A 115,343-nucleotide genomic window follows, 5' to 3' on the forward strand; every position below is an offset into this window, starting at 1 on the left:
TTGCATCATTAAGCCGCCTATGTGCAGAGGGAAATTATCACGAAGCAAGAACATTCCATAACGCATTATTGAGAATAACAGAACTCTGTTTTGTAGAAGGCAATCCTTGTGGCGTAAAGTATATCCTACAGCAACAAGGCATCATTACAACCGATGCCGTACGTTTACCATTAGTTCCAATAGGTAAAAACACACAGGGGGCAATCAAAAACGAAATGGCCAAATTGGCTTAACCGACAATCAACGATATAAAAACTGTCCTAAAAGAAAATCTCCGATATAGAATCGGGGATTTTTTTTATTCGTTTAAGTTTCTGTGGCCTCTTCTTCACTAAAATCAAGTTCACTAAAATCAAGGCGAATGCGTCTGCATTTCTTCGGGTATGCTACCACCCTTCTCCCTACCATGTTCGACTCGGGTTCGACAGCTCTTCGACTGCGCTTCGACAATTCTTCGAGTCGTAGTCGAAGGATTGTCGAAGCGCAGCCGAAGAAAACCCGAAGCTGTCCCGAAGCTGTCTCGAACGTGTCCCGAAGCACAGCCGAACAATACTCGAACAACTCTCGAACAGAAGTCGAAGAAATCAACGACCGATGATTCAAAGTACGGAGGGAAGAGCAATAAACTCCCTTACTATCCTTAATGTTCAACGAAGCGGTCACTAAGGATTTTATAGTAACAAGGTAGCCTAAGACAAGCCACTATCCCAAGTTGGAGAGGGAGAAGAAACACGCCTTATGTTTTCACCGAACATGGCGTCCTTATGCTGTCCAGCGTACTCAACAGCAAACGGGCCATTCAAGCCAACATTCGTATCATGCGGATATTCAACCAACTTCGAACCGCAATAATGAGCGAGACAGATACCCGTCTTGAAATCGAAAAGATAAAATAGTCGCTCGGCAACCATGACAAGAATATCGAACTTGTATTCCAATATCATGACGAATTGAACGAGAAGGTTAGCCACCCTCCGTTGTCACCAGACCGAGAGCGGGTGGGTTCTAAAATCGGAGAAAAGAAATAAACGAGATTATAGCATTATACTACCTATAAATCTCCACGTTAATCTCCCCTTTTTCACTTACCGTACCACGGTACATGCCTTCGGTATTAAAGGGCATCGCTACCCGGCCATCTTTATCCAACGCAATCAATCCACCATCACCGCCCATTTTACCGATCTGATCAATGACCCCTTGGGCTGCTTGTTCAACCGTTGAGCCTTGATATTGCATACGGGCTGCAACATCATAAGCTGCCATAGCACGAATAAAAAATTCGCCCCAACCTGTACAGGAAACTGCAACATTTGCATTGTTGGCATACGTCCCTGCTCCAATAATCGGTGAGTCACCTACCCTTCCATATTTCTTATTCGTCATGCCTCCTGTAGATGTCCCTGCAGCAAGATTGCCCTGCTGATCCAAAGCTACACATCCCACTGTACCAAATTTCTCGTCTTTTGGCCTTTTATCCACTATTGTGGTTTCTGCATCGTGATCCAATTCTACCTTATCATTTTCCCGTTTAAGGAGATTTTGCAGTGCATCCCAACGCTCTTGTGTCCAAAAATAATCGGGTGTTACCAACTGTAACCCTTGAGCCTTTGCAAAATCCTCTGCCCCCTTCCCCACCAACATAACATGTTCGGATTTCTCCATTACAGCACGGGCAGCACTAATCGGGTTTCGAACGACCGTTACCCCCGCCACGGCACCGGCCTCTAAAGTACGACCATCCACTATGGATGCATCCAGTTCATTTTTACCATTGTGGGTAAATACAGCACCTTTTCCGGCATTGAATAAAGGTGAATCTTCCAAAACATGAATAGTCTGTTCCACCGCATCCAGACTGGATTTTCCTGCCTGCAGTGTCTCATAACCGGTCTGTAATGCTTTTGTAAGAACAGCGATATAGGCTTCCTCCTTTTCCGGTGTCATTTTAGATTTTAAAATCGTACCCGCTCCGCCGTGAATCGCAAGTACGACCTTATCCACTTTCTGTTGTGCAGAAGCTTCGGATGGTAGCATTGATGCAAACAGCGTAATCATCATTATTGAAATTAGTTTATACATGGTTATGTGAGAATTTAAAAGCTATCCTAATATATCAAAATACCTAAAACAAAAAGCGCATTTCTTTATGCTGTGCCAAAACACAGCTTAAGAAACACGCTCTTCTCTCTTATCAAATTTTCCTTACTATCCTTGGTTGGCACGAATGATATTCAATGCACCACCAGCTTTAAACCACTCGATTTGCTGTGCATTATAGGTGTGGTTCGCCAAGATTTCTTCTGAAGAACCGTCTGCATGATGCAATACTAAAGTCAACGGTTTACTAGGGGCAAATCCAGTCAAACCAATAATATCGATGCTATCGTCTTCCTGAATCTTATCGTAATCATCCTTATTGTCAAACGTTAACCCCAACATTCCTTGCTTTTTCAGGTTGGTCTCGTGGATACGTGCAAAAGATTTTACCAATACAGCACGTACACCTAAGTGACGAGGTTCCATAGCTGCATGCTCACGGGATGAACCTTCTCCATAGTTTTCATCACCGACCACAATCGAACCGATCCCAGCGGCTTTGTAAGCACGTTGTGTTGCCGGTACGGGACCATATTCGCCCGTCAATTGATTCTTCACATTATCGGTCTTGTCATTGAAAAAATTAACCGCACCAATCAACATATTGTTAGAAATGTTGTCCAAGTGACCTCTGTATTTTAACCAAGGGCCTGCCATCGAGATATGGTCAGTGGTACATTTTCCTTTTGCTTTTATCAACAATTTCAAACCTTTTAAGTCCGTACCTTCCCAAGCTGCAAATGGCTCGAGCAATTGCAGACGATCAGAAGTTGGGGATACATCAACCGTTACTGAAGAACCGTCTTCTGCTGGAGCTTGGTATCCAGCATCCTCTACATCAAAACCTCTTGAAGGCAATTCATCACCAATTGGTGGATCCAGTCTCACCTGTTCACCATTTTTGTTAGTCAAGGTATCCGTAACCGGATTGAATCCCAGATTGCCCGAAATCGCAATCGCAGCCACCATTTCTGGTGAGGTTACGAAAGCATAGGTATTCGGGTTACCATCTGCACGTTTGGCAAAGTTCCGATTGAAGGAGTGTACAATCGTGTTTTTCTCTTGCTTATCCGCACCTGCACGATCCCACATACCGATACATGGACCACAGGCATTGGTAAAGATAGTTGCATTTAAATCTTCAAATGTTTTCAACAAACCGTCACGATCAGCCGTATAGCGTACTTGTTCTGAACCGGGGTTGATACCAAACTCAGCTTTCGTAATCAATCCTTTATCAATTGCTTGTCTAGCAATGGATGCCGCCCTCGACAAATCTTCGTAGGAAGAATTGGTACATGACCCAATCAAGCCCCACTCTACTTTGGTAGGCCATCCATTTTTCTCAGCTTCTTCACGCATACGAGATACTGGCGTATATAAGTCTGGTGTAAAAGGTCCATTCAACGACGGCTCCAATTCAGACAGGTTAATTTCAATCAATTGATCGAAATATTGTTCAGGATCTGCATAAACTTCGGTATCTCCGGTCAAATGTTCTTTGATGCCATTGGCCAAGTCAGCAACTTCATCACGTCCCGTAGCACGTAGATAGCGTTCCATGGATTCATCATAACCGAATGTCGAAGTCGTCGCGCCAATCTCAGCACCCATATTACAAATTGTCCCTTTACCTGTACAGGATAGTGACTCTGCACCATCTCCAAAATATTCAACAATCGCTCCGGTTCCTCCTTTAACAGTCAAAATACCTGCAACTTTCAAAATTACATCCTTTGGCGCTGCCCAACCCGAAAGTTTTCCGGTCAACTTCACACCAATCAATTTCGGGAACTTAAGCTCCCAAGGCAATCCGGCCATGACATCACAGGCATCCGCTCCGCCAACACCGATAGCCACCATACCCAGACCACCAGCATTCACCGTATGTGAGTCTGTACCAATCATCATACCGCCCGGAAAAGCATAGTTTTCCAACACCACTTGATGGATAATACCCGCCCCTGGTTTCCAGAAACCTATTCCGTATTTATTAGACACTGAGCTCAAGAAGTTGAACACTTCTGAGCTTTCATTTTTGGCACGTGCCAAATCCTGCGCAGCACCTTCTTTCGCCTGAATCAAGTGGTCACAATGCACCGTTGACGGAACAGCCACCTTTGGACGTCCAGCTTGCATAAATTGCAACAACGCCATTTGTGCTGTAGCATCCTGCATTGCCACACGATCCGGAGCAAAGTCAACATAAGAAACACCACGTTCATATGTCTGCGTAGCATTACCATCCCATAAGTGAGCATATAGAATCTTCTCCGAGAGGGTCAAGGGTTTATTAGCCACCTGACGAGCAGCACGAATACGCTCATCATATTGGCTATACACCTTTTTAATCATTTCAATATCAAAAGCCATATCTCTTCTAAATAAATCTTTTGTTATAACAAATCAACTTAGCGAAAGTTACGGAAAAATGTGGTAAATGTCAAATTGGTATGGGAGAATATGCTATACACTATTTGTATTAATGATCTTTATTGTATTAATGATCTTTATTATTTAGATAAAACAATTTTTATGAAAAGAATAGAATTGGATAAATTTAACAATAGAATAGCTTTTGACATAGGTTCAAAAGTCATAGAATTAGCTTAAAGCAGATTAATGGGAAAATATTTTTAGATTTAAAAAATTCCGCCAACAATGTATTACAAACTTATGATACGATACTGTATAATAACTATATTGACAATTTTGACTTCAATAGTAACCTCTTATGGACAAAACGAAGAACGGAACTGCAACTGTCCAGAAAATATTATGGCAGGGACAACAGAAGAAAGCAAACCAGATACGACTTTTCATTTTTCCAATGGCAAGACAATAATTCTTTGCGGATATAAAAACCCAGACAGCAACCCCATAACTTTTTCCGAGTTTATTCTTTCTGTTTGCGAACAAGATACAATAATCGATTTTTGGGGAGCTATGCTAACTTGCAGACTGAAAGTTCACAATGATACTTTGTTCGTTGACGACCTCAGAAATTTGCCAACAGGGGAAAACTTGAAATACCAAGAGACTGTTTGGTCAACAGAGAAGATTTATTTCAACGAACAACGAATTGTTCGCCAGTGTGCCGTTAACAGACAAATAAGAAAATATGACCAATCCGAAATTAACACAGCTCTAAGAGAATATGAAATGGCTAAGTTTGGACTTGACGATAACAAAATGGAAATAGCAACAAAATTATTTATGGCAACAATTTCGGGAGACAAGAAAGCAAGACAATATTTTAAAGAATTCGCAACTAAATTCGGGACACTCGACGGTGCTTTTGCAGAAGAGTATAAAGATTTGACGTCAATGCTTGAACTATGGGACGACAAAAAATAAAATAACTAAAAAAAAACACCCAAAATTCTCACGAACTTCGGGTGTTTTTATACAAAGACCGAACAAACAATTAATGAACCAATTGTTTGTTGGACGGTGTGAATTTAGTCAAGTCGATATCAGCTACTGCCGCTTTGTATTCTTCAATAGTCGGGATTCTACCCAAAATTGCTGACAAAACAACAACCGGAGTAGATGCCAACAAAGATTCACCTTTTTTGCGCTCTGAATCTTCTACTACACGACCTTGGAAAAGACGAGTTGAAGTAGCCATAACAGTATCCCCTTTCTCTGCTTTTTCCTGGTTACCCATACAAAGGTTACAACCTGGGCGTTCCAAATACATCATATTTTCGTATTCGGTACGAGCAGCACCTTTTGGAGCAGCGTCGTTAAACTCAAATCCAGAATATTTAGCCAACAATTCCCAATCACCTTCTTCCTTCAATTCATCAATGATATTGTATGTAGGAGCAGCTACAACAAGAGGCGCATTGAATTTCACTTCACCTTGCTGTGCTTCTAAATTGCGGAGCATTTTGGAAACGATTTTCAAATCACCTTTATGTACCATACAAGACCCCACGAAACCAAGATCTACTTTTTTATCACCACCATAGAAGGTCAAATCACGAATTGTATCATGCGTATAACGCTTAGAAACATCTTCATTATTCACATCTGGATCGGCAATCATCGGTTCATCAATGATATCCAAATCAATTACTACCTCTGCATAATATTTTGCATTTGCATCTGGTTTCAATGCGGGTTTATCACTAGATTTAATTTCCTCAATACGTTTATTCGCTTTGTTGATCAAACCTTGAAGAACAGCATTGTGATTATCCATGCCTTTGTCGATCATAATCTGAATTCGGTGTTTCGCGATTTCCAAAGATTCGATCAAGGTATCATCCTCCGAAATACAGATAGACGCTTTTGCTTTCATTTCTGCTGTCCAGTCGGTAAACGTAAAGGCTTGGTCAGCTGGAAGTGTTCCAATGTGAACCTCGATAATCCGACCTTGAAATACGTTTTCACCACCAAACTGTTTAAGCATTTGTGCCTGAGTAGCATGAACCACATCACGGAAATCCATATAGTCTTTCATTTCACCTTTGAAAGTCACCTTTACAGATTCTGGAATCGGCATAGATGCCTCACCTGTTGCTAAAGCGAGTGCAACCGTACCCGAATCGGCTCCAAAAGCAACCCCTTTGGACATCCGTGTGTGTGAGTCTCCCCCGATAATGATCGCCCATTCGTCAACTGTAATATCGTTCAATACCTTATGGATAACGTCCGTCATCGAATGGTATTCGCCTTTCGGGTCACGAGCCGTAATCAATCCGAAATCGTTCATGAATTTCATCAGTTTCGGGATATTAGCCTGCGCTTTTTTGTCCCAAACTGAAGCCGTGTGACAGCCCGATTGGTATGCACCATCTACAATCGGCGAAATGACAGTAGCTGCCATGGATTCCAGTTCCTGAGCCGTCATCAAACCTGTTGTATCTTGTGAACCAACAATGTTAACCTGCACCCGAACATCTGAACCGGCGTGCAAAATCTTGCCTTCAGTTACGCCTACAGCATTTCTATTGAATATTTTTTCAACAGCAGTCAAGCCTTGTCCTTCAATAGAGATTTCTTTTGAAGGAGCAAAAACCGTCGGAGCTTCTATCCCCAAAGTTTTCGCAGCGAATGTCTGGATTTTTTTACCGAACACAATCGCATACGAACCTCCGGCTCTGATAAATTCCATTTTCTGAGGAGTCAGCGATTTGGAAATATCGATCAGTTCCTGATTGCCGTTATATAATTTTTTGGTTTTCGTATTAATGGTCAAAACCGTTCCTGTTGCTACCGAATAAACCTCTTCTAAAACAGGCTCTCCTTTTTCATTCAATACAGGTTTACCATCCGCATCAGTTTTCTTTACCCAGTTCTTTAAGTCGATCCCGATACCACCTGTTACATCTACGGTCGTTAAGAAAATTGGTGAAATACCGTTTGTTCCGGCTACAATCGGCGCAATATTCACAAATGGCACATACGGACTAGCTTGTTTACCGGTCCAGAGAGCCACGTTATTAACACCTGACATCCGCGATGAACCTACGCCCATCGTTCCTTTTTCAGCAATCAACATCACGCTTGCATCAGGATGTTTTGCTTGTAAAGCTTTGATTTCCACTTGTGCGTGAAGCGACATCATACATTTTCCGTGCAATTCACGATCAGAACGCGAGTGCGCCTGATTTCCAGGAGAAAGCAAATCTGTAGAAATATCTCCCTCAGCTGCGATGTAAGTCACAACTTTGATTTCTTCCGCTACTTCCGGCAATTGGGTGAAGAATTCTGCTTTTGCATAGCTTTCCAGAATTTCTTTAGCTATAGCATTTCCACTTTCATAAGCTACTTTCAAGCGATCGGTATCGGCATCGTAAAGGAAAACTTGTGTTTTCAAAACTCTTGCAGCTTCTACGGCGATAACTTCGTCTTCACCTAATGCCAAATCAAGCAACACTTCGATAGAAGGCCCACCTTTCATGTGCGACAACAATTCAAAGGCGAAAACAGGTGTAATTTCCGGTACAACAGACTGACCAAGAATAATCTCTTTCAAAAACTTTGCCTTTACACCTGCAGCAGGAGTCGTCCCCGGCAAGGTATTGTAAACAAAGAACTGGATCGAATCTTCCCGATGTGGGTTGTTCGAATCTTTAATTTGTTCGATGATTTCGGTTAACAATTCTGCTCCATCAATAGGTTTAGGATGAAGTCCTTGTCCTTCTCTTTCTTCGATTTCCTGAATGTAATCGCTGTATATACTCATAATGGTGTTTTATCAAAGCTAAAACCGATTTGCAACACTTAATATTGCCGGCTATACCTCTTTTTTGTTACTATTCTTTTCCTGTGCCAATTTACCTAAAAAACGGCACATTTTTTTCAGCGCAAAAATAAGAAAAATCACGCTTTATATAGAATAGAAACAAGTGATTACATAATTTGGAATTGTTCTAAACTAAATCTTAAACTACCTATTATCGAAAGGAAATTTCTCTATCCGTTTAATACGAACCTTAGCAAAGTCTGGATGATTTGGGTTGAGAAGAAAGTTATAATCGCCCTGTGTTACAACCGAAGGCACTTTCACGGCACAATATTCATTTTCAGCGACAAACATATCCCCAAAGTTCTGGGTAGACATAGGGTGAAGAAATGCATTCCAATGGGTTGGCAAGTCTTTTTCTTCCAATTCTTTTACAGCAATATCATCGGGTATCTCAATCGTGATCATCATATAGTCATTGGGAAGGGTCGCAAGGGTAAAATGCACCGCCACCTCCGCCATAGCTAAAGATCGGTTGGCAGCTGTATAAATCAGTTCAACACCTATCGAATTCCATCTTGCTCCTTTCAACGCAGCACCTTTACCCGAAAGCGAACCCGCAAACCGATCCCTTGCCAATCTGAATACTTCCATCGACTAAACAAGAATACCGTGACTAATCCTTGTCAACTCACCAAGAACCAACTCCTTGCCATAGGAATCCCGCAAAAGCTCCATGGGCAAAAGATTACCCAATGCATAATTTGGCGTGTTTAGCCATAGTTTGAACTTATCCATATCGCCAAACACATCAAGCCCCACATCCGTCACCTCAGCTATCTCAATTATTTTCTCAGACTGCAATGGCTTAAAATGATGATTGGGAGACTGTTTGTAGCGCTGCAAAGATTTGGTGGAAACATCCAACAGACTTGCCCAATCACTCTCTGTAAAAGGTGTATAGTCTTGGATTAAGTTAAATAAAGAATAAGGCACACCCATCCTTATAGCCTTTATAATCAACATCTTGTCGGAAAGAAAATCTTGATACGTGATGCTGCTTGTAGTCTCATAGAGAACTCCAGGCTCTCTTGCCTCATGAATGAAAGAAGCAACTTCCTTATTCAACCGCTCTTCCAGATTATATTTTTTTGATTTAGCCACAACCTCGACATTTGTCTATAAATTTAAGACTTTTTTCTGAGAATTCAAATATTCTTACAAAAAAAGCCTAAGCTTATTGGCTCAGACTCATTATTAGTTGATGTAAGACCTATAAGGTTTTGGAAACCTTATAGGTCTATGTACGAACATGTTGCCCGCTATATTAAAACAATCAAACTTTTTGCAAAAAAGGGTCAATCTCCTTCAAAGCCTTTACTGTTTCGATAGGATCTGCCGCGTTGAATACAAATGATCCTGCCACCAACACATCAGCACCGGCTTGCAACAACTGAGCAGCATTGGTCGTAGTCACACCTCCATCAATCTCGATTAGCAAACCATCATTAACCCCCGATGCCAAGGCACGCAGTTCCCGAACTTTAGCATAAGTATGTTCGATGAATTTCTGTCCACCAAAACCCGGATTAACTGACATCAGACAGACTAAATCAATATCATGAATCACATCCTTCAGCAACTGTACCGAGGTATGTGGATTCAATGCCACTCCTGCTTTACAACCTAGTTCCTTAATCGCAGCAAGCGTGCGGTGCAAATGTGTGCAAGCTTCATAATGCACCGTAATCACTTCCGCCCCATTATCCTTACAAGTTTTCAAATAACGATCTGGATCAACAATCATCAGATGCACATCTAACGGTTTTTGGGCATATTTGGCAATAGCACTCATAACGGGGAAGCCAAAGGAAATATTCGGCACAAACACACCGTCCATAATATCGATGTGAAACCAATCCGCTTCACTTTCATTGACCATCTGAATATCCTTTGCCAAGTTTGCAAAATCAGCGGCTAATACCGAGGGAGCGATTAAGTGTTTTGATGTAGACATGTTTTTACTTTTTTTTGCAAAGATAAGCAAACTCTCAGTAAAGCGACCTAAATATGAGATAGGTATTTTTGTTCTGGCATAGGTCTTACCCTTGGATAAACATAAAATTACAATAGTAATTCCAGTATAAAAATAACTGTTAGCGACAGAGGAACGACAAACAAATCATTTTATATACAACCCTAATTATATTGTATATAAAGGTGAATTTATGTAGGTTTGTTAGGTAAATTACATATCATTCTCAATTTAACACGTGGCAAAACTTAAAATCAACTATACACAGAGCAAGTACCAGAATAACTCCGTTATTCTCAAGTTCGCCATGATCCTCCTGGCCATCATACTCATCTGTATATTCCTCCCTAAGCAACCACGCTTTCAATACGAATTTCAGAAAGGAAAAGTGTGGAATCACGACAATCTGGTCTCTCCTTACAACTTTGCCATTCTAAAAACTCAGGAAGAGTTGATGCGCGACAGGGAACAAATTCTCAAAACTATACAGCCCATCTACAACCTAAACAGCAGTGTCAATAAAGAGCAAGTTGACCAATTCAATACCGATATAGGTGAAAAATGGCAAATCTCTCATATGGATTCTATCCCGGGACAAGACATACAAACTTATCAGACTACGGGAAACACCTTACTAAACTACATCTACAATCGAGGCATTATATCGCTGAACAATCGTTACCAAAATAAAGGTAACAATCCGGAACAGGTGGATCGCACACAGAGTCAATACAACTTTACGTTGATTCACGACAACATTGCCCAACAAAAGAATACCGCAGACATATTCACGATTGAAAGTGCGCATCAATATATTGATGAAACGCTGGCAAAAAACAACAAGATTGATCGAAAGAAATGGCTGGCAGAAATTCTAAAAAACTATGTTACAGTAAACTACAGCTTCGACGAAAACCTCACCAATAAAATGGAGCAGAATGCACTGGCAAATGTATCCACCACTCGAGGTGTTGTACAAAAAGGTGAACTGATAGCTGAAAAAGATAAGATCATCAATACCGAAACCTACCAAAAGCTGGAATCCCTACGAAGAATCTTTGAGGACGAAGCACGTATCAGTGGTAATCAGTTTCTGGTGCTTTTGGGGCAATTCATCATGATTTCGCTATGTGTATCCTTGTTGATGGTTTTTCTTTATTTCTTTCGCAGTTCTATCTACCAAAACAACAGACTGATTTTCATCATCATGATTGTTATCGTAGCGATGCTTGGCGTATTATCCTGGGCTATCAAAATGAAGATACCAAGTCTTTATTATATTCCATACTGTAGCGTACCGATCATTTTCCGGGTATTGTTCGACACACGTGTGGCACTCAACATCCATTTGTTAATGGTCCTTATCTCCGCCCTATTCGTCCCGAACAGCTATGAATTCGTTTTCCTTCAGTTTATTGCCGGCATGGTCGCTATATACAGCATCAAAACCTTGGTCAAACGCGAACAATTCCTGATTTCCTCCCTGATGATTTTAGCGACATATATTGTTGCTTATATCGGGCTAGCATTAACGAGAAACGGTTCGTTCAATAATATTTACTGGACGGATATCGTTCCATTCGTTGTTTCGGTCGGTCTTACACTCCTTGCCTATCCACTTATCTATGCATTTGAACGCCTATTTGGCATCGTATCCGACCTTACACTGATGGAATTGACCAACAGTAATTCAAAACTTCTTCGAGAGCTCTCACTGAAAGCCCCTGGTACTTTCCAGCATTCGCTACAGGTAGCCAATCTTGCAGAAGCCGCCATCTACAAGATTGGAGGGAATCCGCTTTTGGTCCGAGCAGGTGCTTTGTACCACGACATCGGAAAAATGCTAAATCCGCTTTTCTTCATTGAAAACCAAAAAAGTGGATCTAATCCCCACGAGGAATTGACGCCAGAGCAATCGGCTCAAATCATCATTTCTCATGTACACAAAGGGATTGAAATGGCAAAGAAGAACCAATTGCCTGAAGTAATCGTAGATTTTATCCGAACACATCACGGTACAACACGCGTAGACTATTTCTACAATATGTTCATCAAGAATAATCCTGATAAGCTCGTGGATGAAAGCATCTTCCGCTACCCGGGACCGGTACCTTTTTCCAAAGAAACTGCCGTGCTCATGATGGCGGACTCTGTTGAAGCTGCATCCCGAGCTATGAAAGAACCTACTGAAGAATCCATCAACTCGTTAGTAGATAAAATCGTGGAATACAAGATTACGCAACGACAGTTTACCAATTCCAACATTACAATGCGGGATATAACGGAGGTTTCTGATATCTTTAAGTCTATGTTGAAGAGTATTTATCATGTTCGAATTGACTATGATGTGAATAAAAAACCAGCGCCAGCCAACGGTTAAATAAAAAATCAAATTGACGCTCAATTGGTTATTTGTTTTTTCAGAAAAAACAGGTTTAAAGCTTTGGAGTTTGATTTTTTTGCGTTATGTTTGCACTGTCAAAACCGGAGAGGTGCCTGAGTGGCCGAAAGGAACAGTTTGCTAAACTGTCGTACTGGAAACGGTACCGCGGGTTCGAATCCCGCCCTCTCCGCACAGACATTGAAAAGTCCATCCAAAAGATGGACTTTTTTATTTCTATTATCCTGTACCGTTATTTCATTTTGGTCATGTGCAGAACATAGAGAAATTAAAGCCTAAACAAAAATAGGCTTCTGCAAATTTGCAGAAGCCTATTTTTGTTGTGCACTCCAAGGGAGTCGAACCCCTAACCTTCTGATCCGTAGTCAGATGCTCTATCCAATTGAGCTAGGAGTGCATTTTTTCACCGCCACACCCCTGTGGTTGATTTTGGTGATGCAAATATCGCCACTTTTTCTGATTTTCCAAATTATTTGCAAAAAAATTGAGGCTATAAAAACTATAATATCTATATTGTGTTGATTAAAAAACAATTAGAATAAAATATTTTTTTCACAAAGCATATGACAGAACGCTTAATCAAAAGCCACAAGATACGTATTGGAGATATCAGCATATCCTATCATATTAAGAAAGCACAGACCAGTTCTACAAAGGTCATTCTTTTTCTCCATGGTTTTCCTTTCAATAAGAACATGTGGAGACAACAATTAGATGCTTTAGATGCGGACACGACAGGCATAGCTATTGATATTCGTGGACATGGCAATACTACCAGTGGCCACGGTTTCTTTTCCATTGATGTATTCGCTAAAGACCTCCGGGTTTTTATCGAAAAATTAGGAATAGAACAGGCTGTCCTTTGCGGTATATCTATGGGCGGTTACATAGCCCTGCGTGCGTATGAGCTTTTCCCGGAGAAAATAAACGGTTTAATCCTTTGCGACACCCATAGTAAAGCTGATGATGACACGGCTAAGCAGAAACGTTTTGACAGCATCCAAGCTGTACTGAACCACGGCAGACGTCCTTTTTCCATAGGTTTCATCGAGCGTGTTTTTTCCAAAGACAGCAAGGAAAATAATTCCGATGCCGTAGAACTAATTAAAAGTAGCATTCGTAGAAATAGCATAAATTCTATCTGTTCTACGCTACTGGCATTAGCTGCAAGGACAGACACTACAGCAGTATTGGAAAAAATACAAATTCCTACACTACTCATCCGTGGCAAGGAAGATATCATCACAAATCACGAAGACATGGTACAATTATATAAAACCATTAAAGATGCTGAATTTGTGGAAATGGAAAGATGTGGACATCTGCCAAATTTGGAAAATCCCGAACATTTCAACAGGTTAATGTTAGAATTTTTGAAAAAACTTTAAAGAAGAATATTCAAAATAAGCCTCCTTAAAACAAATTCTTGCCCTATGACAAGCTATAGTAAACCTGCTTCATGTAACTTTGGGTATAATAAGTAACAGAAACAAAATTGTTTACCCTCTTAAGAAAGACACATTATGGCAAAAGTACATGCTTATCTAAATTTTAACGGAAACTGCGAAGCGGCGTTCCAATTTTACTTAACGGTTTTTGGCGGTTCTCTATTAGGCACACATCGTTACGGGGAGATGCCCGACGATCCGAGCTTCAGTATTGCAGAAGAGGATAAGGATAAAATCATGCATACCGCACTCATGATAAACAATGAATCTATGCTGATGGGATCCGATTGTATGGAAGCCTTTGGCCCAAAAGCTGTGTTTGGCACATCCAGTTATATTATGTTGGATACCGAAACCCCAGAAGAAGCACAAGAATTACATAAAAAGCTAAGTGCAAACGCCCGGAATATGGAAATGGAACTGGGAGAAACATTTTTCGCAGAACTCTATTCTTCTTTTATTGACCAGTTCGGCATTGCGTGGATGGTACATTATGAAGGTGACAAAAAATTAGGATAAACAGTTATCATATATATAAAATTAACGATAACGAAACATAAATTCATCTTAAAAACAAATTCCATAAAATATGTTACAAAACTGAAAAATATTCAAGTAAAACCTTGATTTCGGATATGTAACCTCTCATATTTCTAAGAGTGCCTTCATTATTAACGTTTAATACACAAAGGCACTCTTTTCCTTTAACAAGAAGGAAATTTTCACACTTATAGTTATTTATTTTAATAATTTTTCTACTCTCCTCGATAAAATCCCTATTTTAGCTTATAAAATTAAAATCAAATATTAATCGTGGAACACAACACAAAGAAAACATTCTTGCTTCGGAGATTGGTTATCGGTGCTATTATTTTATCTTTTGCCTATATCAGTAGCATTTTCATATACCAATATGCCGAATATAACAAAGTAAAGGAACGAATATCCGCTGCTTATGCTTTGACACAAAGCCAGTCAACGACATTATATTCCTTATTCTCAACATTCAGCGAAGCTGATAATCTTTTCCGCTTATACACTGTAGATTTTGATAAAAAAACCTTTACCTCTTACAAAGAAAAGCTGCATACTATCCGTATCTATATTGATTCACTCTCGGCTTTACCGATTGACGAAAACCCGCTTATCAACAGTCTCTCCGCCATGCAGGAAAAAGATTCTGTCGCAAATGAATTTGCTTTACTAAAAAAGAGCGTGAGCGATCTCGTCTTTCTAGCCAACGACTCCTTAACAATGCTGGAAAGAACGCAACACTATAGTCCTAAACCGATTACCAAACAATCGGCAGATTCTGTTATCAACAATATCTTACGCGATACACTGTTCAGTCATGTAGATCAAGATACTATTGTGCGCAAGAAGCAAAGTCTGTTCAAACGCATCTTCAATGCTAAAAACGACACTTTGGTCGCTGCGTCAACCATTCAGAACTATAACACCAGCCAAATCGATCTTATCCATAAAAACATTGAAATGCTGATTTCCAGACAGGAGCAAGCCCACAACAGAGACCTGAACCTGTTGCAATCCCGCTACAGGAACTTACAACAGAAAGAACGACAGCTCATCCAGAGCAATTACAGACTTTTAGACAACTTAAAAATAGGAATCGACAACCTCAAATCCATAGATCGGGATAATATCAGTAAAGCCGAACAGGCTGCAATCATCATGCATCAGGAAAATGCCCACAAATTTGGACAACAGCTGATAATTGCTCTTTCCATTATGCTTTTCATGATTCTATTTATCCTATATTACCAGAGGAACGCGATTTCCTACGAAAAGAAATTGCAAGAGGAAAAAGCTTATGCCTCGCTCGTTGCTGAGGAAAAAACCAGTGTATTGGCAAATGTAAGCCATGAAGTGCGGTCCCCTATCAATTCACTTTTAGGAATTATCGAAATATTGAAAGACAAAGGCGACAAGCATATCATCGACCCGGAAATATTAGATTCTACTGCACATGAGATAGCCGTCATCAACAGCACGGTAAACGATATCCTTAACCTTGGAAAGTTAGAAGTCGGTTCCCTGGAAATCAAAAATGAGTTTTTCTCGCCTTATATTCTTCTAAAAGATATCATCGACTTGCACGCCTACCAAGCCAAGAAGAAAAACCTAATATTAACACATGAAATCAACATTCCTTCTGATTTCCAAATGGGTAGCAGCATATTTCGTATCCGCCAGATAGTGACCAATCTGGTAAGTAATGCTATCAAATATACGAACGAAGGTACTGTCAAACTACAGGCTGATATTGTCTCTCAGAACGGAAGTAACCAACTTCGCATAAGCGTTACCGATTCTGGAATAGGTATTGCCGAAGAGCACCAGAAGAATATTTTTAGACAGTATTACATGGCTGATTCCAAAACCAAAACAGGTGGTTTCGGATTAGGGCTTTATATTTCCAAACTATTGGCTGAGCAATTGAACGGAGATATCATCCTAAAAAGTAAACCGAACGAAGGTTCTACATTTATCTTAACGCTCCCGATACAAGAAAGCTCCTCCACTCCGATGGAAAGCACAACTTATACCTTGGCGGACCTGCCAGAAGAATTAAACATTGTGCTGATCGATGACAACCGCATCAATATCCTTTATCTCAACCACCTATTCAAAGACATATCGCAGGTAAGATCTTTTGACAATGCTGCCGATGCATTAGATTTCATTGCAATAAATCCGGTAAATATTGTTATCACTGACCTTTTAATGCCTGAGGTCAACGGCTGGGACGTACTCACACATATAAAAGGAAATCCAGCTACACAAGATATACAGGTATATGTGTTCACATCCGATGCACTTCTTTTGGACACACAAGAGGCAAAGCAACAGCCTTATAGTTTTGACGCTGTGCTCAGCAAACCTATTAATGAGCACCAATTAGTTAGCAAGGTATTGAAAAACGGTTAAAAAAAACGGGGAAGATTTTTGTCTTCCCCGTTTTTTAAGCTATTCTAATGCTTCATATCCAGCTCATCAACGTAGTCTTCATTTTCTACATAATCAGCTGTTATCAGTTCCGCATAGTTTACTTTTTCTTTTCTACCGAATCGTCTGCCTAAACCATCAAAAATTGAATACACAACCGGTACAACAATCAAGGTTAGGAACAAAGAGGACAACAAACCTCCAATGATGACAATCGCCAGACCTCGGTTCATATCAGCGCCATCACCTGTCGCCAACGCGATAGGCACCATCCCGAATACCATCGCAATGGTAGTCATCAAAATCGGACGGAATCGTGCGTGGTTTGCTGCCACCAATGCATCATATGTATTTGCACCGGCATCTTTTTTATGGTTGGCAAAATCCACCAACATAATCGCATTCTTCGCTACAAGACCAATCAACATGATAATCCCCAATATAGTGAAGATATTCAACGTTTGGTTGCCTAATGCTAAGAACAACAAGGCTCCGATAAACGACAGCGGAATAGAGAACAATACCACAAACGGCGTTACAAAGTTATCATACAACGCTACCATTACCAAGTATACCAAGATGATAGATGCTAACAACGCAACACCCAAGGTACCAAAACCTTCTTCTTGATTCTCCATATTACCACCCCATTTGTAAGAAACCCCAGGTTTTAATACCAAGCTATTGTCTGCGATCTTGTCTTTAATTGCTGTTTCCCATTCTGTTGCAACAGTACCCACAGGACGCCCCACTACTTGTGCTTGTACAGATACCGAAGGAGATTTATCACGACGCTCCAACAAAGTCGGGCCAGAAGTATATGATACATCTGCAAATTGCTCCAATTTGATAGCCTGCCCCTGTTGATTGATAAATTTCAAGGTTTGGACATCGGTGATATTACCACGGCCGCCCTCATCGTAACGAATATTAATATCATACTCTGTATCACCAGCACGGAATTTTGTGTCGGTATTCCCCGAGAAAGCAGTCTGCATCGTCATACCGACCGTAGCCACGTTCAATCCTAAAGAGTTCATTTTATCACGGTCAACCTTCACACTGATTTCAGGATTACCATCTTCCGATGTCAAACGAATTTCTGAAGCACCAGAGATTCCTCTCAATATTTCGGAAAAATGCTGGGCCGTTTCCAATGCATCTTCCTGTGATGCACCGATAACAGTCATCATCAGTGGCGCCTGTTCAGCCCCCATGATACCCATGTTTACCGTTTTCAACTTCGCACCCACCAAGACATTTTCCATTTCTCGTTTCAACTTAGCCGAATAAACCTCCGTGGATTCCTTTTGATTCTCGCCCGCTTTTCTAATAATATGAATCTCAGCCTTATACTTCGTTCCTGCTGTATTGATCATACCATCAGAGGCTTGCCCTACAGTGGTAATCATACGTTCGATATCCGGTTTTTGGGACAGATGATTTTCAGCTTTCTGAACCATAAAGTTCGTTTGCTCCAAAGAGGCATCCTTATTCATCTCAATTTGCAGGTAGAACTCCCCTTTATCATTGCCCGGGAAGAAATCAGAACCGATATATCCTTTTCCTACCAGCATGAAAGAAGCAAACAACAGCACCAGCGACACCGCTAAGGTAATCACCTTATTTACCCGGCTGCGCAACGACCATTTGAGTATGCCTGATATCCAATTGGTCAGCCCTGTCAATCCTGCCTCAAAACCGTACAATATCCTTCCGAAGAAAGTGTGTTTATTGATATGGGATAGTTTACCCATCCGTGAATATAACCATGGAACAACAGTGAAAGAAACTAAGAAAGACAATAGAGTCGATACCATCACCGTCACACAGAACTGGCGAAGAATATCAGAAACCAAACCCGATGACATCGCTATAGGTAAGAATACCACTACGATAACCAAGGTAATTGCCGATACCGTAAAACCAATCTCTTTTGCTCCATCATATGCCGCTCTTACTTTGTTCTTACCCATCTCCATGTGGCGGTGAATATTTTCGATAACCACGATAGCATCATCCACCAAAATACCCACAACCAGAGATAGCCCCAACAAAGACATTAAGTTTAGCGTATATCCCAACATATTCAAGAAGATAAATGTTGCGATCAAAGAAAGTGGAATAGCTACCACCGCAATAAAAGCATCACGCAAACTATGCAAGAAAAACAGCATGATAAATGCCACCAAAGCAATCGCAATCATCAAGTCATGGATAACATTGTCCGCAGCTCTAAGTGTATACTCCGTCGTATCATTCGCTACAGTAATATCAACACCATCGCCTTGATAATCTCTTTTAACGTCTTCAATCATGCCACGCACCAATTCTGATACCGCAACCGCATTCGCATCGGATTGTTTAAAGACTTGCATCAAAACTGTATTTTGTCTATCAATACGTGCAATCTTCTCCACATCCTTAATACCATCCTGCACATCGGCAACATCGCTCAGACGGACCATTACACCTTTAGGCGTAGTAATCGGTAAGTTACGCAATTCATCTAGCGTGGTGAATTTACCAGACAGACGCAAAGTCGTTTGGTTGTCACGTGTCCGCACATTTCCTGTAGGGAAATCCAAATTAGAGGATGCGATAGTTTGCTGGATCTGCGTGATAGAAAGTCCGTACCCTTCTGCTTTATCAGGATCAACGCTCACTTGAATTTCACGTTCTTCACCACCAATCATATCAACCTTTGCCACACCGTTAATACGAGCGAAAACAGGTTGAATTTTTTGGTCCAGCAAGTCATACAAATCTTTCTCTGACAAATTCGATGTTACCGAAAGATTCATAATCGGCACATCATCCAAAGAGAATTTGGATAGCGCCGGTGTTTCCACATCATCGGGAAGCTCATTAACTACTGCGTTAATCTTACGCTGAGCATCAGTGAGCAGGAAGTTGACATCTGCCCCTGTATTAAGCTGAATCATAACTACAGAAACGGATTCCATAGATTTAGACTCAATTTTTTTGACACTTTCCAATGATGCAACAGCATCTTCAATTACTTTAGTTACCGAAGTTTCGACCTCTGAGGGAGCAGCACCTGGATAAATGGTCTGCACAGTAATCACATTGACCTCAAACTTCGGGACAAGTTCGTATCCCATCTGGGAATACGAAAATATACCACCGAGTGTCAGTATTATAAATAATACGATAATGATACTCGGTCTTTTTATAGAGATTTCAGAAATTTTCATTTTTGCGTTTCTGCGTTGTTTTATTTAATGATTTCTACTGGAGTTCCATCTAACAAGTTAATTTGACCGGAAGTAATTACAACTGTCCCTTCTTCCAAACCCGAGATAATTTCGATATAATCCCCAAAGCTTCTGCCTGAAACCACATGCTTGAGCACAGCCTTACCATTATCTGCCACAAAAATCTGATTGGAACTGATACTACCAACAAAAGCATTCCGCGGCACTACTAATGCCTGTACAGCCTGATCTCCACCGAAATAAGCCGTTCCGTACATACCTGCTTTTAAATCATTTGATGCATTATTTTTAATCTCCAATTCAACTGGGAAGTTTAAGCTTCCGTCGGCCTTAGGTGCAATAAACGTTACTACCCCATTAAATGTCTGATCGGACAGCACCGTCGATTGTACTTTGATATTCTGGCCCAATTTAACTTGGCCTATATTTTTCTCATCCACATTGATTTTCAACTTCAATGTAGAAACGTTAACAATTTCAAACATCTGTTGACCCGGAGAGACATAAGAACCTGGTTCAATACTGCGGGAGTTGACAACACCTGGAAAAGATGCCGTAATATTCACATCTGAAGCGGCAAGTTTAGCAGATTTCAAGTTGTTTTTTGCATTTTCCAGTTGCAACTTTACTTGATCCAATTGCTGTTTGGTCACTCCTCCTGTCGAGAAAGCACTCTCAAAGCGTGCAACTTCTGCTTCGGCGTTGTTATAAACAGCCTGCGCATTGGATACATTGACATTTTGTTTATCACCATCGATAATAGCCAAAGTCTGACCTGTTTTTACGAAAGCCCCTTCTTGTACAAGTACACGAATCACTTTACCTGAAGTTTCCGCCGAAAGCACAACCTCTTGTTTCGGAGCAAACACACCATTTGTAATATATTGTGCATTCACATCTCTATGCTGAACCGTATCCGCACGTACAGCGACCGCTGCGTTCTGAATGGCTACAGTAGCTGTATCCGCTTCGTTTTTAGCTTTGTTTTTGTTTAAGACAAACATGATTCCTGCAAATGCAGCAGCAATGATAATGACCGTTATTATTCCGCGTTTCATATATGTATATAATTTGCTTTTTAGAGTAGCGTTAAGAAAATAGCTTTTTTACCACTATTTCCGACATGCATTTAATTATTCGTTTACTAATGATTTTAAATTTCCGTTCGCTTTGATGAGCTGAACCTCAGCCACCTTATAATTCAACAATGATGTTGTATAATTATTTTGAGCATCTACATATGCCCGCTCTGCATCTAACAAGTCTGTTAAGGTTGCCAAGCCAGTTCTGTAGTTGTTTTGGGTGTTATCCAACACTTCTTTTGCTAACTGCACGTTTTCCTGATTGGTATTCACAGTCAGTAAACTGTTTTTCACTTGTGCTTTTGCATTTTCATTCCCTAAACTTAAAGCCAATTTGGTATCCTCTAGATCCACCTGTGCTTTACGGATGTCGATATCGGCTTGTCTCACTTTAGAACGTGTAGAGAAACCATTGAATATCGGAAATGCCAAGTTCAGACTTATCCCCGAGAAGTTGGACCATTTAACAGATGAGTGATTATTAAAGAGCGGAAATTGCTGACCAAAACCTGCATATCCATAATTTGCAGATAAAGATAATGTAGGATAATATTCAGCCTTGATAGCTTTCTTGTTCAAATCTAACAATTGTAATTGCTTGTTCATCACTTGTACTTCCGTCCTGTTATTTATATCTCCTACTTCATTCAATATAGCCGCATCAATTTCGAAAGTTTCTTCCGGCAGCTGAATATCCTGCTGGATATCCATTCCAATGGCAAATTTCAATGCATTCTCTTGGAGATCCAACGCATTTAGCAATTGTTGTTTTTGGGCTTTCAAGTTATTCACTGTCACTGCAATACGATCTAAGTCAATCTTTTTCGCCAACCCTGCATCAAACAGTCCGCCAATTACTTTATGCGTTCTGGTCGTGTTATCTAAGTTATTCTGAATAGTCTCCAGTTGCAACTGTGTTTGGTAGACATTATAATAAGCATTCGCCACACGTTCGATAAGTTGTTCTTCTGTCAACTGGTCGTTGATAAGGTAAAACTCCCTTGTCGTATTTGCCGCCTTCAACCCTGTGAACACCGATTGATTGAACAATTGCTGGTTCAACGAAATTACTGGTGTAGATTGCCACTTTTGCCCCATCGTTACCAAAATAGTCTCACCTGGTTGCCCCATCATGGCACCATCCAATGCGACCTGTTGGATAATAGGATTGTAAGTAAGTCCTGCACTCACATTCACCTGTGGCAGAGCGCCAGATCGCACTTCGTCTATTTTGTTCTGTGCATTGACGACATCCAATTTTGATTTTTTGGCTTCAGCTTTATGTTCTAAAGCATAACTGATCGCTTCCTTAAGCGTAAGAAAGTCTTGAGCTTTAACAGGACTCATTTGGAACAGAAGCCCCGCTGCTAAAACACTGAGATATTTGAATTTCATTGATTGAAAAAATTATATGCGTTTATCTAATTTTATTGGCAAAAATGAAGCGTACAGCTTGTTTTTGATTCTCTAAGATTTCATCCACCCGGCTGGGGGTAGGAATACCACTGATGACATCCGCCACACTACAAGAAAGACCTATCCCCTTAATGATCTGCGTAAAACAAACCACTGCGATATCCTTGTCATCCAAAACAATCTCACCGCTATCAACAGCTTTACTAAATAGTTCATTGATGATCTGGATATCTTTCTGGTGTATTCCTTCCAATACGGTACCGATTCCTTTACCTTTGATCCATTCTAAATTCTCCGATATATGCAGAACATAATAAGTACGCATATACTCTGCCCGAAGTTCCAATAACTGAAAAATAGTAGTCAACAAATCGTTGTCATACTGTGCTATTACAGCCATCTCCTTTCCACTTATCTCATCAAGCAGATGAACAAGCACATCACGGATGAGTGCATCTTTGTCCGGATAATAATAATAGAGGTTAGCCTTGGTTATACTCAAGTCCCCTGCAACCTCACTCATTGTGGTCTTATGGAAACCATAATGAGCAAAGCGTTTCAGTGCTGCTTGAATAATTTGTTCCTTTTTACTATCCATTTTTACCTTAATACTTTTTGACTTTTTTCTAAAAACGTTCAAAAGTATAAAAAGAAAACGGATTCACAATATCACAGGGATTAATAAATTGTAATTTTACTGTAATTTAAAAGAAAACAAAAGGATTAACTATCCGCTTTGTCTTCCTGACGAAGGGAGTCTGCCTGCCGGCAGGCAGGGATCTATAAACTATGTTTCTAGTAGATGTCTCCCAAGGTCTGCATGACAAAAAGACTGTACACTATTCCACCCCGGTAGTTTTAAAAAACTTACGTTTATCAAACTTATACAATCTCGCCGCTCTGTAAGAGACACCTTTCTGGACTTCAGACAATTCCCTGAGATAGCCTGCATTGACGATTTTCTTACGAAAATTCCGCTTGTCCAATGTTTTGCCCAAAATTGCCTCATATACTTGTTGTAATTGGCTTAATGTAAATTTTTCAGGCAATAGCTCATAAGGTATTGTCGAATAATATAAGGTAGATTTTAGCTTTTGCAGACTCTTCTGAATAATCTCACGATGGTCGAAAGCCAAATCAGGTAACGAATCAACAGCAAACCACTTCGCCTGGCGCATATAGCTGGTCATAGGTTTAATCTTGGATTCTACTTCATCATATTTCACAATGGTAGAATAAGCAACTGTAAGAATCCGTCCTTGTGGATGTCGTTTTACTCCGGCAAACGCTCCCAACTGTTCCATATATATCCCCTTCAATCCTGTCAGTTCATAGAGTATACGTTCAACAGCTTCTTCCATTTCCTCTTCTTTATCAACAAAGAAACCCGGTAGTGCCCACCAGTCTTTATAAGGATATTCGTTCCTCTCGGTCAAAAGAACCTGCAACTTTCCTAAATGGAAGCTATATATCACACAATCAATCGTAAAATTTGTCTGCAAAACAACTGTTATTTTAATAAATCGTTAAAAATTCATTCACCTTCGAAAGTCGCCAATTATATTATTAAATTACAAAAAAAAGAAAAAAAATTTATTAGTGTAAAAAATACACACTATATTCGTAATACCTTAATATGACAAATCAAGTGAAAGAAATAAATAGAATTGGTATTTTCACTTCTGGAGGCGATGCTCCGGGAATGAATGCCGCTATACGTGCAGCCGTGCGAACAGCCTTATATAACGGCAAAAAAGTAACTGGAATTTATCACGGTTACCAAGGCATGATCGAGAATACAATGTTTGAGATGAATAGCCGTTCGGTAAGTTCTATCATCCAAAAAGGAGGCACTATACTCAAAACGGCACGTTGTATGGAATTTCGGACACCGGAAGGACGTAAAACAGCATACGAGAACTTGGTCAACGCGGGAGTTGATGCTTTGGTGGCGATTGGTGGCGATGGCACATTTACCGGTGCAGAAGTATTCTCCAAAGAATATGACATTCCTGTTATGTGTATTCCCGGAACTATAGACAACGATCTAAACGGTACAGATTTAACAATTGGCTACGACACAGCGAATAATACTGTCATTGATGCTATCGACAAAATCCGTGACACAGCAGCTTCACATAACCGATTGTTCTTTATAGAAGTGATGGGACGTGACTCCGGCTGTATTGCACTGAATGCAGGAGTAGCAGGCGGTGCTGAAGCAATCCTGCTTCCAGAGAAAGAAACAGCTATAGATGAGCTTATCGACATGTTGGAACATGCTGCTGACCGCAACAAATCATCCATGATTGTCATCGTAGCGGAAGGGGACAAAAATGGTGGAGCTAAAGATGTAGCCCGTCGTGTCAATGAAAAATTTGATTATTATGACACAAAAGTTAGTATATTAGGACATCTACAACGCGGTGGAGCTCCAAGTAGCGCCGACCGCGTATTGGCTACGCGCATGGGATATGCAGCGGTAAATGAGTTATTAAAAGGCAATACACGCGCCACAATAGGCATCCGTGGTTCTGAGATAGTGACAACCCCCTTAGAAGAAGCACTCAGTAAAAAAGAGCTGAAGCTTAACGAAGACTTGGTAGAGATCGCTAAAATAATGGCCTTATAAGCTCATTTGATAAAATAATTTTGACTTTTTACATTCAAGGATGATTGTTGTTGTTTTTAGTGGTTCGAGATATGCCGATTGGCGGATAGCAGACAAACAGCGTGTTATGCACGGATTCCGTACGCCCGGCATCAACTCCTATATACAAGATGAGCGATTTATTCTACAGTTACTGAATAAAAACACGCACCTTATCAATCATGCTGAGAAAATCAAAAAAATCTATTTTTTCGGTGCAGGAGCATCTTCTCCAGAAAGACAACAAAAGATTGAGCATGTGTTTGCTCAATTTTTCAAGAATGCACGTGTGATAAAAGTAAGCCACGATGTGCTGGCTTCTGCAATCTCCACTTTTGGCGATGAAAAAGGTATTATCGGAATAATCGGGAGCGGATCCAACGCAGCTTATTATAACGGAAAGAAAATCATCGCCAACAATTATGGATTAGGCTATATATTAGCCGATGAAGGTTCGACCAATTGGCTAGGACGCAAGTTACTCAAAGACTTTCTTACCGAATCCATGCCCAACGGTGTTCGTGAAAAGCTAATCCATAAACACAGCTTGGATAGAAGAACTATTTTAGACAAGGTATATTATAATCCCAATCCAAACTTATTTTTGACAAGTTTTGCAGATTTCATTTATGAAAATAAGGATGAACCCTATATCACACATCATATTAAGAAAGGACTGGAGACTTACATCAAGACATATCTCGTTCCCCTTTCTGAAGTTTACCCCGACTCTGCGTTCAACTTTACGGGCTCAGTAGCCAACAATTATGCAGAGTGGTTACGGGAACTGGGCGCAGAATATGGCTTGCATATCAATACGATCATCAGAGAGCCTGTACAGAATTTAGTTAAGTATTACATTAATAAAAATTGATAAAATGAAAATTGGAATTAACGGATTTGGCCGTATCGGCCGTTTAGCATTCAGAGCTGCAGTAAGCCGTCCGGATGTTGAAGTAGTTGGAATCAATGACTTAGTAGAGCCAGATTATTTGGCTTATATGTTGAAATATGACTCTACGCACGGAAAATTCGACGGTACAGTTGAAGTAAAAGACGGAAACTTAATCGTAAACGGAAAAACAATCCGTGTTACTGCAGAAAAAGATCCTGCAAACTTGAAATGGGACGAAGTTGGTGCGGAAATCGTTATCGAATCAACAGGTTTCTTCTTGACGCAAGAAACGGCTCAGAAACACATCGATGCAGGTGCGAAAAAAGTTGTCATGTCAGCTCCTGCAAAAGATGATACCCCTACTTTCGTAATGGGTGTAAACCACAAAGAATTAAAACCTGAATACACTATCGTATCGAACGCTTCTTGTACTACCAACTGTTTGGCACCAATTGCTAAAGTATTGAACGATAAATTCGGTATCTTGGAAGGTTTGATGACAACTGTTCACGCCGTAACAGCTACACAAAAAACAGTAGACGGACCATCTGTTAAAGATTGGAGAGGTGGACGCGGTGCTTACCAAAATATCATTCCTTCTTCTACCGGTGCTGCTAAAGCAGTTGGATTAGTATTACCTGAATTGAAAGGTAAATTAACAGGTATGTCTATGCGTGTACCTACCGCTGACGTTTCTGTTGTTGACTTAACTGTTCGCTTAGAAAAAGGTGCTTCTTACGAAGAAATCAAAAAAGCAATGAAAGAAGCTTCAGAAGGTGAATTGAAAGGTATCTTAGGTTATACAGAAGATGAAGTTGTTTCTTCAGATTTCATCGGAGATTCCCGTACTTCCATCTTTGACGCAAAAGCAGGTATTTCTTTGAATGACAACTTCGTGAAAGTGGTATCTTGGTACGACAACGAATGGGGTTATTCAAACAAAATTATCGACTTGGCTCAAGAGATTGCTAAGCTGTAAGCTATACACTCTATAAGCACAAAAATAAAGGCTCGCCTTTTGGTGAGCCTTTATTTTTTTCTATTCTATTACTTCATTAGGAAACCACCTCCGATCAAATCACTGCCTTCATAGAAAACAGCGGATTGTCCGGGGGCTATTCCTTTTACATTATGTGTAAAATCAACCTGCATAATATCCCCTTTCTGCGTAAGGATAGACTGTGCTCCGGCATCTTTATAACGAATTTTGGTCACTGCTTCCATCGGTTCTTCCAGTGAAGCATATTTTACCAGATTAATATCGCGAACAAATGCCTGAGTTTTTTCCAACTCATGCTCCTCTCCTAATACGACCGAATTACTTTCTGGCAAAATCTCAATAACAAACATAGGTTTTCCCAAAGCAATTCCTAGACCTTTACGTTGCCCTATAGTGAAATATGGATAACCAATATGTTGCCCAACAACTGTACCGTCAGACAAAATAAAGTTACCTGGACCGATTTCTTCATCCAATGTAGGCCGTTTATGCCGTAAGAAAGCTCGGTAATCATTATCTGGCACAAAACAGATTTCATAGCTCTCGGATTTCTTCGCTAGTTCCTCCTGCCCCATTTCCAAGGCCATTTGACGGATTTCTTGTTTAGTAAAATTTCCTAACGGGAATCTCGTTCTTGCTAAATTTTCCTGTGAAACTCCCCACAGCACATACGATTGATCTTTATTTTCATCGCGACCTTTTGAGATGACGTAACGCCCATTATCGTGCATACGGATATTTGCATAATGCCCTGTAGCAATAAACTCACAGTCCAACTTATCCGCTCGCTTCATCAATGCCGACCATTTGATATGTGTATTACATAGAACACAAGGATTTGGTGTTCTACCTGCAATATACTCATCCACAAAATTATCAATCACATAATCCCCAAATTCGTCACGGATATCCAAAATATAATGAGGAAAACCATAGCCTACAGCTAAGGAGCGAGCATCATTGATACTATCCAGACTACAGCATCCGGTTTCTTTAGACGACCCTCCTGCAGACGCATAGTCCCAAGTTTTCATTGTAATCCCAATCACTTCATACCCCTGCTCATGCAACATTACAGCCGCCACCGAGCTATCAACCCCACCGCTCATTGCGACTAAAACTCTTCCTTTTTTACTCATACCTTTTTTATGAAGTGCAAAGATAGCCTTATTTACGCAATAGGCATGTTTATTTCATGTAATTTTATCTCAATCAATATGCTGAACGCTCCAGAAAAATGATTAAAAAGCGGAAAGAATGTAGCCTTAGAGGAGAACCCAAAATCAAATAATCAGCATATTCTCTTTTGCCTTTAACAGACAAAAGGTGAAGCATTCACGAAGTGACCATAAAATAGCAGACAATAGACGAATAATTATCTACATAGGAATCAATAGGTTGAAAAATCCTACAAAAATATTTAAGGTAAAAGTTTTAGAATTCGAAAAAAGAACCTACATTTGCATCGCAGCAAAAGGGAAATAGTTGCTGCAAAAGGTGCCATAGCTCAGTTGGTAGAGCAAAGGACTGAAAATCCTTGTGTCGCTGGTTCGAATCCAGCTGGCACCACCTCCAAATCTGAAAGTAACAGATTCCAAACAAAAACTTAACGGTGCCATAGCTCAGTTGGTAGAGCAAAGGACTGAAAATCCTTGTGTCGCTGGTTCGAATCCAGCTGGCACCACAAAAAGTGAAAGCCCTCAAAAATTGAGGGCTTTCACTTTTTTATTCTATATCATCCCGCGACTCTTAAAAAGAGAAAGATACATAGAAACGCATACCTGAAGATTTTAATTTCACCTTTTCTCCTCCTTCTTCTTCACCCGAAAAATCATACTTTCCACTACCACCCCTGTATTCCAACCCTAAACCAACAGCTCCGTAAGACACAGTAAGTCCAGGAATAAAATAATTCTCAAAAGCAGTATAAAGCTCTTCATCAGCATCATAAAATAATGAATATGAGGGTGCATACCTGAGATGTGCTTTAATTTTCAGATTATCCACAGGCATCACCGTTACAGATGGGCCTGCTTGCATACCCAGGTTCAACTTCTGCATAGAGAATTCTTCATCAAAGTCCTCATCGGTAAACTTGGAATAATGCGCATCTACCCAACTCCAATCTAAACCAAATCTGAGCATATCAGCAATTGGTTCTTTATTAAAAAAGAAAGTCCGTCCGGAAGTCAGATTGATACCAAACTTACTTTTAATCGATTCATCAAAGTCTTCTACTTTTAATTTTGTAGAATTAAACCCTAAATTAATATACTTCGATGACCACCCTTCTTGGGCAATAACTGTATGGCTCAACAACCCGCATACAAATAAAATAAATAAAGATCTCATAGCAATTTTGAATTAAATTAATTAGTTTATTACAACGAAAGTAGCATATAAAGCCTGTCAAAAAAATACCTACAATTAGGTATTTTTTCACGCTCATATTGTAAATACCTTTGTTATGACTAACAAATAACGCAATGAAAAATACTTGTATTTTATTTATTTTACTACTTCTATCAAGCTTTGCTATAGCAAAAGAAGTAAAGATTGTAGCTGTTCCATCAACAGCTAAGATTTATGTAGATGGCTCTTATGTGGGCGATGGTATCGTCACGACAACCTTACGGAAAAAAGAAGATTTCTTGGCAGTCAAGATTGAACATGCGGGCTATGTCACTTTACAGACAAAAATTTATTTCAAGGACAAGCGCAACGCCTATGAGTTTATCTTAAAAAGGGATGATTTCTTTGATTCCTCTACAGAATCGTCGAACGCCAATAAATTTTTCAATGTCACGGTCTCCGAAAAATATATCGAAGCTGCAGGCAACGAAAAAGAAGCCTCACTTTTGGTCTGGAAAATGATTCATCAGATCTTATTGAATTATTATAGTGAAATAGCCACTTCAGATATGTTATCTGGTTTTGTTCAGACACCTTGGAGTAAAACATCTTTTGGCGAAGCCAATACGCAAGTACGTACCCGTGTTACCGTAAAAGAGGCTAATCTGGGCGGAAAACTCACCTATTCTATAAAAATTGAATCTCAACAAGCTCCGCTGTCATCCAATCGCGAAGAATCATATGTCAATACAGATAGGGTATTAAAGCAATACGAACAGCTTATACCCGAATTTCAATCAAGAATCGGATCATTATAAATTATAAAAACATGAAGCAGTTAATCGCATTAATCAGTCTTTTTTTGATCTATCCTTTTACAGGACAAGCGCAAATATCTTTTCATGATAGTTTTGATGCAAATAATAACGGATGGACCGAGGTGATACTAAACTCTGGAGAAACATTAGTAACAGATGGTGTTCTTCGTATAAAATCAAATTCTAAGGATACTTTAACTTCCCATACATTTCTTGACTTTGATCCGAATAAGAATTTTGTTTTTTCCTGTACATCTACTGTGAAGAAAATCAACGACAAGAGTAAATTCGGAATTATTGTTGATTACATCGACGATGGGAACTATACATCCTTTCTAGTATGGGAAGGCGTCGCCATCATGACACGTGTACAGCAAGGCAAAGTTGTTGGGTCTATAAAAAACGGTATCAAGCTAAAGAAAGAGAAGAAGGCTGAAGTCAATTTAAAATTGACAAGAAACTTTAAAGGACTATATTTTGAGGTAAACGACATGTTAGCGATTGAGGCTCGATATATAGACATCAAATCAAGTGGAGTAGGTTTATGTGTCATTGGCGAGCAATTAGTCGAATTTGACGATCTCAAAATTGAACAATAACATTGTTCAATTTTTTAGATTAAAAAGGATAGCTGAAAAAGCTATCCTTTTTTGATAACTCTCCTTAAAAAAACAACTTAACTCTTTGTTCTCCGCAAAAAAAAACATAGATTTGTCATCGTACTTAACAGTTAACAAGTACGCTAATCAAAACCAGTCATCATTGAGAGGTATTGATTTATAAAGAAGTGGCGAGAGACTGGCTCTGTGACCCACTGGCAACCTTCAACAAGGGTTGAAAAGGTGCCAAATCCTGTCCAAAACAATATCGTTTTGGAGCATATAAATGAATAAAATATATGATTACAAAAAAGCAATTTTCAACACGTTTTCCTTTCTCTCCAGCAGCAAGCACACTTTGTGTATGTTCATTTCGAATGCGATAGTCGTTTGTTGATAAGATTGTTTGTCATCCCTCCTACCGACAATCCCCATTTTATCAAGGCACTAAACGACCAATCCTCGAACGATATTAGGAACATGAATAGATTATTAAAATATTAAAACATACATCCATTATGTCAACAACAAAAAACTTAAAATTCGAGACCTTACAAATTCATGCTGGTCAGGAAGCTGACCCGACCACCGGATCACGAGCGCTTCCCATATACCAGACCACCTCATACGTATTTGAAAATGCAGAGCATGGGGCAAACCTTTTTGCGTTAAAGCAATTCGGCAATATCTATACCCGCATCATGAACCCGACGACAGATGTTTTTGAAAAAAGGATAGCAGCGTTGGAAGGCGGGGTAGCAGCTGTAGCAGTTGCTTCCGGTATGGCTGCACAGTTCATTGCCCTCACTAATATCTTAGAAAGTGGCGAAAACTTTGTTTCCGGAGCAAACCTTTATGGAGGCACGTACAATCAGTTCAAAGTATCTTTCAAACGTTTAGGCATTGAGGCTCGATTTGCAGAAAACGATGAAGCAGAAAACATGGAGCGCCTTATCGATGATAAAACAAAAGCAATTTACATCGAGACCATCGGCAACCCAAGTTACACGATTCCCGACTTTGAAAAAATTGCTGCTTTGGCCAAAAAATACGATTTACCGCTTATTGTAGACAATACCTTCGGTGCTGGTGGGTATCTCTTCAAACCACTTGAGCATGGAGCACACGTCGTAGTGGAAGCTGCTACGAAATGGATTGGCGGACATGGCACCAGTATCGGAGGCGTCATTATTGATGGAGGAAATTACAATTGGGGAAATGGAAAATTCAAACAGTTCTCTGAACCGTCTGAAGGGTACCATGGACTTGTCTTTTCCGAGGTTTTTGGACCTGATGGCCCTTTTGGGAATATACAATTTGCTATTCGCGCCCGCGTGGAAGGATTACGTGATTTCGGCCCAGCCCTTTCCCCTTTCAACTCTTTCCTTTTGGTACAAGGGTTAGAAACGCTTTCGTTACGCGTACAGCGCCATGTAGACAATGCTTTGGAAATTGCACAATGGCTGGAAGCACACCCACAAGTAGAATCAGTAAGCTATCCAGGCTTAAAAAACCATCCTTCACACTATAATGCGCAGAAATATCTTAAAAACGGATATGGAGCCGTATTGTCGTTTACAATTAAAGGCGGAGCCGAAAAAGCAAACGAATTTATCGATTCCCTATCACTTATCAGCCACTTGGCAAACGTTGGCGATGCGAAAACATTAATCATACACCCGGCAGCTACAACACACCAACAGTTACCTGCGGAAGCACAAAAAGCGGCAGGTGTATTCCCAGGATTGCTGCGCCTATCAGTTGGGATTGAGCATGTGGATGACATCAAAACGGATTTGGAACAAGCATTTGAGAAAATTAAATAAGTTATAGGCGGTAAGCTATAAGCAAATAAAAAAACATGAGTAAAAAATTAATCATTGGTATGTTTGGCTTTGGTGTCGTAGGACAAGGGCTGTATGATATTATCAAGACAAAAAATTTAAATCTGGAAATCAAGAAATTTGTTATTAAAAACGCAAACAAGCAACGTAGCTTGCCGGCAGATCTGTTCACAACAGATGCAGAAGTGATTTTGAATGACCCGGAAATCAATACTGTTGTGGAATTGATAGACGATGCAGATGCAGCATTTCAAATCACAAAAAGAGCCTTAGAATCTGGAAAAAATGTGGTCTCTGCCAATAAAAAAATGATAGCGACACATCTCGAAGAACTTGCTGACATTCAACAGAATCATGGCACTTCGCTGTTATATGAAGGTGCTGTATGTGGTAGTATCCCAATTATCCGTAATCTGGAGGAATATTATGACAATGAACTTTTACATTCCGTAAGCGGAATTTTCAACGGTTCGTCCAACTATATCCTTTCTAAGGTTTTCAATGAAAACCAAAATTATGACGAAGCTTTAAAGAAAGCACAGGAATTGGGCTTTGCTGAGACTGACCCGACATTGGATGTGGGTGGTTATGACCCTAAATACAAGCTAGCAATTGTGGCTTCGCACGCTTATGGCATTTATGTAAACCCCGATAGCATATTAAACCTTGGTATTGATAAATTAGGAGTACAGGACATCCGTTTTGCACGAGAAAAAGATTTCAAAATCAAATTGATCCCTCTGGCAAAAGAAATTGAAAACAATCGGGTTGTTCTCTACGTGCTGCCTAAATTTATTACTAAGGACAATATTCTTTCCAATGTAGAAAATGAAAATAATGGTGTATTGGTGAAAGCAGCCTTTGCGGACGAGCAATTCTTCTATGGAAAAGGTGCTGGGGGACACCCAACAGGATCTGCCGTATTATCCGATATCACAGCCTTACGCTACGACTATCGCTATGAATACAAGAAGCATTTGAATGCTGGTCAAGTACAATACACAACTGATTATGAGTTAAAGGTCTACTTGCGCTATGCTGACGAGGCTCTTTTAGATCAAATATCCTTTAATAGTATTTCAGAACGTTTCTACGGAGAGGACTTCAAATACGTTATAGGCCATATAAAACTGCAGGAAATCATTGATAAGCGGAATATTATCCATCAAGATGGTAATTTTCTTGCCGAAATTCTGTAAGGGATTTTACTTGTAGAGACGTAGCATGCTACGTCTCTACAAGTAATCATGTTACGTCCCTACAATTCAACGGGATAATAAACCTGTCCAAAATCTTCTAATCCTGTAACCTTTGCATCCTTATCAAAGATCCCGAACACAGCGGAGCCAGACCCTGACATGGATGCATAAATAGCCCCTTCCTTATATAAAGCAAGCTTTAATTTATGGATGAGGGGATATTGTTCAAATATTCCAGTCTCAAAATCATTCTGCACGTAATATTTCCATTCCTGCACTGGTAATTTTATCAATTCCAATAAGCTGTGCTCTGGCACTTGGGGGAAGACACCACGATATGCTTCTTGGGTAGAAATTGATACATCCGGCTTGACCACCACTAACTTATATGCATCCAACGCTAAAGAAATTGGCGATAATATGGTCCCTATACCTTCGGCATACATTGGTTCATTACGGATGAAAAAAGGACAATCAGCACCTAAACAAGCAGCCCGCTGCTCCAACTCAGATGTCGAGAGCGATAATCCAAACTTTTCGTTCAACATCTTTAACACCACTGCAGCATCCGAAGATCCTCCGCCCAACCCCGCACCAAACGGAATTTGCTTGTGCAAATGTATATGTACAGGATCAATGTCAAATTCTTCCTTCAGCAAACGATAAGCCCTCAAACACAGATTATCAGGTTCCACCCGCAAATCCATGCCTGAAATCTCCAGGCTTGTTACCTCCTCTTGTGCATCAGTAATCTCAAGGATATCGTACCACGAAAAAGGATAAAATATCGTCTCCAGGTTGTGGTAGCCATCCTCTCGCTTGGAGATAATATTCAAACCTATATTAACTTTGGCATTTGCGTATGAAATCATACTACAATAATAATCATCTTGGAAAAGATTAGAAAGGGAAAAGAAGGAAACAACAGATTTGTTGCTAAACAACACAGGAGTTTGTAAATTGCACAAATAAGCTGAGGCGTACATGGTTCGACATTCAACGGTATTACTTTTTCTGTTTTTACTATCCATATCCTTATGGGGACAAAACATCCCATCTATAGGTGTGCCCTACGTACAAAACTTCAGTAAATCGCAATACAAAGCCGGTAACCAAAACTGGAGTTTAGACCAAGATAAGGAAGGGCTGATCTATGCGGCCAATAGCAATGGTTTGCTGATCTTTGACGGCACCAATTGGGAACTATACCCTATTCCGCATAAAGAAGGTGTTCGAAGTGTACGCATTGCCGAAAACGGAAATATTTTTGTAGGCGGAAAAGCAGAATTTGGGTATTTCAAAAAGCAGAAAAACAGATTAAAATATCATTCACTGACACATCTCGTGCCGTCGGAAATGTTGCAAAACGACGAGATATGGAAAATCCTATTTTTAGATAACGCCATTATATTCCAATCTTTCTCTAAATTTTATCGCTATAGTAACGAAAATATAACAATACATTATGGTGATGGCGAACCCTTTCTCTTTGCTCATCAAGTAAAAAATGAAGTGTGGATAGAGAAAATCCCCAGCGGTTTGCAACTTTGGCAGAACGACAAATTTTACCCCTTAAAACCAACATTAGGTAACGTACTGACTATGTTGCCCTTTGAACATGAAACTTTAGTAGGTACAGCAAAAAATGGTCTATTTGTATTGAAAGACAATAGAAGTATAACCCCTTGGACACTAAACCCAACCATCAACAATCTACTGAAGGAATCTCAAATCAATAATGGTATCAGGATCGATGAGCATACTTTTGCCCTCGGCACCATTAAAAATGGTATATTTATTCTGGACAAAACGGGCAAACTTTTGCAACATGTCCACAAGCGCAATGGTTTACAGAATAATACCGTACTAAGTCTCTCGCTGGATAAACAAGGCAATATCTGGGCTGGATTAGACAACGGAATCGACCGTATAGAAATCAACTCACCTTTTTATTACCACAAAGATATTTTGGGTGAGCTGGGAACAGTTTATGCCATAAAGGTTTTTCAAGGCAATATTTATTTAGGCACCAATCAAGGTTTGTTCGTCAGCCCTTGGTCCCCAAACACTTCCCACCACGATTTACATTTTCGGTTTATCTCAAATTCGCAGGGACAAGTATGGTCACTTGATATATTGAATAATCAGTTAATCTGTGGACACAATGATGGCACTTTTATTATCAAAGGTGGTTCTATGGAACGAATTTCCGAATGGACCGGAGGCTGGCAAAACATGCAGCTACAGGCACATCCATCCTTTTTCATTCAAGGAAATTATACCGGCCTTGCTCTATTCGAAGATCAGCAAGGTTGGAAACTTAAACATAAGTTTGAATTCCCTAAAGAGAGTGTGCTATCACTCTATCCGCAAAATAATCAGACTTTCTGGGCTACATTCAGCAACAGTATCAAGCTCATGGAATTCAACCCTGTCAAACAGGAAATTACCGAGTTAAAAAATTTCTTGTTTGAAAAGGATTTTCCAAATATCCAACGCATTGTACCAATTGCTTTACAAGGCAACATCATCTTTAGCACCGACAAAGGTCTATTTCACTATGATAATGTATTGGGGAAATTCTCTACCTATACGGAATTAGACAAGACATTAGGCTCTTTTGTAAATGCAACACATATTAAGCCTATCCTTTCCAACAGCTATATCTTTACCAATCAGGGGCGTTTTGCCTATATTGAATTCCGACAAGATAAGCTCACGATAGATTCAATGACTTTCAATCCATTGCAAGACATGGTTATCAGAGGCTATGAACATGTTGAAACAATTGATGATAAGCTCCTTTTCGCATTAGATAATGGTTTTGCTGTATATGATAGCCATTTTAAGGAAAAAGTATCCATTCACCGCCCCTTAATCAAAGGATTATTGAATCTTAGCAGTCTATCTACCGATTCATTACTTTACCTAGATCCTGATAGGCCAATTCCATTTAACCAGAACAATATCCGCATAGCTTTTTCGTCTCCCTGGTATACCAACACACCGCTTCGCTATCAATATATTTTAGAAGGCTATCAAAAGGAATGGTCGTTGCCAACCGAAGTGCCTTACACAGATTTCACCAATCTATCTTGGGGTACATATACTTTCAAGGTCCATGCAATAACCACTAATGGGCAAATATCAGATATTAGCGAGCTACGATTTACAATCCTAGCTCCTTTTTACCTACGCTGGCCAGCTCTGATATGCTACATTTTAATAATAGGATTGGCAATTGTTCTTATCCGAAGACGAGTGATTGAGAAAATCAAGCATAACCAGATACAGTTAAGGCAAAGATTACGTCTTCGTCAAGAAGAGCTTCTACGTCGTGAAGCCGAACAAAATGAAAAGAAGCTCATGGCCTTGAAAAATGAGCAGTTGCAACAAGAGCTTGAACTTAAAAACCGGGAGCTTGCCAATGCTGCTGCCAATATTGTGTACAAAAACGAACTGTTGAACAACCTTAACCAAGAAGTGCAAAATGTTAAAGACAAAGAGGGGAACAAACTTTCTAACGATCAATTACAAAAGGTAAAAAAACTTATTGACGATGCACGCAGTGACGAAAGAGATTGGGATATTTTTGAGCGTAGCTTTAATGAATCCCACGAGAACTTTTTCAAAAAACTCAAACAAGATTATCCAAACCTTTCACCCAACGACCTCAAACTTTGTGCTTACCTAAGGCTCAATATGTCCAGCAAAGACATTGCTTCTTTATTGAATATCACGACGCGAGGTGTGGAAATTAGAAGATACCGATTACGCAAAAAATTCGATATTCCAACAGAGAAAAACCTCACCGAATTTCTTTTAGAACAATAAAATACTACATCATTACTACTACATCAATTTAGTGTACAAAACACACTATGAAAAAATAATTGAGCAAGATTACAATACACATAAATCATTGATAACAAATGAATAATATAAAAACAAATATTCATTTTGTAGCAATAAATATTACGTGAAGTAGTAATGTGAAATAGAATATTTCTTTCATTAAACCTATACATCACATATTTGTTATAATTATAAACACTGGTTGAGGAGAGCCAGTATTATGTCATTACATTATAAACTATAACAATTGAGTTCTATGAGGAAGTATTTTACACTCTTATTGTTTTTGACCTCCATCCTATCCTATGGATTTGCGCAGGTTAAAACAGTTACCGGGACGGTAAGGGACAGCCAGTCGCAAGCTGCCTTACCCGGGGTAACAGTATCCGCATCATCGGGTCAGAGTATCCAAACAAACGAGAACGGGCAGTATTCTATCGAAGTCAGCGCCACAGGTTCTTTAATTTTCCGGTCCATCGGTTACATACAGCAAACGGTCGCTGTCAATAACCAGGATCAGGTAGATGTTTTCCTTGACAATGCCGACGAATCTTTGGAAGAAGTTGTCGTCATCGGTTATGGTACACAAAAGAAAGCCGATTTAACCGGAGCTATCGGTTCCGTACGGGCAGAAGAAATCGCCAAGCAGCCTGCCATGTCTGCAATGCAATCTGTTCAAGGAAAAGTTGCCGGTTTGAATATCGTTGCTTCTGAAGCCCCAGGAGCGGCCCCAAATGTTATTATCCGTGGATTGGGTACAGCATTGGGCGGAAGGAACCCGCTATATATTGTCGATGGGATGCCAGTAGAAAACATCAACAACATCAACCCTTCGGATATCGAATCAATGGATGTCCTTAAAGATGCCTCTTCGGCTTCTATTTATGGTTTGAGGGCAGCAAACGGGGTTGTTATCATTACCACAAAAAAAGGTAAAGCAGGCATGTTCAGAATCAATTACGAAAGTTATGCAGGGATGAAGAACATCCTGAATCGCGTAAAAATGGCTGATGGCAATCAATTCCGACAGTACCTAAATGAAAATCTGTCGGCTATTGGCCAGACCTGGAGTTTATCGGAAAACCAACCTTACGAAACGGACTGGTATGATGAAATTCTAAAAACAGGAACGGTATTCAACAATGCCGTAAACCTATCAGGTGGTTCGGAAAACATTGATTATTTCTTGAGTTTCAATAACTTTAAAGACAACGGTATTATAGATGGCTCAAGATTCACAAGAAACACGGTTCGCAATAACAATACCTATAAATTCTTGGATGGCAAATTGCGATTTAACCAAACGCTAAACCTGACTTTTACTGAGAGCACCCCAAAACCATTTAACGGCTTTAACGCAGCCTATCGTCAGTCGCCTTTAGTTCCTGTATTCTATCCGAATGGTCGATCAGGTCGTCCTTTTGTCAACAGAAGCACAGGTGTAGTCACTTATGAGCGTCAAGCAGGCGAAACAGTAGGCTCATTAAACTCTATTGGCAACCCAGTATACGAAATTGCCAGACACAATGAACTGCAAAAAAGCACGATGTTACAAGGTGGTTTTGAAGGACAGTATAAAATCACGGACTTCTTAACAATCAACTCACGTGTAGGTGCTACCAAATATTTCTACAAAGGTCGTGCATTTAACGACATTCGCGACGGGTGGTTGAATGCAGACCCTACTCGTACAGAAGCTGAATTTGAAACGCTGAGAACAGCAAATCCAGAAGCAGCCTCCTATGCTTATAATTCCCTAAATTTCAATCAGAATGAGACATTCCGGTGGGTATGGGAAAACTTCCTAACTTTCCAAAAAAGTTTTGACAAGCACAATGTAGAGGCAACATTGGGTATGTCCAGAGAAAAATTTGGTATTGGTAATAGAATTGCCGCTCGCGGATATGACGTACCTGCTCAGGAGCAATATTGGAATATTGATCTTGCCAATAGCGCAGCATCATCTAACTACCAAAAAACAGTTGAGCACACCTATTATACACCAAGAGCATTAGCTTCGTATTTTGGTCGTGTTCAATATAATTATGATAGCAGATATTATCTAACAGCGACCATTCGTCGTGACGGGTCAAGTGCGTTCCGTGAGACTGGCGAATATTGGGGAACTTTCCCTTCTGTAGGTCTTGGCTGGACAGTGAGCAACGAAAACTTTATGCAAGATGTTGCATGGCTGAATCTATTAAAAATACGTGGTAACTACGGGGTATTAGGAAATCAGGATATTCCTGTGAATACTTCGCAGATTGTGACTTCCCCTATTTCCAATAACAACAACTACGTATTCGGCCCGAATCAGGATTTTGTATACGGTGCATCTTTCGGAACACCTGCCCTACCCTTAGGTTGGGAAAAAACACACGAAACCGGAGTAGGGCTTGATTTTGCTTTTCTAAACAATCAGCTATCAGGTTCCTTGGATTATTACCATAAAATGAACACCAATACCATCCTTGATGTGACACCTACATTGAGTTCTCCTTACCGTCAGAACTTTTATGCACATGGCGCTAAAGTGTTGAACCAAGGTATCGAGGCAATGTTAAACTGGAATAAGTTTGTCAACGAAGACTTTAATTATACCGTCGGTGTAAACTACTCATATAACAAAAACGAAGTGACAGAGGTTACTCCGGCTTACGACGGTGCAATTGGTGGTAGTTTAGCTAATGGTCAAATCACGAAACAACTACGTCTTGGACAACCGATCTACGGATGGTGGATGTGGGAAGCTGAAGGGGTATGGCAGAATGCTCAAGAGATTGGCCAAAATGCGAAATATGGTTCCCCTATCCCAGGACACCTACGTTACAAAGACCAGAATGAGGATGGCGTGATAGATAACCGGGATAAGATATTCTTCGGTTCATATATACCTACTTCGACCTATGGTATCAATGTCAGGATCAACTACAAAGCATTGGATTTCTCTGTGTATGGTTATGGTGTTGCAGGCAACAAAATATACAATGCGCTGAAAGGGACACGGATTGACGGTGGTGAGAACATCACACAGGAAACTTTCCAACAGCGTTGGACAGGCGAAGGTTCTACCAATGTACACCCTGGAGCTGCCCGTGATGCTTATGCGTCAAGCTATTACTTGGAATCTGGCAGCTACTTCCGTATCAACAACATTACGCTGGGCTATACATTTGACAAACTATATTCATCTTCTTCCAAACTACGTTTATATGTTTCGGCACAGAATCCTTTTATGTTCACAAAATATTCTGGATTCTCTCCGGAGATTGCGACCGACACCGGTGCACCTTCAGGAACAACAGGCATAGAGCTATCCGCCTACCCTACCACCCGAAACTTTTTGTTTGGACTGAACTTACAATTTTAACGATTAAGGAGAAATCAACATGAATATCAAAAGATTAAATATAGCAGTATTAATAGCTACCGGCTTATTAGCCCACAGCTGTACAAAGGACTTTTTGGATGTGCCATCACAGGAGAAAGTCGAAGCGAAAGACAGTGATGAAATATACGAACCGGAAGCTTTCGTCAACGGTATATACGGGATGTTTTCAGACTGGAACTATGGTTTCTCATTCTTGGGTATTACAGAAATTATTTCTGACAATGCCGATAAGGGAAGTTCGCCCACAGATTCAGGTTCAGACAAGGACATTCTAGATAACTTGACGTACACTTCCACAGCAGGTTCATTCGCCGCAATGTGGGAACATTGGTACAAATCCATTGGTCGAGCATCCCAAGCCATTGAATACATTGAAGAGTTCGGCCTGACAGATGCCGCCTACAAAAACCGATTAACCGGAGAAGCGCGTTTTCTTCGTGCATTGAACTACTTCTATCTCGTTCGTGGTTGGGGAGATATTCCTATCCAAGAAATCGATCTTATAGAACGTAAACCAGCGTCCGAAGTTTACGCGCATATAGAAGCAGATTTACAGTTTGCTATTGACAACTTACCAGTAAAATCAGGCTATTCAGCCAAAGATTTAGGTCGTGCAACCAAAGGAGCTGCACAAGGGCTTTTGGCAAAAGTATACCTCTATCAAGGCAAGTGGCAGGAGGCCGTGACAATGGCACAAGCTGTATTAGGCTCAGGCGAATATGCTCTGGAAGCTGATTATGCAACTATCTGGCGAGAGACAACAGAAAATGGCAAAGAATCATTGTTTGAGTTTCAGGCGCGAGGAGAAGAAATCGCTCACGGTGTGCAACAATATTCCCAAACACAAGGGGCAAGAGGTCAATCTGGTTGGGGATGGGGCTTTAATACACCATCTCAAAACTTATTGGATGCATTCAATGCTGAGGGTGATGAAATCCGTAGAGACGCCACGATTATCTTTAGAGGAGAAACACTATATGACGGAAGAGAAGTCAGCGAAGGTGTTGAGAATCCAATGTACAACGAGAAAGCATACTCTTCTGCTAATGCAGGAGCAAGTGACACAGACAAGAACATCCGCTATTTACGTTTAGGTGAGATTTACCTGATCCTTGCCGAAGCAGCCAACGAAATCGGAAATTCCAGTTTGGCAAGAGAAAATCTCAATATCATACGTAAACGTGTGAATCTGGATGATATGAGCACCACCGATCAGACGCAACTCCGTCAGCTTATCTGGAAAGAAAGAAGGTTAGAACTGGCATTTGAACATGACCGTTGGTTTGATTTGGTACGCACCCGGCAGGCTCAAACAGCTATGGAAGCAAATGGAAAACCTTTTAATGATAGGCATTATTTATTCCCGATTCCGAATAATCAGTTAATACAGACTCCGGAAATGGGACAAAACACAGGGTGGTAATACCCCAAGAACAAAAAAGGATGCATCGTATTGGAAAACGCTCAACTGACGTAGTCCAGTACGATGCCCTTTCAAATACAATCATTATGCAGAAATTTTTAGCCTTTGCTTTCATAACGTTATATTTATGTGCCGGATGTAGTAAAGAGAAAAGCAACCCTTCTCCAACCAATAACCCTACGTTCAAAATAAGTCAAATTCTTATCAACGAAGAACAGCTTACAGCTCAGCATAAGGATGTCAATTTGAATGCTCGTATTCAAATTACGTTTGAAAGTAGTATTACTGAACAAGGCTTACAAACACATCTTGAATTACTAGATGCCGATAGAGTAAAAATACCTGTTCAGACACAAGTTGCGTCGGATAAAAAAACAGTTACTCTACTGCCCTCTGCTTCATTAAAACCATTGAGCAGTTATACCTTAATTATTCGGAATACGCTCTTATCAACAGATAACAGGAAGTTAGATAAGGAATACAGCTATATGCTGACCACGACTATCGACCTGAGCGATAAGCACGAACGTATTTCTTCTGAAGCGCTTTTAACCAAAATACAACAACAAACTTTCAAATACTTTTGGGATCATGCCCATCCAGCATACGGTATGATACGAGAGCGTAACACATCCAATGAAACCGTTACGATTGGTGGCACAGGCTTTGGTATCATGGCAATAATCGTTGGTGCGGAACGTGGTTTTATCTCAAGGACAGACGGGCTGAACAGGATAAAGAAAATCGTTTCGTTCCTGAAAATAGCAGACACGTATCACGGTGCTTTTTCGCATTGGTACAATGGAAATACAGCCAAGACATTACCTTTCAGTGAGAAAGACAATGGTGCTGATTTAGTGGAAACTTCCCTGCTTTTTCAAGGGTTGCTGACGGCTCGTGAATATTTCGACGATGCTGAACTTCAAAAAGACATTACGACCTTATATGAGACTATAGAATGGGATTTCTTCCGCAATGGACAGAGCACACTGTATTGGCATTGGAGCCCAAATTATGCCTGGGAACTTAATTTACCCATAACTGGTTGGAACGAGTCCTTAATCACCTATGTATTAGCTGCAGGCTCAAAAGACAACAGTATAGCAGCGGCGGTATATGAACAAGGATGGGCAAAATCGGGTGCTATGCGCAATGGAAAGTCCTATTATGGTATATCCCTACCTCTTGGGCCAGAAAATGGTGGTCCTCTCTTCTTATCGCAATATAGCTTCCTAGGTCTAAACCCATTTGGATTACAAGATCAATATGCTTCTTACGAAGAACAAGTGAAAAATCACAGTCTTATCAACAGAGCCTATTGCATCGCCAATCCAAAAAACTTTGCCGGGTATAGTGAAAACTGCTGGGGATTAACAGCAAGTGATGATATCAATGGTTATATGGCACATTCACCTACCAATGACAATGGAGTTATCTCACCTACCGCAGCATTAAGTTCTATGCCGTATACACCGAAAGAATCTATGCAAGCTTTAGAATTTTTCTACTACAAATTAGGTGATAAGATCTGGGGAGAATACGGGTTTAAAGATGCGTTTTCCCTCTCTGAGCCTTGGTTTGCTGATTCTTATCTCGCTATTGATCAAGGGCCCATCATTATTGGCATTGAAAATCACCGCACAGGATTATTATGGAAATATTTTATGCAAGCTCCAGAAATAAAAAAAGCATTGCAAACATTAAAATTCACATCTCCAAACATTTAATTTATGAAACATCATTTTAGTATACTTATAGCACTAATCTATTTCGCAGCCACAGGATGTCACAACAACACAAATACTGGAAACAGCATAGTTGGTGCACAAGATGACAACGACTCCTTGCTCACTATCGTCCAGCAACAAACCTTCCAATACTTTTGGGAAGGCGCTGAGCCTACTTCTGGTTTAGCGCGAGAGCGCATCCATATCGATGGCGAATACCCACAGAACGACGAAGATGTGGTTACTATAGGCGGCAGTGGCTTCGGGTTAATGGCTGTCCTTGTGGGCATACACAACAACTTTATCACAGCAGAACAAGGCGAAGAACGGTTAATGAGAGCGTTGCATTTCTTAGATTCTGTTGAGCGTTTCCAAGGTGTTTGGTCGCACTGGTATTACGGGCCTACCGGAAAGCCAAAAGCCTTTAGCAAAAACGATGATGGAGGAGACATTGTCGAAACAGCCTTTATGGCACAAGCACTTATTGCTATCCGGGAATTTTATAAAGATGGTACAGAAAACCAAAAACAGATAGCCAAAAAAGCAGATGAGCTATGGAAGGGCATCAACTGGGACTTCTACCGGAATGGCAAAGATGTGCTATACTGGCATTGGAGCCCGAACTATGGCTGGGGTATGAACCATGCAATCCAAGGGTTTGATGAATGTATGATTGCCTATATTCTGGCGGCTTCCTCACCCACACATCCTATCCCTGCAGACACCTACCATAAAGGTTGGGCAAGAGATGGTGCCATTCGTTCCGATGTAAAAAAATACGATATTCCTACCTTGCTGAAGCACAATGCTAAAGAAGGTGAAGTAGGCCCTTTATTCTGGGCACATTACTCTTTCCTCGGTCTCAACCCCAAAGGACTTAGTGATCAGTATGCTAATTATGAGGATGTCGTCACCAATCATACAAAAATTAATATTGCCTACGCAGATAAGAATCCCCAAAATTTTAAGGGTTATGGTGGTGTTAAAGGTTGGGGTTGGACAGCAAGCTATTCAACCAATGGGTATAATGCACACCATCCGGATAATGACCCGACTGGTGTCATCTCACCTACCGCAGCCTTATCGTCTATGCCGTACACACCGAAAGAAAGCATCAGTTTCATGCATTACCTCAAGGACAGTATAGGTGACAAGGTCTGGGGAAAATATGGCTTTTATGATGCCTATAGCGAAACGGAGGATTGGTTTCCACAACGTTATCTCGCCATTGATCAGGGGCCGATTGTAGTGATGATACAAAACTACAAAGACAGCTTTATCTGGGAATTATTTATGAACGCACCGGATGTACAGGAGGGATTGAAAAAATTGAACTTTTCAAGTCCTTATATAAAATAGATCCCTATAAAGAAAACTCGTTTTGCATTATGAAACAGCAGGCATCCTAATTATCATTCTGGGCTTGTGGGGATGATGCAACATTGAAGCGACATGTTTATCCTTGACAATTTCAGGCTGAGTTTGTCTAGCCTTTTTCACAAAACAACGGGATAGGAGATTTGCTGGACACATGGGCTCTTCCGTTAGAACAGCTAGCCAGTACAATGCAAACGCTAGCGTCTACAGCAAAAGCCCTACCTTTTGCGTTCGAAAAGTTAGCGTGTAGAGCTAAAACGCTAACGTTTTTAATAGAACAACTACCTTTTCTGTTGAAAACACTAGGGAGTAGGTCCCAAACGCTAACGGTCGCAAAAGAAACATTACCTTCTCTATCCGAAAAGCTAGAGCGCCTGTTTCAAAAGCTACCTTATAGAAGATAAACGCTACCTTTTTTGTCAGACACGCTAGCGTGTCTGACAAAAAAGGTAGCGTTTGCAACAGAAACTCTAGAGTTTGTTTATTGATATTTTAAGCTGTTATTCAAGCTAAAAACAGTGTTTAATACAGATTAAACCCTGTTTTTCACCTTAATAATGCTCTCTAAAACCACCTAAAAAATTGTAAAATCGTGCCAAAAGATTTTTTCGATATGCTGAATTTTGGCACATATTTACAATTTTTGGCCGTTTTTCCAGCCCATCTTTGTGATAGTTAATTAAATATTTGTTTTACTTAAATGTCAAAAAAATGGCAAAACCAAATTTTAAAAGCACTGACGCAGCCGGGATGCTGCGCTATGCAGAGAGCATCTTATTAAAGATGACACAGAATGTAGATCTTTTTGCAAACCCTGTACCTGATCTACCCACGTTCGAAAGCCTGTTGAACACGTATCGGGATGCTTATGCCGAAGCGAATTTCAGGGACAAGCGGGCGGTGATCATCAAAGGGAAGGCCGGCAGGGAATTGCAGGAAGCTATCTACAGATTATCCCAGTATGTGGATTCCATCGCAAAGGGAGACACCGAGCTGATCGTGGCTGCGGGGTTCATCCCGAGCAGTCCTAGCACCAACCGTATCGGCAGGACACCACAGGCAGAAAATCTACGTATTGAGAATGTACAAGTGGGCACAGGCAAGCTCCGTGCTCGTGTCAAGGCTTGGAAACATGCGCGTCTCTACAGATACGAGTACCGTGTGAAAGGAACGGAAGAGTGGACTTCCATTCTCCATACCAAGTCGGTGCTGGAAATCCGTGATCTTGAAATGATGCAGTTTTACGAATTCAGAGCAACGTACATCGGCACGGATACTGAACCGAACTACAGCGATATCATTACAGCTATTGCCGTATGATCCAAAGAAGGGGAAAGTCGCGCAATGGCTCTCCCCTTAATTAAAAATTCATTATTTTAACCCATTGTGCATTTTAAATAATGTTTATTTTTAAATTGTTGATATTTTCCTCAAAACTTCCAATGTTCTTTCGTAATTTGCAGATAAGCTGTTCATTCTAAATCGTTTTGTAATTAAAACAACAAGCTGATTATCAGTACAATAAACAAATTATTTTATCCTTTTTTCTCTAAATCATAATGCACAACGGGTAAAGAAAAGAAAAACTTAATACGGTCTGAACAAGCAATTAGCTAAAAAAGCTGTCATCCGAAGTTTATCTTTGGATGACAGCTTTTTTTATTTATTCTTTTATCAGCGATCTATCCAAATGCACATAACCGCCGTCAACATAGACCAATTGACCAGTGGTATGGCTGGATTTATCAGACAACAAAAATACCGCTGTATTAGCAATTTCCTCTGCTGTGGTCATCCTGTTTTCTAAGGGAATACGATCCGTTATCTTCTTTAAAGTTTCCTCAGGGTTATCCAATGTCTGTATCCAGGAATCATATTGCGGTGTAGCACATTCCGCAACCACAATAGCATTGACACGGATACTATATGGCAGCAATTCTACGGCCCACTCTCTTGTCAAAGCGTTACGTCCTCCATTAGAAGCTGCATAGGCAGAAGTATTCCCCTGCCCTGTCTCCCCGGTTTTGGAGGAAATATTGACAATACTTCCCTTAGAAGCTTTCAAAGCATCCAGCGCATGATGCGCCATCAGGTAATAATGAATAAGGTTCTTATGCAAAGAAGCGACAAATCCTTCATAGCTACCGGAAGCCAATCCTACACCATCGTTCTGTCCAGCATTGTTTACCAAACCATCAATACGTCCAAAAGTATCCAAAGCTTTCTGGATAGCCTGTTTACAATCCTCCGGTTTGGATAGTTCTGCTTCAACAGCTATGGCTTTACCCCCCAACTCTTCTACTTCAGCCTTAACCAGATTATTGTCTGCCTGTTTACGACCAACAATAACAGGTATTGCACCTTCCTTCGCTAAAGCCAGCACGATTGCCCGACCGATACCTTTCGCACCGCCCGTAACCACCACAACCTTATCTTTTAAATTTAAATCCATGTTTTTGTGCGTATGGAGATATGAGTACAGAGATGTGAGATTATCTATCGTCTCATATCTATTGTCTAACATCTATTATCTAATATTATAAAACTCAACCGCATTTCCGCCCCATAATGCTTCTTTTTCCGCTGTAGAAAAATCCATTGTCAAGCTTTTAACAATATGTATCCCGTCTTCATAGCTACCGGCCAATAAACATACCGGCCAATCAGAACCGAACATAATTCTATCCTTTCCGAAACAAGCTATAGCATGATGGATATAACGCGTAAAATCTTCGATTTTCCATGCTTTCCAATCCGCTTCGGTCATTAATCCCGAAATCTTACACCATACATTCGGATAAGCTGCTAATTTTTCAATAAAAGCAGCCCATTCATCATACTCACCTGTCCGAATAGATGGCTTAGCCATGTGATCCAGCACAAATTTTTGATTTGGGTTTTCCGCCACACAGGCTAAAGTTGCTTGATAATGCCGAGGACGTATCAACAAATCATACGTATAACCGTAGGAGGTCAACAACTTCAAACCTCGTTGAAAGGATGGACGCATTAAGAAATCAGCATCTTCCTCACCTTCCACGATATGCCGAAAGCCCTTAATCAAAGGATATTGGCTAAAATGTTGCAAATGCTCGGCAATCTGCTCCGATTGTAAATCCACCCACCCCACAATGCCCTTAATCATGGCATACATGGTCGATAAATCCAACAAAAATTGGGTTTCCTGATGTGATTGGTCTGCTTGTACAGCAATCACACCATCCAAAGCATTAGTCTTCAACAGAGGAGCCAAATCAGTTGGCATGAAGTTATGACGTATGGCAAGCATATCATCATTAATCCATGCATCGCGCACAGGGTCAAATATCCAAAAATGTTGATGAGCGTCTATTCCCATTTTTTAGTATTGAGTAGTGAGTATTACGTATTGAGTAATCTTTGCTCTTGCTTCTTTATTCTTTTGTCTTTAGCCCTTCGCCCAAGCGACAACCTCTTGACGAGATTCACCCAGATAATCTGCACCAAGTTCTACCACATCCCCCTCTTGTAGATAAATAGGTGGGTTAAAGCCCAAACCTACTCCTGCTGGAGTCCCGGTCGAAATCACATCCCCTGGAAGCAAAGTCATGAACTGGGATACATACGAAATAATGAAAGGTACGCTGAAAATCAGATTGCTGGTATTACCATCCTGATACATTTTTCCGTTCACTTTCAACCATAAACGCACATTATTAATATCCGGAATTTCATCTGCCGTAGTAACATAAGGCCCCATCGGTGCGAACGTATCACAGCCTTTACCTTTATCCCAGGTACCGCCACGCTCAATCTGGAATTCACGCTCCGAAACATCGTTGTGCAAGACATACCCTGCCACATAATCCAATGCGTCATTTTCTTCTACATAAGTTGCTTTCTTACCGATAACGATACCAAATTCCACTTCCCAATCTGTTTTTTTAGAGTTTTTCGGGATAACAATCGTATCATTCGGTCCAACTAACGAAGTTGTCGACTTCATGAAAATAATAGGCTCGGCCGGAATAGCTGCACCTGTTTCTTCCGCATGGTCTCTATAGTTCAATCCAATGCACACAATCTTCGACGGGCGAGCAAATGGCGCACCCAACCGTGTCCCGGCAGGCACTTCGATAAGCTTTCCAACATTTGCCTTTACGAACTCTTCCAAACGGGCCAATCCATTCTCTGCAAAAAATTGCTCATTGTAGTCTCCACCAAAAGCAGAAACGTCATAGTTTATACCATTAATCTGTACACCGATTTTCTCCTTACCGGCTTCACCAAAACGTATTAATTTCATATTTTATATTCCTCCACTAACCCCTCCAAAGGAGGGGAATTAATTTATAGTTTGTTATTTTTTATACTTCCACGCTCAATCTCCTCCCCTTTGGGGAGGTCGGGAGGGGACTTAATTATTCAACTTAATGAACCCGCCATCAATCGGATAGTCATTGCCTGTGATAAACCCAGCATCATCCGAACATAGGAACAATGCTAATTTAGCAATCTCTTCAGGTTTTGCCATACGCCCAATAGGTTGTGATTTCGAAAGCTTTTCGAACATTTCGGCTTCTTGTCCGGGATAGTTTTTAGAAATAAATCCATCCACAAATGGCGTATGTACCCGCGCAGGGGAAATACTATTGGAACGGATGTTATCTGCCATATAATCGCGTGCTAAGGACATGCTCATCGCATAAATAGCACCTTTGCTCATCGAATAAGCAAAACGATCCGTGATTCCCACAACAGCAGCAATTGATGCTAAATTCAATATCGCGCCTCCTCCATTGGCTTTCATCACCGGGACAACGGCAGACAAGGCATTATAAGCCCCTTTTACATTCACATTAAATACGCGATCGAAATCTTCCGGAGCACATTTTTCCAGATTACCTACATGAGCAATTCCAGCATTATTCACCAAAATATCTACTTTGCCGATATCTTGTACAATAGCGACCACATCCGCTTGATTAGCCACATTACAAGCGTGAACTTTAGCCTTTCCTCCCGCCTCTTCGATAGCCGAAACTACAGGCTGTGCGCCTTCTGCATTTAGATCTAATATGTGTACGAAAGCCCCTTCAGCCGCAAAAAGCTCTGAAATAGCTTTTCCGATTCCACTTCCGCCACCGGTTACAATGGCTACTTTATTCGCTAATTTTGACATTTTATTTAACAGTTAATTTCAATACTAAATCATTTTCATCAGTTACATTTTCCGGAATCTGAACGACCAACAAATCTTTTTCTAGCTGGTGGTAAGTCAATTTCTTTCCTCCGTCAAATGTTGTAGCTGAAGATATTTTGAATTTTACTTCTGGAATGATAACGGTCTTCATCTCTTTATTCAGTATATGCAAGTATACCGTATTTCCTTTTTTTGTTAAGGCATAATCATCGGTAGGCTTCACGAAGCCGCCTTCAGTTCCGTATATACTTTCACCGTACACCTTCAACCATTCGCCTAATTGACGAAGCCTATCCTGCTGATAATCTTGAATTTCCCCATTTGGCATAGGGCCGACATTCAACAAAAGATTCGAACCATAGCCTGCCGCTTTTACAAGATAGGACAATACTTCCTTAAAAGATTTCTGCTTGCGGTCTTTGATATCAAAACCCCATGAACCAGCTATCGTGCCACAGACTTCCTTCGGTAATCCGCCCACATGCGCTGCATCCGTACCATAACCTGTAACATTCTCTCCCGGCAAATCACGTTCAAACATCTGGAAATCCTCTCCTTCTTTTGGAGCCAAATGGTGGTTATTCCCAATCAAACATTGTGGTTGCAAACGATGTATCAAACTATATATCTCATCATAGCGCCAATCTGCATCAGGTTTATCCCAATCGCCATCAAACCAGATACCGTCTATACGGCCGTAGTTGGTCAGCAACTCGGTCAATTGATCTTTCATAAACTGAATATAACGCCCCCAATCTGCTTTACTTTCATCACGTCCTGCGATTCCACGACCTGTTCTGCCATACGGCAAGTAATCATCACGTTTCCAATCTAACAAGGAATAATAGAACATGACTTTAATACCCTCTGCCCGACAAGCTTCTACCAACTCTTTTACGATGTCCTTTTTGAAAGGTGTCGCTTGCACCACATTATAGTCGGAAGCTTTGGAATCCCACATAGCAAAACTGTCGTGATGTCTTGTCGTGAAGGTAATATATTGTGCTCCTGACGATTTAAACAAGGAGGCCCACTTTTTAGCATCGAAATCTATCGGATTAAAGAATTTAGGCAAAAGCGCGTATTCCGCTAGCCCCATATTCTGATTATTCATCACCCATTCTCCATCTCCCATTACACTATAAACACCCCAATGAATGAAAACACCTAACTTTGCCTGGTCAAACCAAGCTCGGTTTTCCAAATTTTCAGCTGTAGGTACATAAGGGGATTGCGCCTTCAGCGAAAAAACAGAACAAAGTAAGAGTATTATATATATTTCTTTTTTCATTTTCCAAATTATTTACAATGACACACCTCGGCGCCAAGGGATGAAATCATCCTGTCCTAAACGAACTGATTTTGGAACAATCTCACCACTTGCCACTTGAATAACATATTCCAGAATACGATGAGCTGCCTCTTCTATCGTTTCCTCTCCATCGATGATCGTACCGCAATTGATGTCAATAATATCTGGCATTTTCTCAAAAGTCTTCGTATTGGTAGACAATTTGATAACTGGGGTTACCGGGTTACCAGTTGGTGTTCCCAAACCTGTTGTAAACAAGACGATATTGGCTCCTGCAGCCACTTCTGCTGTTGTACTCTCCACATCATTTCCAGGCGTACATAATAGGTTTAGCCCTGGCCCATTAGCCAATTCTGGATAATCTATCACAGCTGCTACAGGGGAAGTACCGCCTTTTTTGGCTGCTCCTGCCGATTTAATGGCATCCGTAATTAATCCATCGCGAATATTACCCGGAGAAGGGTTCATATAAAAACCCGATCCATCGGCTTCCGCTTTGGCATTATACGTCTTCATCAGGTGCATGAATTTTTCCGCAGTAGCTTCATCGATACAACGATCACTTAACTTTTGCTCCACACCGCACAATTCCGGAAATTCAGCTAAGATGACCGAACCACCCAAAGTCACCAACATATCCGACAGATAACCTAAGGCAGGGTTGGCAGAAATACCTGAAAACCCATCAGACCCCCCGCATTCCAAACCTATACAAAGCTTGTCCAAAGTAGCAGGTTGGCGCGTCAAAGCATTCGCCTGTGTCAAACCAGCAAATGTGGCTTTAATCGCTTTTTGCATCAATTCTTGTTCTGTGCCTTCAAACTGTTGTTCGAAGATATAAAGCGGTTTATCAAAATTCGGATCTCTTTTTGCTATCTCATTCCTAAGAATAGATGCTTGTGCATGTTGACATCCCAAACTTAAAACGGTAGCGCCTGCCACATTCGGATGGGCAATATAACCGGCCAATAAGCCGCACAAAGCATCAGAGTCCATACGCGTACCTCCGCAGCCCATATCATGATTCAAGAACTTCACACCGTCCACATTCGGGAACAAACGTTTCTGCTGTTTGTTCGCTTTCGCTGACGACAGGTCTACCCCCATCAATTCATCGATGGAAGCGCCGTCCTGATATTTAGCGATCAGCACATCAACCTCATCCGAATAGTCCTTGGACTCTACCTGATAGCCCAACTTCTCCTCTAATGCGGATTTTAAAGTCAGTACATTTCTATTTTCACAGAATACCAATGGAATAACCAACCAATGATTAGCCGTTCCAACTGTTCCGTTGCTACGGTGAAAACCGTTGAATGTGCGACCCACAAAAGCGAATACATCAGGTTTCACCCAATCCAGTTTGCGATTTCCCAATTTAAAATCATCCGATGCATGACGTAGATTTTCTGTAGTAATCAGCACACCTTCTGCCACAGCATCGTTCATCCTGCCAACTAATACACCGTACATCAGTATATCGGCATCTTTTTCCAATGGCCAAATCGTAAATTTATGTTTCGCAGCAACCGCATCTCTCAATGCAAACTGTTTCCCCTCAAATTCAACCACAAATCCCTGTGGCAAATCACGCAAAGCCACCAAGACATTATCTTTCGGGTGAATCTGTAAATATGATAATCGTTCTCTTCTCATGTTGATTATAATGCAAATATTTTATCCATCAATACCCATTTTTCGCCAGGTTTAGCTCCCGGCACAGCCTGTTGATATTTCCACATCAACGCTTCCCATTCTTGCACTTTCGGATTAGCCGCATCCATCTCACCTTTCTTCTCAAAGCTAAAGTCATCACTTACCTCCATCAACATAAACAACCGATTACCAAATCGGTATATTTCCATATTTTGAATACCAGCTCCAGTTATGGAAGCATGAATCTCTGGCCATATTTCTTGGTGATAAGCTTCATATTCTGCTATCAAGGTTGCATCGTCCACCAAATCCAACGCTAATGCGTATCTTTTCATATTTCAGATATTAGTATTTTAGATGTGAGATATTAGATTTAATTTCTATCCTTATTCTTTTATCTTGATTCCTTTATTACTCCATGCAAACAGCAGCACAATCACAAAGCTTAACAACGGAACAAAGTAGGACAGCTGCATATTATCTGTCATATCCGTTATCCAGCTAGCTAAAGGTGGGATTGCTGCCCCGCCGACGATTGACATAACAATTAAGCTGGAAGCTGATTTGGTGTCCGCACCAGTCCCTTCCAATCCCATCGCAAAAATGGTAGGGAACATGATGGACATAAAGAATGCGATAGCCACCAATGCATATAAAGTCACCATCCCCTCACCATATACAACGACAAGACAAAGCAATGCGGCAACGACACTATATATTGCCAACAACTTATAAGGCGCTATGTAACGCATAAAAAACGTCCCGACAAAACGGCCTACCATAAAAGCAAGACCTGCCGCTCCGGCATAATATTTTGCTTGCTGTCCCGCCATTTGCAAAACCTCTTCTGCAAAAACCAACAGGAAGCTCAACACATAAACCTGTGCCCCTACATAAAAAAACTGAGCAATAACTCCCCATACCACATTTTTATGTCGTAAAGCTTTTAATAAACCACCAGATTTACCTTCCTCTGCATTCTCATCCTTGATATCAGGAAGTTTGGTAAATACAAAAAGTAATACCAATACCAAAATGGCAACACCAAGAACGATATACGGTCCTTTTACCAAGGAAGTCTCGGCCTGCACATAGGCCAAACGTGCCTGTTCCGTCATTGTCGCCAGTTCATCTTGCGATTTAGGCTCTTCCGCCAAAATCACATATCCTCCAACAATGGGTGCTAGAAAAGCTGCCAAACCATTAAAAGATTGCGCAAAATTAAGGCGTTGCGTAGCTTTATCCGGATCGCCCAGTACCGTTACATAAGGATTAGCTGCTGTTTCCAGGATTGCCAATCCACAGGAAAGTACAAATAGAGCGACCAGAAAAAACACATAACTAACTGTGTCCGCAGCTGGTACAAACAGGAAACAGCCTAAGGCAAATAAAGATAAACCGACAATAATCCCTGTTTTATAGCCATATTTTTTCATTAACATCCCGGCTGGTATAGCCATCACCAAATAAGCTATAAACACGGACGAATCTACCAACGAGGCTTGAAAATGGGAAAGACTAAAGGCACTACGAAGGTGCTTAATCAAAATCGGATCTAGGTTATGGATAAATCCCCAAAAGAAAAATAGGGAAGTTATCAGAATAATAGCGACTGTGTAGTTTTGTTGTTGCCTCATACAGGATTACATTTGGATATGTAAAGCTAAAGCATTCCAATCACATTGTATTAAATTATTTTATCAAAAAAATAAATTATTTTACCTTTTTAATTATAAATTTACACTAAATCAGTGCATATATTTGATATATTCGGGATAATATTATTCTCCACCACATGCGTATTCACAAACTCGTCCATACTCCACAGGAAAAAACAGTAGCATTATCGGTTCGTCATGACCAAAAACCACAAAATCATAATATCTGGCACTATCATGATGAGCTGGAATTTATACACATAAATCGTGGTAGCGGAAGTTGCTTTGTTGGTGATAGCATACAACATTTTACTTCAGGAGATATTTTCCTTATAGGTTCGAACACACCCCACTACTGGCTTTTTGATGACGAATATCTTCAGGAAAACAGTTATGTGATAGCTGATATACGAGTGGTACATTTTCTTCCGGATTTTTGCAGCAACGACTTGCTGCAACTTGATGAAACCAAGCATATCCGCAAAGTTTATGAAACGGCCAGACGAGGTATGCTATTTCATGCCCCTGCCCCCTATCTCTTACAATTTTTCGACAACATTGGTTCCCAGAAGCCCTTAAATCGATTTGTTTCTCTGTTAACCGTTTTAGATACAATATATACCACACAGCAATATCGTCTCTTAGCAAGCTCTAATTATGCCAATCTTCAGCATACCGAAGACTATCAGCGTATGAATAAGGTATTGGAATATATCCGACTGCATTATCGGGCAACGATTAAACTACAATATGTGGCGCATCAGGCGGGGATGACAACAAACTCTTTCTGTCGGTATTTTAAGCAAAAAATGGGAAAGACACTCATTCAGCTGGTGCATGAATTGCGTATAGCTCATGCCTGCAAACTCTTGGAAAACAACCATCTTTCCATTAAAGAGATTTGTTTTGAATGTGGCTTCCAAAACTTTGTCAGCTTTCATAAGAGCTTTAAACAGATCGTAGGCATCCCCCCCAACAGCTATAGGCTGTCCAAGAAATAATAGCACTCTCTTTTACCGTACAATGCAGAACGAACAATTAAGGCTAGCTAAAAAATCTGTTCGATTGGAAAAGGTAATTAACGAAAATATTTTAACCTTTATAAAAGGAAATTTAACGGAAACCATCTTTTTATACATCATGACCATCTCCTTTTCTCCAACACAACGAAGCAAGTTTCACAACGCAACTCGTTGTTATTTTTAATGCAACTCGTTGATACCTCAAATACACCTTAGCACTCAATTCCGTAAGAAAGTCATTTTTCAAATAAGGCCTCTTTTAGACGATTTGAGCACACATAGCACGATATGGCCCCAAACAGCACAAAGAAGTGTTTAACCCTTGGTTAACTCCCCCATGAGATTGCATAAATACATCATGGAGCAACGATCGGTTATTTTTTGGCATTAATCATTTTATTGACTCGCCACATGAGAAAAACACACAACAGCATAATGACGACCATTACATAACCTAAAGTATCAAAATGTTTTAAAGGACTAGTCGCATCTGCCTTTACTACAATGAAACCTGCGAATATAGCACCTAGACCTCCTGCCAGTTGCTGCAAGGAGGAATTGACACTCATGTATGCCCCTCTATCTTCCGCTTCCGGGACGGCAGAATTGAGTGCTTGGGACGGAACCATCCGGCTCATTATCCCCACAAACATCAAAATATTGATAATAACCACTTTCCACAAAGGTGTAGGGCCTAAATTCGTTGAAATAATCACCATAACACAGGCTATTACAGTCCCAATAACAAATAAATTCAGCTTATCAAACCTATCGCTTAATCGACCGATTAAAGGCATGATAAAGACTGAAGCAATACCACTCCACATGAATATAATTGGGACATCCTCAATATTTATTTTCACATTATTAACATAAAAATCACTACTGAAAGGAGCTATCATGAAACCGCCCATGGAGAGGAGCATAATAGCAACAAATCCAGTTCTATAATCCTTTCGCTTAATCGTATGCCATAGATGTAAGATGGGACTTTTATTATTCCGAAATTTCAAATGTTCAGTGACGGGCTTCAATTTGAACACTACCGCAATTCCGATAAACAGGGACAAAATCACAAGTGCGAAAAATGTAGAGTGCCAGCCCCAATGTGTAGCCATCCATAATCCCAAAGGAATACCCAATATCTGACTTGCGGCAAAAGACATCTGAATTAATCCCATCACCTTTCCCCGTTGTTCCAAAACGAACAAGTCCGTCACTATAGCCATGGAAATAGAACCAATAACTCCTCCAAATATACCTGTGAAAATGCGAGCAGCAAGCAAAGTAACATAAGTATCTGCCAAGGCACAGAAAAGCGTACCGATAACAAAGCCTGTATAGAAAAATAACAATAATTTTTTACGATCGTACTTATCTGCAAAGCCAGCTGCCAGAAATCCTGATAAACATGCACTTATAGCATAAGCCGAAACAACAGAACCAAATTCTTGAGTGCTAAGATTCATGGTACTCATCAGGATATTTCCCAATGGAGACAAAACCATAAAGTCTAATACAACAGTAAAAAATATAAGGGCTAAAATAGCAATAACAAACTTTTGATAAGATGTAAATGGGGCTACTGTCGATGTTTTCAATGTCTTCAAATTTGAAGGTGTAAAGTTATTTATTTTTCGCTTATTCTGTAAAAGATGTATACTTTATTGAAGTCGTCAGAACAAACCCATCATTGGCGAGGTGTCGAAGCAGTGCCAATAGGACGACTGTTTGTTCTGAAAGCATTTTTTATGGTGTTTTAGTTTATCCTGTTGAAGTCGGGATGCACTATTGTGTATTCCAAAACAAAAGTTTACATTTGCCTATATAAATGGCAATGATGTCTGCCTTTAACCGCCCAAGAAGCTGATGACGTCTACTTTATTTTGAATATTTCAAAACGTAATTTTTATTGCATAAAGTAAGATGAAATCAGCGAACAACAATGTATCTTTTCTATTCAAATGGTTTTGCACCATTTTATTTGTTTCAGCCGTGGTCGGTTCTGTTTCTGCTCTGTTTTTGGTATTACTAAATGCCGTCACAAGTTTTCGGGAATCTCATATCTGGGTTATTGCTCTACTCCCCTTTGCCGGTATATTTATCGTATGGCTCTATCAAAAATATGGCGGTACGGCAAACAAAGGCAATAACTTGATCCTGGAGGAGTATTATCATCCAAAAAAACGAATGCCTCTCCGAATGTCGCCTTTCATTATACTGACGACCTTGATAACCCATCTTTTCGGAGGATCTGCCGGGCGTGAGGGAACAGCCGTGCAATACGGTGCTTCCATAGCAGATCAGTTCTCCCGTTTCTTCAACTTTACGAAAGCAGAAAGAAGAATCTTACTAATGTGCGGAATGGCAGCAGGATTTGCCTCCTTATTTGGCACACCTTGGGCAGGAGCAATATTTGGCATGGAGGTCGTTCGGTTGGGAAAGCGGCGATGGAAAGGTATAATCCCCATCCTATTGACGGCACATCTTTCATCCGTAGTCTGTTCTTTATATGGTGATTTACATACGCATTATCCCCATGTTGAAGTACCACCGGCTTTTTCCTGGGCAACTTGGGGCTGGATAGTCGTTGTTGGTGTCATCTGTGGATTAGTAGCTATCCTGTTTCATTTATGTGGCAAATGGTTTTCCACGGCATTTCGTAAAATCAAATGGACATTATTGCGTCCATTTATTGGAGGTGTGATCATCGCACTAGGAGTTTATTTATCAGGTTCAACCAAATATATCGGCTTAGGAATCCCGACCATCCTCGAAGCCTTTGAACAGCAGCTTCCTACATATGACTTTCTTATCAAAGTCTTGTTAACCACCTTAACCTTAAGTGCAGGCTTCAAGGGGGGTGAGGTAACACCGTTATTCTTTATTGGCGCAACTTTGGGTAATGCTTTGTTCCTGTTCATCCCTCTGCCTTTAGTGCTATTAGCTGCTTTGGGATTCATCGCCGTTTTCTCAGGATGCACCAAAACACCTGTAGCCTGTTGCATCATGGGAATGGAGCTGTTTGGTCCGCAGGCTGTATTATGGTTTGCTACAGCTTGTTTGGTTAGTTATTGGGTGTCGGGAAGATTTGGTATCTATAATAGTCAACGCAACCGCAGGCTGAGGTTTTTATAAAGCAAAAACGGAGCTTTAAGCTCCGTTTCCATTATATTTCTGTATTTACCACTTTGGATTTTGTTCCAATTTAGGGTTTTTGGCGATTTCCGATATTGGTAATGGCCATAGATAATCCCGATCCGGATCAAATTTCCGTAAAGAGGAAGCCTGTAAGATAATATAATTTTTGTCATTCACAGGTGTATCTTCAGCCCATTTTTGACCTTCTGCTGTCAGATATTCGCTGAACAGATAACTTCCATAAAGTGTTTTAGGCAACTCAATTTCAGCCGTTTTCCAACGCAACAAATCCCAATACGCAAAGCCTTCAAAAGAGAGTTCTACTTTTCTCTCCCGTCTGATCTCGTCACGCATATTCAAGCCATTTGTAGTAACGAAAGCATTGGTCAATTTTGGCAATGAAACAAATTGAGGATTGCTTGAAGTTCCGATATTAACCTGCGGTAAGCGTTCCCGAATTAAATTAATAGTTTTGTCCAAATCCGTATCAGAAATAGTCTCGTCCAACTCGTAAACAGCCTCTGCATAGTTCAATAAAACTTCCGCATAACGAATAATGGGTTTATCCACATAAGATGCTTGCAAAGCCCAGAACTCTTTATTTGCATACTTTCGAATACCGTATCCACTTCGTTGTAAAGATGGATTAGGAATAGTATAATCACTACTAGAAATAAATTCATCACCTCTTTTGAACAGTGTGAAGCTCATTCTTGGGTCTTTTTTCTCAAAATATTCCGCATGTGTCATGGTCTCATTCGGCTCTTGGTACAACGGAGATTTTGAAGTTGGCAAACCGTCTGCCATTAAATAATAATCTACAAAATTTTGAGTAGGAACAACCGTATTTCCTTCATAATACCGCTGTACAGGAGTAGAGATTATACTGTTTTCCCTACTTAAGCCATACACTTTGACTACGATGTTTTCTTTATTGGCTCTACCATCACCTGCTTCCTGAAATAAATTGAAGTAAGCATCATTTTGTGTTTCGCCGTGTTCTCCTGCAGCAGCTCTGCTAAAAAGGGCATGTTGTCCTGATGAAATTACCGATTCCGCAGCTTCCTTAGCCAAAGTTAGATGTGCTCTATAGTCGCCATATTGGTGGAATTTCATTCGTGTACCCTCAAACAAAGCTACTCTGGATTTAAATGCTTCCGCACCTGTTTTGGAGATACGACCATACTCCTTTGCCGCATTTAATTCATCTGCCGAGCGAAGGACACTAATTGCGAAATCCAAGTCTTCATAAATCAACTTAAGTACTTCATCACGGCTTGATCTTGGGAGAAAAATATCCGGATCGTCTACGCTCATCGTTTTCGTTATCAAAGGCACACCTCCGAAACGTTTCAGCATTTCAAAATAATAAAACGCCCTAAAGAAACGAGCCTCACCAACATACCAGTTCACTTGTGTGGCATCTGCACCTTTATTAATAACCTCCGGTCCTTTTTCAATGACCTTATTCGCCTGGTAAATATTATAGTAGTTGTAATCGGTACTTTCAGCCGGAGCGCTTCGTGAACCATCACTAATAGGGTTTCCGTTTGTATTCGGATATGCATCAGTTGACCAATTGTCTTGCGACACATCACCACTGGTAAGTCCCGGCAAAGTGGTATAGAAAAAGTTAGCTGCCAAACGCATATCAGCTGCTGAATTCCAAAAATTAGCATCACTCACTGTTGTTTCCGGTATCTCTTCAATATCACAGGATACAACACTGCCCAAGGACAGGCTGGCTAATAACATATAAAATATTCTTGTTTTCATAATTATGTTCTCCAATTAAAAGTCAAGGTTTAAACCAAAAGAAATCGTAGTTGCAAAAGGATATGGAGATACTTTTCCATCCTCAGGCTTCATCTCAGGGTCGATTACTCCTTTAAATACACCAAGTTTCGATATAGTAAGCAAGTCTTCGCCCGAAGCGTAGAATCGCACACGAGAGAAAGGCAATCGTTGAATCTTCTCTTTGGACAATGTATATCCCAATTGAATATTCTTTAGTCTCGCGTATGCACCACTGATAAACCACTTGTCAGATGCTTGAAAGTTTTGATTTCCTTCAAGATAAGGACGCGGGAATGCTGCATCAGTGTTTTCTGGTGTCCAGTAATCCATCTGGAAATCCATCGGCAAGTACCATGAGTACAATGCTGGTTGAATCAATTCATTACTTGGTTTGAACTTCCGCTTACCAATACCTTGAACAAAGAGACTGAAATCAAAAGCTTTATAACCCAAGTTAATATTCAAACCGTATTGGTATCTCGGATTTATATCACCCAAGTAAACCAAATCTCCCGAGTTACTTAACCGACCTTCACCAATACTGATTTCACCATCACCATCTACATCCAGATAGCGCACATCACCTAAGCCCGGTACGCCTGCAGCATTTCGTAGGCGTGCATAGCTTGGAGCGTTAGCCAAATCGGCATCTGTCTGAAAATAGCCATTTGTTCTATATCCCCATATCGATTTCAAAGCGTAACCTTCAACAAGATTATTTATACCTGCGGCAATAACATCGTTCGCACCACCGTATTTAATCAAACGGTTTTGGTTGTCCGCAAGGTTAAATGCTACACTATAGTTGAAGTCCTGTCCAACTATGTCGCTATAGGACAAAGCCGCTTCCCAACCCCAGGTTTTTAATTTACCATCATTTGATTTAGGAATAGCGATACCCACGGTAGCAGGTAAGCTGACATTCACCAACATATTGTTGTTGAACTTATTGAAGTAATCAAACGATCCGCGTAGCTTGCGGTTTAAGAAACTAAAATCTACTCCGAAGTTTCTGGTCTCGATAGTTTCCCAGCTTAAATTAGTGGCTGGTATCAATCCTTGTGAAATAGCAGTCTGCCGAGAATCACCAAGCACAATGTTAGTCGCCGTAGACAATTGCGCTATATAATCGTAATAGCTAATTCCGGTCTTAGAACCAACTTTACCCCAAGACACACGCGGTTTGATTTCGTTAACTATATGCGAAATATCGCCAAACCAGTCTTCCTTTACCATGTTCCATCCGGCAGAGAAAGAAGGGAATACTTTTACTCTATTGCCAGCGGAAAGACGTGAGCTTTCATCGCTACGAACTGTGGCTTCGAAGAGATATTTTTCCTTGAAGTTATAATTGAACCTTCCAAAATACGATTGCATTTTCTCCGTTTCAGCATGTTGAGAATGGCTCTTATTTGCCGGATCGGAAGTAAAATTAAGACTTGGGTTATCATTCACGTAAAGATTACGTGTACTTGCAAAAAGATGCTTCTTTTCATAATCAAAGAATTGATAACCTCCCATCAAGTGAATATTGTGGTTTGACGCTATCGTCAAATCATAATCCACAATCGCCTGATAATTGACCCGTCTTATTTTCTGGTTTTCAATAGAATAATTATTCGGATTGTTCAACTGGCTTGCCGTAGATGCTGTCGGACCGGAATAGAACGTTACCGTTCTTCTAAAGTTCCTGAATTCACGTTGCTCATCCTCACGACCATACATCAACCGGACTTCTAACCCTTTAACCAAGTTATCAATTGTAGCGGTTACATTATTGAAATACGTACCTCTTTTATCTGTATTGAAACCACCGTCCTTCATCAAGGCATAACCAAATGCCGACGAAGTTCCGCTTCTGTAATATGTCCCGTCCTCATTCAATAAAGGAAAACGCATCCGGGAAGAAAAGAACTGGCGCAAAATACTGTTACCACCACCCTCGATGCCATAGCCTCCATCCTGAGGCATATCGTTCGCTTGATCGATGTACGCACTTCCGATGTCCAATTTAAAGTTTTTGTTTACCCGTGCAGAGATGTTAGCACGCGCATTCCAACGAGAGAACTTGTCATCACCTACCTTGAACATACCATTTTGGGTCATATTCCCCAAAGATGCCATATAGGTCACATTGTCATTTCCACCCGAGAACTGCACATTATTGTTATATAGGTTATATGATTTGCTGACCACTTGATCAATGATATTTTCCTGATTGTATGTACGCCATTGCCCATTTGATCCGAGAACAAATGTAGGCCCATTAACTGCATAATCCAGGTCTTCATCGGTATACTCGGGAGCTAAATTGGCATTCGCACGTGCAAGGTTCATGTATTTCATTTCCTCAACAAGCGACAACCTATCTGGAATATTACCTGGTCGCTGCCATGCAACATTACTCATCAACGAAATCCGAGAACGTCCTTTTTCACCTTTTTTAGTCGTCACCAACAATACCCCGCCAGCAGACTGAGCACCATAAATAGCAGTCGCACCACCATCTTTCAAGACACTGATATTTGCAATGTCACTCGGATTCAAGGCCATGAAAGTAGATTCGGAACTCACTACTCCATCGATAACAACCAAAGGAGGTACATCTCCATTTGCTGAAGTCGCCCCACGAACTTGAATATTTAGGCCTTGATTTCCTGGTCTTCCTGAGTTTCTGGTAACGACAAGGCCTGGTGATGCTCCTTGCAACATATTAACCACTGTGGGGGATGGTCGATCCTGAAGTAACTTAGGGTCAACTTCGGAAACTGCACTTGTTAGGTTAGTTCTTTTCTGTGTACCAAATCCCACGACAACAACTTCTTCCAATGCACTCTCATCAGATTCTAAAGTTATGGAAAGCGTACCCGAACCAGCAATCACTTCAGTCGGTTTATACCCTATACTACTCACAACAAGGGTAGCATTCGCTCGTGATACATTTAATGAAAATTCTCCGTTTGCACCGGTCGTGGTTGCATTGGTCGTGCCCTTTTCCGTTACCGTAGCGCCTACCACAGGATTTCCTTCCTGATCGACTACTTTTCCATTTACCGATGTCTGGACAAGCATCACGGTAGAAAAATCAGCGCGCTCTCCAAATTCCGTAGCCTTCGCTTCATCTACGGAGTAAAGCAGCACTGGAAACAAAAACGCCAACTTCCAATAGAGGCGACTTTGTTTTTTTGATGTGTAATTTTGGTTCATACTATTGATTGTTTTGGGTTATTTAACAAGACTAATGTATTAACCCAAAAGCATAATAATATAACTTCAAAAGCAGTCAATCGATTGCACAACTCACGAAAACGTTTTCTATGTAGTAGAATTATTTATAGATTTTACAAAAAAAGAAAGCCGCAAAAAAATTCGCGGCCTTCTTTTTCAAATTCTTACATAAATTCCAGCAGTCGGAGACTGCTTTTAGTGTACACCCTTCGTGTCACTTCGCTAAATACGAAAGATAGGGACAATCCGTGGTCAAACCTATAAGGTTTTCGAAAACCTTATAGGTTTTTCTATAAAAATCCCTCTACTATCTGTAGCGTTCTACAAAGTAGCTACGGATCTTTTTATAAAGAGGAGTTTGCGGGCTCCATATGGAATTCTTTTACAAGCTATCCCGTGATAAACTATCTAAGGTCGATAAGGAATCCTGATTTAACGTATCGGTCGTGCCGTATAGAGCTTTATCGGATGCATTCAGATTATATCGGGACTGATCTGCTTCACTCACCGGGCCGGGAGTATTTTCATCAGTCATTGTTGCATTGTTCGTGCCGGATTGACAAGCCATAAATAAGCCTACAAAAGATAATACAGCTGCTATTCTCATTAAATGTTTCATAACTAAATACTTTTAATTTCCACACTATTAAAATGTCTCCAATCTTAAAAAAGACCAGATTCCGTTTTAATAATTAACAGTTTACCCACATTTTTGTTTAAAATGTTCTCATTTTCACATGTATCTTCACACAAAAGAGAGAATAACAGAGACCTTTCTTCAATCACGTTTACCCTGATACACATTTTCGCCTCATCTCATAATTCAGGGATTTTTTGCTATTTTTACATGCTTTCAGAAAACAGTAAGCATAAAATATAGAACTATTATTAGTCCATGACTGAAGAAACAAACTTTTCGGAGAATAACCAAGATGACTTGATACCTCAAGAACAAGAATCGGCAAGTACGACCATACCCTTATCCGGGTTGTATGAAAACTGGTTTCTTGATTATGCTTCTTATGTTATCTTAGATCGTGCAGTTCCACATATCAACGATGGGTTCAAGCCTGTCCAGCGCCGTATCCTACATTCCTTAAAGGAAATGGATGACGGTCGTTTCAACAAGGCTGCAAATGTCATCGGTAATACCATGAAATACCACCCACATGGAGATGCCTCCATTGGAGATGCCATGGTACAACTAGGGCAAAAAGATCTGCTGATCGATTGTCAAGGAAACTGGGGAGATCCGATTACAGGAGATTCGGCTGCTGCGCCTCGTTATATAGAAGGACGGCTTTCGAAATTCGCAAACGAAGTTGTTTTCAACCCCGACACTACCGAATGGCAACTCAGCTATGATGGTCGGAATAAAGAGCCTGTCACCCTACCCGTTAAGTTCCCATTACTTCTGGCACAAGGTGCGGAAGGAATCGCTGTAGGACTAGCGACGAAAATCATGCCTCACAACTTCATCGAGCTGATTGACGGTTCCATACAAGTGCTAAAAGGTGAACGTCCAAATATATTCCCTGATTTTCCGACAGGAGGTTTTGCTGATGTGACCAATTACAATGAAGGTCGCCGTGGTGGCAAAATTCGTGTCCGTGCAAAAATTGAGGAACGCGACAAAAAGACCCTGGCAATCACCGAGATACCTTATGGCACAACAACTGGAGGCTTGATTGATTCCGTTGTAGCGGCCAATGAAAAAGGTAAAATAAAGATCAAAAAAATAGAAGATAATACCGCTGAAAACGTGGAGATTATCGTTCATTTAGCATCAGGCATTTCCCCCGATGTCACGATTGATGCGCTGTACGCTTTCACAGGCTGTGAAACATCCATTTCACCGAACACCTGCGTTATCATCGATAACAAACCACACTTTATGAGTGTGAACGATATCTTGATTAAAAATACGGAGCAAACCAAAGCATTACTGAAACGTGAACTGGAAATTCGGCTACATGAATTGCAGGAGAGAATATTCTTCAGTTCCTTGCTCAAGATTTTCATTCAGGAGGGTATGTACAAGCATCCAGACTATGAAAACTCAGGTGATTTTGACACAGTAGTGCAGGTATTAAACCGTCTTTTTGAACCATTCTTTCCACAATTCTATCGGGAGATCATGCCCGAAGATTATAAACGACTTATCGACAAACCGATGAGTAGTATTACGCGCTTCGATGTTAAAAAGGCAGATGAACAGATGAAAGCATTGGAAGAGGAAATCAAAGGTGTAAAGAAAAACCTTCGTAATCTGACAGAATATGCCATCGACTGGTTTGAACATCTTCGTACAAAATTTGCCAAAGGCAGGGAGCGCAAAACCGAAATCCGCATATTTGACAAGGTAGAGGCTACACAAGTTGCCTTGGCCAATGCTAAATTATATGTCAATCGTGAAGAAGGCTTCATCGGCACAGCCATGCGCAAAGATGAGTTTGTATCCGAATGTTCAGATATTGATGATATTATCGTGTTTCGTGCAGACGGAAAGTACGTAGTTACAAAAATCCAAGATAAAGTATTTGTCGGAAAAGATATTATCCATGTAGCAGTATTCAAAAAAGGGGATGATCGTACCGTTTACAACGCAATCTACAAAGATGGCCCTTCAGGAACCAGTTATGTTAAACGGTTTTCAGTAACAGCTGTTACCCGAGACAAGGAATACGATGTCAGTAAAGGAGAAAAAGGATCAAAAATCCTTTATTTTACAGCAAATCCGAATGGCGAAGCTGAAATTGTCAATATACAGTTAAAGCCCCATTCTAAATTACGCAAATTAACCTTCGATATTGATTTTGCAGAGATTGCTATCAAAGGGCGTAGTTCGCAAGGTAATATTGTTTCCAAGTACCCTGTTAAAAAGATTACTTTCAAAAGTGCAGGCGTTTCTACCCTAGCGGGTCGTAAAATATGGTTTGATAACATCTTGAAACGGTTGAATGCTGATGAGCGAGGCCGCTACTTAGGTGAATTTGACGGAGACGACAAAATACTCCTTGTTCATCCGGATGGATCATACGAATTTTCATCCTTCGATCTGAGTAACCACTTTGATGATAAGCTGCTAAAAATGGAAAAATATCAGCCAGATCATATTTACACAGCCATTCATCAGGACGGGAAAAGCGGGACATATCTGGTTAAGCGATTTAAATTTGAAGACCAGCCCATTGGCAAAAGAGTATCTTTTATCAACGACTCTCCAGGCTCTAAACTTATCTTATTGACAAATGCACAGGAACCTGTCGTGCATCTGGATATCCTGAAAGGCAAATCCCAAACTCCGGAATCTTTGGATCAACCATTGAACGAAATTATCGATATCAAAGGGATGAAGGCTCAAGGCAACCGACTTTCCTTCCACACTATAGAGAAAGTCAAGTTGCTTACAGAGGAACTGGATCTGAGCAAAAAAGCTGAGAATACCCCCGCAGTTAAAGAAGAAGAGGAGCCTATTGCCGAAAATGATTCCCCTGCATCTGAAAATAGTATAACAACGGAAGGTAAAAAGGAAGATATCAAATTTGAAATCACCAATCCCGACGACATTAATCTAGATGATGGCGGGCAAACATCCTTATTTTAAAAGTAATGGGGTTTCTAAAAAATTTTAGAAACCTCATTTGCTTTTCAACACCTTCACCATCTCTTTTACCTCTTCCAAGGTAAAATTACCGGAAATCTGAATTCTTCCACCGGGAATTTTCTCATTAACTACAGGCATCATGATTACTTTTTTACCAATCACAATAGCGATAGGTTTCCCGATATTTTCTTCTGTGAGGTCTTCAAACTTCGTTGCTCCTTCTTCTGTAAGTTCTATGTTTATAACGGGCCTCCCAATATAATCGTCAAATCCAGTTTTTGCTTTTTCAATATCGCTCTTAGTTACAACCGGTTCTTCCGCAAGCACTACATTTTTAAAGGGATAACCAGCCTCAAACTCAAAGACTTCATAAAAGCCGTCCACCTGCTCTACATCAAAAGGCTCAAAACCATACGCAGGACTTCGAGGGTTAACATCTTCTTCTAAATACAAAGAAGCTGCAACAGCCGTTTCTGCGACTTGAACAGGAGTCTGCTGTTGAGGTTTCCGCACCCTCTTACTGGCACAGGACAGTGTAAAAACGAAAAGAAAACAATAGATTACTTGTATTTTCATTATTTACACCTCTATTTCTTAAAAAATCCTTCGCAATGCTTTCCAGCTATTTTTTATATTCTTTTAAAAACTTCTGCAATTTTGGGGCTATAACAGCTGCACAGAACGGATTTCCTGGATTGTCGTTAAAATAGTTATGATGATAGTCCTCCGCCTCCCAGAAGGTTTCCGCAGGTTCTACAGTCGTTACGATAGGATCAGCAAATACTTTGGCTTCTTCCAGCTCTTTTATCATCTGATCTGTTTGCTGTTTCTGTTCTTCTGCGTGGTAAAAAACGACAGAACGGTACTGCGTACCCACATCATTACCCTGTCTATTCAGTGTCGTTGGGTTATGTGTTTTAAAAAAGATTTTCAGTAGTTCCTGAAAGTCTACCTTTGCTGCATCAAATTCCACTTGCACGACCTCCACATGATCCGTGTCCCCTTGACATACTTCTTTATAAGTTGGGTTATCAGTCTTACCACCCATGTAACCCGGAATCACCGATGTTACTCCGTCTGTATTCTGAAAGATGACTTCTGTACACCAAAAACATCCTCCACCAAATGTTGCTTTCATTTATTTTCTTTATTAATTCGAGACTCCAGTTCCCAATCTCCACTAAAAAATATGTTTTCCCTTAATAACCAAATCCTGTTTTTGACTGTCACAAACGGCATACGTAAAACCGCTTTGCAAAGCATACGAACCGTATTCCCCCTTTTTATTCAAAGCAAGAAAACCGACTTGAATTTCTTTTGCAGTTTCCGGCTTTTTCTTGATGATACGTTCCACGGCTTCACGGCAAGCATCTTCGGGAGAATATCCTTGACGCATCAATTCCACTACTAAGAAGCTCCCGACAGTCCGGATAACTTCCTCACCAACACCTGTAGATGTAGCTCCACCCACCTCGTTATCAATGTAGAGTCCTGCTCCAATAATCGGGCTATCCCCTACCCGTCCACGCATCTTAAATGCCATGCCGCTCGTAGTGCAAGCACCAGACAAATTACCGTTGGCATCTAAAGCTAGCATACCAATAGTATCGTGATTATATTGATTCCCGGGCAAACGCTCTGTGTTAAAGGATTTATTCTCAATATTCATGATAGGTTTGTACTCTTTTTCTTTCAACCATTCCTGCCATGCTTTTTCAGAAGAGGGAATCAACAGGTTTTCCTTTTCAAATCCTTGCTCTAAAGCAAATTGCAGCGCTCCTTCTCCTACGAGCATCACATGTGGTGTTTTTTCCATGACCAATCGCGCCACTGAAATCGGGTGAGCAATATGCTCCAGTCCTGCAACAGAACCACAATTCCCCAATTCATCCATGATGCAGGCATCTAACGTGACATGTCCGTCACGATCAGGATAGCCACCCTTACCTACCGTTGGATTAGATAAATCCGCTTCTGCCACGCGTACGCCCTTCTCCACGGCATCCAATGCACGCCCATTAGTTTTCAGCACCTCCCACGCACCCTGATTAGCCGCAACACCAAAATCCCATGTCGATATAACAATAGGATTCTGCATCTTACTATTGGATTGACATGCAATCAGTTCTGGAAGTGCTGCCATAGAGACTGCCCCGATAAGAGATTGCTTTATAAATTTTCTTCTTGAATTCATCCTATTCTTCAATATATTCACAATATTACAAAAAATATTAAGGATATTTTTACTATGTTTGCTATTGCAGTCTCACAAATAAAAAAAGCAAAAAAACGCATTTTTATTATTTTTATATTTCTGCTTTTATAGCACTTTTTTTTTAAAAAATAATAACCAATAATCACATGAAAAGAGCCATTTATACTGTATTATTGCTTTCTGCTTTAAATACCCAAGCACAAACCGATTCTACGGTTTATTTCCAAGTCAAACAAACGGTGGAGGCCGTACAAGCAGCACATGCCCCTGACAAACGTACAAAATTGGTTGAAATCATAGAAGCAGAGGCTTCGTCCAATACGTATATCATCCAAACAACGGAAAAAGACATCCAAAAGCAATTACAACATGATTTATCCAGCATCGAAGGGAAATTAACAGTTGAGCTACTCCCCCATGAAGCTGTAAAAGATCGACCTTATGGCATCATCAACCTTTCAGTAGCAAACCTTCGCACAAAACCCAGCCATGCGGCTGAAATGGCAACACAGATATTATTAGGCACACAAGTTGATCTGTTACAGAAAGACGGCAGCGATTACCGTGTACGCACACCCGAAGGTTATATCGCTTGGGTACCAACCTCATCTGTCGTGCCTATGAATGCCGTAGAAGTAGAAAATTGGAAAGGAAGCCAAAAGATTATTTACACTAATGAATTTGGTCGTTCCTATTCCCAAGCCGACATAAAAAGTCAGCGTGTTTCTGATTTAGTATACGGCAATATATTGGTACTGCAAGGCGAAGAGAAAGATTTTTATAAAGTCATTTATCCTGATAAAAGAATCGCTTTCATTCCTAAAGCAGAAGCTACATCTTTTGAACAATGGCTTAGTACACGTGAAGCCACAACGGAGAACATCCTAAAAAGTGCCAAGACTATGCTCGGATTACCCTATTTATGGGGTGGTACATCGGTGAAGGGAGTCGATTGTAGCGGTTTCACCAAAACATCTTTCTATATGAACGGGTATATTATTCCACGAGATGCTTCCCAACAGGTGTTGCATGGGGAACCTATAGATATCTTGGATGAAAACCGTGATTTTTCTGCTGAAAAAGCGATGAAAAACCTTAAACCAGCAGATCTTTTATTTTTTGCAGCTGGAAAACACAATAATCCAGATGCACGTGTAACTCACGTAGCACTTTATATTGGCAACGGTGAATTTATACATGCTGCAGGAACAGTGCGCATCAATAGTATGCTAAAAGATGCGGACAATTACGATGACTTCCAAACACGTACTGTTGTTGCTGCTCGTCGCTACGTAGGTTCCTCAGATAAAGCCATCAAAAAAATAGAAGAAAGCAAATATTATAATAAGTAAAAAGTTAATCATTCAATTGTAGAGGAACAACAAATCGGATATGACGACACCACAGTGGCAAACAAAAAGAATGGGTAAATTTACCCTCCGTTTCAGGCCTTTCACCTTAGAAATGCGACATGTGTTCACGGTAGCTTCCTTTAGTCGTACGACTACGCCGGTCGTACTGACTGAGCTGGAATACGAAGGAATCATCGGCTATGGAGAGGCAAGTATGCCCCCTTACCTCGGCGAATCACAAGAAAGTGTTATCAGCTTTCTTAACAAGATCGACTTATCACATTTCGACAGTCCCTTTCAGACAGAAGAAATCCTACATTATGTAGATAACATACAAGAGAAAAACACCGCAGCAAAAGCAGCCGTCGATATTGCGCTCCATGATTTACTCGGCAAATTGATGGGACAGCCTTTTTACAAGATTTGGGGCTTAACCCCTGAATTAATTCCACCTACATCATACACTATCGGTATCGACACCGAGGATATGATTCGCAAGAAAGTAGCCGAAGCAGGTCAATTTAAAATACTGAAAGTAAAACTCGGCCTAGAAACTGACAAAATGATTATTGACACGATTCGTTCTGTCACCGATGTCCCACTTTGTGCAGACATCAACCAAGGCTGGAAAAACAAGGAAGAAGCTCTTGAGATGACGCATTGGCTAGCAGAAAGGGATGTTGTGTTCCTCGAACAGCCTATGCCGAAGGAGCAAATTGATGATATGGCTTGGCTGACCGAACGCTCTCCCATCCCTACCATTGCGGACGAGGGTTGTCAACGCTATAACGATATCGTCAAATTACAAGGGGTATACACGGGAATCAATATCAAGCTCATGAAGTGTACGGGTATGCGAGAGGCCAAGAAAATGGCGGAACTAGCACGAGCATTGGACATGAAAGTTATGTTGGGTTGTATGACCGAAACATCTTGTGCTATTTCTGCTGCTGCTCAATTAGCACCTTTGGTAGATTGGGCAGATTTAGATGGCGCTTTGCTCATCGGCAATGATATTTTCGATGGAATGCAAGTCGAAAATGGCTTGTGCAGGCTCTCGGAAGAGCCAGGAATAGGTATCCGAAAAAAGCAACTAACTTTATAAAATCAAGAATACCTTTTACATTTCATTTCTTACAGGAAATCGTAGAAGGTGTTTTTTTTGTACATTATTCTACACACCACATACTATTCGAAAAATAATTCGGATTTAAAAACATTTTTATATACAAAATTTTGACAACATAAAATATTAACTTAACTTTCAATTCTAATAAACTAAATCTCATTTATGATGAAGAGACATGTACTAACTTCCATGTGCATTATTGCCTGCAGTGCCATGCAGGTTGTCAATGCACAGCAAATGTCGGTTGCGGGGAAAGTAACCGACAGCGAGGGGAAACCTATCTCGGGTGTTACCCTCACCATCAAGGGCACAAGCCAAGGAACCTCAACCAATGAAAGTGGCCTATTTACTCTTAATGCAAATTCCAATGCTACACTTATCATCAGCGCAGTAGGCTATCAAACTCAGGAGATACCTTTAGCCGGTCGAAACACCTTAAATATTGCCTTAAAAACCGATGAAAGGGGCATCGATGAAGTGATGGTCGTTGCCTATGGTACAGCAACAAGAGCCTCATTTACGGGTTCAGCTGCGACAGTAAGCTCTCAAGAAATCAAAGATAACCCTAAACCTTCGTTTCAAGAGGCACTCATTGGCAAAGTGCCCGGACTTCAAGTTACAACAACATCTGGACAGGCTGGGGCAACACCTGAGATACGTATCCGTGGTATCGGTTCTATGAATGCCTCCAATTCCCCTTTATATGTAATTGATGGTGTCCCAGTGATTTCTGGTAGTGTAGGACAAATGTCTGACTACGTTTCTGGAAGTTCCAACAATGTACTGGCTACATTAAATCCCAATGACATTGAATCAGTCACAGTCTTAAAAGATGCAGCAGCTTCTGCATTATATGGTTCACGGGCTGCCAACGGAGTCATCATTGTCACAACCAAACAAGGAAAACAAGGAAAACCTAAAATTGACCTACGTTCTTCTATCAGTATGACGCCATCATGGGCTACAGATAACTGGGAAGTTGCTGGTCCACAAGAACAAATAAATACACTATATCGTATATTGCATGACTCTCGTACTTCCAGTGGCCAATCTGATGAAGCAGCAAATCAATGGGTATTGAATCGCTTTAATAATAATTTTGGTCGACATGGTTATGAATTTAGTACTAATGGACCAGGACTGTATGAAAATGTAAATATCAAAGGTAGAACGGATGGGATAGAAAATCGTGACGGACGTTATTTCGATTGGGATAATGCCTTGTTCAGAACAGGTATTTTCCAAACGAACGACCTTTCAGTAAGTGGTGCAACAGAAACTACGCGCTATTATACATCGCTTGGATATACACAGGATAAAAGCCGTATGATTCAAAACGATTATAATAGAATAGGCGGAAGGGTAAACTTAACACAAAAAATTGGCAAATATCTAGAGTTTGGATCGAACGTAAGCCTAGCCCACCAAAAAACAATAGGACTAAATGACACACGCAACACGGGCACAAACTACCTTATGCAAACCCGGAATTTGCTATGGCCTTTCTACTGGCCTACAGATTATAAAACAGGAGATGAATACTCTGCCCGTTATGGTTCATTAGCTTATAACCCTCTATATTATAACAAAGAATGGGAAAATGCTGCTAAGTCTAGAAAAATTTCAGCCGTAGAATCCTTAACATTAAGGCTTCTACCAGAGTTAAGTATAAAAACGATTTTCTCTTATGACGACACAGAAACAAAGGATCACCTATACTACAGTGCTAAACACTATACAGGTCAGTCCACTAACGGTGTCGTTCATGAAATGTCTACAAATACCATGAAAATGGTATCTTCCACTACGGCCAATTATAACAAAACCTTTCAAAGTCATAATATCGATGCCTTGGTTGGTTTCGAAGCGGAAAAGAACAATACAGAGTTTATCCGGGCAACTGGTAGAAACCTCCCTTCATCAGCTCTTCATACTGTAGCAACAGCAGGCGAATTGGAAGCAAGTGCCTACAGCTGGGGTAACAATATGATGTCTGTACTTTCGAGATTGCAATATAACTATAATGAAAAATATTACGCTTCAGCTTCGTTCAGAAGAGACGGTTCTTCACGTTTGGGGCCGGAAAATCGTTGGGGTAATTTTTGGTCTATTGCTGGTTCGTGGCGATTAAACAACGAAGCCTTCTTGAAAGAGATTACAGCCATAGATGATTTGCGCATCAAAGCATCCTATGGTGTAAACGGAACTTTACCCACTTCAAACTTCGGTTGGCGCGCTATGACCAGTTATACAAATCGTTATATGGAGCAAGCTGGTGGAGGATTATCGAATGTTGCTGATCCAAGTCTAACTTGGGAAACAAACTACCAGACGAATATAGGCGTGGAGTTCGGTTTATTTGCCAATAAGTTATTTGGTAGTGTAGAGTATTTTAACAGAGATTCAAAAAACCTTTTACAAAATGTCCCTATTTCCACCATCACAGGATTTTCTTCCACATTGAAAAATGTTGGTCAAATCAATAATAAAGGATGGGAATTCTTAATAGGTTCTGACATCATAAAAAAGAATGACTGGCGCTGGAGTGCAAGTCTCAACGGAACATTTCTTAGCTCTAAAGTAGTTAAGCTTTACGCTGCAGAAGGAGAAGAACAAGGTCAAGATATTATCTGGAATGATCCTACAGGAGGCGACGCTCGCACGCGCTTTATTTATCGAGAAGGTGAATCTACATTGGCCTTTTTTGGTATTGAATGGGCTGGCGTTGACCAAACCAATGGTAAAAACATGTGGTTTGTAAACAATCCTGATGATCCAACCGATGGCGACTTTTTAATTGATGGACGTGGTGTCAGTTTGGATTATCGAAAAGCGCAGCGTGTCATCATGGGAGATGCAAATCCTAAAATGTATGGAGGAATAAATACCGATGTAGAATACAAAGGTATTTCTGTGGGGCTAAATTTCATCTACAAGATAGGCGGAAAATTATATGACGCTTCTTCACGTGACGTTGCAGATGATGGTTATTATTGGGAACGCATTCGCTCTCAATATTTTATTGACGAGACTTGGACCGATATTAAAGAAAGCGGAAGCTTACCTAAAGTTTCTGGGCAAGATTTAGAAGATGTAAACCAAGTGAGTAGCCGACACCTCTATGATGCTTCTTTTTTGAGACTACGTAACATTTCCCTGGCTTACCGAATTCCTGCCAGCTTCACAAAAAAAGCAGGTATTAACAGTGCTCGTATTTATTTTAATGGAGCAAATCTACTAACGTTCTCTAAATATAAACATGCTGACCCAGAAGTCAACAATTATGGAACACGTGGTTGGGAAACGCCGATGGGAAAGACCTACACATTTGGACTAGAATTTAGTTTTTAATATACGAGAGGAGCAAAAAAATGAAAAAGCTACATATTATATTATTATCTATAGGAATTATTTTTGCAAGTTCCTGTAAAGATTTTTTGGATGTCAAGCCTACAAACTCTGGTGACGCGGCAACATCCATACAGACAGCACAAGATGCTCAAGTTATCCTAACTGGAATCATGAGTAAAATGGCTGATGGCAGTTACTATGGACGTAATTTTCCTTTGTATGCTGATGTTAAAGGTGGTGATTTAGCCGTGTTCAGTCAAGGACGTGGCTACGATTACCTATATGCATATAATCATGCAGAAGCAACCAACACATATTCTGGCGTATGGTCGCAAGGGTATCACATTATCGCTCAGATCAACAATTTAATTGAAAGCATAGAAAAGTTAGAGGAAGGAGGAACTTCCGAGAATTTCAACAACTTCAAGGGACAAGCACTGACCGCACGTGCTGTCATCTATTTCGACTTGGTTCGCCTATACGGAAAATCCTATGATGATGACAAATCCGCTTATGGAGTTCCAAACGTAACAACCATGTTGGAAGCGAGTGCACAAGAACTACGTGCTACCGTGGAGGAAAATTACACACAGATTCTAAAAGATTTAAAAGAAGCTGAACCTTTATTGGCGAAAACCAAAACAAACGGTTTTATAAATTACTATGCTAATAAAGCTATGCAAGCCCGCGTATATTTGTACATGCAGGACTATCCTAATGCATTAGCTGCTTCTGAAGAGATTATCAGCAGTGGTGGCTATCAGTTGTATACCAATGAAGATTGGACAACTTCATGGACAAGGCAGTTTGGCAGCGAATCAATTTTTGAATTAGGTATCTTTCCAAGCGAAGGAGATTTAATCAACTCCTCTTTAGGAGCTTATTTCCGTAGAGCGGGTCACGGGTCAGCATCTATTTTAGGTTATTTCATGGCAAGTGACAACTTCATCAATCTATTAAATGAAGACGAAGACGATATTCGACATGGTGTTATGTCAAACGACGAAACATCAGCTACTCGTATGGGTGCGTGTTACAAATATAGTGGAAGTACCGACCTCAAAGGCGATAAGGGAAGTGCTAACAGTACAGCCGTCAACATAAAAGTTATCCGGCTATCTGAAATCTATCTTATTGCTGCCGAAGCAGCCTTGCATATTGACAAAACAAAAGCTGCAGAATATTTAAATACCATACGAAAAAGATCTCCTAATTTGTCTCCCGCAACGGCGAGCAACATTAATCTGGATATCATTGTGGACGAACGTAGTAAGGAATTATTTGGAGAAGGGCATCGTTTCTTTGATATGATTCGTTGGAATAAAACGATTGTCTTTAATGATGAGTTGGGGAACTTAGCCATTACTCACAGGCCTAAGCAAATCGACCGTAGTTTCTACAAAACATTACTACCTATCCCAATCAACGAAATTAATGCTAACCCAGGTATTAAAGCACAACAAAATCCGGGGTACTAAGCTTTAGACCTTAGTCTATAAGCTGCAAGCTATGGGCAATACGCAAAAAAAAAGAGCTTCCGAAAATTTTCGGAAGCTCTTTTTTTAGTATCTCAATACCCACATCTCAATACTCAATACTATTATATACTCTACCAATAAATAAAATACAACGCTGCTGTAACAAGCGCCACCAACAAAGCACCCGCCACAAATGCACTATGCGATTTGAACATCTTGGTGTCCACTTCCAGGCCATTCGGAACAATACCTCTCGCATTGTCAGCTTTACTGATAAAGAACATGCCCATCACACAGATAACGAAAACAATAGCCATCCGATCTAAGAAAGGTATCTCATACAACCCGCTGGCAGGATTAATAACCGAGAAACCTATGCCGTGCAGAAAAGATAAGTCCATAAAGTTCGGCAAGAATTTCAAAACACAGGATAATACAAACCCACCAATCATAGCAAACATGGCCGCATTGGAGGTCGTCTTTTTCCAGAAGAAACCTAATATGAACATGGCAAAAATTCCCGGAGAAACAAAACCCGTATACTCCTGAATGTACTGGAATCCACCCTTTTTATCAATCCCTAAATGAGGAGCTATAAGTACTGCCATAATCATAGAGACCACAATAGTGATCTTCCCTGTATTAACCAACTGCTTTTCACTCGCTGTTTTATTGAATACTTTTTGATAGATATCCAAAGAGAAAATTGTGGCAACACTATTAGCTTTACCCGCAAGCGATGCAACAACAGCTGCCGTCAGCGCCGCAAAAGACAAACCTTTTAGACCAGAAGGCAATAAATTTAATAATACCGGATATGCACGATCGGCATTTACTTCACCATCCTGCAACATTTCGGTCTGAAATAAACCATCTTTCCACAGCACATAAGCTGCAATACCAGGCAGAACCACAATAATAGGCATTAAGAGCTTTAAGAAAGCTGCAAACAAAAGACCATTCCGAGCAGTTTTCAAATCAGCACCTAATGCACGTTGTGTGATATACTGATTACAGCCCCAATAATTTAGATTTGCTATCCATAATCCACCGATAATCACGGAAAGTCCCGGCAAGTCCAAATAATTTTCATTATCCGTTTTCAGAATCATATGAAAATGCTCCGATGCTTTATCCACCATCGTGTTATATCCACTCAGGATACCTTCCCCTCCATAATGCTCGGATACCAGATTCAAAGCCAAATAAGTTGTTGCCAGACCACCCAAAATGAGAAAAAATACTTGTATCACATCTGTATAGCCAATTACCTTCATTCCCCCCAATGTGATGATAATGGCAAAAATGGCAATAGCGTACATACAGAATTCCAGACTGAATCCCGATATACTACTTACCGCCAATGCACCCAGATAGAGAATAGAAGTCAGGTTGACCACAATATAGAGCATCAACCAAAAAATAGCCATAATCATGGCTACCGTGCCGTTGTAGCGCTTGTGCAAAAACTGCGGCATGGTAAAAATCTTGTTCTTGAGATAAACTGGAATAAAAAACACTGCAACAACCAATAAAGTTATCGCTGCCATCCATTCATAAGAAGCAATCGCTAAGCCCATCTTAAAGCCTGACCCACTCATTCCGATGAACTGTTCTGCCGAAATGTTCGAAGCAATAAGTGAAGCCCCAATAGCCCACCATGTCAACGACCCTTCTGCCAAGAAGTAGTCCTTGGAATCACCACCCGCCAGTTTTGAGCGTTTTTTATAATACACCCAAATACCGTAAGATGCTACAACGACAAAATAAAAAAGAAAAACTAAATAATCCGATGTACTGAGAATGTTATTGCCCATATGGTTTAAAGTTGAATTAGTTTTACTAAAGTAGCAAAAGAAAAATAAATCTTTAAGCTATTTTTATAAAAATAATCCCCGCACTACAACTTATCCTTACTGAACATATTTCCGATTTCTTTACTGATTTTCTTGAATATCGGCGCCGCCTGTACATCTTCGTAGTCGTCAATATGTTGATATTCCCGTCGGCTTGGGAAAATTAATATCACATTTTGGTTCTTGAAATAACGTCCCACTCGCTTTGCCAAGCCGTCCAGCGAATCCCGATAAGATACTTCCCCATAGCGCGAGGAGACAAACACCAAGAGGGAATCTGCATTACTAAAGGTCGCCAATCCATATATATTATCCCAATCCTCATAATTCTCGAAAGACGTCGGAACACTGGATTGTACCGACTCCAAGAAAGTTCCCAATGCTTCCTGTGTACGTTGATTAGACACAAAAACAAGCGGCAAAGTAAGTTCTTTGGCCAGTTTCAACATCTTTTCCATCCAAAAAACAAATCCTAATTCTGATTCAGCCAATGGCGGAACAAATACCGTAATATTCCGATGTGACAATAAAGTTTTGTCCAAACGACACATAAACAAGTTTGCGTCCGTACGGTTCAGAATACTTTCGGTTTTCTCGCCTACAATCTTTTCGATAAACGAAGTTGCACTCGGCCATCCTAAGATAATACAATTCGCAAAAATCTCTTTCGATGTACGCCCGATACCACTCGCAATATTATGATCTATCGTGGTCATCAAATCAACTTCAGTTTCAGATCCTGAAGCATATTTGGCCATGTTATCCAAATTCTTACGGGCAGCAATAAGATTCTTTTCTGCCTGTTCATTATCCGGAACAACACTAAGAATATTCAAAGGACGATTAGATTTACCCGATTTGATGAGTGTCGCAAAATCCAAAATAGGTTCCATTTTCGACAAGTTAGCAATCGGTATCAGAATTTCTTCTTCAGTTTCAGGTACAGTTTCAGGGGTATCACTATCCACATGTCCTGCCATCACGATTTTCTTTGAAGCATTTTCAGTCACTAAAGAAGCAATAATACAGGTAATCAAAATAAGGACAATCGTCCCGTTTACCACATTTTCATCAATGATTTCACGCTCATATCCCACCATAATAATAGCCAAAGTAGCAGCAGCATGGGCATTACTCAGACCAAAAATTAAATTTCGTTCATTCTTACTATACTTAAAAATCAGCTGAGTTGCGGTAGCAGCAAGAAATTTACCAAAAACAGCCACAACAGTCAGTGTTCCTGCTATAATGAGTGCCATCGGCCCTTTCGTCAGCACACTGATATCCACAATCATCCCTACTGAGATCAAGAAGAAAGGGATGAAAATAGCATTACCGATAAACTCGATCCTATTCATCAATGCAGACGAATGTGGTATGAGCTTATTCAATGCCAATCCAGCAACGAATGCCCCTATAATAGGCTCCAATCCTGCAATTTCAGCCATGAAAGCAGCAAAGAAAACCACGGCAAGGACAAATATATAGTGTGCTGTTTTTTCTGCTTCAATCTTCTGGAAGAACCATTTGGCGATACGTGGGATGATGCCAAACATAATAAACAGAAATATAGTAAAGGAAACACCTAACGTAACCCAAAATTCCTGATTAAGCTGCCCTTGCGAAGCTCCTGTGATAATCGCCAAGATAATCAGTACAGCTGTATCTGTCAAAATCGTACCCCCGATAGTGATAGCCACGGCTTCATGTTTTGAAATACCATAACTGTTGACTATCGGATAAGTCACTAAAGTATGTGTGGCAAACATACTGGCTATTAAAATGCTGGGCAGTAATTCATAGCCCAGAAAGTAATGACAGACTGGAAAACCTATAGAAATAGGAATAATAAATGTCAAAAACCCAAAAAGAAAGCTCTTATTTTTCGTTTTCCTAAATTCATTCATATCCAGTTCGAGACCTGCTATGAACATGATATACAACAAGCCAATAGTCGAGAACAAATCAATAGCATCCACCCCACTCCCTTGCAAGGTCACCTTATCAATCTTGGTTATCCAATTCAAACCATGGGGTCCCAACAACACCCCGAAAAGAATCAACCCAATGATCCCCGGAACCTTAATAGGTCGTAGAATAATCGGTGAAACTAAAATAATGGTTAAGATAATTGAAAAGACCAATACCGGATTGGTAATAGGTGTAGAAAAGGCGTCTGAAATATGATGCAAGAATTTATCCATGTAAAAATATAGTGTCTTGTTAATAAATACGGCACAAACAAAGTGCAGTGAAAAATAAGGAAAATCAATATTATTTCCTAATTCTCACCAAAAAAGAACACTATTTGAACTGAATCACTTTAATTGGCGAAATGCGCGCAATTAGCATAGAAGGAATAAATAACGCCAACAGACCTATCGTAGCGACAGCTACATTTAGAAAAACAACTTCGTACCAAGTTATCAACATCGGTACGTATTCGATATAATAATTCGCTGGATCAAGCGTAAAAAAATGCGTATTGGTCTGAAATACATAAAGTGCTATTGCAACGATATTTCCAATCATTAACCCATACCCTATTATGTAAACCGAATTGTAAAGAAAGACCTTTCGAATTCCAGAACTGGCATAACCCAGCGCTTTGAGAATACCAATCATGGACGAACGTTCCAATATACTGATAAGCAATGAAGATATCATATTGATGATAGCCACGACCACCATCAGCACGAAGATGATATTATCGTTCATATCCAGCATATTCAACCAGTTAAATATATCCGGTACCTGCTCTTTAATATTAGAAGCATTAAGCTCAATTGGCAAATGTTCATTAATTTCTTCCGTAGTTCGTTCCAACGAATCGAACGGCGCAATACGGATTTCATATCCACCAACCTCTGTCTCATCCAGATTATTCAGCCTACGAATCAAATCCAACGAGCCAATGACATACGTCTTATCCATCGTTTCGGAATGCGTTGTATAAATTCCCTTAACGGTAAATGGGCGCTTACGGATAGGTTCTTGTACAAAATACATCACAAACTTATCGCCCACAGACAAATGCAAACGATTCGCTAGATATTCCGAAATCAATATCTGCTGATCCACATTATTCGAAAAGTCCAATGTATCTCCTTGGACAATACTGCGACGAAAATAACGCTGGTCATACGTTTTATCAATACCTTTCAGTAGGACGCCTTCTACTTCTCCATTTACGTTCATAATACCTGCCTTTGTGGCAAAAGGCACAATGGAGTGTACCGTCTCTATCGATTTTAATTCGGAAATATCGGTACTTGAAAGATAGATAGGCGTATTTTGATAAGAAGTGTTCAAATCATTTTTCAAAACAAGGATATCCCCAAAGAAAGCGCGTTGCTTTTCGATAATCTCCGACTTGAAACCCTTCAATATGGCAACGGACAAGATAATGGAACAAATCGCCAATGCCAATGCGCCTATGGTGACCCGCACAATCAATTTGGAGAAGGTGCGCTGTCCTGCAAAAGTTATCCGTCGAGCTAAAAAGTAAGGAAAATTCAAGCCTAAATAATTTGTAACTTCGCAAAGTTAATAAAAATTGTAAGGTAGCAACGCAGTACACGGAAACTTGTGCTGCTTTTAGATTTTTTGGTTTTTACTTTTTAATTTCCCCATCATGCGTATTATATTTATGGGCACTCCTGATTTTGCCGTAGCATCACTTGAAGCATTGTTACAAGCTGGTGAACAAGTTGTCGCCGTAATCACCACACCTGACAAACCTGCCGGACGTGGACAAAAACTGCAAGAGTCGGCTGTCAAGAAATTCGCCGTATCAAACAATATTCCTGTCCTACAGCCAATCAAATTAAAAGATCCTGATTTTTTGCAGGAATTAGCCTCTTTTCAGGCAGATTTACAAGTAGTCGTTGCCTTCCGTATGTTGCCAGAAGCGGTTTGGAACATGCCTCCTAAAGGCACGATCAATGTTCATGCCTCACTTCTGCCACAGTATCGAGGTGCCGCACCTATTAATCATGCGATAATAAACGGGGAGAAAGAATCAGGCGTAACGACGTTCCTCTTACAACATGAAATCGATACCGGCAACATCTTATTTTCGCAGAAGGTGCAGATAGAAGACACCGACACAGCTGGTATTCTGCATGATAAGCTGATGTCCGTAGGTGCTGAAGTACTTCTTAAAACTGTAGATGCAATAAAGAGTAACAACATCAACCCCACACCACAGGAAGAATTTGAAAATGACATATTAAAATCTGCACCTAAGATTTTTAAGCCATTTTGTGAAATCAATTGGAATCAGCCAACCGATATTGTATACAACCATATTCGAGGACTAAGTCCGTATCCCGGTGCTTTCACATATTTGGATGGTAAAACGTTAAAGGTATACGCTGCAGAGAAAGCCGGATCTATAGAAAAAGAAGCCGGACAATATGACACAGATGGCAAGAGTTTTCTGACTTTCGCTACACAGGATGGTAGCCTCCGCATCACGGCTTTGCAGATGGAAGGAAAAAAGAGAATGGATATCGTTGAGTTTCTACGTGGTTACCGATTTGAAAACTAATCTTCCTTAACGTACTCAATCAAGTCCCCTGGCTGGCAATCCAAAACTTCGCATAGCTTAGCCAGGGTGCTTAACCGTATAGCTCTACATTTTTGATTCTTGATAATCGAAAGATTAGACAAGGTAATACCAACCTTTTGACTTAATTCATTCAAAGATATTTTCCTTTTTGACATCATGTCATTCAAATGAATTTTTATAGGCATAACGTTCTAAATTTTATTCAATACTCATCAACTGTTTTACTTTTTGTGAACAACCTAAACTGTATTTTGTTTTGAAATTGGTTAAAAAACTATCAAAAAACTGTATTAAAAGCCTTTCCGTAAAGGATGAATATGGATGACATACACCATCCATTCGTTTATATATTATCAATTCTCACATCATCTTTTAACAAATTGGAACAATTTTTGCTACAACATTTACATCAGACCTCCAATCTTAACTACCTCAAAATGAGTAATTAATTTACAATTACATGAAGGTATATTAGCGAAAAATTACTATTTTTGCAAACATTTCAAAGAGAAAGGTATTTAATACATTAAATGAGACAGCTCAAAATTACACAATCCATTACCAATCGTGAGTCCCAGTCCTTGGACAAATACTTGCACGAGATTGGTAAAGTAGACTTGATTACAGCCGAAGAAGAAGTAATCTTGGCGCAACGCATTCGCGAAGGTGACCAGGTAGCTTTAGAGAAATTGACAAAAACCAACTTACGTTTCGTCGTTTCTGTTGCTAAGCAGTATCAGAATCAAGGCCTTACCTTAGGCGACTTGATTAACGAAGGGAATTTAGGCCTTATTAAAGCAGCAAAACGTTTTGATGAAACTAAAGGTTTTAAGTTTATTTCTTACGCTGTATGGTGGATACGCCAATCCATTTTGCAAGCTATTGCGGAGCAGTCACGTATCGTGCGCTTACCATTGAACCAAGTTGGTTCATTGAGCAAAATCAGCAAGGCTTTTTCAAAATTGGAACAAGAATACGAACGTGAGCCTTCTCCTGAAGAATTGGCAGACATCTTGGAAACGACCGTTGACAAGGTTTCTGACACATTGAGTAATTCGGGTAGACATGTATCTATGGATGCACCTTTCGTACAAGGTGAGGAAAACACTCTCTTGGACGTATTGGAAAACAGCGATCCCGACACGGATAGCATCTTGATTGATGAATCCTTGTCTGAAGAAATCAAACGCTCATTGGCTACCTTGACAGAGAGAGAACGTGAAATCATCGTCTTGTTCTTTGGATTAGGTTCAAACCACCAATTGTCATTGGAAGAGATTGGCGAGAAATTTAATTTAACACGGGAACGTGTTCGTCAGATCAAGGACAAAGCATTGCAACGCTTGCGCCATACATCGCGTAGCAAAATCCTAAAATCATATTTAGGATAATTTTCATGATATTTTTTTTTGAGATGCGCAACTGAATAGGTTGCGCATTTTTTTTATTTGGTTAATTAATTCCTATTTTCGTTCCAATAGTAGCTATCAGGGTAAATCCGCTGTCCGAATATTGCTGTGCCTACGCGTATTATTGTTGCTCCCTCTTCAATAGCTATTTCCATATCACCACTCATACCCATAGATAGTTCCCGCATGCCCACAGTAGGAATATTCAGGGCAACAACCTGTTGTTGAATATCTTTCAATAAACGGAAGCATTTGCGGACTCTTTCAGGTTCAGCACTAAATAGGCCTATCGTCATTAAACCTTTAATTTTTATCCGGTCAAATTGGGCTACTTGTCTGACCAATTCAATGGCTTTATCAGGATGTACCCCGAATTTACTGTCTTCAAACGAAGTATTTACCTGTATAAACACTTCAATAGTTTTGTCTTCAAACGTTAATCTTTGCTGCAATTTTTCTGCCAAATCAAAGCGGTCAACCGACTGAATGCAGGAAACATCGTATTTCAGAATATCTTTTATTTTGTTGGTTTGCAGATGCCCAATAAAATGGTTGGTATGTGGAATTTCTTTTAAATCCTCGTACTTTTCTTTCAGTTCCTGTATCTTGTTTTCGGCAATGAGCGTATATCCTGCCTCTAATGCTATTTTGATACGTTCAGCAGATACAGTTTTAGTTGCCAATAGTAATTTTACCTCATTGGGGTTTCTATTACATTTTATACAAGCTTTTTCTATTCTTTCCTGAATATGATGCAGGTTATTTAAGAGTTCTTCTTTCATTATCTTACAAAACATGAATAATGGCAAACTTAAACCTTTCCTGTTACAAAAGAGAAGAACTGTTGCTCTTAAAAAAACAGCCCACGATTTAAATCGTGGGCTGTAAAAAACTATTTCTCATCCGGTAATAAGATAAACTTAAATAGCTTATCTTCCTTCAGATATTTGTTAGCGACTTCTTTAACAGATTCTACCGTCAATTTGTCCAAATCCTGCAAATAACGCGTAATATACGTTGGGTCTTCATCACGCTGATAAGCGCCAGAAATCTGGCTCATCCAGAAACGATTCTCTTTCAACGAAAGCTCCATTTGTCTTTTTTGCTCGATTTTAAACTTATCCAAATCCGTAGCCACAGGACCGTTTTGTTTCACTTTATTGATTTCATCCAGCGCCGAGTTAATCAACGGTTGGTATTTATCGACACTTGTCCCAAACGACACCGTAAAACTATAGCGTCCCTTAGGTGCTTTGGATGTAGATGCTCGTGCTCCTGTACCATACACCCCACTTTCATCCTCACGTAGACGTTCTATCAATTTAATGGATAGCACACTTTCTAAAGCATCCATATTAAGGTTTTCGACTTCATTATAGTTGTAATCACCGTAATAGGTCAATACAGCTGTAGCTTTCTGCTCCTGCCCTTTGTGTACGATGCGTTCAAAACCTTTTTCCGGTTCGTAGATACCTAAATCTATCGCTTTCTCATTACGTTTCAAGCTTGGCAAAGATGCTACATATTGCTCCAGGTAAGGTTTGATTTCATCCTCTGTAAACGAGCCTACAATGGTGAATACAAAATCAGAAGCATCCGCAAAACGCTCTTTGTAGATTTCCAAGGCACGTTGTTGGTTAATCTGCTTCACGCCATCTTCTGAAATTGGCACACGACGAATGTTACCGTCATAAAGGCTCTCCATTACCGTTTTGGAGAATACAAAACTTGGATTACTTTCACGATTGGCAATCATGGACAGATTTTTCGTGATAGTACTTTGGAATACATCGTCCTCAATACGTGGCTCGGTAAAGTAACCGTAAATCATTTCAAAAGCTGTTTGCAAGCCTTCCTTGTCCGAATAACCGGACAGACCTTCACTTCTTTCCGAAAGATAAGGACTGATGTTTACATTCTTACCAGTCATGTATTTTTGAAGCTCAATAGTGTTCAGCTGTCCCACACCACTACTGTTTACCAAACTCCCTGCGTGCGAAGCCGAATAATAATCCACATCGCTATATAAAGAAGTTCCGCCAGGACTGTAAGCGTTAATTAAGATTTCATCATTTTTAAAGGTAGTCGGCTTTAATACGACTTTTACCCCATTACTCAAAACGAGTTCTTTTGCATCAATAGCATCAATAGCTTTGTTTTCAACGACCGCACCTTTCACAGGTTCGTTGGAAAGCAACGGTAAATCCGAAACCTTATCCTCATAAGCCGTTATCTGTTCAGACTCTACCTCGTTCAGCCAAGCCAAAGCTTTCGCTTCATAAGGAAGAGATTCCTTCTCTTTTTCCGGTGCCATAATAATGATATCCCGGTTGCTGTCCAGATAGTATTGCTTTCCAATGTCTTCTACTTCTTCCAGTGTCAATGTTGGTAAAAGCTGTTTATTCAACCGGTAATTATCCTCGTTGCTCAATGCCGGGCTATCTTCCAGGTAGTAATTCAAATAACGGTTTACATAGCTGTCCGACTTTTTCTTATCCCGCTCCGTATAAGCTGTTTCATTATTTTTATGAATAGCCGACACCGCACGCTCAAATTCTGAGGAGGTGAAACCATGCTTCTGCACACGCTCCAACTCACGCACCAAAGCTTTGAATCCGTTTTCAAACTCATTAGGCTTCGCTACGAAAAGCGCATTGAAGGCATCCAAACCCGCTAGAAAACCGCCTACACTCGCCATTGCCTGTATATAAGGTGGATTAGCAGATTGTCCCAATTCACTCAAACGCGCATTCAGCATGTTGTTATAGACCGATTTTGACAATTGTTTTCGGAAATCCCGAACGGTTGTTACCTTTTCTTCAGGATGCTTGATGGTTATCTGACCGATTGTATAACTTGTTTCTGGATCAGTAACAGCAATAAATTGATTTTTATTCAGCAAAGGTACTTTATGCTCCACACGCTGAGGCGGATTTGCAGGCATTTTCATGTCCGAGAACAATCGCTTCACTTCATTTTCCATTTGCTCTACATCCACATCTCCTACTATAATTAAGGCTTGCAGATCCGGACGGTACCAGTCCTGATGAAACTTACGCAATTCGTCATAAGGAAAGTTGGTAATAACATCCTCCGTACCAATCGGTAAGCGGTTAGAATAGAGCGAATTGTTCAGCATAACAGGTAGGTATTGATCACGCATACGCTGTGCCGCCCCTCTACCACCCCGCATCTCTTCCAACACAACACCTCGTTCTTTATCAATTTCCTCATCCGTCAATAGAGCATCTTGTGCCCAATCACGCATGACCTGTAGCCCATTTTTCAATAGATCTGGATCGTCCGAAGGAATTGGCAATTGATACACCGTTTGGTCAAAGCTAGTATACGCATTCAAATCACTACCGAAACGCACACCCGCTTTCTGCAAGTAATCCACTAACGCATTCTTCGGAAAATGTTTCAAACCATTGAAATTCATATGTTCCATAAAATGTGCCAAGCCTAATTGAGATTCTGTCTCGAGAATAGACCCCACTTTAGTTGCCAAATACATGGTCACCCTATCCTTCGGTTCCACATTCTTACGGATAAAATATTGGAATCCATTGGCAAGTTTCCCCGTTTTTACTTCGTTGTCAAAAGGCAAAGGTGCATCCCAGGAAATGGTATCCTGAACAAGAACTTGTCTTGCTTCATAAGTCATAGACGTTGGCGCAGCTTCTACGCTTTGCAACAACGTTGGCAATAAAAAAGCTAACGCAATAGGTTTAATAATCTTCATTTAAATATAGTTTACTTTCAAAAAATATATCGTATTGGATAAATCTACGAATTTTCCATAAACTTTATCACTCCCTTAGGAATAATTTTGTTTTGAGGGGAAATAGAGGGTTAATTTTGACAATTGTCATTTCTTCCCATTCCACAACCTTTCCGTCCCTCGCCGGGACAGAGGGGCGTTATCAAAAAGTTTTTTCTTATAGTCCTCACCCTTAATCCCTCTCCAAAGGAGAGGGAAACCAATTAATTTCCTTGATAGTTAGACAGGTAGCAAACTATACGCTCCCTCTCCTCTGGAGAGGGCTGGAGAGAGGATAATAATACAGGCACACTTATCTTGACGTCAAAGCAAAAGCTTTCGGGGATCTAGGCGACTTAAAAAACTGTTTAATTAAACCCTCCATATATTTTAACCACAACCAAGATACATTTACCCTATAAAAAGTATATGCGTAATAACAAAATAACATTTCCTACCTTTGCCTTATGGAATGGGGCATTGTCAAGCGGGATTTTAAGCGGTACCTACAGTTGGAGCGTAGCCTTTCTCCAAACTCTATTGATGCCTACATGAACGATGTTAGCAAATTAGAGGCTTTTTGTTCCTTTAAGAACCTTGCATTGAACACTATACAGACCCGTGACATTCAAAAGTTTCTGCTCTTTATCAACGATTTTAATATCTCCCCTTATACGCAAGCACGTCTTCTTTCAGGTTTAAAAACTTTCTTTGGCTTTCTACAGATAGAATACCAATTAGAAGATAATCCAGCAGAACTTATCGAAGCTCCACGACTAAACCGGAAACTTCCGAGCGTACTGAATATTCAAGAAATTGATGCGCTGATAGCCGCAATTGATTTGTCTACGCCTGAAGGCATGCGCAATAAAGCCATTCTGGAAATACTCTACGGGTGCGGGCTGCGGGTCTCCGAATTGGTGAACCTAAAAATTTCCAACCTTTTCCTGGACATCGAATTTATCAAAGTAGAAGGCAAAGGCAACAAAGAACGACTTATCCCCATCGGTCAGCAAGCCATTAAATATTTACGCATATACCTTGAAGAAGTCCGCATACACTTAGCTATCAAGTCAGGCGCCGAAGATATTGTCTTCCTGAATCGACGTGGCGCCCAACTTACACGAGTGATGGTGTTCATTATCATCAAAAGGTTAGCAAATAAGATAGCATTGAACAAGGATATTAGCCCCCATACCTTCCGACATTCTTTTGCCTCCCACCTAGTGGAAGGCGGCGCAGATCTTCGTGCCGTACAAGATATGCTTGGACATGAAAGCATTACTACTACGGAAATCTATACCCATATCGACAAAGACTATCTACAGTCCGTCATCACACAATATCATCCTCGTTCATAAATGCAACTTTGTTATATTTAATTTGCAACACAATTGCATTTGAACTATATTTGTGCCATCATTTACATGGGACATTTGCTCAAACATATCTTCATTCTTCTCACAATAAGCACAACATTGTTGAGTGCGACATTGCAATACACGCATACGCACGAAACAACGCAGCATGAAGATTGTCCATCCGCACATCACGATCATACTGCCGACACTTGTTCATTGTGTTGGTTTATGGTTCATCAAGTTGTAGATGGCCTCCAAGTATCCACGAATGTTATTTCACCTTTTGAACAGACAATCGATATTCTTCACATTCCTGAGAGGTCATCTTTTGTCTTGCTCTACAATGTTTATAGCCGATCGAACCGAGGTCCTCCAATCTTACAATCCTAATATCCTCTCCCCAACCCTCTCCCTCGCCTGAGTCGAGGCACTGCGAGGCCTTCGCTGGCGCGAGCGTGCCGCTCGTGCCTTCATCAAATACAAGGACACACGCCACAGGGTGCGCCAGCTTGAGAGGGGGGGGCGTATAGTTTACTACCTGTCTAATCTGTCAAGGAAATTAATTGGTCTCCCTCTCCTTTGCCGTGCCTCGGCTCTGACGAGGGAGAGAGCCTGTCCCGGCTCTTTGACGGGAGATTAAGGGTGAGGATTGAATTTATAAAACATAATCCCAAAAAAGGTATCACATGAATAATCTTGGGTGTGAACCCATAGGAAAAACAACTGATGATAAAACATCTTCTGGCATTGTGTTGCACATGCTTCTTTTGGTCCGTTTGTCAAGCTCAAGTAGCGGATACAATAAGCAAAGACAGCTTAGGGTTTGGTCATATCCATTTACAGGATGTCGTAATTACCGGTAAGCAAATGCAGTCGCTGTCTGCAAGCCTTCATCGGCTTTCGCAGGTGCAGATGCGTGAGCAAAAGGGTAATCTTTTGGCAGAATCCTTAAGTCAGCTTTCTGGCTTATCTACTATTGGCATGGGCAATTCTATTGTCAAACCTGTTATCAACGGACTTCATGGCAACCGCATTCTTCTATTGAATCAAGGTGTGCGGCAAGAAGGGCAACAATGGGGAGTAGAACACGCTCCTGAGATTGATCCTTTCGTAGCCGACAAGCTCGAAGTTATAAAGGGTGCACAAGGTGTTCGCTATGGTGCAGATGCCTTAGGTGGTGTCATCTTGATTACGGCAGATGACATAGACAGCCACAAAGCGATCGCAGGTGAAATCAATACCATCGGCCAATCCAACAGTCGTAGCCTCACGCTCAACGGGGAGCTTGAAGGTGGTGTGGTTGCTATTCCGAATCTTGGTTGGCGTATACAGGCTTCTGGCAAAAAAGCAGGCAACTATCGTGCTGCCGATTATTATTTAGGCAACACCGGCGCGAAAGAACTGAACTATTCCGGCACCTTACAATACCAACAGGAAGCTAATAGATGGGAAGCCTATTACAGTCATTTTGGTACAACTCTAGGCATTTTCCGTGGAGCACATATTGCAACAGCTGAAGACATTGAAGCCCGTATTGCACATGGACGCCCTTACGAAGACTATGCATTCAGTTATGATATAGAAGCGCCGCGCCAAACTGTAACCCACGATCTGGCCAAATTACAATGGAAACGACAGCTTCGCGGAGAACAGTCCTTGGAGGTATTATACGCTTTCCAGCACAACCATCGTAAAGAATTCGATTTAAGGCGTATTGCTGCAGATGACACCCCAATGGCTGACATGGTACTCACCACCCAAAATCTAGATATCAGCTACAAAGTCAAAGGGTTATCCGTAGGAACACAGACCTCTATACAGGTCAACAACAATACCCCCGGGACAGGTACAACGCCTATCATCCCAAATTTTGATAGCTATACATTAAGTGCCTATGCCATTCAACAACTTCACTTTGGCAGACTGCATACAGAAGGTGGGCTACGCTACGATTATAAACATTTAGATATGGCTGGTTATCGTTATGATTATGCCCATCCCAATGCAGATGGCAGTCTCAATCAATACCTGATGACTGACAACCGCCAGTTTCATAATGTTTCGGGGACATTTGGAATACTCTACCACATTCTCCCTCACTTTAACTGGAAAAGCAATATCGGTTTGGCATGGCGTGCACCATCTGCCAATGAGTTATATAGCGATGGCGTACACCATGGTAGCGGCACATACGAAGTAGGTAATAAAAACTTAGTAAGCGAAAAAGGATTGAAGTGGGTAAATAGCCTGATCTGGAATACCGAAAAATGGCAGGCAACAGTAGATGCATACGCCCAAATGGTGTATGACTACATCTATGCGCAGCCACATTCAGATTCTGTCAGACAGACTATCAGAGGTACCTTCCCTCTCTTTTCCTATGAACAGCATGACGCATTCTTTTATGGTGTGGACCTAAGCGCTTCCTTTACTTTAAACGAACAACTAGGTTACCATATTAAGGCTTCCCTTGTAAGGGCGAAGAACACCACGTTAAACAGCTATTTGCCATATATTCCGGCAGACAGATGGAGTCATGCAATACAGTGGGAACCAACTTATGCACCATTACGAAATGCCTACATCAAATTCACCCATCGTTTCGTGGCCGAGCAGGCACGTTATGAGGATGGCACAGATTATACTGCTCCACCCTCCGCATACCATCTCTTCGATCTGGTATTGAGTAAGCATATAACTATGCCAGAAGAAAGAAACCTACAGGTTTTGTTATCAGTAAACAATTTATTCAACACATCCTACAAAGACTACATGGATAGATTCAGATATTTTGCCCATCAGATGGGTAGAAATATACAAGTCAAATTAAGTTATCAATTTTAAAAACATTACACATTAAGACATGAAAAAATTAAGTTTATTCGCTATCATATTTACTATTTTATTATCTACCTCTTGTTCAAAAGACGATCCTACTCCTGAAATCGACCAAGAAGAGGTCAATGCAGCTGAATTAGTCTTTACCGAAGTGGAACGCGAGGCACATGGCGATCATTATCACTACAATGAAATCGAAAATCCAGATGTAGAACATGTCAAATTCTCAAAAGAAGGACTTCCTGAAGTGGGTACACATCTGCATTTGGAAGTTGGCAAAACTTACAAATTGGAATTAATCGCCAAGGATTTTGCAGGCAGAGAAACCCAACAAACCTTTGTACAACGTGCAGACATCCATCAAGCCTTCATCTTAGGTGCACCAGAAGGCACCTTTGAATATGCTTATGCAGACAGAGATGCTGATAATAACAAAATACAAGTCGGGGTTACAGGTTACCTAACCGTTGCTAAAGAAGCTGATACTTTTGTGTTTCGCTACATCATGCGCCACTTAAACCCGGGCGTTAAAGCAAATATCACGGCAGCAGACTGGAATAATAAAGATTTTGCAAAGTTCACTGGCGCAAATGATATTGATCTTCAAGTGGAAGTACATGTGGTCAGCGATCACGGTCACGACCATTAATACATAGCGGGGCATTTATTTTTGCTATTACACTTTGAAGTAAGGTAAAAAGTATTATTTTTGCCCCAAAGTTCCCGTAGTTCAATGGATAGAATTTCAGATTCCGGTTCTGACGATGTGGGTTCGACCCCCGCCGGGAACACCAAAAAGGTAGCTGTAATAACAGCTACCTTTTTCATTTCACCCTCGTTTTTCCACTTAAAATCAAACTTTTTGGGTAACTTCGTAGCATGACAAAACGCATCAATCTTAAAGCTTTCCAAGACTTTCTAAACTCAAGCACCGGAGGTGGAATTTTGTTACTTTTCTGTTTAGCACTATCACTCATTATTGCAAACAGTCCCCTATCTATCCCGTTCAATAATCTGTTAAACACGAAGTTGGGGTTTGAAAATGAGAATATCCATCTAAATTACAGCATAGCCGCCTGGATTAATGATGGATTAATGGCCATTTTCTTCTTATTAGTGGGATTGGAAATCAAACGTGAATTGGTAGAAGGAGAACTTTCCTCACCCCGACAAGCGGCTCTACCCATTCTTTGTGCTATTGGAGGCGCATTGGTTCCTGCCCTGATATACGCCGTCCTTAATGCCGATACAGACACACACCACGGTTGGGGTATCCCAATGGCAACGGATATTGCCTTCGCATTAGCCGTTATCAGCATGCTTGGTAAAAGAGTTCCACTCAGTTTAAAAATATTTTTAGCCGCTTTAGCCATTGTAGACGATTTATTGGCCATCTTGGTCATCGCTTTGTTTTATTCCGGCGATTTGCACTATACCTACCTGATGTACGCAGGCGCAATCCTGTTGTTACTCGTCATTTTCAATCGTTTCGGTGTCAAGAACATATGGCTGTACCTCATTCCCGGTGTTTTCATTTGGTATTTTATTCATCACTCCGGCATTCACGCAACAATCGCCGGTGTCCTGGTCGCCATGACTTTACCAACCACACCAGACGAAACGGAATCCCCTTTGGAAAAGCTGGAACATGCTCTTTCCAAACCAGTGAATTTCCTGATTGTTCCACTATTTGCCATTGCCAACACCAATATTACCTTCCAGAGTGAAATGCTGGGCGGATTAACATCCAGCCTGGGATTGGGGATTATTTTGGGGCTTTTTGTTGGCAAAACAGTAGGGATATTTGCTATCTGTTGGATATCTGTAAAGTCTGGTCTAACGAAATTACCTGAGCTAGCGGGATGGAAACATATCATCGGCGTGGGGATGCTCGGCGGTATTGGTTTTACCATGTCCATCTTTATATCCATTCTCTCCTTTGATAATGCTCTGCATATTGAAGAAGCAAAATTAGCAGTATTGGTCGGTTCCTTGATTTCAGGTATCTCCGGCTACCTGTTTTTAAGTGCCGTAGGAAAAAAGGATGCTGCACAAACAAGTTCAGACCTCTCATAAAAGCATAAAAAAGGCGAAAGTTGTATAAACCTTCGCCTTTTCAAGACTTTTTAATAATCAATCTCGATAACTGATTTCAGCGGAATCAATACCCCACCTTTTATCTGTAAATAATTTTCCGTGAGCGACCAAACAGTCGTCTCTACACGTTTAGGACCATCTGTTGTCTGAAAAGCAATAGTGGTTTTCGATTTAAACTCATTTCCTAAACGCAAAGCAGATTTCAACTTATCTTGTAATACAGCTGATTTATCCACTTCCGCAGGAATGATTTTAAATTCATTTATACGTTCTTTTTCTATTATTTGTCCAATCATACTTTCAACTCTTTTATTGAAACTAAATATAAAAATTACATTATCATAATGCCAAATTAATCACAAATTATTTACACTTTTACATATATCATATAAAAGTGATAGAAGTGAAGGATTAAAAATAGTTAACGATGCCTATTGAAATTTATTCTAAAACATATCGATTAGATTTTACACAATGTTATCCCAACGGATTTCTAAAGTATAGTGAATTAAGCAACCTGATGCAATTGGTTGCGGCAGAACATGCAGCCGGTTTGGGTTTTGACTATATGAACATGGCCAAGCAAAATCAAGCTTGGGTATTAACCCGTGTACGCATAGAAATTGACAAATTGCCAAAGCTGTTGCAAGAAATCACAATCCATACCTGGATAGAAGACTTTCTGGGAAATCGTTCTGTACGCGATTTTGCCATTGAGGTCGGTGGGAAAAAGATTATCGGGGCGAGTACCTTTTGGGCCGTACTCAACATCAAAGAAAGAAAGTCCGAAAATTTAGCTATCCACATCAATCCACAGCACGTTCTGTCAGGCAAAAAATCTACAAGCGTGCCTTTCCGGCGTATCGATCAGCAGACGGATTATGATCAACATTCCTCTTATACGGTCAGATTATCCGATTTGGATGTAGTGCAACATGTTAACAATGTTCGGTACACCGAATGGTGCATGGACAGTTTGGATGCAGCTGTCGTGCTCAACAAACCGTTTAAATCCATCGACATGAATTATATCAAAGAATTGGGACTGGGACAAGAGGTCAATATTGCCCACAGTTTAAAAGGTGACGAAATCCATTTCTCCATAAGCAAAGGCGACAAAACCATTTTTTTGATGGATATTCATGTATAGAAAAAGACGCTATATAAAAACATCAACGTCATTGCGAGGCACGAAGCAATCTGTTGATGCCGAAAACACAGATTGCTTCCTCATTCTTCCTCGCAATGACGTGTTTTCTTAGGATTCAAATTTTGTCATAAGCAAAGGAGACAAAACCATCTTTTTGATGGATATTTATATATAGAAAAAGGGAAGACAAAAAATCTTCCCTTTTTCAGTTTTTTACGCAAAAGCTTTATCTCCTTTTTTATACGGGTAATAACCATCGTAACGGCCAGGGATCTTCACAAAGCGTAATGCCTGTGTCATACCAAGCTCAGAGGTAAAGAATCCTGTCAATGTCAACTGTTTCAGCATATGGAAGAAATGATTAGGCAATTGTTCCGCCTCTTCTCTTTTCTTTCCACTTTTTTCAGCTTTCTCGTACAGCGCATTTTGCTTCTCACTTCTTTCCTTCTGGAATTCCTGAGCTTCTTTGTCCCATTTATTCACAAACTGCAATTGTTCCTCTTTCGAAAGTTCTTGGAATTTCTTATTGAATTCTTTTTGAGCTCTTTCATCCACACCTGACAAGCCCTCTAAGAAAGCTTTCTGGTCAACAGGATCGTAACAATCACGAATCATTACCGGAATAAATTCACCTACCCCAGCTTCTTTCGCTCCAGGAGTAGAAGTTTTAGGGAGAATAGCTTCAGCTAAATCCCCTAACAAATTTGTAGACTCTGCTTCAAATAGCGTAGCTACATCCTTGGAAGCAGGACGAGTACATCCCTCCAAGAACAAGTTCGCTCCAATGACCGAGCCTCCTAATATCATCGCTACACGTTGTATAGCTTCTCTTCTGTTCATAACGTTCAAAATTTCTATTAAAGACTATATTTAATATCCCATCCTTGGCGATACTCCCGTTTTACAAACTGATTCACGATATCAAAGTTTGTTACTTTCATCGCATCATTATCCCAAAGGAGTTTCAAGTTTCTTCCCGGATATTTACCATCGACCCGCATATCAGCTCCACGAATAGCCAAATTAGCCATCAACAAAGCTTCAGTAAGTGGACCTGAGATTTCAAATGGAGCACTTACCTCCATGTTGCCATAACCGGCTATACATGCCTCTACCCATTGTGCGTAGTGGCCGTTCGCTTTGCCCGGAACACGTGCATATTTCTGTTGAACAGTCTCTTTACGTGAAGTAGGTAACAAACGAGCATTATCACCATAGGTATCTGCCAAAATCTTACCTTTCGTACCCACTAAAAGAATACCGTTACCACCATCGCCAAATATTTCGTTCGGACCTAACTCATCTGGACGTGCTGGCTGAATACCTCCATCCATCCAGTGCAATGTTACATCACCTTGTGTTTTTGATGTTTTAGGGAAAGTCATCGTTACGTGGCTTGATGGCGGACAGCTTTCAGGGAAGTAACCTCGCTTAAATTCATCGATATACACTGAGCCTACTGTAGCCTGTACATCTTTTACATATTGTAAGCCCAAAGTGCTGAACGGCACTTCCAATAAGTGACAACCCATATCACCCAAAGCACCTGTACCATAATCCCACCAACCTCTCCAGTTGAACGGAACCAATTTCTCTACGTAGTCTTTAAAAGGTGCCGTACCTAACCATAGGTCCCAATCTAATTCCTTAGGCACAGGAGCTGTCTGTGTAGGCCATGCGATACCTGAAGGCCAAACCGGTCTATCTGTCCAACAGTAAACTGTATGTACATCGCCGATTAAACCTGCCTCATACCATTCTTTGATCTCGCGCGGACCATCATTAGATGCCCCTTGGTTACCCATCTGGGTAACGACTTTATATTTTTTCGCTGCATCAGTCAGTACACGAGCCTCCCACACATCATGGGTCAAAGGTTTCTGCACGTAAACGTGCTTGCCCAACTGCATCGCGGCCAATGCCTGAATAGCATGGTTATGGTCCGGAGTGGAAACAGAAACTGCATCAATGTGTTTATGTTCCTTATCCAACATTTCACGGTAATCTCTATAATATTTTGCTTTTGGAAGGTCTTTCACTGCACTTGCCGCACGACGATCATCTACATCACATAAGAATGCGACATCTGCCTTGCCACTTCTATGAAATGACATAATATCGCTATGGCCTTTACCACCGACACCGATACCCGCAACGACCAACTTATCAGAAGGAGCGACAAAGCCCTTACCTCCCAACACATGCCGTGGCACAATCATAAACCCTGCTGCTGCTAAAGCTGCCTGCTTGATAAAGTCGCGCCTCGAATTATTTTTTTCTTTCATCATATTATACGTTTATGTGGATTACTTAACTGTTTTACAAATTCCCTTTTTTCAATTCTTGTACAGCAAAATCAACCGCACGAGCTGTCAAAGCCATATAAGTCAATGATGGGTTCACACAAGCAGCTGAAGTCATCGCAGCACCATCGGTTACAAATACGTTTTTCGCATCCCAAACCTGATTATGCTTATTCAAAACCGAGTTCTTCGGATCTGTACCCATACGCGCTGTTCCCATTTCGTGGATACCTTGACCCATATAATAGGTATTGTCGTACGTATACACATCCTTCACGCCAATGCTTTCTAACATTTCCTTCATCTCCTCCTTCATATCCGGACGCATTTTATTCTCGTTGTCCTTGATTTCCATATCCATTGCCAACAACGGAAGCCCCCATTTATCTTTATTATCCTTATCCAGATAGATTCTGTTTTCATGGTATGGAAGGATTTCACCGAACGCTGTAAACCCGATGCTCCAATCTCCCGGTTCGCACATCGCGTCTTTCCAGTCTCCACCAACACTCATTTCGGCTACTTCGCCGGACCAACGACCACGGCTGGCTGCTCCTTGATAACCAAATCCGCGTACATAATCACGTTGTTTGGTATCTCCAGGTACGTTCTGGAAACGTGGAACATACAATCCCGTAGGACGGCGTCCAAAAATATATTTATCTTCATAACCTTCTACGCGACCACCAGCACCCAATCTAAAATGGTGGTCCATAGCGTTGTGTCCCAACTCACCGGAGCTGCTTCCTAAACCGCCTTCCCACACATCTGTAGCCGAATTCATCAATACCCAAGTAGAGTTGAACGCCGAAGCACAGACGAAGATTACTTTTGCAAAGAACTCATAAGTTTGGTTTGTTTCCGCATCTACAATTTCAACGCCTTTCGCTTTTTGTGTATCCTTATCGTAAATGATTTTAGTTACGATCGAGAACGGACGCAAAGTCAGGTTTCCTGTAGCCATTGCAGGTGGTAAGGTAGAAGATTGTGTACTGAAATACGCGCCAAAGTTACAACCTAACCAACACTGATTCTGATACTGACAGTTTACACGACCATGGTGTGGTTGCGTAATATTAGCCGTACGCCCCATGATAAAGTGACGTTGCCCACCGTACTCTTTTTTCAAGCGCTCTGCAAGGTCTTTCTCCACCACGTTGAATGGCATGGCTGGCATAAAATCTCCATCCGGCAACACGTCTAATCCATCTCTATTTCCAGAGATCCCAGCCCAACGCTCCGCATAGCTATACCAAGGAGCGATATCCGCATAGCGGATAGGCCAATCTGTACCATGTCCATCTTTCACATTGGCTTCAAAATCCAAATCCGAAAAACGGTAACTTTGACGACCCCACATCAATGAACGTCCACCTACATGGTAACCGCGGTACCAGTCAAAACGCTTTACTTCCGTATACGGGCTTTCTTTCTCATTCACCCAGAAATCCAAGTTGCGTTCGTTCAATGGATAATCTCTTCTCAACACCGGATAATCCGCTTCCATCTGCTTGGTACGACCACCACGATGTTCGTATTCCCAAGTGTCTTTATTCGCGTGGTAATCCTTTACGTGTTCAACGTTACGGCCACGCTCCAACATAATGGTTTTAAGACCTTTTTCAGTCAGTTCTTTTGCAGCCCAACCGCCGCTTATCCCTGATCCGATGACAATTGCATCATAAACATTATCTGCCATATCTCTTCAATTATAGTTTGTTTATTTTAAATTCATCTTCATTTTATAAACCTATAAGGTTTTGTCGTTGTATCCACAAGTAAACCTTATAGGTTTGTAATTTATTTGAGTGATGAAGGTGTCCGAAAAATCCGCCGTCATCGTCATTGCGAGGAACGAAGCAATCTGATGACGATAAAAACGCAGATTACTTCGTCATTTTTCCTCGCAATGACGCGTTTTTTTAATGATTACAACCTTTTCAGACATCCTCATCACCTTATCTTACACTGTTTTACTTTCAATCTTTTCGTTCTTAAAGAATAACCAGAACAGAATCATTACTACCAAGGCGATTCCTGCAGGTACAATCCATACCTGTTGCCAGAAACCAGAAACATCCGTCGTACGCATATCTTGGTATTTATCACCAATAAAGCCTGCTACCCAGAAACCGATTAACTGACCGACACCATACGTCGCCAACGTAATCAATCCTTGCGCAGCGCTCTTATATTTCGCACCGGCTTTGCTATCCGTATAAATCTGACCAGATACGAAGAAAAAGTCATAACAAATACCATGTAATGCAATACCGAGGATCAACATCCAAGTACCAGATCCTGCATCGCCGTAAGCAAATAATAAATAACGGACAACCCAAGCCAACATCCCGATAAGAATGGTGTTCTTAAAGCCGAAACGTACAAAAAGCACAGGCAATAACAATAAGAACACCGCTTCGGATACTTGTCCAATCGCCATCTTCCCTGTCGCATCAGCCAGTCCTATTTCCACAAGGAAAGGATTCGCGTTCGAATAATAAAAAGCCAATGGAATACAAATCAATATCGATGCGATAAAGAAAAGCAGGAAGTTTCTGTCTTTCAAAAGCTTGATGGCATCCAAACCAATAATCGAAGCAAATGACGGTTTTTCATCGGCACTGATTTTAACAGGTGGCGTTTTAGGTAAAATGAAAGAAAACAACCCCAATAACAAAGAAGCGATAGACGTCATCAAAAATGTGTTTTTCAATGCACCCTCTGCTGCTCCTTCCGGTGAATCCCATTTTAGGAAACTAATGGTCAAACCGGCTACAATCCAACCTATTGTACCCCAAACACGGATACTAGAGAATTGTTTCTCCGGATTGGTTAATTGTCTGAAAGAAACCGAGTTTACCAAAGCCAAAGTAGGCATATATAGAATCATATACACCAAAACATACGGATAGAAAACCGCAATATCTGTAGCATTATACATCTGGAACATCAAGACCGCACCGATTAAGTGCAAAATCCCTAATATTCGCTCAGCATTAAAGTACCTATCCGCAATCATCCCAATAATGAAAGGTGCGATGATTGCCCCCAATGATTGTGTAGAGAATACATTAGAAATTTGTAACGGCTCCGCGTTTAAGTTCTGGATAAGATACGTTCCCAAAGTAACGAACCAAGCTCCCCAAATAAAAAATTCGAGGAACATCATAAATGATAATTTAAATCGTATTGATGTTGACATCTTGTGATAGGTTTATTTTTATAAAGATATTATTTTCTATAATAAATATTCAAAAAAAATTACAGTTAAATTATTTTAGTGGCTTTAAATCTTAAAAATTATCGACTTCCCTGTATGCGGACACAAGTGCTTTCTCTCCTTCCACACCTGATTTCGACATACCATGCTCCATACCGACAATTCCAGTATACCCTTTTTGTTTAATCCATTTAAAGACATTCTTATAATTGATTTCACCAGTTGTCGGTTCTCTCCGTCCCGGGTTGTCCCCTACCTGGATATAACCTATTTCGCTCCAGCACATATCCATCAGCGGAATCAAGTTTCCTTCATTTTTCTGCTGGTGATAAGCATCATACAGAATCTTGCACGATGGGCTTCCCACCGCTTTACAAATTTCATAAGTCTGATCCGTATAGCGCAGAAACAAATCTGGCGTGTCGCTCAAAGGTTCCAAAACCATCGTTATGTCATGCGGTTCCAACAATTCAGCCCCGCGCTTCAGTGCTTCTATAACATTAGCCGTCTGCACGCCTATTGGCAGGTTCCGCTGATAATCGCCCGGTACAACCGTCACCCACTTGGCATTAACCCGTTTAGCAATCTCTATCGAGTCACGGCAGCCTTTTAGGAAAATATCCACATGTTCCGACTTACCTGCCGCCAGGGTATTCGCACCGTTGCCTCCCTTAGGCACAACAAATACGCCCATACGCATCCCTAGTTTTGCCAATGTCTCACCGATTTTCTTCTGGTCTTCTACCGATCTGCCCGGCATCCCATTATCTTCGATACTACGAAACCCAAGATCATGCATATATTTTATCTGATCGATAAAATCCTTACCTGCCGAAGTGGCAAACATGCCTTCATGTGGGGCATAATCCAAGTTAAACGGGCTTCCGCTCTGCTTGAATTGTGTGTCAGCCTTACTCTCCTTATTCATAAGGAATGTCCCCCCTAAAAGCACCCCGCTTTTTATAAAATCTGAACGATTCATATCCTTTGGTTAATTTTTAACATAATTATAAAATCCTTTCGAAAAGGCTTCCTTAAAGGCTTCCCCTTCCTGATATATCACATAAATTTCAGTGTCTTTGAGTGCATTCGCCAGCTTGAGTCCATCCGCTACCGACATCGCCATAAAAACATTGTCATAAGCATCCGCGTCCATAGCAGTCTTAGCAATAACGGTCACGCTGGCAATATTATTTTGCACAGGATAACCTGTTTTGGGGTCGATGTGATGATGAATCTTCTTGCCATCCATCGTATAAGTTTTCCTATAATTGCCGGACGTTGTTACGGCATTATCTTTCAACCGCAACACAAATGAAGCCTGCGTATCATCCGGTCTTTCTATCCCTATCTGAAAAGGTTGTCCATCATCTTTACTCCCTTTTGCCCGTATTTCTCCCCCTAGTTCTACCAAATAATTTTCTATGCCATGCTGTTCGAGCAAATCACTCAATACATCCACTGTATATCCCTGGGCAATGCCATTCAGATCAATACTTATCGCATGTCGCTTTTTCACCAGCTTTTTCCCAAGAATCCGCAATTTATCCATCCCCACATTTTGCAACGCACTGTCAATTGCCACTTGTTGCGGGAATACCTTAATCTGCTCAGGGCCAAAGCCCCACAAGTCTACCAGCGGCTTGACCGTCACATCAAATAATCCTTTCGATTTTTTATGTACTGCAAAAGCTTTTCGCACAACATTTTGCATATGCCCATCCATAGCAATCGATTGCGTTTCGGGAGAATTAAAAAGCGTTATTTTCGAATTTTGCTTATAGGTAGACATGGATAAATCTATCACCTCCAAAGCACTATCAATAGCGGTCTGTACAACGACCTCCGTCGGATGAAAATATTGGATAGAATAAGTTGTCCCCTGCGCCCGGCCATTCATCACAAATTTAGGTTGCTGGGCATGGGCCCAACAACCAATACAAACAACAATCATGATATAAATGACCTTTAACACGTTTTTCTATATGTATAGTTCCGTATTGATACCCGGAATGGCTACCGGATACTCTCCATTTTCATTGGGCAAAATTTTAGGCAATGCGTCAAACGCATAACGTTCCGGCATCAAATCAATATTTGACTGCAACGCTTGATCCCACTTAATGACCTTGCCCGTATAGCAGGCAATACGTCCAATAATACCAGCCAAGGTGCTGTAAGCGCCGTACTCAGCATCATTGAATTTATATTCCCCATTTGCAATAGCTGCAAAAAGTTCCTTATGCTCTTGTTGATAAGCATTTGGATTACCTTTAGGATCATGTCGATAGATTTCATTTCCTTTCGCATCCCATAGCACCGCTTGATTACCAGCCGAAAGATACACTCTTCCTTTTGTAGCCTGAAAGGTTTCATCCACGCGGTTAGAAATACCTTCAAAGTGGCGACATTGGCTATATACCACAGAGCCATCATCATACGTCATTTCAATGGCGAAGTTATCATAGATTTCACCATATTCTTTACCTGTACGGTGAGCACGGCTACCTGTCCCTTGAATAGAGACCGGATATTTCCCTTTCACCCAATTGGCAATATCGATATTGTGCACGTGCTGTTCTACAATATGATCCCCACACAGCCAGTTAAAATAATACCAGTTACGCATCTGGTATTCCATTTCGGTCTGTCCGGGCTTACGCGGCCGCACCCACACGCCGCCGCTATTCCAATAGACCTGTCCAGAAACCACATCACCGATAGCACCGTCATGTATGCGCTTGATAGCTTCACGATAATTTGTTTGGTAACGGCGCTGTAAACCCACCACAACGTTGAGCTTCTTCTGCTTGGCAATCTCTGCCGTGGCCAATACACTCCGCACACCAGGAATATCGGTCGCAACAGCTTTTTCCATGAACACATGTTTACCTTGCTTCACCGCCTCTTCAAAATGTTGCGGGCGGAAGCCCGGAGGCGTTACCAAAAGTACGACATCAGCATCCTTAATAGCTGATTTGTAACCGTCAAACCCTACATATTTACGGCTATCTGGCACATCCACTTTATCGCCAAATTTCTCTTTTAAAGTATTATAAGTTGACTCCAGATTATCCTGAAAAGCATCAGCCATTGCAACTAGCTTGATATTCTGCCCCGAGGCAAATGCGTCAAAAGCTGCCCCTGTACCACGACCACCGCAGCCCACCAAAGCTATTTTGATTTCATCTGTACCTGCAGCAAAAACACTGCTCACCGGTGAAGAAGCCAACATTGTAGCTCCTGCCAAAGCCGATCCGGCCTTGATAAATTCTCTCCTTTTTATAGTATCCATTATCAGGTTTATTATGCTATTTAAAAGTCCTTTATGGGTGCTTTATCGTAATATGCCATGATTTCCTCATGTGTGGGCACATGCACAGGGCGCACTAAACGCAGACCTACGAAAGGAGCCTCCGGAAACCACCAATTAGATTTCGGTATCTGCGGATCCAGTTGCTTCCAATACGGATCAGAAGCCATTCGTGCAGCCGAACGCAACTCATCTGCTTTGCTCTCGAACGAGCCACCGCGCACACTGTGCGGATATAAGGTCGTAGGAACCGCAACAGGATTCTCTGCTACTTTGCCAGCAAACTGTTGGTAGAAATCTTCGATATATTGATCGTATGTCCACTCAGCCACATTCCCCATCATATCGTACAATCCCCATGCATTCGGTTTCTTTTGTCCTACCTTAGCCGTTTGCTCCTTGCTATTCGCAGCAAACCAAGCATATTCCTCAAGCATAGCCGCATCATCACCGAAATAATATTCCGTATCCGAACCAGCCCTGCAAGCATATTCCCATTCCGCTTCTGTCGGTAATCTATAGAATATTCCAGTACGTATATAAAGCCATTTGCAAAATTGGATAGCGTTGTAATGTGTCATAGCCAGCGCCGGATGTCCCTCCTTACCCATTCCGAATGTCATATCCAGATACGGTTTGGTCGGTCGTGTGACCGCATCCACTTCTGCAGCTACTTTACCATCTACACTTTTTGTTACCTCAAAATCTTTATAGACAAAAGGTTCATAAAGATCCCAGGTCACTTCAAAAGTACTCATCCAAAAAGGATCAATCTTTACCTGATGTACAGGTTTTTCATCTGCTTTGTCAGATTTGTTACTTCCTCTGTTATAAAGTCCACCGGGAATGGCCTCCATCGAAAAGCTCAGCGTTGTACCCGCTAACTGCTGTTCATAACGTTCGTGTTTTTCTTGCGCATCAGCAAAAAGGCATGCTGCTGCTAAGGCAAATGATAGCACTCCCCGTTTTACAAATTTTGTACTCATCAATTCAGATTTTTGTTAAATCGGAATTAAATATAGAAATTAAATTGTAAAAATTACACTAAGTCAACCTTGGCAACAGTTAAGTTACAAAAGCACAATGATAGCCTGATACGCTAACCAAGTCGTAATCAACCCAATGACGATACTAAAACCAATGATAGAATTTCCCAACTTGGTATTTAGTCGAAACTCTTGTAGCACCATGCTTGTCGCGACTAAGCTGGGCATAAACATCTCAAATGCCGTAATCTGTGCCACCTCACCGTTCCACTGAAAGACAAATAGCAATAGCAAAATCAATACGGGGCCCAACAACAATTTATAGAAAATCGAGACACCTATTGTCAATAATTCGGATCTAGAAAAAGACAGCGATAGCTGCATACCAATGGAAAACAGTGCCAAAGGCGACACCGTTGCCGAAAGTTGTGTGAAAAATGGATTTAAAACGCTCAGATCCACAAAACGCGGAATAAGCAAGGCTCCTATACAACCTAATAATGGCGGAAACAGCAATACACGCTTTATCATATAGGATAACGGAATACGTTGCCCTGTCCTGTTATTCGCTTGTAATGCCAAAACTACGCCCACAGTTGAAAGTAGGAAGAATGTCATCTGGTCATTGATAATGGCCCATTTGATTTTATCTTCACCGAAATAAGTCGCAACCAAGGGGAAGCCTACAAAGGACGTATTACTCAACCCAGATATCAGAATCAGCGTATGTGTAGTTCTCTTGGAAAATTTCCAAACCTTTCCCATTCCTTTTATGAAAACATAAGAGCCGGCAAACAGTAATGCCGGAGCCAACAAGGCTACAATAATGCCGTCATCCCAATACAGATCAGGGAGGTATTTAAACGAAGTAGCAGGAAGCCCAATATAAATTACCCAAGTATTGATTGCCTTGAATCCATCGTCTTTAACAACCCGAAACCTCCGTAGCAAATAACCTGCAAGCAAACAAAATACGATAATTAGAAAATTGGACATTCCATCTTTATTTTTAATATATGAATCTTACACAATCACGCACGCGATAGCAGGCAGCGGTACCTCAACTCGTCCTCGTTTGCAACGAGGATGCTTAGCTTCATTCATACTCGTTACCGCTTCACTCAAACGAGTACGAGAAAAGAGACTGAAAATACATTCTTGAGTACAAGTAAATTTTAATATTTTTGCACGCAAATTTATGGATATTTCAGTTTCCTCCTCGACAAAAATAGCATTTATCCTCAGCTATTTACTTATCAGTCTCTGTGCAAAGGCACAGACTGACTCCGTAGCCGTCCGCAGCCCTTTCATCATTGAGTTGGAAGTGGAAAATGGTGGCATTCTTGCTGCTAAAGACATCAAGCGTACCACCTTTGAGAGTGCTTACTACAATGGGGTCAACCTAAAAGTAGGCTGGAAAATCCAAAAATCCAGCGATCAATATTTTAAATTGTATAACAATCCTATATACGGTATTGGATTTTATTCCAGCACCTTCAATACAGATATTATAGGTAGTCCCTATGCCATTTACGGCTTTGTACAGACTCCTTTCGGAAACTTAGAGAACAAACGTTGGCTATTCGATTACCGCATTGGCTTAGGATTATCAGGCAACTTCAATCCCTATGATGAAGAAACCAATCCTTTAAACGTAGTCATCGGAGCGAAGAACAATGTATACATTGACCTTGGTATCCGTGCGCAATACAAGATACACCCGAAATTGAAAGCCGGTGTTGGTCTTGCTTTCCACCACTTTTCCAATGGAGCTATGCGCTTGCCGAATAAAGGTGTAAACCTTGTTCCACTGACCGCATCCATTACCTATCAACCTCATCCGCAGGATATCCTGCTCGACAAAAGCAATATCGAACCTTACAGTAAGAAAATGCTGTTCCATGTCAACTACGGTATGGGTTGGAAACAGTTAGAGCGCGACAAGAAACGACGCTTCTTTAAGTCTACATTAAGTGCCTATGCCAGCCGACATGTCTCCCATAAATGGCGTATGGGAGGTGGTTTTGATCTATTCTATTCGGAGTCGGGAAACAACGACGAGATTGCCGGTGAAGAGAGCGGAAAGCTGAGCGCCAAGCTTTCCGGGGGGCCGTCTTTCTATTTGGTCCATGTGCTGAACCGCAACTTAGTACTGAACGGAAACGTAGGGTACTATTTGCATAAACAGGAATTCAACGGCGAAATCAACCGTATATTCCTACGAGCCGGCACACGGTATTACTTCTACAAGAACATCAATGCCGGCGTATCCATCAAGGCGCATAAAGGTAAAGCAGACTTTATCGAAGGTACGCTAGGGTATACATTTAACCGTTAAAACTAAAGGCTTGGAGAAAAATCCAAGCCTTTAGTTTTAACATATTATTTCACAATCTTGCCGATACTTTTCGCCAAGTTCTTGTCTACCGTGATATAGCCTGGGTAATAGATATTTTGATTACCAATCTTAATCGAAGGCTTGATTTTCAACACCAAGAAACCTTCGCCTTGACGTGTAAAGATTTCATTCAATACGTTATCTAAACCTTTTTCCTCAGCCGCTCCAAAAAGATTAGCCTTAAATGTCAACGGCACCACTGTACTTTCTCCGGTTGCCAGACGTACATTTTGATTGACCGTGCCTTCAAACATAGGCTTACCTTGGATTTCGATCAGGTACTTAAATGAGTTTATACCGGTTGTCGTCGCATTTGGATTGCTGACTTTCATATTCACCATGGCTTCTAAAGGCAAATCTTTGCGCAACATGGCCATAGCTATCCCCGGCAAGGAAGACATATTAACACCATTCTGTCCAACAAAGCTTTCCACGCCACGTCCGGCAAGGCGTACATCTTGTAGAGACTGCACGCTGTAATCGCATTTTGCCAATGCCTCTACCTGTCCCTTTTGTAGGGCACATCCACTGAACAACAAAGTTGCCAGTACAATTAAAACTAAATTAAAGTTGATATTTCTCATTTTTTATTATTTTCTCTTTTGACCAAAACTATAAATCACTCCCAATGTGAAAACTGCATTCCCAGCTTTTAAATATTCATTATCTACCACATTAAAGTTAAATCCATTGGTATATTGCAGCTGAAAACCTTTATTTAACTCCATCCGTGTATAAAAAAGCGGTTCGATAAAGAGCGCTTCTTCCTTTGGACGCGTAAAACCATCAATAGTAAAGTCGGTCATTCCAACACGGCTTACCCGAATCGCCGTTCCGTAGTTCAAATCCCGGTCTTTACCGAACAACGTCAGCTTATTTTTACGTGTGGAAGAATAATTTACCTGAACAAAAATTTTATCAAAGTCCATCACACGCGTCTCCACGGCTGCCATTCCGGTGGTAGAGGCTCTACGATCTACCTCGGTCGAAGATCCAAGACCATATCCAGCATACACTTCCAGTACTTGTCTTTTATCCCTGCCTAAGGTCGTAAAATATCCCAAACCCGCTTCGTACAAATGTTGCTTAAATAGTTCGTTGCTTCTTTCGCCTCCGCGATCGATATACGAGCCATTGGCAATAAGAGCAAGATGTTTTCCGAAAGCAACTCCAGCATTGGCACTAAGGTTTCCCTTCACATTGCTATGGGCCGCCACATAGACCTCCCCTTGTTCACGAAACATGGGTGTTGCAGGCACATTCGGCATATATATAGAACTACAGGCACTCATTGTCGCAATAAGGGCACCCACCACTACGGCATATAAAAATCTCAAACGCATAAGTTTATTCTTTTCTGCCCTATTCTTAGTAATTATTGTGCCAATTAATAGAAACATCCGAAGTTTTTTATGCTATGGTGTCAATTAGGGGAAGAAGCTGTTTAAAAAGATCCGCAAAATGCAAAAAAGCAAATTGGTTTCCTTCGGAGCTGCTTCAAGGTCATCGCTACGCTTCTCGCCCCGAATGCTTTCGGGAACGCGTCAAGTTAAGCGTTTCTTTTTGTCATAGTCCTCACCCTTAATCCCTCTCCAAAGGAGAGGGAAACCAATTAATTTCCTTGACAGTTAGACAGGTCGTAAACTATACTCCCCCTCTCCTTTGGAGAAGGCTGGGGAGAGGATAATAGAGCAGTCTTTAACTTGATGCCTATGCGAATACTTTCGACTTCGCTTAAGATGACAATTTATTGTACTTTTCGGACAGCCCGTTTTTTATGCTATAATTCCTGCTTTAAGCAGTTCCTCTTCCATCTCTTGCTGTAATTTCAAGGCTTCTTCCCGCGCTTTCTCTGCAAAATCCTTACCTTGGGAAGCATAGATAATCCCCCTTGTACTGTTGACCAACAAACCGCAGTCTTTATTCATTCCGTAACGACAAACATCCTGTAACGAGCCTCCCTGTGCCCCTACTCCCGGCACCAACAAGAAGTGTTCCGGTGCATGTTCACGAATCTTCAAGAAAGCTTCACCACGTGTCGCTCCGACCACATACATGAGGTTTTCCTTGTTACCCCACGTATTCACTTTATCCAACACATAGGAGAACAAAGTCTGCCCTTCTCCATTTTCAAAATTCTGAAAATCCTGGCTACCCTGATTGGAGGTTAACGCCAATACAATTGCCCATTTACCCTCGAATTCCAAAAAGGGCGTTACCGAATCATTGCCCATATAAGGGGCAATGGTTATAGCGTCAAAGCCCAACCCCGAGGTCTCCTCATCAAAGAATGCTTGGGCATACATTTTAGAGGTATTGCCTATATCTCCACGTTTCGCATCGGCAATGCTCAGGCAGTTTTTCGGCAGTGCTTGCCAAGTTTTCTGCAAGGATTGCCAACCTTTCACACCATAACATTCGTAAAAAGCAATATTGGGTTTATAGGCTACACATAGATCCTCGGTAGCTTCAATAATTTGCTTATTGAAAGTAAATATAGGGTCTTCTTCTCCTAACAAGTGCTCGGGTATTTTGGTAATATCCGTATCTAGACCTACGCATAGAAAACTCTTCTTCGCTTTAATTTGTGTTATCAGTTCGTTTCTGGTCATTGAATAGTAATGAGTATTGAGTAGTGGGTATTGAGTATTGAGTAATTTAATTATCTATTATACTAAGCTTATCATCTGTCATGCTGAGCTTGTCGAAGTACGACAGGTGATTTTTACACCTCTTCTATTTATTTGCTAACTCCGTGATAAAATCAAAGACTTGTTGACTGGAATAATCAGCCATACCTTCATGCTTTCCAGCGATATTTCCATTCTTATCCAAAATAACCGTAGCCGGAATCGACTGTCCCAACCAGTTTGCCGGAATTTGACTTTCGGGATAGTAGATCGGTAAATCCAAATTATTCTGTTTCAGAAAATCATGCGCTTTCTCTTGCTCATGCTCTATTTCAACCAATAGGAATACCACGTCTTCCCTGTCTTTAAATTTCTCCTTCAACACCTGTATCGACGGCATTTCAGCTTTACACGGTGGACACCAAGTCGCCCAGAAGTTCATAAAAACAACTTTCCCTTTCAAATCAGCGACTTTCGTGATGTTCCCATCATCATCCGAAAACAGGGTGTTTCCATCGGTGTTTTCTTCTTTGGAAGTTACTTCCTGCGTGCTCTCCACAGGTTTCTCCAACTTAGGCTTAAAAAGCCCTATTTTCATAAGCCCTTGTTGCAAGAGCATCCTTCCTTGTGGCAAAATCAAAAACAGCAACAGTATCCCGAACAGGACGTTGATGACTATCTTCCGTACTTTCTTCTTATCCATAAGTCAACCAGGTTTTAACTATCAAATTTTTGCAGTTGTTTCAGTAGCGTGGCAAAATCCTTCGGGTATTCTGCTTCAAAAGCATACGGGTGTCCGTCAATGGTAAAACTTACCGAGCGGGCATGCAATGCAAAACGCTTCATAATGGGTTGTTCTTCCTTATCCTTCGCTAAAGAGAAACCTTTCCGCTTTATCTCTGAAAGGAAAACCGGTTTACCCCGATACATCGTATCGCCAACAATTGCTGCACGCTGTGTAGCCAAGTGGATACGGATCTGGTGCATTCTTCCCGTCACCGGTCTACACTCCACCAAGGTGAAATGTTTAAAATATTCAATAGAATTGAATATGGTCACTGCCGGCTTACCATTGGCACGATCAATGGACACATTTTTATTTCCTTGGTTCAGTATGGGTAAATCCACAGTAAGATTATCGAAAGTGTGCGTTCCACCTATAATAGCATGATATACCTTATTTACGCGTCTCTTTTCAAACTCAATGGATACCAAACGATAAGTTTCGGGATTTTTGGCAATCAGCAATATCCCGGAAGTATCTTTGTCCAGACGGTGACAGACCTGCGCATCAGGGTAATATTTCTTCGCTAGCCTCAGGATGTTCACTTCACCTCCTGCCCGGTCGTCCAACGACGCTACGAAAGGCGGTTTATTGATGACGATGATGTTATCATCTTCAAAGATAATGAGGTCATTAAATTTTGGAAATCGGAATAAACGATTGTCGTTTTCTTGCATAGCGCAAAGTTACTAAATTAACGGCAATTGTTAGGGTGATATGTAAAATGGAGGATTTTCTTTCGACCAAACTCTGTTTGCCCTTCTCACCTATCCATAGAGTTAGCGAAGCGTTCTAAGGATGAAGAATTAAGGTAGTCTAAGACTACATGATATAAAAGTCCTTAGTCCCCAACATAACATTCCCATCCCGACAGACTAAGGACAGCCTGGGATACCGCTGCGCTCAATCTTACGAGAGAGAAGGTCTTGAGTGGCAGAAAAATTAGATTAGTCTACTTCACTTCGGAAGTCTAACCGCATTTTAGTAGCTTTGCTTTCTCAAAGCAAGAAAAAATGTCTGTAAATAAAATTATAAAACGCATCACCACCAATAGCATCCGGGATATGAAAGCTCGAGGCGAAAAAATAACCATGCTGACTGCTTACGATTATTCTACAGCAAGAGCACTGGATGAAGCAGGTATTGATGTGTTGCTAGTAGGTGATTCTGCGGCCAATGTTTTTGCGGGATATGAGACCACTTTGCCCATTACTTTGGATAATATGATTTACCATGCTAGTGCTGTTGCACGGGGAACAAAGCGTGCTTTAGTATTAGCCGACCTTCCTTTTGGCGAATATCAAGGGACAACAGAAGATGCTTTCAAGGCGGCAGTACGCATGATGAAAGAATCCGGTGCACATGCGCTCAAACTCGAAGGAGGTGTAGAAATCATAGAGAACATCAAGAAGATTATCGATGCCGGTATCCCGGTCTGCGGACATCTTGGGCTTACGCCACAATCCATCAATAAATTCGGTACTTTCAGTGTTCGAGCACAGGAAGAAGCGGAAGCAGAAAAATTGAAATCCGACGCTATCGCACTGCAAGAAGCAGGATGTTTTGCTGTCGTATTGGAAAAAATACCTGCGGCCCTAGCACAGGATGTTTCCAGTGTATTAGTTATTCCTACAATCGGTATCGGTGCTGGAAATGGTTGCGATGGACAGGTATTGGTCGTCAACGATATGTTGGGTTTTACCAAAGATTTCAAGCCTAAATTTTTACGTCAGTACATGAACTTATATGGCGATATGGTGCAGGCTGCCTCACAATATGCCGCGGATGTCAAAGCAGGAAACTACCCTAACGAATCCGAACAATACTAAAATAGGGCCATGAAGATTTTGCTCATTGTTTTTCTTGTAGGCATATTGGTTTACTTTATTTCCCGACGTTTTTTCCAAGGCGGCGGTCCCCAAAGTATCGTCCGTGCCAACCAGAAAAACGGCTATCTTCTTATCGACACTTCGTCCGCTATCATTTCCAACGTTACCAAACGTACACTCTGGACTGTTGGAATCGGCTTTGTTCTTTTCCTAATTACGCTCGTAATCGGTATAAAAATCAAGATTATCTTGATTGCTCTCCCTTTGAGTCTATACCTGATCGCCCAATTGTTCGTATGCACCAACCATGTCAAAGTAGCCAGAAATCAGCGCCTATACTTTGACCCAAATAACAACGAAATATGGGTTGATCGCATCCATGGCGAAGAAATGCGGTTCAACTTGCTTCGTGATGTGCAACAAGTTAACGAAGTGAAATCCGTACAGGCCAACAGAGGGATACTCTTTGGTTACTATGAACTCAAGACTTCAAGAGGAAAATTAGTTATCCCCTACTTGGTACAGCAAAATCAGCATAGCAACAACAGGTTATTTTTTGATTGCGTAAACCAAAATTTTAAGATTGTTGTAGAAACAAAGCTGTTCCCGATTATTTAGTATTAAGTGGTTAATTGTTGAACTGTTTAATTGGTTATTTGGTTAAATGTTTAATTGGTTAATTGAT

At 40.8% G+C, this 115,343-nt stretch carries 88 protein-coding genes, 5 tRNA genes and 2 riboswitches (1 of these 95 only partly in view); of the genes, 40 read left to right on the plus strand and 53 right to left on the minus strand.

What is annotated here, in order from left to right:
* Nucleotides 1-233: the final stretch of a 4-hydroxy-tetrahydrodipicolinate synthase gene (dapA, locus tag BM375_RS01570; protein ID WP_093363402.1), read on the plus strand. It extends 649 nt beyond the left edge of the window; the window shows 233 of its 882 coding nt (coding positions 650-882); its start codon lies off the left edge, out of view; the stop codon is at nucleotides 231-233.
* Between the two features lie 73 nt (nucleotides 234-306).
* Here the strand turns inward: dapA and BM375_RS16960 are convergent, their stop codons facing one another.
* From BM375_RS16960 to BM375_RS01585, 4 genes are all read right to left on the minus strand, one after another.
* On the minus strand, nucleotides 307-651 hold the full coding sequence (locus tag BM375_RS16960; protein ID WP_139227474.1) for a hypothetical protein: 345 nt from the start codon (nucleotides 649-651) through the stop codon (nucleotides 307-309).
* 38 nt (nucleotides 652-689) lie between these two features.
* The gene (locus BM375_RS17100) at nucleotides 690-944 is read right to left on the minus strand and encodes a hypothetical protein (RefSeq protein ID WP_170852559.1); all 255 of its coding nucleotides are present in this window, start codon (nucleotides 942-944) and stop codon (nucleotides 690-692) included.
* 103 nt (nucleotides 945-1,047) lie between these two features.
* The gene (locus BM375_RS01580) at nucleotides 1,048-2,082 is read right to left on the minus strand and encodes an isoaspartyl peptidase/L-asparaginase family protein (protein WP_093363403.1); all 1,035 of its coding nucleotides are present in this window, start codon (nucleotides 2,080-2,082) and stop codon (nucleotides 1,048-1,050) included.
* A 126-nt stretch (nucleotides 2,083-2,208) separates the two neighbouring features.
* Nucleotides 2,209-4,473 (minus strand): aconitate hydratase, encoded by a 2,265-nt coding sequence (locus BM375_RS01585; RefSeq protein ID WP_093363404.1) that lies wholly within the window; start codon nucleotides 4,471-4,473, stop codon nucleotides 2,209-2,211.
* Nucleotides 4,474-4,878: 405 nt separating this feature from the next.
* Here BM375_RS01585 and BM375_RS01590 point away from each other — a divergent pair, with 405 nt between their 5' ends.
* On the plus strand, nucleotides 4,879-5,457 hold the full coding sequence (locus BM375_RS01590) for a hypothetical protein (RefSeq protein WP_139227475.1): 579 nt from the start codon (nucleotides 4,879-4,881) through the stop codon (nucleotides 5,455-5,457).
* A gap of 70 nt (nucleotides 5,458-5,527) precedes the next feature.
* Here BM375_RS01590 and BM375_RS01595 read toward each other — a convergent pair whose 3' ends face one another.
* From BM375_RS01595 to rpe, 4 genes are all read right to left on the minus strand, one after another.
* Entirely contained in the window at nucleotides 5,528-8,299 is a 2,772-nt protein-coding gene (locus tag BM375_RS01595) for a bifunctional aconitate hydratase 2/2-methylisocitrate dehydratase (RefSeq protein ID WP_093363406.1), read from the minus strand.
* 204 nt (nucleotides 8,300-8,503) lie between these two features.
* On the minus strand, nucleotides 8,504-8,953 hold the full coding sequence (locus tag BM375_RS01600) for an RES family NAD+ phosphorylase (RefSeq protein WP_093363407.1): 450 nt from the start codon (nucleotides 8,951-8,953) through the stop codon (nucleotides 8,504-8,506).
* A gap of 3 nt (nucleotides 8,954-8,956) precedes the next feature.
* Nucleotides 8,957-9,463 (minus strand): type II RES/Xre toxin-antitoxin system antitoxin, encoded by a 507-nt coding sequence (gene parS / locus BM375_RS01605; protein ID WP_212611602.1) that lies wholly within the window; start codon nucleotides 9,461-9,463, stop codon nucleotides 8,957-8,959.
* A gap of 172 nt (nucleotides 9,464-9,635) precedes the next feature.
* Nucleotides 9,636-10,316, minus strand: coding sequence for a ribulose-phosphate 3-epimerase (gene rpe / locus BM375_RS01610; RefSeq protein WP_093363408.1), 681 nt, complete (start codon nucleotides 10,314-10,316; stop codon nucleotides 9,636-9,638).
* A gap of 256 nt (nucleotides 10,317-10,572) precedes the next feature.
* Between rpe and BM375_RS01615 the strand changes: the two genes are divergently transcribed.
* Complete coding sequence (locus BM375_RS01615) at nucleotides 10,573-12,714, plus strand: HD family phosphohydrolase (protein ID WP_093363409.1); 2,142 nt, start codon at nucleotides 10,573-10,575, stop codon at nucleotides 12,712-12,714.
* A gap of 106 nt (nucleotides 12,715-12,820) precedes the next feature.
* Nucleotides 12,821-12,907 (plus strand) — tRNA-Ser (locus BM375_RS01620).
* Between the two features lie 151 nt (nucleotides 12,908-13,058).
* On the opposite strand, the gene BM375_RS01625 is transcribed toward BM375_RS01620, so the two are convergent.
* Nucleotides 13,059-13,132: transfer RNA gene (locus BM375_RS01625), tRNA-Arg, on the minus strand.
* Between the two features lie 166 nt (nucleotides 13,133-13,298).
* Between BM375_RS01625 and BM375_RS01630 the strand changes: the two genes are divergently transcribed.
* The 3 genes from BM375_RS01630 (at nucleotide 13,299) to BM375_RS01640 (ending at nucleotide 17,132) form a co-directional block, all read left to right on the plus strand.
* Nucleotides 13,299-14,123 carry an alpha/beta fold hydrolase gene (locus BM375_RS01630; protein WP_093363410.1) on the plus strand — a complete coding sequence of 275 codons (825 nt, stop codon included), beginning with the start codon at nucleotides 13,299-13,301 and terminating at the stop codon, nucleotides 14,121-14,123.
* A 135-nt stretch (nucleotides 14,124-14,258) separates the two neighbouring features.
* The gene (locus tag BM375_RS01635) at nucleotides 14,259-14,702 is read left to right on the plus strand and encodes a VOC family protein (RefSeq protein ID WP_093363411.1); all 444 of its coding nucleotides are present in this window, start codon (nucleotides 14,259-14,261) and stop codon (nucleotides 14,700-14,702) included.
* 294 nt (nucleotides 14,703-14,996) lie between these two features.
* On the plus strand, nucleotides 14,997-17,132 hold the full coding sequence (locus BM375_RS01640; protein WP_093363412.1) for an ATP-binding response regulator: 2,136 nt from the start codon (nucleotides 14,997-14,999) through the stop codon (nucleotides 17,130-17,132).
* 44 nt (nucleotides 17,133-17,176) lie between these two features.
* Here the strand turns inward: BM375_RS01640 and BM375_RS01645 are convergent, their stop codons facing one another.
* The 5 genes from BM375_RS01645 to BM375_RS01665 all read right to left on the minus strand — a co-directional run bounded on the left by BM375_RS01645 (nucleotide 17,177) and on the right by BM375_RS01665 (nucleotide 24,389).
* Nucleotides 17,177-20,368: an efflux RND transporter permease subunit gene (locus BM375_RS01645; RefSeq protein ID WP_093363413.1), complete on the minus strand. Its 3,192-nt coding sequence runs from the start codon at nucleotides 20,366-20,368 to the stop codon at nucleotides 17,177-17,179.
* Between the two features lie 20 nt (nucleotides 20,369-20,388).
* Nucleotides 20,389-21,447, minus strand: a complete 1,059-nt coding sequence (locus tag BM375_RS01650) for an efflux RND transporter periplasmic adaptor subunit (RefSeq protein ID WP_093363414.1) — start codon at nucleotides 21,445-21,447, stop codon at nucleotides 20,389-20,391.
* 75 nt (nucleotides 21,448-21,522) lie between these two features.
* Complete coding sequence (locus tag BM375_RS01655; RefSeq protein WP_170852560.1) at nucleotides 21,523-22,866, minus strand: TolC family protein; 1,344 nt, start codon at nucleotides 22,864-22,866, stop codon at nucleotides 21,523-21,525.
* 22 nt (nucleotides 22,867-22,888) lie between these two features.
* The gene (locus BM375_RS01660) at nucleotides 22,889-23,485 is read right to left on the minus strand and encodes a TetR/AcrR family transcriptional regulator (protein WP_093363415.1); all 597 of its coding nucleotides are present in this window, start codon (nucleotides 23,483-23,485) and stop codon (nucleotides 22,889-22,891) included.
* Nucleotides 23,486-23,726: 241 nt separating this feature from the next.
* Nucleotides 23,727-24,389 carry an NUDIX hydrolase gene (locus BM375_RS01665; protein ID WP_093363416.1) on the minus strand — a complete coding sequence of 221 codons (663 nt, stop codon included), beginning with the start codon at nucleotides 24,387-24,389 and terminating at the stop codon, nucleotides 23,727-23,729.
* A 134-nt stretch (nucleotides 24,390-24,523) separates the two neighbouring features.
* Here BM375_RS01665 and pfkA point away from each other — a divergent pair, with 134 nt between their 5' ends.
* Genes pfkA through gap form a run of 3 tightly spaced genes read left to right on the plus strand, consistent with a single transcriptional unit; the run spans nucleotide 24,524 to nucleotide 27,411 of the window.
* A complete protein-coding gene (gene pfkA, locus BM375_RS01670; RefSeq protein ID WP_244525792.1) occupies nucleotides 24,524-25,519 on the plus strand; it encodes a 6-phosphofructokinase in 996 nt (331 codons plus the stop codon).
* A 40-nt stretch (nucleotides 25,520-25,559) separates the two neighbouring features.
* Complete coding sequence (locus BM375_RS01675) at nucleotides 25,560-26,411, plus strand: hypothetical protein (RefSeq protein ID WP_093363417.1); 852 nt, start codon at nucleotides 25,560-25,562, stop codon at nucleotides 26,409-26,411.
* Nucleotides 26,412-26,415: 4 nt separating this feature from the next.
* Nucleotides 26,416-27,411: a type I glyceraldehyde-3-phosphate dehydrogenase gene (gene gap, locus BM375_RS01680; RefSeq protein ID WP_093363418.1), complete on the plus strand. Its 996-nt coding sequence runs from the start codon at nucleotides 26,416-26,418 to the stop codon at nucleotides 27,409-27,411.
* Between the two features lie 68 nt (nucleotides 27,412-27,479).
* Here the strand turns inward: gap and mnmA are convergent, their stop codons facing one another.
* Entirely contained in the window at nucleotides 27,480-28,571 is a 1,092-nt protein-coding gene (gene mnmA, locus BM375_RS01685) for a tRNA 2-thiouridine(34) synthase MnmA (RefSeq protein WP_093363419.1), read from the minus strand.
* Between the two features lie 357 nt (nucleotides 28,572-28,928).
* Between mnmA and BM375_RS01690 the strand changes: the two genes are divergently transcribed.
* Both BM375_RS01690 and BM375_RS01695 read left to right on the plus strand, forming a co-directional pair.
* Nucleotides 28,929-29,001: transfer RNA gene (locus BM375_RS01690), tRNA-Phe, on the plus strand.
* A 42-nt stretch (nucleotides 29,002-29,043) separates the two neighbouring features.
* Nucleotides 29,044-29,116: transfer RNA gene (locus tag BM375_RS01695), tRNA-Phe, on the plus strand.
* Nucleotides 29,117-29,181: 65 nt separating this feature from the next.
* On the opposite strand, the gene BM375_RS01700 is transcribed toward BM375_RS01695, so the two are convergent.
* The gene (locus tag BM375_RS01700; protein WP_093363420.1) at nucleotides 29,182-29,784 is read right to left on the minus strand and encodes a hypothetical protein; all 603 of its coding nucleotides are present in this window, start codon (nucleotides 29,782-29,784) and stop codon (nucleotides 29,182-29,184) included.
* 134 nt (nucleotides 29,785-29,918) lie between these two features.
* Between BM375_RS01700 and BM375_RS01705 the strand changes: the two genes are divergently transcribed.
* The 4 genes from BM375_RS01705 to BM375_RS01720 all read left to right on the plus strand — a co-directional run bounded on the left by BM375_RS01705 (nucleotide 29,919) and on the right by BM375_RS01720 (nucleotide 34,244).
* Nucleotides 29,919-30,602 (plus strand): PEGA domain-containing protein, encoded by a 684-nt coding sequence (locus BM375_RS01705; protein WP_093363421.1) that lies wholly within the window; start codon nucleotides 29,919-29,921, stop codon nucleotides 30,600-30,602.
* A gap of 11 nt (nucleotides 30,603-30,613) precedes the next feature.
* Nucleotides 30,614-31,201 carry a hypothetical protein gene (locus BM375_RS01710; RefSeq protein WP_093363422.1) on the plus strand — a complete coding sequence of 196 codons (588 nt, stop codon included), beginning with the start codon at nucleotides 30,614-30,616 and terminating at the stop codon, nucleotides 31,199-31,201.
* 175 nt (nucleotides 31,202-31,376) lie between these two features.
* A riboswitch (SAM riboswitch) is annotated at nucleotides 31,377-31,490 on the plus strand.
* 229 nt (nucleotides 31,491-31,719) lie between these two features.
* Entirely contained in the window at nucleotides 31,720-33,027 is a 1,308-nt protein-coding gene (locus BM375_RS01715) for an O-acetylhomoserine aminocarboxypropyltransferase/cysteine synthase family protein (protein ID WP_093363423.1), read from the plus strand.
* 35 nt (nucleotides 33,028-33,062) lie between these two features.
* Entirely contained in the window at nucleotides 33,063-34,244 is a 1,182-nt protein-coding gene (locus BM375_RS01720) for a homoserine dehydrogenase (RefSeq protein WP_093363424.1), read from the plus strand.
* Nucleotides 34,245-34,303: 59 nt separating this feature from the next.
* Here the strand turns inward: BM375_RS01720 and ispE are convergent, their stop codons facing one another.
* Nucleotides 34,304-35,116, minus strand: a complete 813-nt coding sequence (gene ispE / locus BM375_RS01725; RefSeq protein ID WP_093363425.1) for a 4-(cytidine 5'-diphospho)-2-C-methyl-D-erythritol kinase — start codon at nucleotides 35,114-35,116, stop codon at nucleotides 34,304-34,306.
* A 112-nt stretch (nucleotides 35,117-35,228) separates the two neighbouring features.
* On the opposite strand from ispE, the gene BM375_RS01730 reads away from it, so the two are divergent.
* From BM375_RS01730 to BM375_RS01760, 6 genes are all read left to right on the plus strand, one after another.
* Complete coding sequence (locus BM375_RS01730; protein ID WP_093363426.1) at nucleotides 35,229-38,078, plus strand: triple tyrosine motif-containing protein; 2,850 nt, start codon at nucleotides 35,229-35,231, stop codon at nucleotides 38,076-38,078.
* A gap of 277 nt (nucleotides 38,079-38,355) precedes the next feature.
* The gene (locus BM375_RS01735; RefSeq protein ID WP_093363427.1) at nucleotides 38,356-41,469 is read left to right on the plus strand and encodes a SusC/RagA family TonB-linked outer membrane protein; all 3,114 of its coding nucleotides are present in this window, start codon (nucleotides 38,356-38,358) and stop codon (nucleotides 41,467-41,469) included.
* Between the two features lie 19 nt (nucleotides 41,470-41,488).
* Nucleotides 41,489-42,913 carry a RagB/SusD family nutrient uptake outer membrane protein gene (locus BM375_RS01740; RefSeq protein ID WP_093363428.1) on the plus strand — a complete coding sequence of 475 codons (1,425 nt, stop codon included), beginning with the start codon at nucleotides 41,489-41,491 and terminating at the stop codon, nucleotides 42,911-42,913.
* 86 nt (nucleotides 42,914-42,999) lie between these two features.
* The gene (locus tag BM375_RS01745; protein ID WP_093363429.1) at nucleotides 43,000-44,640 is read left to right on the plus strand and encodes a glucoamylase family protein; all 1,641 of its coding nucleotides are present in this window, start codon (nucleotides 43,000-43,002) and stop codon (nucleotides 44,638-44,640) included.
* Nucleotides 44,641-44,643: 3 nt separating this feature from the next.
* Nucleotides 44,644-45,999 (plus strand): glucoamylase family protein, encoded by a 1,356-nt coding sequence (locus tag BM375_RS01750; protein ID WP_093363430.1) that lies wholly within the window; start codon nucleotides 44,644-44,646, stop codon nucleotides 45,997-45,999.
* Nucleotides 46,000-46,728: 729 nt separating this feature from the next.
* A complete protein-coding gene (locus BM375_RS01760) occupies nucleotides 46,729-47,337 on the plus strand; it encodes a hypothetical protein (RefSeq protein WP_093363432.1) in 609 nt (202 codons plus the stop codon).
* Nucleotides 47,338-47,680: 343 nt separating this feature from the next.
* On the opposite strand, the gene BM375_RS01765 is transcribed toward BM375_RS01760, so the two are convergent.
* From BM375_RS01765 to fucP, 8 genes are all read right to left on the minus strand, one after another.
* The gene (locus BM375_RS01765; RefSeq protein WP_093363571.1) at nucleotides 47,681-48,469 is read right to left on the minus strand and encodes an L-fucose dehydrogenase; all 789 of its coding nucleotides are present in this window, start codon (nucleotides 48,467-48,469) and stop codon (nucleotides 47,681-47,683) included.
* A 75-nt stretch (nucleotides 48,470-48,544) separates the two neighbouring features.
* A complete protein-coding gene (locus BM375_RS01770) occupies nucleotides 48,545-49,375 on the minus strand; it encodes an amidohydrolase family protein (protein ID WP_093363433.1) in 831 nt (276 codons plus the stop codon).
* A gap of 69 nt (nucleotides 49,376-49,444) precedes the next feature.
* Nucleotides 49,445-50,302: a fumarylacetoacetate hydrolase family protein gene (locus BM375_RS01775; protein WP_093363434.1), complete on the minus strand. Its 858-nt coding sequence runs from the start codon at nucleotides 50,300-50,302 to the stop codon at nucleotides 49,445-49,447.
* A gap of 111 nt (nucleotides 50,303-50,413) precedes the next feature.
* Nucleotides 50,414-51,178: an SDR family NAD(P)-dependent oxidoreductase gene (locus BM375_RS01780; protein WP_093363435.1), complete on the minus strand. Its 765-nt coding sequence runs from the start codon at nucleotides 51,176-51,178 to the stop codon at nucleotides 50,414-50,416.
* 1 nt (nucleotide 51,179) lies between these two features.
* A complete protein-coding gene (locus BM375_RS01785) occupies nucleotides 51,180-52,490 on the minus strand; it encodes an alpha-L-fucosidase (protein WP_093363436.1) in 1,311 nt (436 codons plus the stop codon).
* 12 nt (nucleotides 52,491-52,502) lie between these two features.
* A complete protein-coding gene (locus BM375_RS01790) occupies nucleotides 52,503-54,167 on the minus strand; it encodes a UxaA family hydrolase (protein ID WP_093363437.1) in 1,665 nt (554 codons plus the stop codon).
* A 5-nt stretch (nucleotides 54,168-54,172) separates the two neighbouring features.
* On the minus strand, nucleotides 54,173-54,502 hold the full coding sequence (locus tag BM375_RS01795; protein ID WP_093363438.1) for an L-rhamnose mutarotase: 330 nt from the start codon (nucleotides 54,500-54,502) through the stop codon (nucleotides 54,173-54,175).
* A gap of 51 nt (nucleotides 54,503-54,553) precedes the next feature.
* Nucleotides 54,554-55,804 (minus strand): L-fucose:H+ symporter permease, encoded by a 1,251-nt coding sequence (fucP, locus tag BM375_RS01800; protein WP_093363439.1) that lies wholly within the window; start codon nucleotides 55,802-55,804, stop codon nucleotides 54,554-54,556.
* A gap of 158 nt (nucleotides 55,805-55,962) precedes the next feature.
* Between fucP and BM375_RS01805 the strand changes: the two genes are divergently transcribed.
* Nucleotides 55,963-56,826: an AraC family transcriptional regulator gene (locus tag BM375_RS01805; RefSeq protein ID WP_093363440.1), complete on the plus strand. Its 864-nt coding sequence runs from the start codon at nucleotides 55,963-55,965 to the stop codon at nucleotides 56,824-56,826.
* A 395-nt stretch (nucleotides 56,827-57,221) separates the two neighbouring features.
* On the opposite strand, the gene BM375_RS01810 is transcribed toward BM375_RS01805, so the two are convergent.
* Nucleotides 57,222-58,457, minus strand: coding sequence for an MFS transporter (locus BM375_RS01810; RefSeq protein ID WP_244525793.1), 1,236 nt, complete (start codon nucleotides 58,455-58,457; stop codon nucleotides 57,222-57,224).
* 214 nt (nucleotides 58,458-58,671) lie between these two features.
* Nucleotides 58,672-58,733: riboswitch (Fluoride riboswitch) on the plus strand.
* A 40-nt stretch (nucleotides 58,734-58,773) separates the two neighbouring features.
* Here BM375_RS01810 and BM375_RS01815 point away from each other — a divergent pair.
* Nucleotides 58,774-59,985: a chloride channel protein gene (locus BM375_RS01815; protein WP_093363441.1), complete on the plus strand. Its 1,212-nt coding sequence runs from the start codon at nucleotides 58,774-58,776 to the stop codon at nucleotides 59,983-59,985.
* Nucleotides 59,986-60,030: 45 nt separating this feature from the next.
* On the opposite strand, the gene BM375_RS01820 is transcribed toward BM375_RS01815, so the two are convergent.
* The 3 genes from BM375_RS01820 to BM375_RS01830 all read right to left on the minus strand — a co-directional run bounded on the left by BM375_RS01820 (nucleotide 60,031) and on the right by BM375_RS01830 (nucleotide 65,632).
* On the minus strand, nucleotides 60,031-61,764 hold the full coding sequence (locus BM375_RS01820) for a RagB/SusD family nutrient uptake outer membrane protein (protein ID WP_093363442.1): 1,734 nt from the start codon (nucleotides 61,762-61,764) through the stop codon (nucleotides 60,031-60,033).
* A gap of 15 nt (nucleotides 61,765-61,779) precedes the next feature.
* The gene (locus BM375_RS01825; protein ID WP_212611603.1) at nucleotides 61,780-64,992 is read right to left on the minus strand and encodes a SusC/RagA family TonB-linked outer membrane protein; all 3,213 of its coding nucleotides are present in this window, start codon (nucleotides 64,990-64,992) and stop codon (nucleotides 61,780-61,782) included.
* 403 nt (nucleotides 64,993-65,395) lie between these two features.
* Nucleotides 65,396-65,632 (minus strand): hypothetical protein, encoded by a 237-nt coding sequence (locus tag BM375_RS01830; protein ID WP_093363443.1) that lies wholly within the window; start codon nucleotides 65,630-65,632, stop codon nucleotides 65,396-65,398.
* Between the two features lie 276 nt (nucleotides 65,633-65,908).
* On the opposite strand from BM375_RS01830, the gene BM375_RS01835 reads away from it, so the two are divergent.
* Nucleotides 65,909-68,620: a DNA gyrase/topoisomerase IV subunit A gene (locus tag BM375_RS01835; RefSeq protein WP_093363444.1), complete on the plus strand. Its 2,712-nt coding sequence runs from the start codon at nucleotides 65,909-65,911 to the stop codon at nucleotides 68,618-68,620.
* Nucleotides 68,621-68,653: 33 nt separating this feature from the next.
* On the opposite strand, the gene BM375_RS01840 is transcribed toward BM375_RS01835, so the two are convergent.
* Genes BM375_RS01840 through BM375_RS01850 form a run of 3 tightly spaced genes read right to left on the minus strand, consistent with a single transcriptional unit; the run spans nucleotide 68,654 to nucleotide 70,763 of the window.
* The gene (locus BM375_RS01840) at nucleotides 68,654-69,196 is read right to left on the minus strand and encodes a SecDF P1 head subdomain-containing protein (RefSeq protein WP_139227476.1); all 543 of its coding nucleotides are present in this window, start codon (nucleotides 69,194-69,196) and stop codon (nucleotides 68,654-68,656) included.
* A 46-nt stretch (nucleotides 69,197-69,242) separates the two neighbouring features.
* Nucleotides 69,243-69,758, minus strand: a complete 516-nt coding sequence (msrA, locus tag BM375_RS01845) for a peptide-methionine (S)-S-oxide reductase MsrA (protein ID WP_093363446.1) — start codon at nucleotides 69,756-69,758, stop codon at nucleotides 69,243-69,245.
* A gap of 42 nt (nucleotides 69,759-69,800) precedes the next feature.
* The gene (locus tag BM375_RS01850; protein WP_398356723.1) at nucleotides 69,801-70,763 is read right to left on the minus strand and encodes a glycosylasparaginase; all 963 of its coding nucleotides are present in this window, start codon (nucleotides 70,761-70,763) and stop codon (nucleotides 69,801-69,803) included.
* A gap of 218 nt (nucleotides 70,764-70,981) precedes the next feature.
* Between BM375_RS01850 and BM375_RS01855 the strand changes: the two genes are divergently transcribed.
* From BM375_RS01855 to BM375_RS01870, 4 genes are all read left to right on the plus strand, one after another.
* The gene (locus BM375_RS01855) at nucleotides 70,982-72,187 is read left to right on the plus strand and encodes a C40 family peptidase (protein ID WP_093363448.1); all 1,206 of its coding nucleotides are present in this window, start codon (nucleotides 70,982-70,984) and stop codon (nucleotides 72,185-72,187) included.
* A gap of 70 nt (nucleotides 72,188-72,257) precedes the next feature.
* Complete coding sequence (locus BM375_RS01860; RefSeq protein ID WP_244525794.1) at nucleotides 72,258-73,292, plus strand: dipeptide epimerase; 1,035 nt, start codon at nucleotides 72,258-72,260, stop codon at nucleotides 73,290-73,292.
* Between the two features lie 186 nt (nucleotides 73,293-73,478).
* Nucleotides 73,479-76,667 carry a SusC/RagA family TonB-linked outer membrane protein gene (locus BM375_RS01865; RefSeq protein ID WP_244525795.1) on the plus strand — a complete coding sequence of 1,063 codons (3,189 nt, stop codon included), beginning with the start codon at nucleotides 73,479-73,481 and terminating at the stop codon, nucleotides 76,665-76,667.
* A 20-nt stretch (nucleotides 76,668-76,687) separates the two neighbouring features.
* On the plus strand, nucleotides 76,688-78,145 hold the full coding sequence (locus BM375_RS01870) for a RagB/SusD family nutrient uptake outer membrane protein (RefSeq protein ID WP_093363451.1): 1,458 nt from the start codon (nucleotides 76,688-76,690) through the stop codon (nucleotides 78,143-78,145).
* Nucleotides 78,146-78,276: 131 nt separating this feature from the next.
* Here the strand turns inward: BM375_RS01870 and BM375_RS01875 are convergent, their stop codons facing one another.
* From BM375_RS01875 to BM375_RS01885, 3 genes are all read right to left on the minus strand, one after another.
* Nucleotides 78,277-79,962, minus strand: coding sequence for a sodium:solute symporter family transporter (locus BM375_RS01875; RefSeq protein ID WP_093363452.1), 1,686 nt, complete (start codon nucleotides 79,960-79,962; stop codon nucleotides 78,277-78,279).
* Nucleotides 79,963-80,045: 83 nt separating this feature from the next.
* Nucleotides 80,046-82,205 (minus strand): cation:proton antiporter, encoded by a 2,160-nt coding sequence (locus tag BM375_RS01880; RefSeq protein ID WP_093363453.1) that lies wholly within the window; start codon nucleotides 82,203-82,205, stop codon nucleotides 80,046-80,048.
* A 100-nt stretch (nucleotides 82,206-82,305) separates the two neighbouring features.
* The gene (locus BM375_RS01885; RefSeq protein ID WP_093363454.1) at nucleotides 82,306-83,520 is read right to left on the minus strand and encodes an ABC transporter permease; all 1,215 of its coding nucleotides are present in this window, start codon (nucleotides 83,518-83,520) and stop codon (nucleotides 82,306-82,308) included.
* A gap of 115 nt (nucleotides 83,521-83,635) precedes the next feature.
* Here BM375_RS01885 and fmt point away from each other — a divergent pair, with 115 nt between their 5' ends.
* Nucleotides 83,636-84,553, plus strand: coding sequence for a methionyl-tRNA formyltransferase (gene fmt / locus BM375_RS01890; protein WP_093363455.1), 918 nt, complete (start codon nucleotides 83,636-83,638; stop codon nucleotides 84,551-84,553).
* Here fmt and BM375_RS01895 read toward each other — a convergent pair.
* Entirely contained in the window at nucleotides 84,550-84,759 is a 210-nt protein-coding gene (locus BM375_RS01895) for a helix-turn-helix domain-containing protein (RefSeq protein ID WP_093363456.1), read from the minus strand. The two genes, fmt and BM375_RS01895, sit on opposite strands and share 4 nt — an antisense overlap.
* 345 nt (nucleotides 84,760-85,104) lie before the next feature.
* On the opposite strand from BM375_RS01895, the gene BM375_RS01900 reads away from it, so the two are divergent.
* On the plus strand, nucleotides 85,105-85,965 hold the full coding sequence (locus BM375_RS01900) for a sigma-70 family RNA polymerase sigma factor (RefSeq protein ID WP_093363457.1): 861 nt from the start codon (nucleotides 85,105-85,107) through the stop codon (nucleotides 85,963-85,965).
* A gap of 65 nt (nucleotides 85,966-86,030) precedes the next feature.
* On the opposite strand, the gene BM375_RS01905 is transcribed toward BM375_RS01900, so the two are convergent.
* Both BM375_RS01905 and BM375_RS01910 read right to left on the minus strand, forming a co-directional pair.
* Nucleotides 86,031-86,765, minus strand: a complete 735-nt coding sequence (locus BM375_RS01905) for a YggS family pyridoxal phosphate-dependent enzyme (protein ID WP_093363458.1) — start codon at nucleotides 86,763-86,765, stop codon at nucleotides 86,031-86,033.
* Between the two features lie 110 nt (nucleotides 86,766-86,875).
* Entirely contained in the window at nucleotides 86,876-89,728 is a 2,853-nt protein-coding gene (locus BM375_RS01910; protein WP_093363459.1) for a M16 family metallopeptidase, read from the minus strand.
* Nucleotides 89,729-90,213: 485 nt separating this feature from the next.
* Here BM375_RS01910 and xerD point away from each other — a divergent pair, with 485 nt between their 5' ends.
* From xerD to nhaA, 5 genes are all read left to right on the plus strand, one after another.
* On the plus strand, nucleotides 90,214-91,107 hold the full coding sequence (xerD, locus tag BM375_RS01915) for a site-specific tyrosine recombinase XerD (protein ID WP_093363460.1): 894 nt from the start codon (nucleotides 90,214-90,216) through the stop codon (nucleotides 91,105-91,107).
* Between the two features lie 726 nt (nucleotides 91,108-91,833).
* A complete protein-coding gene (locus BM375_RS01920) occupies nucleotides 91,834-93,951 on the plus strand; it encodes a TonB-dependent receptor (RefSeq protein WP_093363461.1) in 2,118 nt (705 codons plus the stop codon).
* A 19-nt stretch (nucleotides 93,952-93,970) separates the two neighbouring features.
* Nucleotides 93,971-94,594: a hypothetical protein gene (locus BM375_RS01925; RefSeq protein WP_093363462.1), complete on the plus strand. Its 624-nt coding sequence runs from the start codon at nucleotides 93,971-93,973 to the stop codon at nucleotides 94,592-94,594.
* A 70-nt stretch (nucleotides 94,595-94,664) separates the two neighbouring features.
* Nucleotides 94,665-94,739, plus strand: a tRNA-Arg gene (locus tag BM375_RS01930).
* 85 nt (nucleotides 94,740-94,824) lie between these two features.
* Entirely contained in the window at nucleotides 94,825-96,021 is a 1,197-nt protein-coding gene (gene nhaA, locus BM375_RS01935; protein ID WP_093363463.1) for a Na+/H+ antiporter NhaA, read from the plus strand.
* A 50-nt stretch (nucleotides 96,022-96,071) separates the two neighbouring features.
* Here the strand turns inward: nhaA and BM375_RS01940 are convergent, their stop codons facing one another.
* Nucleotides 96,072-96,338, minus strand: a complete 267-nt coding sequence (locus BM375_RS01940; protein WP_093363464.1) for a hypothetical protein — start codon at nucleotides 96,336-96,338, stop codon at nucleotides 96,072-96,074.
* A gap of 131 nt (nucleotides 96,339-96,469) precedes the next feature.
* On the opposite strand from BM375_RS01940, the gene BM375_RS01945 reads away from it, so the two are divergent.
* Nucleotides 96,470-97,192 carry an acyl-[acyl-carrier-protein] thioesterase gene (locus tag BM375_RS01945; RefSeq protein ID WP_093363465.1) on the plus strand — a complete coding sequence of 241 codons (723 nt, stop codon included), beginning with the start codon at nucleotides 96,470-96,472 and terminating at the stop codon, nucleotides 97,190-97,192.
* A 213-nt stretch (nucleotides 97,193-97,405) separates the two neighbouring features.
* On the opposite strand, the gene BM375_RS01950 is transcribed toward BM375_RS01945, so the two are convergent.
* The 9 genes from BM375_RS01950 to BM375_RS01990 form a co-directional block, all read right to left on the minus strand.
* Nucleotides 97,406-98,032 carry a gluconate 2-dehydrogenase subunit 3 family protein gene (locus tag BM375_RS01950; RefSeq protein WP_093363466.1) on the minus strand — a complete coding sequence of 209 codons (627 nt, stop codon included), beginning with the start codon at nucleotides 98,030-98,032 and terminating at the stop codon, nucleotides 97,406-97,408.
* A 17-nt stretch (nucleotides 98,033-98,049) separates the two neighbouring features.
* A complete protein-coding gene (locus tag BM375_RS01955) occupies nucleotides 98,050-99,480 on the minus strand; it encodes a Gfo/Idh/MocA family protein (RefSeq protein WP_093363467.1) in 1,431 nt (476 codons plus the stop codon).
* 31 nt (nucleotides 99,481-99,511) lie between these two features.
* Nucleotides 99,512-101,194, minus strand: coding sequence for a GMC oxidoreductase (locus tag BM375_RS01960; protein WP_093363468.1), 1,683 nt, complete (start codon nucleotides 101,192-101,194; stop codon nucleotides 99,512-99,514).
* A gap of 264 nt (nucleotides 101,195-101,458) precedes the next feature.
* Nucleotides 101,459-102,700: a nucleoside permease gene (locus BM375_RS01965; RefSeq protein ID WP_093363469.1), complete on the minus strand. Its 1,242-nt coding sequence runs from the start codon at nucleotides 102,698-102,700 to the stop codon at nucleotides 101,459-101,461.
* Between the two features lie 91 nt (nucleotides 102,701-102,791).
* Entirely contained in the window at nucleotides 102,792-103,700 is a 909-nt protein-coding gene (locus BM375_RS01970) for a hydroxypyruvate isomerase family protein (protein ID WP_093363470.1), read from the minus strand.
* Between the two features lie 9 nt (nucleotides 103,701-103,709).
* Nucleotides 103,710-104,672: an FAD:protein FMN transferase gene (locus BM375_RS01975; protein WP_093363471.1), complete on the minus strand. Its 963-nt coding sequence runs from the start codon at nucleotides 104,670-104,672 to the stop codon at nucleotides 103,710-103,712.
* Between the two features lie 27 nt (nucleotides 104,673-104,699).
* Nucleotides 104,700-106,013, minus strand: coding sequence for a Gfo/Idh/MocA family protein (locus tag BM375_RS01980; protein WP_093363472.1), 1,314 nt, complete (start codon nucleotides 106,011-106,013; stop codon nucleotides 104,700-104,702).
* A gap of 20 nt (nucleotides 106,014-106,033) precedes the next feature.
* Complete coding sequence (locus tag BM375_RS01985) at nucleotides 106,034-107,017, minus strand: formylglycine-generating enzyme family protein (RefSeq protein ID WP_093363473.1); 984 nt, start codon at nucleotides 107,015-107,017, stop codon at nucleotides 106,034-106,036.
* Between the two features lie 84 nt (nucleotides 107,018-107,101).
* Nucleotides 107,102-108,013, minus strand: coding sequence for an AEC family transporter (locus BM375_RS01990; RefSeq protein ID WP_093363474.1), 912 nt, complete (start codon nucleotides 108,011-108,013; stop codon nucleotides 107,102-107,104).
* Nucleotides 108,014-108,215: 202 nt separating this feature from the next.
* Here BM375_RS01990 and BM375_RS01995 point away from each other — a divergent pair, with 202 nt between their 5' ends.
* Nucleotides 108,216-109,355, plus strand: a complete 1,140-nt coding sequence (locus tag BM375_RS01995; protein ID WP_093363475.1) for an acyloxyacyl hydrolase — start codon at nucleotides 108,216-108,218, stop codon at nucleotides 109,353-109,355.
* 44 nt (nucleotides 109,356-109,399) lie between these two features.
* Here BM375_RS01995 and BM375_RS02000 read toward each other — a convergent pair whose 3' ends face one another.
* The 5 genes from BM375_RS02000 to BM375_RS02020 form a co-directional block, all read right to left on the minus strand.
* Nucleotides 109,400-109,999 carry an LEA type 2 family protein gene (locus BM375_RS02000; protein ID WP_093363476.1) on the minus strand — a complete coding sequence of 200 codons (600 nt, stop codon included), beginning with the start codon at nucleotides 109,997-109,999 and terminating at the stop codon, nucleotides 109,400-109,402.
* Between the two features lie 6 nt (nucleotides 110,000-110,005).
* On the minus strand, nucleotides 110,006-110,758 hold the full coding sequence (locus BM375_RS02005) for a hypothetical protein (protein WP_093363477.1): 753 nt from the start codon (nucleotides 110,756-110,758) through the stop codon (nucleotides 110,006-110,008).
* Between the two features lie 432 nt (nucleotides 110,759-111,190).
* Entirely contained in the window at nucleotides 111,191-112,027 is an 837-nt protein-coding gene (gene pyrF / locus BM375_RS02010; protein WP_093363478.1) for an orotidine-5'-phosphate decarboxylase, read from the minus strand.
* Between the two features lie 124 nt (nucleotides 112,028-112,151).
* Entirely contained in the window at nucleotides 112,152-112,748 is a 597-nt protein-coding gene (locus BM375_RS02015; protein ID WP_093363479.1) for a TlpA family protein disulfide reductase, read from the minus strand.
* A 14-nt stretch (nucleotides 112,749-112,762) separates the two neighbouring features.
* Nucleotides 112,763-113,506, minus strand: a complete 744-nt coding sequence (locus tag BM375_RS02020; protein ID WP_093363480.1) for an RluA family pseudouridine synthase — start codon at nucleotides 113,504-113,506, stop codon at nucleotides 112,763-112,765.
* Nucleotides 113,507-113,842: 336 nt separating this feature from the next.
* Here BM375_RS02020 and panB point away from each other — a divergent pair, with 336 nt between their 5' ends.
* Together panB and BM375_RS02030 are read left to right on the plus strand one after the other, a co-directional pair.
* Nucleotides 113,843-114,658, plus strand: a complete 816-nt coding sequence (gene panB, locus BM375_RS02025; RefSeq protein WP_093363481.1) for a 3-methyl-2-oxobutanoate hydroxymethyltransferase — start codon at nucleotides 113,843-113,845, stop codon at nucleotides 114,656-114,658.
* Nucleotides 114,659-114,667: 9 nt separating this feature from the next.
* Nucleotides 114,668-115,276 carry a PH domain-containing protein gene (locus BM375_RS02030; protein WP_093363482.1) on the plus strand — a complete coding sequence of 203 codons (609 nt, stop codon included), beginning with the start codon at nucleotides 114,668-114,670 and terminating at the stop codon, nucleotides 115,274-115,276.
* The last annotated feature ends 67 nt before the right edge of the window (nucleotides 115,277-115,343 follow it).

Source organism: Sphingobacterium wenxiniae (assembly GCF_900116225.1).
GTDB lineage: Bacteria > Bacteroidota > Bacteroidia > Sphingobacteriales > Sphingobacteriaceae > Sphingobacterium > Sphingobacterium wenxiniae.

What these genes read in the sequence shown, in the direction of transcription:
- BM375_RS01880 (WP_093363453.1), bottom strand. Translation starts at nt 82,205, where the DNA reads ATGGATAAATTCTTGCATCATATTTCAGACGCCTTTTCTACACCTATT.
- BM375_RS01780 (WP_093363435.1), bottom strand. Translation starts at nt 51,178, where the DNA reads ATGTCAAAATTAGCGAATAAAGTAGCCATTGTAACCGGTGGCGGAAGT.
- BM375_RS01825 (WP_212611603.1), bottom strand. Translation starts at nt 64,992, where the DNA reads ATGAACCAAAATTACACATCAAAAAAACAAAGTCGCCTCTATTGGAAG.
- BM375_RS01975 (WP_093363471.1), bottom strand. Translation starts at nt 104,672, where the DNA reads ATGATTGTTGTTTGTATTGGTTGTTGGGCCCATGCCCAGCAACCTAAA.
- BM375_RS01900 (WP_093363457.1), top strand. Translation starts at nt 85,105, where the DNA reads ATGAGACAGCTCAAAATTACACAATCCATTACCAATCGTGAGTCCCAG.
- xerD (WP_093363460.1), top strand. Translation starts at nt 90,214, where the DNA reads ATGGAATGGGGCATTGTCAAGCGGGATTTTAAGCGGTACCTACAGTTG.
- BM375_RS01850 (WP_398356723.1), bottom strand. Translation starts at nt 70,763, where the DNA reads ATGGCAGCACTTCCAGAACTGATTGCATGTCAATCCAATAGTAAGATG.
- BM375_RS01815 (WP_093363441.1), top strand. Translation starts at nt 58,774, where the DNA reads ATGAAATCAGCGAACAACAATGTATCTTTTCTATTCAAATGGTTTTGC.
- BM375_RS01715 (WP_093363423.1), top strand. Translation starts at nt 31,720, where the DNA reads ATGTCAACAACAAAAAACTTAAAATTCGAGACCTTACAAATTCATGCT.
- BM375_RS01985 (WP_093363473.1), bottom strand. Translation starts at nt 107,017, where the DNA reads ATGAGTACAAAATTTGTAAAACGGGGAGTGCTATCATTTGCCTTAGCA.
- BM375_RS01795 (WP_093363438.1), bottom strand. Translation starts at nt 54,502, where the DNA reads ATGAAAAGATACGCATTAGCGTTGGATTTGGTGGACGATGCAACCTTG.
- BM375_RS01790 (WP_093363437.1), bottom strand. Translation starts at nt 54,167, where the DNA reads ATGAGAAGAGAACGATTATCATATTTACAGATTCACCCGAAAGATAAT.
- BM375_RS01585 (WP_093363404.1), bottom strand. Translation starts at nt 4,473, where the DNA reads ATGGCTTTTGATATTGAAATGATTAAAAAGGTGTATAGCCAATATGAT.
- nhaA (WP_093363463.1), top strand. Translation starts at nt 94,825, where the DNA reads ATGACAAAACGCATCAATCTTAAAGCTTTCCAAGACTTTCTAAACTCA.
- BM375_RS01760 (WP_093363432.1), top strand. Translation starts at nt 46,729, where the DNA reads ATGGCAAAACCAAATTTTAAAAGCACTGACGCAGCCGGGATGCTGCGC.
- BM375_RS01645 (WP_093363413.1), bottom strand. Translation starts at nt 20,368, where the DNA reads ATGAAAATTTCTGAAATCTCTATAAAAAGACCGAGTATCATTATCGTA.
- BM375_RS01720 (WP_093363424.1), top strand. Translation starts at nt 33,063, where the DNA reads ATGAGTAAAAAATTAATCATTGGTATGTTTGGCTTTGGTGTCGTAGGA.
- fucP (WP_093363439.1), bottom strand. Translation starts at nt 55,804, where the DNA reads ATGAGGCAACAACAAAACTACACAGTCGCTATTATTCTGATAACTTCC.
- BM375_RS01860 (WP_244525794.1), top strand. Translation starts at nt 72,258, where the DNA reads ATGGGTAAATTTACCCTCCGTTTCAGGCCTTTCACCTTAGAAATGCGA.
- BM375_RS01740 (WP_093363428.1), top strand. Translation starts at nt 41,489, where the DNA reads ATGAATATCAAAAGATTAAATATAGCAGTATTAATAGCTACCGGCTTA.
- BM375_RS01855 (WP_093363448.1), top strand. Translation starts at nt 70,982, where the DNA reads ATGAAAAGAGCCATTTATACTGTATTATTGCTTTCTGCTTTAAATACC.
- BM375_RS01905 (WP_093363458.1), bottom strand. Translation starts at nt 86,765, where the DNA reads ATGAAAGAAGAACTCTTAAATAACCTGCATCATATTCAGGAAAGAATA.
- BM375_RS01775 (WP_093363434.1), bottom strand. Translation starts at nt 50,302, where the DNA reads ATGAAATTAATACGTTTTGGTGAAGCCGGTAAGGAGAAAATCGGTGTA.
- BM375_RS02005 (WP_093363477.1), bottom strand. Translation starts at nt 110,758, where the DNA reads ATGCGTTTGAGATTTTTATATGCCGTAGTGGTGGGTGCCCTTATTGCG.
- BM375_RS01945 (WP_093363465.1), top strand. Translation starts at nt 96,470, where the DNA reads ATGCCTATTGAAATTTATTCTAAAACATATCGATTAGATTTTACACAA.
- BM375_RS01735 (WP_093363427.1), top strand. Translation starts at nt 38,356, where the DNA reads ATGAGGAAGTATTTTACACTCTTATTGTTTTTGACCTCCATCCTATCC.
- msrA (WP_093363446.1), bottom strand. Translation starts at nt 69,758, where the DNA reads ATGAAAGCAACATTTGGTGGAGGATGTTTTTGGTGTACAGAAGTCATC.
- gap (WP_093363418.1), top strand. Translation starts at nt 26,416, where the DNA reads ATGAAAATTGGAATTAACGGATTTGGCCGTATCGGCCGTTTAGCATTC.
- BM375_RS01785 (WP_093363436.1), bottom strand. Translation starts at nt 52,490, where the DNA reads ATGAAAAAAGAAATATATATAATACTCTTACTTTGTTCTGTTTTTTCG.
- BM375_RS01770 (WP_093363433.1), bottom strand. Translation starts at nt 49,375, where the DNA reads ATGGGAATAGACGCTCATCAACATTTTTGGATATTTGACCCTGTGCGC.
- BM375_RS01895 (WP_093363456.1), bottom strand. Translation starts at nt 84,759, where the DNA reads ATGCCTATAAAAATTCATTTGAATGACATGATGTCAAAAAGGAAAATA.
- BM375_RS01700 (WP_093363420.1), bottom strand. Translation starts at nt 29,784, where the DNA reads ATGAGATCTTTATTTATTTTATTTGTATGCGGGTTGTTGAGCCATACA.
- BM375_RS01590 (WP_139227475.1), top strand. Translation starts at nt 4,879, where the DNA reads ATGGCAGGGACAACAGAAGAAAGCAAACCAGATACGACTTTTCATTTT.
- BM375_RS01805 (WP_093363440.1), top strand. Translation starts at nt 55,963, where the DNA reads ATGCGTATTCACAAACTCGTCCATACTCCACAGGAAAAAACAGTAGCA.
- BM375_RS01730 (WP_093363426.1), top strand. Translation starts at nt 35,229, where the DNA reads ATGGTTCGACATTCAACGGTATTACTTTTTCTGTTTTTACTATCCATA.
- BM375_RS01675 (WP_093363417.1), top strand. Translation starts at nt 25,560, where the DNA reads ATGATTGTTGTTGTTTTTAGTGGTTCGAGATATGCCGATTGGCGGATA.
- BM375_RS01830 (WP_093363443.1), bottom strand. Translation starts at nt 65,632, where the DNA reads ATGAAACATTTAATGAGAATAGCAGCTGTATTATCTTTTGTAGGCTTA.
- BM375_RS01870 (WP_093363451.1), top strand. Translation starts at nt 76,688, where the DNA reads ATGAAAAAGCTACATATTATATTATTATCTATAGGAATTATTTTTGCA.
- pfkA (WP_244525792.1), top strand. Translation starts at nt 24,524, where the DNA reads ATGACAAATCAAGTGAAAGAAATAAATAGAATTGGTATTTTCACTTCT.
- BM375_RS01920 (WP_093363461.1), top strand. Translation starts at nt 91,834, where the DNA reads ATGATAAAACATCTTCTGGCATTGTGTTGCACATGCTTCTTTTGGTCC.
- BM375_RS01990 (WP_093363474.1), bottom strand. Translation starts at nt 108,013, where the DNA reads ATGTCCAATTTTCTAATTATCGTATTTTGTTTGCTTGCAGGTTATTTG.
- BM375_RS01580 (WP_093363403.1), bottom strand. Translation starts at nt 2,082, where the DNA reads ATGTATAAACTAATTTCAATAATGATGATTACGCTGTTTGCATCAATG.
- BM375_RS01630 (WP_093363410.1), top strand. Translation starts at nt 13,299, where the DNA reads ATGACAGAACGCTTAATCAAAAGCCACAAGATACGTATTGGAGATATC.
- BM375_RS01865 (WP_244525795.1), top strand. Translation starts at nt 73,479, where the DNA reads ATGATGAAGAGACATGTACTAACTTCCATGTGCATTATTGCCTGCAGT.
- BM375_RS01705 (WP_093363421.1), top strand. Translation starts at nt 29,919, where the DNA reads ATGAAAAATACTTGTATTTTATTTATTTTACTACTTCTATCAAGCTTT.
- BM375_RS01940 (WP_093363464.1), bottom strand. Translation starts at nt 96,338, where the DNA reads ATGATTGGACAAATAATAGAAAAAGAACGTATAAATGAATTTAAAATC.
- BM375_RS01970 (WP_093363470.1), bottom strand. Translation starts at nt 103,700, where the DNA reads ATGAATCGTTCAGATTTTATAAAAAGCGGGGTGCTTTTAGGGGGGACA.
- BM375_RS01660 (WP_093363415.1), bottom strand. Translation starts at nt 23,485, where the DNA reads ATGGATAGTAAAAAGGAACAAATTATTCAAGCAGCACTGAAACGCTTT.
- BM375_RS01650 (WP_093363414.1), bottom strand. Translation starts at nt 21,447, where the DNA reads ATGAAACGCGGAATAATAACGGTCATTATCATTGCTGCTGCATTTGCA.
- BM375_RS01995 (WP_093363475.1), top strand. Translation starts at nt 108,216, where the DNA reads ATGGATATTTCAGTTTCCTCCTCGACAAAAATAGCATTTATCCTCAGC.
- BM375_RS01925 (WP_093363462.1), top strand. Translation starts at nt 93,971, where the DNA reads ATGAAAAAATTAAGTTTATTCGCTATCATATTTACTATTTTATTATCT.
- BM375_RS01600 (WP_093363407.1), bottom strand. Translation starts at nt 8,953, where the DNA reads ATGGAAGTATTCAGATTGGCAAGGGATCGGTTTGCGGGTTCGCTTTCG.
- BM375_RS01840 (WP_139227476.1), bottom strand. Translation starts at nt 69,196, where the DNA reads ATGAAAATACAAGTAATCTATTGTTTTCTTTTCGTTTTTACACTGTCC.
- BM375_RS01710 (WP_093363422.1), top strand. Translation starts at nt 30,614, where the DNA reads ATGAAGCAGTTAATCGCATTAATCAGTCTTTTTTTGATCTATCCTTTT.
- BM375_RS01960 (WP_093363468.1), bottom strand. Translation starts at nt 101,194, where the DNA reads ATGGCAGATAATGTTTATGATGCAATTGTCATCGGATCAGGGATAAGC.
- BM375_RS01950 (WP_093363466.1), bottom strand. Translation starts at nt 98,032, where the DNA reads ATGAACAGAAGAGAAGCTATACAACGTGTAGCGATGATATTAGGAGGC.
- ispE (WP_093363425.1), bottom strand. Translation starts at nt 35,116, where the DNA reads ATGATTTCATACGCAAATGCCAAAGTTAATATAGGTTTGAATATTATC.
- pyrF (WP_093363478.1), bottom strand. Translation starts at nt 112,027, where the DNA reads ATGACCAGAAACGAACTGATAACACAAATTAAAGCGAAGAAGAGTTTT.
- BM375_RS01765 (WP_093363571.1), bottom strand. Translation starts at nt 48,469, where the DNA reads ATGGATTTAAATTTAAAAGATAAGGTTGTGGTGGTTACGGGCGGTGCG.
- BM375_RS01835 (WP_093363444.1), top strand. Translation starts at nt 65,909, where the DNA reads ATGACTGAAGAAACAAACTTTTCGGAGAATAACCAAGATGACTTGATA.
- BM375_RS01875 (WP_093363452.1), bottom strand. Translation starts at nt 79,962, where the DNA reads ATGGGCAATAACATTCTCAGTACATCGGATTATTTAGTTTTTCTTTTT.
- BM375_RS01910 (WP_093363459.1), bottom strand. Translation starts at nt 89,728, where the DNA reads ATGAAGATTATTAAACCTATTGCGTTAGCTTTTTTATTGCCAACGTTG.
- rpe (WP_093363408.1), bottom strand. Translation starts at nt 10,316, where the DNA reads ATGTCTACATCAAAACACTTAATCGCTCCCTCGGTATTAGCCGCTGAT.
- BM375_RS02030 (WP_093363482.1), top strand. Translation starts at nt 114,668, where the DNA reads ATGAAGATTTTGCTCATTGTTTTTCTTGTAGGCATATTGGTTTACTTT.
- BM375_RS01820 (WP_093363442.1), bottom strand. Translation starts at nt 61,764, where the DNA reads ATGAAAACAAGAATATTTTATATGTTATTAGCCAGCCTGTCCTTGGGC.
- BM375_RS01965 (WP_093363469.1), bottom strand. Translation starts at nt 102,700, where the DNA reads ATGTCAACATCAATACGATTTAAATTATCATTTATGATGTTCCTCGAA.
- BM375_RS01635 (WP_093363411.1), top strand. Translation starts at nt 14,259, where the DNA reads ATGGCAAAAGTACATGCTTATCTAAATTTTAACGGAAACTGCGAAGCG.
- BM375_RS02015 (WP_093363479.1), bottom strand. Translation starts at nt 112,748, where the DNA reads ATGGATAAGAAGAAAGTACGGAAGATAGTCATCAACGTCCTGTTCGGG.
- mnmA (WP_093363419.1), bottom strand. Translation starts at nt 28,571, where the DNA reads ATGAGTAAAAAAGGAAGAGTTTTAGTCGCAATGAGCGGTGGGGTTGAT.
- panB (WP_093363481.1), top strand. Translation starts at nt 113,843, where the DNA reads ATGTCTGTAAATAAAATTATAAAACGCATCACCACCAATAGCATCCGG.
- BM375_RS01955 (WP_093363467.1), bottom strand. Translation starts at nt 99,480, where the DNA reads ATGATGAAAGAAAAAAATAATTCGAGGCGCGACTTTATCAAGCAGGCA.
- BM375_RS01980 (WP_093363472.1), bottom strand. Translation starts at nt 106,013, where the DNA reads ATGGATACTATAAAAAGGAGAGAATTTATCAAGGCCGGATCGGCTTTG.
- BM375_RS01745 (WP_093363429.1), top strand. Translation starts at nt 43,000, where the DNA reads ATGCAGAAATTTTTAGCCTTTGCTTTCATAACGTTATATTTATGTGCC.
- BM375_RS17100 (WP_170852559.1), bottom strand. Translation starts at nt 944, where the DNA reads ATGATATTGGAATACAAGTTCGATATTCTTGTCATGGTTGCCGAGCGA.
- BM375_RS02000 (WP_093363476.1), bottom strand. Translation starts at nt 109,999, where the DNA reads ATGAGAAATATCAACTTTAATTTAGTTTTAATTGTACTGGCAACTTTG.
- fmt (WP_093363455.1), top strand. Translation starts at nt 83,636, where the DNA reads ATGCGTATTATATTTATGGGCACTCCTGATTTTGCCGTAGCATCACTT.
- BM375_RS01595 (WP_093363406.1), bottom strand. Translation starts at nt 8,299, where the DNA reads ATGAGTATATACAGCGATTACATTCAGGAAATCGAAGAAAGAGAAGGA.
- BM375_RS01750 (WP_093363430.1), top strand. Translation starts at nt 44,644, where the DNA reads ATGAAACATCATTTTAGTATACTTATAGCACTAATCTATTTCGCAGCC.
- BM375_RS01655 (WP_170852560.1), bottom strand. Translation starts at nt 22,866, where the DNA reads ATGAAATTCAAATATCTCAGTGTTTTAGCAGCGGGGCTTCTGTTCCAA.
- BM375_RS02020 (WP_093363480.1), bottom strand. Translation starts at nt 113,506, where the DNA reads ATGCAAGAAAACGACAATCGTTTATTCCGATTTCCAAAATTTAATGAC.